Consider the following 115343-nt stretch of genomic DNA (forward strand, 5'->3'; position numbering starts at 1 on the left):
AATACAGAAATCATCTTCTTAAGTCTGCTATATAGTCTTTTTTTAAACTGTCCTTTACAACGGGTACATTTTATTTACACTAATAAAACGTGTCTTGTATTTTAATTCAATTAATTCAAATTAAATTATTTTGCTAGAGCTTCCTCGATAGCAACTGTAAGTGCTTTAAATAAGCCGATTAACATAGCATTTGTGTATTATATGTGTATTACTATTAGATTCCTATAACTTTTTATAAGCTTTATCGTAAAATCTATAATGATACTAATTTTTTAAATCATCTACTCCAATATTTAAATTAAATTATTATCTAAAATGAAGAAGTACCTAGATTAATCTAAGTGCTTTTTTATTTTACTTCCATAACCCTAATTAATTTTTTATTGTTTCACTTTTCTAATAAAACTTCATTCATTTTACCTAATATCAGAAATATAGTAGTTCCTTAGACTATAAATAACAAAGCTGTTTTCATATTTAATTTCATGAAACATTTCGTTCATTTAATTTATTATGACTATGAACTACTGACTGTAGTTAGAAATAATGAAGAATCTAATATTACTAATTCATCCATGATTATAATGTTTTTTGATTTATAAATTTCTCCTTACTGTAACTTAATCAATTTATTAAAAAGTTTTTTTATTTTTTACTATTGTCGGTAATATTTTTGCAAGTATAGCAATTATTAAAAGACTTAATCCTAATCCAATACCCGCTAGATATAAATTATCTAAATACATTCCAATTGTGAGTAATATAAACGATACTACAATAGACATCAGTGCTATTGCACTTACGTAATGTTTCCCTGAAATAAGAACTATGACTATAAACATTAGTATCGTAATTATTATAGTCATAGCTATAACTTTTGCATTGTCATTAAAATATGAACTTAAAACTCTATTAATTGCCATACCTAAAAAAACACTACATATTCCTGAAATTTCTAAGCTTTTAGTTTTTTTATTCATTATTACTTCCCCCTATAGTATGAGCCCATTATTCTCTATCCTAAATAATCAATCTTGATTCCAGCTCCTACGCCTACAAAAACTTAACACTAATACTTCCTATAATTCTTTATTGTAAAGAATTAAATTTATAATTCCTAGCTTATATATTTCGCCATCTCCTTATACTTTTCCTTTCGTATACACAAAAAAGACACGTCCTACTAGCTTTACACTAATAAAACGTGTCTTGTATTTTTAACTTAATTTATACTAATTAAATTATTTGTTCAGACTTTCTTCAATAGCAACTGTGAGTGCTTAAAATAAGCCGATTAACATAGCATTTGTGTATTATATGTGTATTACTTATAGATTCCTAAAGCTTTTTATATGCTCTATATAGCAAAATTTAAAATAACTCTTTTAGAACTTGAAGCGCTTTATTATAAGTGCTTCATGTTCTCTTTTTTAGTTTCAAATAAGCTATTATAAATATACTCATATATATTCGATGTTATAAATATCAACAATTTACCATATATTTTTTTATTTAGCTTCATTTTAAGTTATCCATGATTCTAATTATTTCAATTCAAAATCATACTTATTATTGAACAATCAGGAAGTTTAATAATATCTTCCCTTACTTGTATATGGATAATAAGCATAAGTGTCTTGAAAAAGACAATTATATGCACTAACAGGTGCTTCTCTCAATTCAAGAGATTTGCCCGGTATCTCTGTCATTAATACCTCATCATCAAGTAAAATTAGTTTTGACCTATCCAATATATCCCTTATCTCTTGGTCAAATTTTGTATGTTCTTTACAATAAGGTATATCTCTGCACTCATTCTCTATTTCTCCTTCCAAGAAATAATATTTTGAATATTTTAATATGCAATAAGGAAACAATGCCGAAATTTCTATTAAAGCCTCATATACCACTCCATTCTTTATAATATACTCATCGAATTCTTTACTACCTATTCCAGCATTAGCATCTGATAGATGAATACATACAGTAAAACATTTATTATAGTTAAAGTCTGTAAGATTATCGATATATTTATCCGGAAAATTCTCTTGAAATCTTCTCTTCCAAATATCCCTATCAACATAAGTTGATAATGGATAACTCATTTCCCCTCTGTCATAAATAGCTTCAACATCATTAATAATATTCATTTTTACCTCCATTTAAAAGTTTTATAACCACATTCCATTTCAATATAACTGCTAGAGTTTAAAGTAAGAATATTAATACAACATTTGTGTATTATATAAGTATTATTACTAGATTCCTAAAACTTTTATTAGCTCTTTTTAATAAAATCTAATTAATCACTTTACTATTGCTACTATTGTACAGAAAATTGCTAATAATATAAAATATACCAAAGCATATCTCCCTTTTCTAAGTCTATCTATTTCCCCTCGTCTTTTCCAAGATACCATAGTAATAGCTGCTAAAACTGGAAACATCCATCCTATAACTAGTAATGTAGGCTTCATCAATGAATCATCAAATTTATATGCGGAACGATATAAAAATGGAAAAAATATCATAGCTACAATAAAAAATATTACAGTTTTCACTATTTCTTCCCAATAATATTTCTTATATATCTGATAAATAATCTTAACCCCAAAGCATATGCCTAAAAATAATGGAAGGTAAACTTGAATTTTCACTGGTAATTCTCTGTAGCATGCAAAAACTAAAATAAGTATAATTATATTAATATATTCTAAAAACTTTTTCATTTTATCATCTTCCTATTCCAAAGTTATCTTCAAAAACCCATTTAATATTCCCCAGCTTATATATTTCGCCACCACCATATATTTTCCCTTTTGAACACACAAAAAAGACACGTCCTACTAGCTTTTCACTAATAAAACGTGCCTTGTATCTTTAATTTAATTACTACTAATTAAATTATTTGTTCAGACTTTCTTCGATAGCAACTGCTACTGCAACTGTAGCTCCAACCATTGGGTTGTTACCCATTCCGATAAGACCCATCATTTCAACGTGAGCTGGAACTGATGAAGATCCTGCGAATTGAGCATCAGAGTGCATTCTTCCCATAGTATCAGTCATACCATAAGAAGCTGGACCTGCTGCCATGTTATCTGGGTGAAGAGTTCTTCCAGTACCACCACCTGATGCAACTGAGAAGTATTTCTTTCCTTGATCAACCATTTCTTTTTTGTATGTTCCAGCAACTGGATGTTGGAATCTTGTTGGGTTTGTTGAGTTACCAGTTATAGAAACGTCAACTCCCTCATTGTGCATTATAGCAACACCTTCTCTAACATCATCAGCACCAAAGCATCTAACCTTAGCTCTTGGGCCATTTGAGTAAGCTATTTCTTTAACTATAGCTAATTCTCCAGTGTAGTAATCAAACTTAGTTTGAACATAAGTAAATCCATTAATTCTTGAGATTATTTGAGCAGCATCTTTTCCAAGACCGTTTAATATAACTCTTAATGGTTCTTTTCTTACTTTGTTAGCTTTTTCAGCTATTTTGATAGCACCTTCAGCTGCTGCGAATGATTCGTGTCCAGCTAAGAATGCGAAACATTTAGTTTCTTCACTTAAAAGCATAGCTCCTAAGTTTCCGTGTCCTAAACCAACTTTTCTATCATCTGCAACTGATCCTGGGATACAGAATGCTTGTAATCCTTCTCCTATAGCAGTAGAAGCATCAGCAGCTTTTTTAGCTCCCTTTTTAACAGCAATAGCAGCTCCTAAAACATAAGCCCAGCCAGCATTTTCAAATGCGATTGGTTGAGTTTCTTTTGCTATTGTATATGGATCAAATCCAAGATCTTGACAAATCTTTCTTGCTTCTTCCATAGATGCAATTCCGTACTTTTCTAGTACTGGAGTTATCTGTCCTATTCTTCTTTCATAACTTTCAAATAATGCCATGTTAATTATCCTCCTTCAACCACTTAATTATGCATGTCTTGGGTCTATTACTTTAGCAGCATCATCAAATCTACCATATTGACCTGTTGCTTGTTCTAAAGCTGTTTGCGCATCTACTCCCTTAGCCACAGATTCCATCATTTTTCCTAAGTTAACGAACTTATATCCAATGATTTGATTATCAGTATCTAATGCAACGTTAGTTACGTATCCTTCAGCCATTTCTAAGTATCTTGGTCCTTTAGCTAAAGTACCGTACATAGTACCAACTTGGCTTCTTAATCCTTTTCCTAAGTCTTCAAGACCTGCTCCTATAGGAAGTCCGCCTTCTGAGAAAGCACTTTGTGATCTTCCGTATACGATTTGAAGGAATAATTCTCTCATAGCTGTATTAATAGCATCACAAACTAAGTCTGTGTTTAATGCTTCTAATATAGTTTTTCCTGGTAATATTTCAGATGCCATAGCAGCTGAGTGAGTCATTCCAGAACAACCTATAGTTTCAACTAAAGCTTCTTGAATAATTCCATCTTTAACATTTAACGTTAATTTACAAGCTCCTTGTTGTGGTGCACACCAGCCTACTCCGTGAGTTAATGCTGATATGTCTGTAACTTCTTTAGCTTGTACCCATTTTCCCTCTACAGGAATTGGTGCTGCGCCATGATTTGGGCCTTTGGCAACTACGCACATTTCTTCAACTTCTTTTGAATACATCATTTTGTTACTCCTCCCTAACAATTAGAATTTATAGCCTAAAAATAAAGGTTAGTCGAAAGGGCTATTTTTTCAAACGGGCACTTTATTGTCCCGCTGGGTTATTTATTACCTATGTATATTCTAACAAATGAACATGCCTCAAACAATATAAATTTTTCAAAATTTAAAAATTCCTCCTCCAATGCTACAATTATTGATAATTTTTCATTTATATCCTCAATTATCTTATATATTTTAATGGCAATCTTTTCTATATGTTGAACAAGTTATAAAATAAGTGATAAAATACATTTATATAAATTAACTAAGAGGTGTTTTTATGGAGCATATTCCAAGTTTAGTATTACAAAAAATGATTTTCTATTTTGAAAAAGACATTAGAAGAATAAATCATGCCCTTAAAGTTTATAGTTTTGGTAAAAACATTGGGGAATTAGAAGGACTTAAAGATAATGAACTTTTAATACTTGAAATATCATCTATTCTTCATGATATAGGCATTAAGGAAAGCGAAAGAAAATATAATAGTTCTGCTGGCAATTATCAAGAAATAGAGGGGCCTCCAGTAGCTAGAGAGTTGCTTAAAGATTTAAATCTAGATGAAGATATACTAGATAGAGTTTGTTATTTAATCGGAAACCATCATAGTTATAGTAAAATTAACGGCTTAGATTTACAAATCTTAATTGAAGCTGATTTTTTAGTAAATGCTTATGAAGATAACATGAATAGACGAGCTATCGAAACTTTTAAGGATAAATATTTAAAAACAACCACAGGAAAAAAATATTTAGATTCAATATATTAGTTTGGAGATGTTAATAATGAATAAATGTATTTGGTGTGGTAAAAATGGTGATGGCTATAAAGAACTTACTTTAAAGAGTAAAAATTTAGGGGAAAATAAAATGCTTGTATGCAGTGATGAATGTGAGAAAAAAACCACTTCTTATTACCAAAAAGTATCAAGGAATTTAAAGTTTTTTGTTACAGGCATATTGCTTTCTGTATTTATAGGTATTCCGCTTACTTTCATGCCTCAAATAGGCTTATCAATAATGTGTGGAGGCATTGCAATTACAATTATTTTATTTCCTTTTACTACTCCTCAAACAAATGCATTTATGGGAATAAAAAAATCTACAATATTAACTAGAATCATAGGTCTTATAATGCTTGCCTTAGTTTTATTTTTTAATATTAGATAAATATGGGGACGGTTCTTCACTTTAAAGATGAAGAACCGTCCCTTTAATTAACTTATTTTCTTCTTTTTACGTTGTACTCCGTACCCTATTGCAGCTAATATCAAGCCAAAAGCTAAAAGTCTTTCTGCACTAACTACACTTCCTGTCTTAGGAAGATCTGAGTTTTCACTAGGTGTTTGAGGATTAACTACATCTCCAACTATGCTAACAGGCTTTGTACTTGCCTTCCAATTGTTTGAACAGTCTGGAGATATGGTCTTATGCTTTTGAATATAGCTCATCATCAAGCTTCTTACTTGTCCATCGTCACCTAATGCCTTTGAGGAATCATAGGTTACTATACTTGGATCAGTACTGCTTAATCCAACAGCTTTCATAAAGCCTCCACCGCCATTGTATCTATAATTATTTATGGCAACTGTATATATAGTATCTTCTTTAACAGATACTCCATTAATCTTTAAGTTCTTAATTCTATTTCCTGAAACTACTTTACCTGTAACTTTGTCAATTGTACACGCTGGTTCAGTTAAATCTATATCATAAGTTGCACCATATAATTGGTCTAAATTATAGTCTGCAATGTTTAAAACTGTGTCTTTTGTAATAGGATCATTTTCATTTGATACTTGTTTGTAGTATCTTACTGAATATTCCATCCAATCCTTAAGCTGCTTTCCATTCATCTTTACTCCATATAGGAAATTCTCAAATACATACACTGACATTACATCTTTTATAGTAACATTTCCTTTTGGTATAAATGCTGACGCACTTAATGGAGCTGCTATTGATAATTGAGTTCCTGCTGCTTCTTTTTGTACTTTATTTATTAATTCCATTATTGCAGTTGGCTTTTCCAATTGTCCTTCCCCTTTAAATTCCCCTGTTGATGTTCCAAGAACAGTTTCAATATACTTTAAAGTTGTATCTTGGTATGGCTTTGCTAAATCCTTAATGGTTTGATCTTCTTCTATAGCGTTATCCATTGGAACATTTTTAGTATTTATTCCATTAATACTACCGTTTCTTGCCACATTTATATCTATTTGTGAAACATTATTTGCCCATTTTCCAGGTTCAACTACTGGTATAACTTTGCCTTCTGGATTCTTTAAACTAATATCATTTAATGTTGAATGTGCATGTCCTGCTACTATTGCGTCTATTCCAGTAACTCCTGTAGCTAAAGCTTTTATTTCATTTTCTGGAATAACATCTGAGGCACTTTCTTCTCCGCTATGAGCAGCAACTATAACAATATCTGCTCCTTTTGCCCTTACCTCTGGCACCCATTTTTTTGCTTCATCTACTAAATCGTTAAATTTTAGTCCTTTATAATGTGCTGCATCTTCCCAGTTTGGTATGCACTTAGTAGTTAATCCTAATATACCTACCTTAATTTCCTTGCCATTTACATTAAAACTCTTTATATAATATGGATCTACAAAGTTACTTCCATCATCTTTATAGGTATTAGCTGATAAAACGTGAATGTTTTGGTTTCTTGCATCTCCAATTATTCTATTCAATGTATCTAATCCATAATTAAACTCATGATTTCCAAGTGTCCACGTATCATATCCCATAGCCCCCATAACCTTAGTCATAGGATACTCTGTTTTAGTATCAAGCATATCATAATAATATGATAGTGGAGTTCCTTGTATTGTATCTCCATTATCTATAAGCATAACATTTGAATTTGAAGCTCTAAGTCCTTTTACATAAGTAGATACCTTTGCTAACCCTTGTGACTTTGAAGGAGCACTGCCTGTTGCATAATCATAATTGTAGATATTACCGTGTACATCTGATGTTGCTACAACTGAAATTGTTTTTTCTCCAGAAACATTTATTATTCTATTTTCAGAAGAAGTAGTTATACTTGGATCATTAGCCTTATGCTGTTTTAACCAATTTATTAATGCCTCTCTAACAAGAATGTGTGAATCATTTGCTGGATTTGTTCCTCCTAAGTTTTTAAAGTTTGTAAATCCATCTCCGCCAGTAGCTAAGAAATCTGGAACAGCAACTGTAAGCGCTTCGCTATCTGATATTGGTGAACCATCTTCTCTTGTTATATTAACTACTCTTTCTCCGCTTGCACTAGAAGAATTATAAGAGAACTTTATTCCAGATACTTGTATTCCTTTTCCTCCATCTTGTACAGCCTGTTCTAATACTGATTTAAGTCCAGCTTTATTCATAGTTAATTTATATACTGTGTTATCAAAAGGCATAAACTGCCACATAGTACCAACTGTTATATTTCCAGTAGGAATATCTATTCTTAAGCCCCCATTATTTTGAAATCCTACATCCGCTGATACAGCACTTCTAGTTACATCAGATGCCCATTTTCCTAATAATGATGAACCAAATGGCTCATTGCTCTGAGTTCTTGTTAATGTACTTCCGCTATTTTTACCTATAACCTCAGATGATATTGGTGCAACTTTTGAATTTGCTTCATCTACAATTGCCTTAATACTTTGATCTATTATTGGATTACTTGTTTTATAACCACTATCGTTATCTAAAGCTGTATAGTCTGAGGAACTTGGTGTATTAAACACAACTTTTCCTTCTGATGTTACTTTAAATTTTGCATCAATAAATCCTTTACCACTTGAGTTTGCAATATATATTGGAATCTTCGTAACTGAAGCAGTTGCATATACTTTTGAATGAGAGTGTCCTCCAAAAACTGCATCTACATTCGATAAGCTATTTGCTATATCAAATATTGGACCAGTAGCATTATCTAAATTATCTCCTTCGTGAATTAAAGCTACTGTTACATCTGCTAGCTTATTGTCTTTTATTTCTTTTGCTATTGTATTTATTTCATTTGAAACATCTGTAAACTTGTAATTATCTGCATATGCAGGAAGTACAATAGTCGGTGTTGTATCAGTTATTGCTCCAACAACTGCAATCTTTACACCATCCTTTTCTATAATTTTGTATGGCTCAAAAGCTCTCTTTCCTGTTGTCTTATCATAAACATTTGAGCAAACTATTGAGTAACCTGCCCCTTTCATGGTTACATTCTTAAGTGTATCTATTCCCCAATCAAACTCGTGATTACCTAAAGCAGTTACATCCATTCCCAATTTAGTGAATACCTGCTCAACTGGCACTCCTTTAAGCATATTTGATATTGCAGATCCCTGATATAGATCTCCTCCCCCTAATAGAAGAGTTCTTCCTGGATTTGAATTTTGAACTTTCTCTATTCTATCCCCCAGTACTGCTGCAACTTGATTGTTGCTTGAATCTAAAAGTGTACCATGAAAGTCAGTAACTTCAATTATGTCAAAATTTTTCTCAGCTGTAGCTGCTTTAGCTATGCTTACGAAGCCGTTTGAGAATAATGAAAATGCCACAAACATTGCTACAAATAAAGCTGTTAACTTCTTTTTTCTTTGAATACTTTTCAACATTACCCATCCCCTTACATAAATTAATAAGAAAACTTTACCATATTTTCCCATATAATTATATTATATAAAAGTAAAATTTATGTAAAAGTTCACGATAACAATATTTTATATCAAAAATTTAAGGATTATCCCAAAGTAAATATAAATTCACTTTAAGATAATCCTTTATAAACTAGTGTATATTCTTTTCATTTATTAAATCAATAAACTCTTGTACTATATATGGATCAAATTGTGTTCCCGAACATCTTCTTAATTCCTCAATAGCAAATTCAACACTTAGTGCTTCCTTGTAAACTCTCTGATGCGTCATTACATCAAAGGAATCTACAATGTTTATTATTCTTGCTAAAAGAGGTATTTCTTCTCCCTTTAGTCCTATAGGATAGCCTGTACCATCATATTTTTCATGGTGATATAGTATTTCATCTGCAATATGTGCAAATACAGGTGTTGATTTGGCAATTCTATAGCCTATTTCTGTATGTGTCTTCATTACATCAAATTCTTCTTTTGTTAAAGATGAAGGCTTCATTAAAATCTGCTCAGGGATTCCTATCTTTCCGATATCATGTAATAGAGCTAGTAATCCTAATTCATCCAATTTATCTTCACTTAAGCCTAATCTCTTTCCTAGCTTTAAACTTAATATTTTAATTCTCATGGTATGCTGCTCTGTTTCACTATGTTTTTCATGTAATGTCCTTAATAATGAACTTATAGTAGAATTTCTCGAACTCTTATCTTCCATAAGCTTGTTACGATACATTCTTTTTTCAGCTAAACACATTACTGCTTCTGTATTAGGATATTCTGCACTTTTTTCAGCATATCCTAGTGCTATACTAATATTAAATTTATTTCCTTTTTCTTTCATGCATGCAATTTTAATATTATCAATTAATTTTGAAACATAACTTCTATTTTTGTCTACTATGACTATAATAAACTCATCTCCACCCCATCTTGAGATAATATCATTAGCACTACAGGCCTCCTTTAGTATTCTGCTTGCAGTATAAATCAATTTATCTCCCTCTGTATGTCCAAAAGAATCATTTACTAGCTTTAGTCCATTTAAATCTCCCATTATAATGAAATATTTAGATTCTTTATTACCATTTAATTCACTAAAGACATTTTCCATATAAGCTCTATTTTTAATTCCAGTAAGCTTATCTGAATAACTTAAATATAATATTTCTTCTTCATATTTCTTTCTGTCTGTTATATTAGATAAGGTGCTCACTATCCTTATTGGTTTTCCATTTGAATCTTTCTCTGAAACCTTACCCCTTTGTGATACCCAAATTATCTCACCAGACTCTTTGATAATTTTAAATTCCTCTGTGAAACTATCTTCTTCTCCTTTAATTACTTTGTAGAACTTTTCCTTTAATCTATCAAAGCATTCAGGGTGAATTTTAGAAATATAACTTTTAAATAATTCAATACCATTTTCGCCCTCGTATCCTATTTCCGCTTTCCATTCTGGGCTAATATAAACTTCTCTACTTTTTACATAGAAATCTAAATAACCATCATTTGTAGCTTCCATTATTATTCTAAATCTATCATCGCTTTCTTTAATATCCTTATAAGCACTATTTAGTTCCATTAACATTCTGTTAGTAGAGTCAGCTAGCTGATTAAGCTCATCCTCCCCACTAAGTTGAATTTTGAGGCTGGTATCTTTTGTTTTTGCCACATACTCTATAAAATCAGTTAATTTAGATAGTCTTTTAAATATTTGCTTGTCGATAACTATATAGTCAATAACAAATACTAATAAAATCTGTAGAATAATTCCTATTACAAAGATACTAAAATAGTATTCTTGATAATTAGTTTGCTCTGTTTCTATATAAAACATAATAGACTTTTCACCAAATACATCATTTTCAATTTTGTACGACTCAAAACTCAATTTACCTTTTTTATACTTAACTTCATTATTTAAACTTTTGAAATCCTTATAATAATTATCATTTGCCTCACTTACATTATTAAATTCCAAGGATGTCTTTGCAGTTTTTTGTATGTACGTTAATAATTTGTTATCAATTTCTCGAACAAATATCAAAGATCCATTAGTATCTGCAGCATTATCCGATTTTGTAACCTTTGACTTTACAACTAAAAAAGCTTTATTTTTTATTAAAAGTAATGGGCTTTTATTACTTCCAATATCCTTTATTTGTTTATTTTTAAGTAAAATCTCATTACTTAATTCCTTTGATATTGCTTTATCAATTCCAGTTTCTTTACTATATACCAAGTTACCTTTATTATCTAAGAAAATCATCATTTTCAAATTAAGTGTAACTAGCGTGCTAAAGTCTAAGTTAGATTTTATATACTCGTCATTTTTATCATTAATAAATCCATAGGTATCATCCCAAAAAGCCCAATCCAAAAGAGAACTTTTCAAATTTTCTTCTTCATTGCTTAAAATATAGTCTAATGTTTGGAAACTTTCCTCTATTTCACTTTTTTTATGTTTCTCTATGAACCCATAATATGACAGGTAAAATACTGCATATGTTACCAGAAACATGAAGATAAAACTTAAAATAACTACCGAAAAAGTTTTTTGTTTAACCTTCATTCCACCACTCCCTATAAAGGACTTTACTTCTAAATTTTAAATCCATTTACTTCTTTTAATAATCTATCGGAACTATCTTTTGTGTAATTTGTTTGCAATACAAGACTATTTGCACTTTGTACTATTTCCATTGTTTTTTCTGCTATATGAGTAGAACCCTGCGCACCATCATTTGCTGCACTTGATATCTCATTTATAGCTTGTACAATATTTTTAATTGAATTTGTTAATTCTTCAGCTGTATTAGAAAATTCTCCAACTAAGTTTTCGATGAAAACCGCATCATCACTATACTGTTCTCCTGTTTCAACAAGTGTTTCATAATCCCTTAGAACACTATTATCCATAAATGTAAGCATATTACTTGAATCTGAAGCTAAGTTTTCAACTGAGTCAATTACTTGTTTTGTTACCTCTTGTATTTTAGCTGCTGCTTCCTTTGAACTTTCTGCTAATTGTCTTACTTGCTCTGCTACAACCGAGAATCCTCTTCCAGCTTCACCAGCTCTTGCAGCTTCAATAGCAGCATTTAAGGCTAATAGATTAGTTTGAGAGGCAATATTGAATATAGCATCTGAAAGCAAATTAATTTGTTCAATGGATTTGGATTTTTCAATAGAAACCTTCATACTTTCTTGAGTCTTGTCATATACTTCTTTTGCAGCTTTTTGTGAAGAAATAGCCTTCACCTTAAGTTCCTCTGCTCTCATTTTAATTTTAATTGCCGCTTCTTTTCCATCTTTGGATTTTTCCAGCGTATCTTCTGCTGATATTTTTATCTTAGATGCTGTTTCGTTCATTTCAAATGCTGATGCTGCTGTTTCCTCAAGCCCAGCAGATAATTCTTCTGTTGTAGCTGAAATACTTTCTACATCACTATGTAACCTTTCAAGCTGAACTTTAGTATTATTTATATTTTCTTCAATAACACCAGTTTCTTTTTGAACATTTTCAATAATCTCTTTTATTCCAAATTGCATTCCTTGAACTGTCTTTCCAATAAATCCAATTTCATCTTTTCTACTAATAGCTTTTTCATTCATTGTAATACTAAAATCTCCTGATTCAAAACTCTTAATATCCTTTTGTACAACTTCTAAATCTTTTGTAATATATTTAGCAATACTTATGGTAATTAAATTACCAATTAATATCATACCCAAGCTTAATAATAAAATATATATAGCCAATTCTTTTAACTCATTCATTGTTTTTTCATTTGATATCCCAACGAACCACATTCCAATTACTTTACCATCTTTATCTTTTATAGGAGTATAATAAGCATCAATAGGAGTTTCCCCTACATTAACTTTACCTTGATATGTATTTCCTCCATTTAAAACTTCTTCCACTACCTTATCACTTGCCTTAGTTCCAATACTTCTCTTTCCACTACTATCTGTGATATTGGTTGTAACTCTAGTATCCTTCATAAAAACAGTTGCATACATTCCTGACTTATTTTTGATGTCATCCACAACTGAAAAGTCTTCATTAATTACAGTATCTCCCTTATATAGCTTATCACCTTTAATACTCCAGTCTCCAGGATATTTATTACTTAGAGATATTAATCCCATACTTGAAGTCGAATTTAATTCCTCTACCATTTTAGTATTTAAAATATTAGTCACCTTAAAATATATTACAGTTCCTAATGAGCTTGAAAATACTAAAAGTACCAAAGAAATAATTAAAGATATTTTCCATTTAAGTTTCATAACACTATCCCCCTTGATTTACATCTATTCCAAACTACTACTCGTTCGCTAGCATAATTTAGTCTTAATGTTTTTTTTTCCAATTATGTAATTTATATTATTATTATCGTATGTTTATATGCTTTTCTTTATTGTTTCTTCTTCATTTTTCTTCTTTTTTCGTCATAATTCTTCTTAGCTATATTTTCCCATAAAAAAGACAGGGATTCCCATATAAAGAGAAATCTCTGTTATAATTAAATAAAGTTAATAAATACAAGCAGCTATTAATAGGATTCCTTTTCCATATATTCCTATTTTTTTAACTACTTATCTTCATGCATTGTAAAATTATACTCTTATAGAACTAGCTACCTCTTCTTTTGCTGCTTTTCCTTGTTTTTGAACTGCTTCTTCTGCCTTTTTAATTTCCTCAGGATCTCCTAGGTAATAATGTCTTATTGGTTTTAATTCATCATCAAGTTCATAAACCAATGGAGTTCCAGTTGGAATATTTAAATTAGTAACCTCTTCATTTGATAAGTTGTCCAAATATTTAACTAATGCCCTAAGACTATTTCCATGGGCTGCTATTATTATATTTTTGCCACTTTTAACTTCTGGTGCTATAACTTCATTCCAATAGGGTATAACCCTTTTAATAGTATCATTTAAGTTTTCTGTAAGTGGTAGTTCTTCTTCTTTTAACTCACTATATTTTCTTTCATTTCCAGGGTATCTCTCATCACTTTTTGATAAGGCAGGTGGATATACTTCTGAGTCTCTTCTCCACTTATGAACCTGTTCATCTCCATATTTCAATGCAGTTTCTGCCTTGTTAAGTCCTTGAAGTGCCCCATAGTGTCTCTCATTAAGTCTCCAAGATCTTTCTACAGGAATCCATAATAAATCTAATTCATCTAATACATACCATAAAGTTTTAATTGACCTTTTAAGCACTGAAGAAAATCCCTTATCAAAACTATAACCCTCTTTTCTAAGTATTTCTCCTGCTCTTTTAGCTTCTTCAATACCTTTCTCGGAAAGCTCTACATCTGACCAGCCTGTAAATCTATTTTCTTTATTCCATACACTTTCTCCATGTCTTAATAAAACAACTTTTTTCATAATATTCCCTCCTATCCTCCACAATATATATTTAATACTTATTAATACTTATTAATAATTATTACTATATAATAATTATACACCTGATTTATTTATATTTAACCCCCTACATTATCCAAAAACACCTAAATAACATAATTTAAACCATTACTTATCCATTTTATTACGTTTTTCTAATTTTATTGCCCCTTTATACAAAATATAAAAGCCACTAAAGAATCGTTACTCTAGTGGCTTCTAATACTTTTAAAATCTTTGTTCTGTTCTACTTATAATATCTTCTTGCGTAGTAGAATCTAGTGTTACAAATTGCGCACAATATCCTGCAACTCTAACTATTATATCTCTATATTCTTCTGGGTTTCTCTGTGCATTTCTTAAGGTTTCTGTAGACATAATATTAAATTGAATGTGCCAACCCTTAACTGCAATAAAACTCTTAATAAACATTACAAACTTCTCAAATCCAATATCATTATTAACTAGATTTGGAGTAAATCTAACATTTAATAATTGACCACCTGTCATAAGAATATTTGGAAGTTTTGATACTGTTTTTAAAACTGATGTTGGTCCCTTAGTATCTGTTCCTTGTACAGGCGAACATCCTTCTGCTGCCGGTGTCCATGCTTTTCTTCCATCAGGAGTTGCTCCTGTTACACACCCCATTGGTACATTTGAAGATATTCCTGATGTAGATAAACCATAATTTCCACCTATTGGACCTTTGCCATACCTTGTATTATTATATTTTGAAATCTCTTTTATATAGGTTTCATATACGTCCACAGCTATGCTATCAACATACTCATTATCATTTCCGTATTTAGGAGCTCCCTCTAATACTTTTCTTATTCTTTCCCCGTTAATTCCTTCAAAATTGCTATCTAAAGCATCTTTTATTTCCTCTAGGGTAAATACCTTATCCTCATATACAAATTTCTTAAGAGCCGCAAAACTATTAGCTGCATTTGCTAATCCAACTTGAAGCCCTGAAATTATATCATATACAGCTCCCCCTTCTTTTATTGTTTTACATCTTTCAATGCAATTATCAATTAGTGAAGAGCAGAATATATCAGGATAATCTAATAGATTTACATCTGCAACTTTATCTGAGACTACTGATAGTTTTGTATAATATTCTATATTCTTCTCCCATGCTTCCCATAGGTCTTTATATTCTTTAAAATCCTTTAATGAACCATTTCCTGCATTAAGAATATATCCTGTTCTTTTATCAAATCCATCATTTAGTGTTAGTTCAAAAGCTTTAATAAAATTAAGGAATGTCATTCCTGTACATCTATAACCCCATTTTCCTGGAACTGCTACCTCAACACAACCTACCATAGTATAATTGTAGGCATCTTTGTAATAAACCCCTTTGTTTAGAAGAGCAGGTATGATTATGTCATCATTATGAAGTGCAGGCATTCCAAAACCTGTAGATATAACTTCAGCACATTCTCTTAAAAACCTTTCTGATGTATTCGCATGCACCCTTGCTGAAAGGTTTGGTTGAGTTAGTTTTGCTTCCCCAACACTTTCTAAAATCAAAAAGCTCAATTCATTTACTGCATCAGTGAAGTCAGAATTAGTTCCTCCTATAGTAACATTTTGATAAGTCGGATATCCTGCTCCATAACCAGAGTGAGAAGTTGACCTTATCTTAAGAATTGAATATAGCTTAATCCATAAGCATTGTAATAGTTCTTTAGCATATTCTCTATCAATTATTCCTTCTTTAATATCCTTCATATAGTATGAGTTTAGATATTGATCTACTCTTCCAAGTGACGCAGAGTGTCCATTGCTTTCTATTTGTATAACTAAATGAATAAACCAAATCATTTGAAGTGCTTCTTCAAAACTTTCCGGAGCATCTCCTGGTACCTTCTTACATATTTCTGATATTTTAATTAATTCTTTTTTTCTTTTTTCATCTGTTTCTTTTTCACTTAAATCATATGCTAGCCTTGAATATCTTTCTCCAAATTCTATAATACTTTTATTAATTATAATTATAGATTCTAGAAAAGCTATTTCCCTTAGAGCATCATCATCACTTATATCTATTTTTTCAAATCTTTCTTCTGCTTCTTTTATAATACCTTTTAATCCTATTCTTAAAGCTTTTTCAAAATCAGGTACTATATGCCCATCACCAGAAGTCATATTACCTTCTCCATGTATAACTTTAATTTCAGAAGCTTTCTTAACCTCCTCAGGAATTACTGCCATGCACTTGTCTTTTAAGGTCTTTCCTTTCCAATAACCTATGATTTCTCTTAGTTCTTCTATATGTTCCTCTGGAAGATAAAAGTTATCTCCATCTCTCTTATTGAAATTTCCTTTATCATTAAGTTCAGTCTCCATCCAATCTACTGCATACTCTGGAAAAATTGGTGCTGTTCTTTCCTCTGAGGCTTGATTACCTACTATAAGTTCCCCGTCTTTAATATAAATGCTCATATTCCTTAAGATTTTTTCTACTGCTTTAGCCCTTTTAATGTATATTGGCTGAGCTTCATTTTCTTTATAAGCATCGGTAATATATCTTGCACGTTCGATGCACACCATTGGAGTTTGGGATAAAACAGATTCCCTTAACTTTTTAATTCTTTCACTTTTAATTTGAAAACTTTTCATTTTTCTATCCCCCTATAATACATTTTATATTTTCTTCTTCAACCATTGCCTTTAAAGTTTCTATATATCCTAAGTCTCTTTTATCTAAATCTTTTAGCTTATATTCCTTTTGCAATCTCTTATATTTGTCCATTCCTAATGTGTGATAAGGAAGAATATGAATTTCATTAATATTATTTTCCTTAGCTATTTTAATAGTTTTACTTATATTTTCTTTATCATCATTCAATCCTGGGATTAATGGAATTCTTATAATGATTTGTTTATTTAATCTTGAAAGTTCTTTAAGATTATTTAGTATAACTTCATTAGGTACTCCTGTTAACTCTTTATGACTTTGTGAGTTAGTATGCTTTATATCAAACAAAAAAGTATCTGTAACTTTGCTTAGATCTTTTAACTTTTCAATTTCTCCGTATCCAGAAGTCTCAACAGCCGTACTTATATAATTTTCTTTGCACATAGTAAGCAATTCTATAACAAAATCAGCATTCATCAGTACTTCTCCACCAGATACAGTTACTCCCCCTAGAGATTGTCTATAAAAAATTTCGTCTTTGTAAACCTCTTCAAAAACCTCCTGAGCTGTCATGTTTTCTGCTACAAATTTCAAGGATGAGGTCGGACAAGATTTAATGCATTCCCCACAAGTTGTACACTTTTTATGATCTATTTTTAACTTCCCATCTACTAGGCTTAATGCTTCATCTTCACAGCTTAATATGCATCTTCCACATGAAATGCAATCAACATCAGAATAATACAATTGATTCTTACCACTTTGAGTTTCAGGATTGCTGCACCAAAGACACCTTAATGGACAACCCTTTAAAAAGACAACTGTTCTAATTCCTGGACCATCGTGAATGGCATAATGTTCAATGTCACAAATTAATGCTTCCATTCTCTCGCACCCTTTCATAAATTATCATTTATTATCATTCATTATTACTTAATATCATTTTACTCTTTAAATATTATCAAGTCAATATATTGTTTATAGACTTTATTTATAATAATCTTTATTTTTTATTATTTTTAATATACAATAAATGTATTATCAAAATTTATCATTTATTATCACTCAAGGAGGCATTAAATGTTTGCAGAAGAGAGATTAAACGCAATTCTTAGTATATTAGAGGAACAAGGAAAGGTGTATGTTAAAGATTTAAGTGTAAGATTTAACATGTCTGAACCTATGATAAGAAAGGATCTTCAGAGACTTGAGAAAGAAGGAAAATTAAAAAGAACCTATGGCGGAGCCATATTAGAAAGAAAAAAAGCTGAAAGCACTAGTATCGAAACTAGGCTTGTTAGAAATACAGATAAAAAGCATATTATAGCTAAAAAAGCTCTTAATGAAATTAATGATTTGGATATGATTTTTCTAGATATATCAAGCATTAATTATTTGATGGCAAAATTAATTGCAGAAGAAAATAAAAGAATTACTGTAGTAACAAACATGGTAGAGATTTCGACTCTTTTTAATGAAAATACAAACACTGAATTAATTTGCATAGGGGGAAGATATAACAAACATCTTGGTGGAGTTGTTGGTTCTGCTGCCTCATTAGATATTTCAAGATATAGAGTAGATAAAGCTTTTATTGGTAGCTGTGGAGTTAATGTACTTGATAATAGCATAAGTAACTTTGATTTGGAGGAAGGGAACACTAAAAAAGCTATAATTAAAGCTTCAAAAGAAACCTTTATAGTAATGGAAAATACTAAGTTTATTTTTGACGGTTCCTATAAATTTGCTATTTTAGATGATATAAATAATATCATTACAGATGAGCTCCCTGATATGAAAATTTTAGATGTATTAATGTCTAAAGATATTAGAGTAATTTAAACTTTATTCTAAATAAATGACTATATTTTAATATAGTGTTGAAAAATAGCCTTAAAATTTCAGATGAAATTTTAAGGCTATAATGATTAATATAAGAAATCTTCGAAGTATTTAACTTTCTATTCAAACAATTCATTTACTATTGGAATAATATTTATTAATGGTTCTTCATAAGGATGAATTTCTCTGATAACCTTAATTGCATTCTTAACATATTCTATTTTACATCTTATCTCTATCTTACATTCCGTTCCTTCGCATACCTTACCTACCTCACCATTAAAGGGATTTGAACCTTCTAAAGGTCTCCAATAACCTCTAACATTTGTTATTGAAATAACATTATCATAATCTCCAATCTTACATGCATTAACTTTATTAAGTTCATCTCGTAATTTTATTGTATATTCTTCTGGAACGTATATTTCGATTTTTACTTCTTTAAATTCCACACTACATCCCCCCCCTAGAAGTTTCTATTATACTTACCATATTTGTTTCTACTTAAAATATTATCACTGACTGGAAACTTAGTCCATATTACATCAACATAGCTATTTAGCCGTAGTAAAAATGGATATAAAAAAAGAGAAGTGAATTACATTCACTTCTCTTTATTGGTGCTGATGGAGGGACTCGAACCCTCACGATTTGTGGTCGGTGGATTTTGAGTCCACTGCGTCTGCCATTCCGCCACATCAGCAAGGCACTTAAATATATTATCACATCTTTTATATTAATGCAATATGTACTTATGATTTCATGTTAAAATATAGAAAGAGGATATCTTAAAGTTATTTTAAGACATCCTCATCTTATTATTCTTTAATATCTTTAGTTGTTATAGTTTGCTCACTTTCTTCTCTAACTTCTTTACTTTCCTTTTTGTCTTTGTCCTTTGAGTTTATAGTTTCAATAATGGATTTCTTAATTTCTTCCACTACAATATTGTGGTTTTCATTAGGTTTATATTCAACACCAATTTCTTTGCTTAGTAGTACAGTTAGCAAGCTTTGAACTGCATCTACATGTCCATTTTCCGCACTATTTCCCATAGTAATAACATTCTTAGGAACAATATCAATTCCTGCTGTAGCTATTGCTTTTGTGAATTTATCCATAACATCTTGAGTAACTTGATATTGTGGTCCACCGTATGCTCTAACTTGTTCTTCAATAGCTATAGCTTTACCTATACCTACCCTAGCTTCAAGTTCAGCTTGCGCTTCAGCTTCAAATTTAGTTTTATTAGCATTTGCCATAGCTATAGTTTCTATTTTCTTAGCTTCTTGAATAGATCTCTCAAGTTCAGCTTTACCTTGGTTAGCTTGGATTTCAATATTAATTAAAGATTCTGTTTTCATGGTTTGTTGTTTAGCTACAGCTTCAGCTTCCCTTAAGGTTTTTTCCATATCTGCTGCATCTTTCTGACTCTTATAGGTTTCTATTTTTTCTCTTGCTATTTGTCTATCCCTAAGCTGAGTGAGCATATCTTCTATACGAGGATCCTTTTCTCCTGAAGGAGTCCCTACTAATACCTCTTCAAGTTCAAGATTATATTTCTCGAATTTTTCTTTCATAGCCTCAGTTGCAAGTAACTGTATCTCTGTTCTATTTTGAACTAGCTCAATTAAGGTCTTAGTCTGTCCAATATTCTTAAAATAAGTTCCTATTAGTGGATCTAAAGTCTGCTCAACAAGCATCTTAATATCACCAAATCTTTGAATTACTAGTGGAGCTTTCTTATAGTCTATATGAACTACAACAGATAGCGGTAATAATGGTTCAAAGGCATCCTTAGTTATTAAGCTTACTTCCTTTAAATTACTATCATATTGTAATTTACCATTCTCTTTACTATTCCATTTTAAAATAAAGTTTGTAGTTGGAACTGGAAATACCTTGATTGCATATGGATTCAAAGCATATTTACCTGCCATTAATGGTTCTTTCCATACACCTCTTTCACTGCTTGCAACCAGTTCTCCATGAGTGTAGGTTACATCAGACTGGTCTTTTCCTTTTGCACCTGTAAAAGAGTTAACTACTCCAACATATCCTACATCAATTATTGTCTTTTTAACCAATTCTACTGATGCAAAAAGTCTATTTATATAATACTTACCATCTGTAATTACTTGTAATTGTCTACCTCTATATCCTCCAGCTGCTAAGAACTTTTCAATATCCTGAAAATTATTATGATAGATTTCTTTTATATTCTTATCATTTCCTACAACTGGGGCTATTATATCTCCTTCTGGTAACGATGGACCGTCTTTTGTAGTAACAACTCCTACTAGATCACTTTCACCTTCAATAACTATTGGTCTAAATCCATTAGCATATGGATTAGGATTACTCTTATTCCATATATCATTTGCCATTCCCATAACTGATGCTTTATCATCATTTCCAATAGGTAAATAATATATCTGATTTTCAGTAATAATTATAAATTGTGCTGTATTAAAAGCATAAGTACCTTCTCTTAGTATTCCTCTTTGAGGCCCTTTTTGCCCGCCATTTTCTAAGAATGCTCTAACACTTTGAAAATTATTACATGAATCTATTATTTTTCCTAGTGATTGAGATGGCTTTAATGCTTCTCCATCACGAGCAAATACATATCCAATTTGTCCTTGAGGAATAGTAATAAGCTTTTGTCTATGAATTTTGTATTTAAATACTGATCTAAGATGAATTCCCGGCTTTAACAAATCTGGTTGATATCCAGCTTCTCCATTAAGAGAAATAACCGAATTATTATCCTTCTGTCCCTTTTTTCTACCAAGCCAAATTTCTACTATACCTACTTCATCACTTTTGATTATTGTAAGCCCTAATACTCTAAATATTAAAAACCACAATAAAAAAATACCTACAAGACATCCAACTACCCAAAAAATTATGTCTGTCATTTATTCTACCCCCTTAGTTAATATACTTATTATATCATCATTGTATAAATTTTCTATTTACAAATTATGAATATTTATCAATTAACTTATTTACTATATTTACCGCCTTTGATGGATCTTCAGTTATTGTTGTTTCTTTTGCTAACAAAAATCCTGTAGCTCCATTTTTAATAAACCAATAAATATCATCCACTTCTGCAGGAGATATTTCTTTCCCTTTAACTAAAGAATCTAATAGATGAGTAGCTACTATTAATTCTCTTGATTTACATCTTTTAAATATCATTCTTTGTATAATTGGAATATTGTTTATTCCAACCTCCGGCACCAGGTCTCCTCTTGCGATAATAATACCGTCACATTCTTCTGATATACTTTTTATATTTTCAACTCCCTTAAATGTTTCAATCTTAGCATATATTTTAGGAAAGGCTTTTCCCATTTCTTTTGATTTATTAAAAATATAATTTTTATAATTTAGAAGTCCTTCTTTACTTTCTATATAAGATAGTGCAATTATATTAAGCTCCTCTCTTATACAAAAATCTATATCTCTTTTATCTTTAGTACTTATACTTTTTTCCTCTCTTATATACCCTTTAATATTACAGCTTTTTTCAGCCCTAACAATTCCTCCTCTTTTAACCTTTCCAATTAGGAACTCTTTATTTTTATTTACTATTTGAAGATTTATTGCACCATCTTGAAAGGTTATTTCCCTAGAAGTGATCTTCTTAAAATTATCTATGCTCAAATTAAGAGGAATTAATTTTTCCTCTAATGATATTAATTCCTTATATTTTTCATAGGAACATATTTTAATTAGTTCCTTATGCAAAAGTCTAATTGGCCTTTGCATTTCACTCCATACCCTTATCTTACTTCCTTGTATATCACCTAAAATATTAACATCCATCTCCTCTTCTCTTATTTTCTTCACCATTTTTCTAAAAAAATCCTCACTAAAGTGGGAGAAATTTAACCTGATTATATTTCCACCCGAATTTCTTAATTTATTTAATGTTGTTTTTTCTAATGTATTTGGTGCTACTGTACAAATTATATCCATAATTACCCCTTAAAAATTCCTTCTTTTTAATCCTATAATCTTAAACTAGTTTTTATTCATTAAATTATATTTAAAGGGAGAGACTATCAAGTACTACTACCTCATAATTCCCTCCCAATCCTTGCTTATATCAAGCAATGCTTTACTGAAATAAGGTTCAATCTCCCATAAAGAAATTCCCCTCTTTGTCATTACTTCAACGCACACAACACTATTTTCAATATTTGATACAATATAATAACTCATATCTTTTTTATAATCTAAAACCTTGAAGTTCATTTTTTCTTTTTCAGAAGTAAATTTTTCATAAAACCTTTTTGAAAGAATACTCCCATCTCCAAATATTCTTAATTCCTCTTCATCTCCTTCTACGAGATTTAAATATAGATAGATATCAACCTTCGATTGATTAGCTAAGACTACCTTTTTAAGCAACATATCACCAAACCCTGAGTATTCAATATCATTCATAATTATGACAACATGGTCTTCTTCCCTTAATTTTTTGGCAATTTTATTTCTTAAATAGCGATTTTCAATATCTATTCCATATTTCATATGCTTCCTCCTTAAGAGAATTTAAAATTATATAGAAAAGTGTAAACAGCAATGAATGTTTCAAAAGCTATTTACACTTTTTATTATTGTATGTTATTAGCTTTAAAAGGTTCTAAGGTGTATAACCATTTAATAAATTATAATGAAGCAAAAAAAGGAGTGATTTTCATGAAAAAAGTTCTGGCAGCATTTTTAGCCTGCTCATTAATTTTCTTATTAAGTGGTTGTTCTCTTAAAGATCCTAAATACATAAATCTTGAGTCCAAGCCATCAGAACAATATTATACTCAAGAGTTGAAGGACAAATTAAGTGATAGTGATGATTTTAAAGTATCGATACTTGATACTAATTTTTATAAAGAGAAACAAATTCCTAAGGAAGAAAATAAATCATTTATAGACTTTATTAACTCAATACATCCTGAATACTACAAAGAAGCTTCAGTTGATAAAACCAAAAGATGTTTATATAAAGTGTATGTAACAATAAAAAATAGTAAATATCTTTTAAAAGTCTATGAAAATGAGATTATAACCATTGCACCTTGGGATGGAGTTTTTGATGAAGATGTTTTAAGTGAATTAAGCATTCCACCTGGACAAAAACTTATCTCTATATGTAAGCACTATATAAAATAAGGCTAGAATACTCAAATAGTTGTCAGAATGTGTTATTATATAAATAAGTTATTTGGAAGGTAGGGATTTTTCTGTTTATAAAAACTTTAAATACACTAGATGAAAATGTAATTAAATCTATTAGAGAATTAGAACAGGTCTGCAAAACATATGATAAATTAAGTGGAGAGATGTTTCTTGATAATTCTCTAAACTTTAGTAAGGATGTAAATAATATTTTTTTAGCTTACGAAAATAATCAATTAGTAAGCTTAATCAACATTTTTGTTCCTACAAGGCATGAAGCTGAACTTTCAGCCTACACCCATCCTGATTATAGAAACAGGGGATATTTTAGAGAATTACTAACCTCTGTAACTAGTGAACTTAAGAAATATAAAGTAAAAAGAATACTTTTTACTTGCGAGGCACAATGCTTAGTTGCAAAGGATCTTATTAAAAAGCTAGGGGCCAAATATGCCTTTACTGAGTATTCACTATCATATGATTTTAACCATACAGAAAACAAAATTTTAAGTTCAATGAAATTATCTTCCCCTACAATTGATGATATTCCAATACTAATCTCTTTAGGAGAAGATATATTTGATGAAAATTATGAAGAATCAAAAAGTATTGCAACAAAAGTATTTAATGCTGAGGATAGAGAGCAGTTTTTGGCAGAAGTAGATGGAAAATATATAGGTATGTGCTCAGTAAGATTTGAGAATAATGAAGCAATGATAAATGGTCTTGGAATATCTCCTATATATCAAGGTGAAGGATATGGCAAAGATTTAGTTTATTCCATCTTAAATGAATTAATTAAAAGAAACATCGAAAAAATTGCCATAGAAGTCGACAGTGACAATGATAAAGCATTTAATCTTTATCAAAAATGTGGCTTTAAAATTGAAACAGCTTTTGAATATTATAAGAAAAACCTTTAGAATAAAATCTAAAGGTTTTTTATTTTATATTTTTTTCTAACTGGAATATATATTTCAGTTATGTATTCATCTGGATTATCTGTATCTGGAGCTCCCTTGATATATTTTTGATAAGATGGAGCTATAACTTCATAATTTTGTTCTTCCTTCCACTTATATAAAGTATTATATACATCTTGAGCTCTGTGATAACTTCCAACATACTTGGTATAAATACATAGTGATCCTTCTAACGTTCTTATATACTTATTATCTGTTTCCTCTACAGGAACTCCCATTTCCATATCCACCAAACTATTTTCAACGTATTCTTTATTATGATAAATAGATATGGGCTTATCATATACATGAAGCTTAAAGCCTTCAATTAGAGGTATAAGATCATTAAATAATTCTCCTTCTTCCCCTTCTTTAATAAATCTTCTTATACTTATAATAGAAATTGGTTCCGTATTTATAATATTAATTTTTATATCTTCACAAATATTTATAAATTTATCCCTGCTTTCAATTATATTAATATCCTTCTGCATTTGTTTTAGTATATCATTTTGTCTCTCTATTTGTTTTATTATATATTCTTGCTTTTCTATAATACAATCCTTTAGATAATTATCATCATTTTTGTTAAGTATATTTAAAATCTCTATTAATGGGAACTGATACTCTTTTAATTTATTTATTAAATATATTTTTTCTAATTGATCTATTGAATAATATCTATACTCATTCTCTTTGTTTATCCAAGCTGGTTTAATTAGGTCTATACTATCATAATATCTTAAAGTTTTTGAGGAGACCTTGCATAGCTTAGAAAATTCTCCAATTGTTAGCATTAATAAATCCCCCCTTATTTATTAATTATATCATTGAGTAATATTCAGATATCATATTAAATGATGCTTTAGGATCCCATGGCATATCCTTATAAGTATTTCCTAGCTTATCTTCGTAACTTTTAACTATGCCATAGGCTGCCATATCTAAATCATATAGAGGCTCTTCTTTATGAGGATAGTTTCCACTTATAAAGGTAAATACAAACGCCCCTTCTACATCTTCTTCACAAAAAATATCTAATGATTCTTTTATATATTTTGCCTGAATACTCTCATCTCTTTTATAATCTCCACTTATCTCTAGAGGAGTTTTGCTTTTATCTACAATCGCCCAGCCATAACCTCCTTTATCTTCTGCTCCTTCATAGGTGCAACACCCAAATTCTGTTATAATTACTGGTTTCTTATGTTTATAATATTTTTTCAATCCTTTTCTATATATGTTTTTATTGTTTTTATCCATATAATAGTCTATACATACCATATCAAACAAATCCCAATCTACATCCTCCCAAGGACCAGAAGCATAAGTTATCTTTCCATTAAACTTGCTTTTAATAATATTTGTTGCCTTGGATAAGTATGAATTTAGATTTTTATTAAAAGATCCTTTAGAAAGAGTACTTTTTAGAAGCTTCATTGGCTTCATAAAGGTTCCTATTCTCTCAAAAGCAGTTTCTCCTAACACAAGTCCGTTCATAAAGAAGGTAAGTTCACAACCTGCAACAAAGATAATATTCTCTTGAGATTTCCTTAACTTTTCAGCTTCTTCAGCACATTTTACATAATATTCTAGAGTTTCTTCTTCATTTTCATCTATGATAGCTGGAGAAAACCAAACTTGCAAATCATTTTCTATTGCGTATTTTGCAGCTGTAGTTAATCTATATAAATCATAACCTGAAATCCTAACTGCATTACAATGTAAATCATTTTTAATTATCTCCATCTCTCGTTTAACAATATTTGAATCAAACTTATCTCTTGAGGAATTGTCTTTTCCATTTGTATAAGTTCCTACATCGTAATTGATACCTTTTATTCGTAATGCTTCACTCATAGTAAATTCACCTTCCTTAGTAAAATACTTTATACGTTATAGTCTTTAAAATATTATATATTTTATGCTAAGATTATAAACCTTCTAGTAAGGGCAAGGTCAAATATTATAAATTTCTAAAGAGTAAAAAAAGAAACTCCCTAAGGAGTTTCTTTAGCTATTTCTAAAAGTTCAAATACTCTTTTATTTATTAATGGGTGCAAATAAAATGGACATATTTCATTTACTGGCTCTAGTACAAATAATCTTTGATGCATTCTTGGATGAGGTAATATTACATGTTCATCATTTGATACTATATCATCCATAAAAATCATATCTATATCTATTGTTCTAGGTCCCCATTTAATTACTCTCTCTCTTTTTAATTTCTGCTCTGTTTCCAATAGAAAATCCATTAATTCATTAGGTGCTAGTATGGTTTCGATTTCTATTGCACAATTTAAAAATTCATCTTGCTCTGTATAGCCCCAAGGCTCTGTCCTTATAAAACTTGAAGTCTTTACTACTTTACATAAACTATGCTCATCAATTATTTCTATAGCTTTTTTTAAATTCTCTTCCTTATTTCCTAGATTCGAACCTAAGGATAACACTGCCCTGCTTCTTTTTCTAGTAATTTCAACTTCAACTGTATCTAAATTTCTATGTATAGGTGCCCAAGGCTTCTTAACTGATACCTTTATTTCCTTAACTAAAGGATATTTTAAAAGCACAAATTCACTAATTTTATTGCAGGCTGTTTCAATTAAATCATAACTTATTTTATTAAATTCCTTCTCTACTTTTTGTGATAATTCTCCATAATGCACTGAAGCAGTTAAATCACCAGTTCTTCCTGGCTTTTTTAAATCTAAAGTAAGCTCTAAGGATATTAAAAACTTTTGACCTAATTTTTTTTCTTCTTCAAACACACCATGGAAGGCAAAAACCTCTAAATCTCTAACATATAATTTATCCATAATACTATTTATTTCTCCTAACTATAGCATCAGTCATTTGTGCAGCTCTTTTATTTTCCTTAACATCATGAACTCTCACAAAATCATAACCCTTCATTATTCCAACTACTGTGGTTGCAACAGTACCCTCTACTCTTTCCTCTGGAGGAAGATCTAAAGTTAGTCCAATCATAGATTTTCTTGAAGTAGCTAAAAGCATTGGATAACCTAGTGTTAATAATTCTTCTAATCTATCCATAACTTCAATGTTGTTTTCTAATGTTTTTGCAAAGCCTATGCCAGGATCTAAAATAATATTTTCTTTTTTAACTCCTGCCTTCAATGCTATATCAACAGATTCTTGAAGTTCCTTCTTCATATCTTCAATTATGTCAGTGTATTCCTTATTGTCCTTATTATGCATTAGGCAGCACTGAACTTCATAGTTCGCAGCAACTTTTGCCATATCCTTATCTTTTTTAAATCCCCAAACATCATTTATTAAGTCTGCTCCTGCTTTAATAGCAGCTTCTGCAACTTCTGCTTTATAGGTATCAATTGATATAATAATATCATATTTTTCTTTTAAAGCTTTTATGATGGGAACTACCCTATTTATTTCTTCTTCTGCAGTTACATACATAGCGCCTGGCCTAGTAGATTCCCCTCCTATATCAATAATATCTGCACCTTCAGCTATTAATTTTTCCCCTTGCTTTAAGGCTTGTTCTAAATTATTATATTTTCCACCATCAGAAAAGGAGTCTGGAGTAACATTAAGTATACCCATAATATAAGTCCTTTTTCCTAAATGAAATTCTTTATTACCTATTTTCACTTTATCGCCCCTTTAGTACTTTATTTCTAAATTCTTCTTACTATCATCCCAATTACATCCAAGAGTAGCTTTACAATTATAGCATTCTCTAGATAGTTTATCCCCTTCATATATAAGGCTAGCTATAGGCGATGTTTTCTGTATTCTCCTATGTCCTAAAATACCTTCTTTAATAATCTCTTTTTCTTCAAATGAAAAGTTCATTCTGTCTAAAAAACTTTTAGCTATTTCATATGAAGCCTCATTATGTGGGGTTCCTTTTTCATATTGTTCCCCTCTTCCTATATCATGGAGAAGTCCAATAATATAAATTATTTCCTTTGAAAATCCAAGATTTCTTTCTAAATTAATTATGTAACATATTCTTGCCATATTTAAAAAATGCTCAAGATTATGTTTGCAATATATTCTATCCTTTTCTAATAGCTCAATTTTATTTAATAAAATTCTATATTCTCTGCTATTTAAGATTTCATTCACTCTATCCATTAATCAGTTCTCTTACCTCTCTTCTAAGGTCAACATTTTCTTCAAAATCACCTCTATAAGAAGTAGTAACTGTCTTAGTGCCAGGTTTTTTAACACCTCTCATGGTCATACACATATGTTCCCCTTCTATAATAACCATCACACCTTTTGGTCTTAAATACTCCATCATCGCATCTGCAATTTCAGCTGTTAGTCTTTCTTGCAATTGTGGTTTTTTAGCATAAACTTCCACAGTTCTTGCAAGCTTTGAAAGTCCTGCAACTTTTCCATTTGGAATATAAGCTATATGTACCTTCCCAAAGAAAGGGACTAAGTGATGTTCACACATGGAATAATATGTAATATCCTTCTCTATTACTAAATCATCTCTCTCCGCAGTAAAAGTTCTATCTAAATATTTTTCAGCTGTTTCTCCAATACCTGAAAATATCTCTTCATACATTTTACTTATTCTAAGTGGAGTATCCTTAAGACCTTCTCTGTCTGGATCTTCTCCAATAGCTTCTAAAATCATCCTTACTGCATCTTGTATTTTAATTTTATCAACCATCCGTTTTACCTCCATATGTGCTTAGATATCTATTTTATCTATTAATTATATCATTAGTTTTAGTTCCTTTAATATATTTTTTTTACTTTCTATTCCACTTGACAATACTACAAGCATTAAAGATATTGTTCTCTTTTTTTCTTATTTTACTATTATATAACCAAAAAATGATATAAAATATATTTAATTTATTAATTCTGAAAGGAGAAACCTATGATAAAAGTTGATATGCATACCCATACTATAGCTTCTGATGGAAGACTTACCCCAAGAGAATTAATTACTAGGGCTAAAGGAAATGGTTCAACGATGCTTGCAATTACGGATCATGACACCGTTGACTCTTTACAAGAAGCTGCTACAATTGCTAGAGAATTATCTTTAGAATTTATTCCTGGTATAGAACTTTCAACTGTTCATAATGGAGAATCTATTCATATGTTAGGATTCTTTAGAGATGACAGTTATAAAAATAAAGAATTACTGGATTTTTTACTTTCATTAAAAGAACATAGAGTTAACAGAGGAAGAAAGATTGTAGAAAACCTAAAAAAGTATTTTAATATTGAAATTTCTTACGATAATGTTTTAAAGAGAGGAAAAGGTGTTATTGCTAGACCTCATATTGCTGATGAAATAATTGCAAGTGGATATCCATATACTAAAGATGAAATATTTGATAAGTTTATTTCAAATAAAAGTCCTGCTTATGTAGAAAATAAAAAGATAACTGTTCCTGAAGGAATAGCCCTATTAAAAAAATATAACGCTTTAGTATTTTTAGCTCATCCAATTCTAATAAGAAAAACTCCAATCAAAGATTTTACTGAGTTTGACTTTGATGGTTTTGAAGCAATTTATTTTCAGAACAAACGTGAACAAACCAAGAAACTTATTAAGCTATGTGCAGAGAAGAATCTTTTAGTATCTGCTGGTGGAGACTTCCATGGTGATCTTGATGGAGACACTAAACATGGTGATTTAGGAATCACTGAAATTCCTGAAGAAATGTTAAATTCTTTTAAAAAAGCTTATTATAATATATAGATAAAAATATGAGTAGAATGCTTTTACACGCATTCTACTCATTTCTTTTTTTACTCTTATATCAAATTACTTCACTTCTATTATCGCCCTTGAGAATTTTCTCTATCAATAGTATCTTGAGTAATTTGATCAAATTCTCCTAATGATGCATTAGTATTTGTTGTTCCAGTAGTATTATTGGTTGTAGTACTATTAGTTGTTACAGTATTACCTGCACTAGACTTATCATCTAAGAATCCTTTGTTTTCTGTTGTTGGATTATTTAATATACCAGCCATAACTAGTATTCCTAATATACCTGAAACAATATCCTGATAATTCTTAGGAAGTATATCTAGTCCAAACCCTTGTAATATTAGGGGAATCAATGCAAATATCGCTACCCATAAACCATAGTTTTTAAATCTAGATTTATCCATACTTCTTCTCCTCCTTTGATATTTTCTTTTCCATATATATTATTCACATAAGCTTACATAGGTGAAAACATAGGGTTTTCTATAGGAAACTTAACTTATTCTTGTTTGAAAATGTCAGTTTCTAGACATTTTCAGGCATGAATAGTTATTAGTTGAACTTAAAACCCTATAGTAAACGCTTATATAAAATACAACATTTTTATTATGCTAATTTTAATATTATTCTGAAAATATTTAAAAATATCATATTGTAATTTAATAAGCATTGTGTTAATATATCAATAACGATTTTTAAATATATTTAATTAATTAATCAACTTACGCTCATTTTGTTGATAATTTATCAAATTGAAATTTTCAAAACTTAAGGGGGATTTATTTATGAAGAAAAAGATTCTTGCAACTGTAATGGCTACTTTAGTAGTTGCTGCAGCATTTACTGGATGCTCATCCAAAAAATCAGATAGTGGAGACACTATTAAGATAGGTGGAATTGGTCCTTTAACTGGTAAGGCCTCCACGTATGGTCAATCTGTTAAAGAAGGAGCCGAGCTATATCAAGATGAAATTAATAATGCCGGTGGAATTAACGGTAAGAAAGTACAATTCGTATTTGAAGATGATGAAGCTGATCCAAATAAAGCTATACAAGCTTTCAATAAACTTGTAGATGATGAAGGAGTTACTGCAATTTTAGGTGCTGTAACATCTGGAGCTTCAAAAGCTGTAGGACCTTTAGCTACATCAAAATCAATTCCTATGATTACACCATCTTCAACTGAGCCAAACATAACTAAAGACGGTGGAGATTTTGTATTTAGAGGATGTTTTATAGATTCTTATCAAGGTAAAATCCTTGCTAAATATACAACTGATTCATTAAAGAAGAAAAAAGCAGCTGTATTATATAATGTTGCATCTGATTACTCTAAAGGTATAGCTGATGCATACAAAGCAGAACTTGAGAAAAATGGTGGTACTGTAACTGAATTCTTGACTTACAATGACAGTGATAAAGACTTCAATGCGCAACTAACAAAAATCAAAGCTTCCAATCCAGATGTTTTAGTACTTCCTGATTATTATAATGTTGTTGGTCTTATTGCTAAACAAGCAAAAGATATGGGAATAAGTGCTCAATTATTAGGTGGAGACGGTTGGGAATCTCAAGATCTTACTAAAATTGGTGGAACAGCTGTAAATGGAGCTCTTTACTTAAATCACTACTACACTCAAGATACTGATAAAAATGTTTCTGATTTTGTTAGTGCTTACAAAAAGAAATTCAGTAAAGATCCAGATGCATTTGCTGCTTTAGCATATGACTCAGCAAAAATCTTAGTTAAAGCAATCGAAGCTGCAAATTCAACTGATGGAGATAAAATAAGAGAACAATTATTAAAAACAGATCTACAAGTAGTTACTGGAAAAGTTACATTCGATGCTGACAGAACTGCAGTTAAAGGAGCAGTAATTATTAAAGTAGATGGAGATAAGAAGACTTTAGTAGATAAGGTTCAACCTTAATATTACATTAGGAGGAGTATTATATGGAGCTTTTACAACAATTAATAAATGGCTTGGCATTAGGTAGTGTGTATGCCCTCCTTGCTATAGGTTATACAATGGTGTACGGTATAATAAAGCTTATTAATTTTGCTCACGGAGATATTTTTATGGCAGGAGCCTTTGCAGGCTTCTATGCCTCAACAAAATTAGGCTTATCATTGATACCAACTTTAATAGTATCAATGTTTGCTGCAGCATTACTAGGTATTATAATCGAGAAGGTTGCTTATAAACCTCTTAGAAATTCACCTAGAATAACACTTTTAATTACAGCAATAGGTGTTTCTCTACTACTTGAACATGGTATGAGGTTTTTAGTTGGTCCTGATCCAAAACCATTCCCTGATTTATTCCCTGTAGGAACTATAAACATTGGATCTCTACACATAAATGGAAAAATACTTTTAATGCTTGGGGTATCTGCGTTACTTGTTTTACTCCTTCAATATATAATATATAAAACAAAGGTTGGAAAGGCTATGAGAGCAGCTTCTCAAGATATGGAAGCTGCCTCCCTAATGGGAATAAACGTTAATAATATCATTTCTCTTACCTTTGCTATAGGTTCTGCTTTAGCTGGAATTGCAGGTGTTTTAGTTGCAATAGCTTATCCAAGTATTGATCCTTATATGGGAATGATGCCTGGTCTAAAGGCTTTCGTTGCAGCTGTTGTTGGAGGAATAGGAAGCATACCAGGTGCATTACTTGGTGGAATAGTTATGGGAATATCTGAAACCCTAACAAAAGCATATATTTCAACATCTTTATCAGATGCTATAGCTTTTGGATTATTAATAATTGTTCTCCTATTTAAACCTACTGGTTTACTTGGGGACAAGACTAAAGAGAAAGTGTAGGTGAAGAATATGAAGAATAATATAAACTCAAAATTAAAACCTATTATCATATTAGTTTCTTTAATAGTAACCTATTTTGTACTTTCCATTTTAATGAAAAATCATATTATTAACTCTTATTATGGCGGAATCATAATACTTGTATGTATTAATATAATTTTAGCGGCATCATTAAATTTAGTAGTTGGATTTACCGGACAGCTAGCATTAGGACATGCCGGGTTTATGGTAATTGGTGCATATGTTTCAGCTTATTTATCAATCCACTATAAGCTTCCGTTTATTGTTGTATTATTAGTTGGTGGATTAGTTGCAGGACTACTCTCTCTTGTTATCGGTATTCCTACTCTAAAATTAAAAGGAGACTACTTTGCTATTGCAACCCTAGCTTTTGGTGAAATAATTAAAGGAATAATTATGAACACTGAAGCTGTAGGTGGTGCTAGAGGTTTAAGTAGAATACCAAAACACACAGATTTTACTTGGGCATTTATCATAATGGTTTTAACTATCTTAGTTATATATAATATAATTCATTCTTCTCAAGGAAGAGCAATGATCTCAATTAGAGAGAATGAAATTGCTGCAGAAGCTATGGGAGTAAATACTTTTAAATACAAGGTTATGGCATTTATTATAGCTGCTTTCTTTGCTGGTGTTGCTGGTGGTCTTCTTGCTCATAATACTATGTTCATTCAACCACAATCTTTCGACTTTATGAAGTCAATAGAAATATTAACCTTCGTGGTATTAGGTGGAATGGGATCTTTATCAGGTTCAGTACTTGCAACCATTATATTAACATTCTTACCAGAATACTTAAGAGGATTAAAAGACTTAAAGAATATCATCTATCCTATTGCATTAATAGTATTAATGATATTCAGACCTCAAGGATTACTTGGAACTAAAGAGATATCATTCAAAATATTTTCTAAAATATTACCTAAAGGAAAGGAGAGCTAACCCATGTTAAAGGTTGATAACTTATCCATACAATTTGGCGGACTTAAAGCTGTTTCTGATTTTTCTCTTGAAATAGGCGAAAAGCAAATCGTAGGTTTAATTGGTCCAAACGGAGCTGGTAAAACTACAATTTTTAACCTTTTAACTGGAGTTTATGCTCCTACTGAAGGTACTATAGCTTATTTAGGAGAAAATATTCACGGCCTAAAGCCTTATAATATAACTCAAAAGAAAATAGCAAGAACATTTCAAAATATAAGATTATTTTCAAATTTATCTGTAATAGATAATATAAAGATAAGCTTTAATTATAGAGTTAAATATAATGTTTTTGATTCAATTTTTAGAACTCCTAGATTCATAAAGGAAGAAAAGGAAATAGAAGCACAAGCCTTGGAATATTTATCATATTTTGACCTTGATTCAAAGAAGGATGAATTAGCAAAAAATCTTTCCTACGGAGAACAAAGAAGACTTGAGATTGTAAGAGCACTAGCTGCTGATCCAAAGCTAATTTTATTAGATGAACCTGCTGCTGGTATGAATCCACAAGAAACTCAAGAACTTATGAAAATGATAAACTGGACAAAAGACAAATTTAATATCTCAGTTCTACTTATTGAACATGATATGAAACTTGTAATGGGAATTTGTGAAAAGATAACTGTTCTAGATTACGGTAAAAAAATTGCTGAAGGTACACCTGAAGAAATAAAGAGAAATCCTAAGGTTATAGAAGCGTACCTTGGGGAAGGAGCTTAATCATGCTAAAGATAGATAACTTAAATGTATATTATGAAGGAATTCACGCTCTGAAAGATATTTCTCTTGAAGTAAATCAAGGTGAAATAGTAACCTTAATAGGTGCAAATGGTGCAGGTAAAACTTCAACCCTTAGAGCTATTTCTGGATTGGTTCCATATAAATCTGGAGATATAAACTTTAAAGGAAATGCTCTTAAGACTATAGCTCCACATAAAATACTATCTCTTGGCCTTTCTCATGTTCCAGAAGGAAGAAAAATCTTCCCTGAACTTACTGTAATGGAGAATCTAGAACTTGGAGCATATTTAAGAAAAGATAAGAAGGGGATTGCTACCGATATGGAATCAATCTTCACTAAATTCCCTAGATTAAAAGAAAGAATCAAACAAAGAGCTGGTACTTTATCAGGTGGAGAACAACAAATGCTTGCTATGGGAAGAGCTTTAATGTGCAGACCTGAAATGATTTTACTTGATGAGCCTTCAATGGGATTAGCTCCTCTTGTTGTTAAAGGAATTTTTGACACAATACAAGAAATTAATGCAGGTGGAACTACAGTCTTATTAGTTGAACAAAATGCTCATATGGCCTTATCTATAGCTGATAGAGCTTATGTTTTAGAAACTGGTTCAATAGTATTAGAAGGTAATGCAAAAGAACTACTACAAGATGATAAGATTAGAAGTGCTTACCTTGGAGAATAGAATATAAAATCCCCCTAGAATATTAAATTATATTCTAGGGGGATTTATTAATTATTTTAAGCTTCCTTTAAGAATGCTTCATATCCTCTCATTGTTTCATAAATATCTGCTTTACTAGCTACTTCCCATGGCGCATGCATATTATGAAGAGCTATTCCACAGTCTATTACTTGCATATTGTATTGAGCAAGTATATATGCTATGGTTCCTCCGCCACCTTGGTCAACCTTTCCAAGTTCACCAGTTTGCCAAGTTACATTATGTTTTTCCATGATTTTTCTGATATATGCTACATATTCTGCGTTTGCATCATTTGAGCCTGATTTTCCTCTTGCTCCAGTGTATTTACTAAATACAATTCCTTTTCCAAAGTATGCTGTATTATTTTTTTCTACAACACTTGGGAAATTAGGATCAAATGCAACTGTAACATCTGAAGAAAGCATATGTGAGTTATTCAATGCCCTTCTAAGCTTTAGTTCTGAATACTCACCTTTTCTATCCAATATCTCAGCTACAATGTTCTCAAAGAATCTTGATTGCATTCCTGTAGCTCCTACACTACCTATTTCCTCTTTATCAACGAATAATGCAACGCATGTTCTATCAGTCTTTTCAATAGCCATTAAAGCTTCAAAGCTTGTATATGCGCATATTCTATCATCATGGCCATATCCCATAACCATACTTCTATCCAAACCGTAGTCTCTAGCTTTTCCTGCTGGGACTATTTCTAGTTCTGCTGAAACAAAATCTTCTTCTTCTACTCCGTATTTTTCATTAAATAATGCTAAAATATTTTCTTTAACTCTCTCTTTAGCATCCTTATCTTTTATTGGCATTGAACCAACTAAAACATTAAGATCTTCACCTTCAATTACTACATTTGCTTTCTTTTCTAATTGCTTTGATGCAAGGTGAATTAATAAATCTGATACTCCTACAACTGGATCATTTTCATCTTCGCCTACATTAAGCTTTATAACAGTTCCGTCCTTTTTAACTAAGACTCCATGAATTGCTAGTGGAATAGTAACCCATTGATACTTTTTTACCCCACCATAGTAATGAGTATCAAATAAAGCTAACCCACCATCTTCATAAAGTGGATTTTGCTTTAAATCTAATCTAGGTGAATCTAAATGAGCACCTAGAATTCTTAATCCCTTTTCTAAAGGTTCTGACCCAATTAGAAATAAAGCTAAAGTTTTTCCCATGTTATTTGCATAAACTTTATCTCCAGCCTTTAATACTTCTCCATTATCAATTATGTTTTGTAAATTTCTATATCCATTATTTTCTGCAAGTTCTATAAGTTCATCCACTGATTCTCTTTCAGTCTTACATTTAGATATAAAATCTTTATATCTATCACTTAGTTCAAAAACCTTTTTTAAGTCATCTTTAGAATATTTATCCCAAGCTAAGGAATATTCTTTTTTTAATTTTTTACTCATGTTTAAACCTCCCATGTCTTTTTTTATAATTTTACACTTATTTATATGGAATATCAAACCAATAGATGTTTTATATGGTTTCTTATAGGACACTTAACTTAAAACCCTATAACTATATCATTCTATGCTTTTTAAAATAAAACAACATTGTTATAACTATTCCCCCCATAAAAATAAGTATTCCAAAAAACGCAAAATTATTTTCTTTAAATGGCATATGATCAAAACTCATTGAAAATACAGCTGTAATAAGCTCTAATGGTAGAAATACTGTTGTTACCACAGTAAAAACCTTCATTAAATCATTTGTCTTATTCGATATTTCAGCTTCATAAGCTTCTCTTACCATTGCTAGATCTTGTGTTAAATTCTCAATAGCCTTCATTAGTTTTGAGATTTTATTATCTATATTCTTAAAATAAATCATATAATTATCTGAAATTATTCCATTTTCATTTGCAAGTAATGCATCTCCTATATATCGTAACGGATTGAGTATTTTACGTATTTTGTATGTTTGACCTCTTAAAAATACAAGTTCTCTTATTTGATTCGAATGAGGAGATCTTAATATTTCTAATTCTACCTTATCAGCCATTTCTTCAACTAGTGATATACAATTATAGTTTCTTAATATTAATCTATCTAGAATATAATATAGAACTATTTCTGGCTTACCTTTATCTTTTAACATAAAACAATTTCTGTTCTTTTTTATATCTTTTATAAAATCTTCTAATACCGGTATTCTGTCTTTATACACAGTAACTATGAAATTATGACTAAGGAAGATATTAAGCTCTTTAGAGATAATATCTTCCTCATAAATATCAAGTACATTTAATACCATAAAAATATAATCATTGTAAAAATGAATCTGAGCTTCTTGTGAAAAATCCTTACATTCTTGTATACATTCCTCATCAAGTACAAGGTTCAATGCTTCAATTTCTTCTGCATGAAGTATGATCCAATATAAACTCTTTTCCTGTTCCCAACTATCAACTTCTTTGAACTTATTTGATATATCATAAATTATCATCTTCTCACCTTTAATAAATATTTCTAGATATATATTATGTTCCAAAAGGTGAAATTTTATTATATTTACATGAATACCTATTTTATTATCCGTTCATTTTATTCATTCTGCTTTCAATTATGTCAACTGGAGTAACATCTGACATTAAGGAATATCTGTAATTAGCAGCTGCTGCTTCAATTATTACAGCTATATTTCTTCCTGGTCTTATTGGAACTATTAGCTTTCTCACATCAACACCTAATATATCCTGATAATCTGCATTAGTGCCTAATCTCTCATAATCTCCATCGTCTTTCCAATGTTCAAAATGTATTATTAGTTTTATATCTTTTGAAGGAATAACAGAGCTTAATCCATACAATGCAGTTATATCAATTATTCCCATACCTCTAACTTCAAGCATTCCGAAAGTTATTTCAGGGGATGTCCCAATTAATTCTCCATCAATTGCTCTTATCTCCACTGCATCATCTGTTACAATTCTATGACCTCTCTTTATTAATTCTAGTGCAGTTTCACTTTTACCAATTCCACTTTCACCAGTTATTAATATTCCAATACCATACACATCAACAAGAACTCCATGAAGTCTTGTTTCTGGGGCCATCTTATCTGCAAGGTACATTGTACATTTACTCATAAATTGTGTAGTCACCATATTACTTCTAAGTAACCATGATTTACTCTTTTCAGCCGCACTTACCAGTTCCTTATGAGGTTCTAAATCTCTTGTAATAATTAAACATGTTGAATCAAAACTAAAAAATTTATTCAATCTCTTTTTTCTAATTTCTATCCCCATATCATCTAAAAAGCTCCATTCAGCTTTTCCTACTACCTGAATACGTTCCGGAGCAAAATAATTATAAAATCCTGCAAGCTGTAGTCCTGGTCTGTTTATATCACTTACACTTATTATCTTATTAACTTCCCCTTTAACTAATACCTCTAGATCAAAATCCTTGATAAGCTTTTCTACTGTAACCTCCATGCTAACCACCCTCATACAAATTAATTATTAAACTTCTTTTTTGGTTTAATTCCACTTAATTGATCTCTAAAATTATTTTTTACTAATTCTATATATTTTTTTCTCAGTTTATCCTGTTCCTCTTTTTCTATATCTGTTAGACCTTCTTCTTTACTTTTTTTATATAATTCATTTATTCTTGCGATTAATGCATCTTCATTCATTACTTAATTTCTCCTTTGATTTCTAGAGTGTTTAAACTCTAATCAATATCTAATTTCTATAAAGAAATTATACCACATGAGTGTAATTATTACTAACAAAAATCCCTCTGGTTTTAATACTTATAAATAATTTATATTTAATTGTATTAATTTAAATTACAATATATGTAATATACTGTATAATTTAGAAGATATTTACTTTATATTGATAAAATTTACAATTTTTTATTAAATTATTGCTAAATTTCGATTTACAATATTTTTCAATTTGGTATAATATAGGTATAAGGACTAAGCATATAATATATGGTGCCATTCTTTACTTTTTTGCACCGTATAAATTTTAGAGGATGGGGTGAAAGAAATGAAAACAAAAACAATTCAACGTAGAATTAACTTAGAAAAGACTCTTTTAAATTTTTTATTAAAGTTTTTATCTCCAACCAATAGCTTTGTTATATACTTAAGTCAACATTTGGACAAGCTTATAGTAAAAGGACAACTTCGTTTATACAAAAAATATAAAAGAAAGCATAATAGAAGAAGAACTATTCCTTTACGATACACAGCTTAGCTAAAAAAACTTAAAAATTAATTAACAAAGTTTTCAACACATATTTTAGATTTTAATCTTGACGAGATATATCTTAAATTAAATAAGATACTTGAATTATCTCACTTACTAAGAATAATAAAACAGAAACCCAAGGTTTCTGTTTTCATTTGTACATATTATATTATTAAGAAAAAACATACGTCGTTAACCTTAACCAAAATATTAAAGACCTAACTCATCCATAACTTCTTCTATATCTTTTTCTTCATCAATGTCATTAAATAGTGCTACAAATTCCCCATAAGTAGGATTATTAATATCTAAGTCATAGGCCAAAAATTGTCCTTCTACTTCCTCTTCTTCCATAACTTCATCAATTATTTCCTCTACATTATCTAGTGCAATGTCATATAGGTATGGTAGGTATAATTCTTTGTACCACTCTTCACTTTCACTCTCATAAGTTTCTTCTTCATCTGCATATGCTTTAGCTGCAGCTAATTCATCTTTATCAAAATCATAAAAAAACTTTACAAGTAAGAAACCTTTTTTATATTTGATTTCTTCAATATCACTTAAATCCTTTTCTTTTAATGACTTCAAAATCTCACTACTTACCATTTTCTATTCTCCTTGATATAGTAATTTTTTATACTCCTTTTTAACAGCTTCAAACTCTTTTTGGTCCTCAACAAAATTATACTCTTCTTTTCCTTCCACCTCGTCTACTCTAAAAATGAAGGCATCTTCAACATTACCATCTCCTTCTAGGGGTGATAGTATTAAATATTCTTTTTCTTCTAAATATATTCTTGCAATTGCCTCAAAATCAACTTTATTTCCATCTTCGTCTCTAAAGGACATTATTTCTTTATCTTCCATTATTTCTTTATTTTCCATTATACTCATTTCCTTTCTCTATGTGATTAAAAAGTAAGGGTAAAAAGTCATATACTTTTTACCCATTATAATAAAAACAATTCTATTTTACAAGTTCAGCAAATTGTTCAGCTAACTCATCTGCATTTTTATAGTCTTCATCTGAAGGAACAAAAGTAAACTTTAATCCTGGATGGTTAACTTTAAGTTTTAAACTCTTTAATCTTTCAGTTAACATAGGAACTCCTTCACCACTCCAACCAAAAGATCCAAATGCTGCAGCTACCTTGCCTCTATTAATTATAGGATTAACTAAGCTTAATAAATCCCAAGAAGGTTTTACCGCATCTTGATTTATTGTCGGTGAACCAATTAAGAATCCATTACTTCTTTCAATTAAGGCTGCTGCTTCTTCTAATGGCATAGCTGTTATTTCATGAACTTCTGTCTTAATACCTTTAGCACTTATTTTCTCTGCTAGATATTTTGCCATATGTTCAGTATTACCGTATGCAGAAATATAGAATATTTGTACATTTTTTTCTACATCCTCTATCTTAGCCCATTCTCTATATAAATCTAAGAATTTTTGAACATGATTAACATGAACTGGCCCATGACTTGGTGCTATTATGTCAAACTTTAAGTCCTTAATTTTATCTAAACCCATATTTACAAATTTCTTAAATGGTCCCATTATGCAATCAAAATAATATTTCATTTCTTCAAAGTACTCATCCCCAAAAGCAGCTGAAATACTTCCTGCTGGGCAATAGTGACATCCAGTAAAGTCACATGTAAATAAGAAATTTAATTCTTCAACATATGTAAATATTGTGTCTGGCCAATGTAAGTTTGGTGCAGATATAAATTTAAGAGTAGTTTTTCCTAATGATAGTTCTTCCTTTGCTTCAATATAGTTGAATTCTCTATTTAAAATATTTTTAAGATAGTTTATAGCTGCTTTTGAACCAACTATTGTTACATCTGGATAATCTTCTATTAGTTTTATTAAGGAACCACTATGGTCAAGTTCAGTATGTTGTACTATTACATAGTCTACTTTCTTATCTCCAATTACTTCCTTAAGATTTTCTTTAAATTCATCATAAAAACCATTTTTTACTGTATCCACTACAGCTACTTTTTCATCATCAATTACATATGAATTATAAGTAGTCCCTTTTTTAGTTTCCATTATGATGTCAAATACTCTTAATTTTGCATCTTTTACTCCAACCCAATAAATATTTTCTCTTAATTTTTCTACAGACATATTATACCTCCCCATACTTATGCTCCATCTTTAAATACAAAGTAATTGTATCATATTGATAGTTTATTAACAACTCTTGGAGAATGCTCCCTAAGCTTCTAATAATGGTGTTAATTTCCCTTTATAGAAGATAGTTTCTCTATGCAAAGCTCTCGTTAAAGCTACATATAGTAATTTTTTATCTTCCTCGGTATCTTTATATAAATTACTATCTACATTAAATAGTATTGTACCATCAAACTCCAAGCCTTTTGTTAAATATGAAGGTATTATTACATTATTTACATTCAATTCCTTATCTCCCTCTTTAACAACGTCCCAGGAGAAATTACTATAATTCTTTATTCTGCTCTTAAGTTTTTTGCATTCCTCAAAATCCTTGCAAATTATTGCAATAGATTTTTTGTTTGCATTTCTTATTTCTTCCACTTTCTCATCAATATTCTTAGCCAAGTCTTTAAAATTGCTATATTCAATTATTTCTGGCACTGGTCCACTCCTAATTACTGCCTTTGCAGGCTTTGGAGCATTTAACTGTTTATTTAGAACAATATTTGCAACATCAATTATTTCCATAGTACTTCTATAACTTTGGCTTAATGAAATAAAGGTACATTCTCCATTAAAAATATCTTCAATTAAGGTTTCCCAATTATTAATTCCTTTATAACTATATATTCCTTGTCCTAAATCCCCAACTATAGTCATTGAGCTTCCTTGACACATCATTTTAGTTACATGAAACATTAATGGAGAATAATCTTGCGCCTCATCAATTACTATATGTTTATATTTATTTTCATCCTTAATTCCTTCAGTTTTAAGCTTTAAATATAAAAGTGCTGCAATGTCATCCTCATCTATTATTTCCTTTTCTCTATTGTTTAGAACTTCTTCTCGCATAAACTTTTCTAAAGCTTTAGGAATCCTTCCACCAGAAGCTTCTTCAAATATTTCATCTTCTTCAAACAATCTATAATAAAGGCCTTCTCCACTTTGACTATTCCAAGATTCAAAATACTCTTTTAATTTTGATATAGCCTCATTTTTAAGATTTTTCTTTTTTTCATCTCTCTCATCATATATTTCTATAAGTTTCTTTCTTCTTTCAGGTGAATCTTCTTCATTCTTTTTAATCTTATTTATCTTTAAATTATAGAAAAGATCAAGTTGTTCATATACTCTAAGCAGTGTATTATCAAGCTTTTTACTGAAATATTTATATATTTCTTCTATTCTTTTATTTACCGGGAAATGTATCAAATCTTTAAAGTATAATCTCTTAATTTCATTTGCTCCATAAAGGGTAAATCCTTGAATTTTAATGTCCTCTAAACTTTGAGAATCTCTTTCCCAAACAGTAATTAATCTATCTAAGATAGTTTTAAATAATATCGAGCCTTTAATCTTACTTGTGTTTTTTAAATATTTAGCTCTTTCACTATCTCCTTCTAATATCTCCCTTAGTTTTTCATCTCTTGTATAAATCTTACCCTTCAATCCTAAAAATTCTTTTCCTAGAATAGGAAAGGTCTTTTGATTAACCTCATAAGTACCTAGATTAGGAAGTATTTCAGAAATATAATCTAAAAACAATTTATTTGGTGCTAATACTAATATATCTTCACCTTTTATTTTCTCATTATATCTATATACTAAATACGCAAGTCTATGAAGTGCTACTGTAGTTTTCCCTGAACCTGCTGAACCTTGAACAATTAGTGGAAAATTAAGAGGTGCTCTTATTATGTCATTTTGTTCCTTTTGAATTGTAGCAACTACTTCCTTAAGCTTACTTCCTGCACTTTCTTCAAGATTTATTTTAAGAAATTCATCTACTAATTCATTTTCTTCATCTGCTGTTTCACCTTTTAATATAATTTCATTTATTCCTTCATCAAATATATCTTTAAGCTCACCGTCTTTAATTAAAAACTTTCTTTTCAATTGAAGCTTTCCGTTTATTACACCAACTGGTGATCTATAGTATGCTTCTCCTTGTGTACCACTATAGTAAAGATCTGCAATGGGTGCTCTCCAGTCAATTACTATTTCTTCCCCATCTTTTGAATCGTATATCCCATACTTACCTATATAGAAGTTTTCCGGCATTCTTTTATCTTCTTTAAAATCAATTCTTCCGAAATAAGGATTTTCTGTAGCCTCCGAATAATTTTTCAGATTTTTACTTACTATATTATATATTATTTTTGTATTCTCAAGTTCTAAGCTATAGCTTCCTCTAGCTGCTTTCTTTAAATCAGAAATCTTTGTTTTAAAGCCTTCCTCTTCATCAACTTTTCTTTCTATTTCAATGTTAATCCTATTCTTTTTTTCCTCAAGAACTTCAACTTCATATTCAAATTCATTATGCATACTATCACCATCCTCTCAATGTAACTCTTATTTTCTTAATTCTTAAAGAAAATAAACTTAGCCTTAGGCTAAGTTTATTTATAAAACACTTAATAATTTACTACCAAAATTATACAACCACTAATAATGGTTGTCAAACTATTCTTCCGAATCCTCTTCTTCTTCTAATTCATAAACTTCTGTAGCTTTATCAACATACATGATTCCATCTAAATGGTCAATTTCATGACAGAAACATCTTGCTAAAAATCCTTCTGCTTCATATTCCATTAGATTTCCATCTTCATCATAAGCTTGAACTACAACTCTAGTTGGTCTTTCAACTAACCCTTCATATCCAACATAACTTAAGCATCCCTCAGAATCAACTTCTTTACCCTCTTGTTCTAATATTTCTGGGTTTATAAGTACTACTGGTTCAGATTCTCCATCTCTTAAATCTATATATACTACTCTTTTATTTACTGCAATTTGTGGTGCTGCTAATCCTACCCCATCTACAGTTGCTAGAGTATCCCTTAAGTCTTCGATTAATTCATCAATTTCTTCATTTATTTCTTTTACAGGTTCACAAACCTTTTTTAAATGTTCATCACCTAGTTGCACAATTTTTCTAACTGCCATCACAATTCTCCTTTCGGTTATTTACAATACTATTATTGCATAAAATCATGATTTTTGCATTAACTTTATAAGAAAACTGTATAGCATTTTGTAGATTTAACTTTTCTCAATAAATAGTAAAGACCTTCATAATTTTCTATGAAGGTCTTTCTATATAATATTTATTATTTTCTTGTTTTATATATAACTATTAACCCAATAATAATAAATATTGCTGCTTTAATAAATACAGATATAGTATTAAATATATAATTATACCCAAAGTCTGCAAAGTAGAATCCTGCATTTTGAAGCGCCTGAGATATTCCAAAGAATACAAGTACTACTCCTACTATCTTAAAGAATAGCTTAAATTCTTTTGACTCTCCTTCAAAGAATCCAAAGCCTTTTCCTTCTCTAAGTGCGAGTAAATCTAAAACTGAAAACACTGATAGTAATAAAATCAATGTATTTACTAATTGCATATTTAAAAGTCCATTTATAAATATACCTGCTAGAAATGTAATAAATAACTTCATACCTTTATCAGTATATCCTTCATATATATGTCCAAAACCTGGGATAATTGAAAGTATTATTCCTAATAAATTTTTATTTCTTTGAGAGAAATTAGTTTCCTCTTCTAAATTAATAATTCCTCTATTTATATAGTCTGCTGACATAAATGCATCCACTGCTGAAAACACCCATACAATAAATGCAAAATGATCAAATAAATTGTTTATGCCTCCAAAAAAATTATAATTCCCAAATCCATGCTCTCTGCCACCAATGGATAAAACCATAGTACTTAATAAAAATATTATTCCTCTATTATAAAGCCCTAAATAAAAATGGCCTCCGCCTGGTAACAGGGAGTATATAAATGCCTTGCCCTTACTTTTCATACTTATTACCTCCTTTACTTTATATATTTATAATAGTTCTATTTTCTTAATAAAATTATATATATCACCTTAAGTTTTTCTTAATATAATATATGATACAAAAATCACACAGAATTATAGCCTAGGTAAACTAACTATTACCTAGGCTATAACTTATGTTCAAAAATTAAAAATGTGGATCTATTTCATCCCTTTGTATTCTTTTTAAATCTTTTAATCTTAAATGAGTTTCTTCCATTATTTTATCCCAACTCTCACCTGCTATTAGTTTTTCTTTTGCTATTTTATATAATTCTTTTTCCTTCTCATTAAGCATACAATCACTCCTTTATTATTTATCAGATTTATTTTTCTCAATAATTATAATTTTATAATTTAAAATTTAATGTTGTTTATAATGCACAAAATGTATTGTATATTTGACATTTTGAATTATATATAATACAATTTATTTATACCAATATTTAACTGGAGGTAATATACGAAATGGCTAAGCCTAAAATATTCAAAACTAATTTGAAGGTTTTAAGAGCTGAAAAAAATATAACACAAGAAAAGCTTGCCGAAGATATAGATGTGTCTAGAGGAACAATATTAGAAATTGAACGAGGCACTTTTAATCCATCATTAAAATTAGCTTTTAAAATAGCTCAATATTTTGATAAAAGAATTGATGATATCTTTGAATTATTACAGGAGGATATGGAAGATGAATAAGTATTTAGTAATCATAGGACTTGCAATTATTTGTATTATTGTTAACTTCGCTGTGGAATTATTTATTAAAGAAAAAGACGAGAGAGAAACCCAAGCTTTCCTTGACTCTCTTAAACTCACATGTATATTTACAATTTTTATTTTTGGACTAATTATAACTAATAAATTAATTCACTCTGTCCAAACATTTGACGTAAAAGAGATAGGCTGGATTCTTATTTCAAGTTCGCTTATTCTTTTATTAAGTTATCAAATAAAAACTAAAACCGATTTTAGTTTTCCTAAATTAATTAAAATAAACAAAACAAATAAAAACAGTATTAGGATATCTTTATATATATTTTCATTTTTATTTTTGGCTTTTGTTATCTTTGCAATATATATAAATAGCAATTCTTATGCTCTATACTTAAAAAGTATATTAGGAACTATAGCATATATTTCTGTTTCGATTGTGCTATATATATTAGCATTCTTAAAAAAGAATAAAATATTTTAAAATAAAAGACTTAAGGCATAATAAATACCTTAAGTCTTTATTTTATTTATTCACCAAAAACATTTAATGAAAAACCATTTTCTAAAACTTTTTTAGCATATTCTTTAGCACCAAAGAGTGATAAATCTTTATAGTTTCCACATTGAAATTCATTTCTTGCTGGAATTTCATCTGCAACTAATACTTTTTTAAGTGCCGCTTCTAAAGCTGGTTTAACTTCTGCTGGTTCTCTATCTCCCCAAACTATTAGATAAAATCCTGTTCTGCATCCCATTGGAGATAAATCAATTATTCCATCTAATTCTTCTCTTAATAGTCCTGCTAAAAGATGTTCTAATCCATGAATTGATGCAGTTGGGATAGCTTCCTTATTAGGTTGTGTAAATCTTAAATCGAATTTAGTAACCTTGTCTCCTAAACTACCATCTAAAGTCTTAGCCTTTCTAATATAAGGTGCCTTTACTATTCTATGATCTAATTCAAAACTTTCTACTTTTTCCATTTTGTTTCCTCCTTTAAATAACTGCCTTTTCATTTAAGGTATTAATTATAGTTCCTATATTCTCTGTTATTCTTCTTGCTACTAATGGATTATTCATGGTATATAAGTGTATACCCCTAACTCCTGATGATAATAGATCAACTATCTGCTCTACTGCATATGCTATTCCTGCATCTCTTAAAGCTTCAGGGTTATGCTCATATTTGTCCATCATTCTTAAGAATTTAGCTGGTAACTGTGCACCACAAAGGCTACTAATTCTCTCGATTTGCTTTTTATTCACTACTGGCATTATTCCTGCCTCAATAGGAACATTAATTCCTTCTTTATCTGCTCTCTCAAGAAAATTATAAAAGATTTCATTGTTAAAAAACAACTGATAAACTAAGTGTTCAGCACCATTATCTACCTTTTGCTTAAGTCTCTCTATATCAAGCTCTAAATTCCTGCATTCTATATGGCCTTCCGGATAACAAGCAGCACTAACCCCAAAATCTCCTTGATCTTTAATGTGTTTAACTAATTCATAAGCATATGAAAATTCCCCATTATTAGTTTGACCCATTGGAATATCTCCTCTAAGTGCAAGGATATTATTAATATTATTCTTCTTCAAGTCATTTAGAATATTATTGATATCTTCTTTTGTAGATCCAATGCACGTTAAGTGTGCAAGTGCCTCAATACCATATTTATTCTTTATTAGTGAAGATAATTGAGTAGTTTTATTATCTACAGTACTCCCACCAGCTCCGTAAGTTACTGATATAAAGTCTGGTTTTAATTCCCCAAGATTTTCTAGTGTTGTGTATATTGTTTCAAGTGAAGATGTAGTTTTAGGTGGAAAGATCTCAAAAGAATAAACTACCTTTCTACTTTCAAAAATATCCTTAATAAACATATAAATACCCCCTTAAAAAAATAAAAACCTAAAGGATATTACCTTTAGGTTTATATAACGCGATTTCCCCAAATAATATCCTTATCTTCCAGTTAAACACTGCAGGAATTAGCACCCACTAAGTCAAATGATAACTTATAGGTTGCTGGGTTTCATTGGGCCAGTCCCTCCACCACTCTAGATAAGTTTGAATAAATTATACACTATGATGGTAATATTGTAAATATTTTTTTATTACAATAATACTGATATAATATACTTATTACTTAACTACAGGAAGGGTTAATATATGAGCGAAAATAATAAACATAAAGGTACAGAAGGCACTAAAGGTTCAAAAAAAGTAAACATTAAACTACTATTAAACAGCTTTGCATTATTATCAATATTAATCATAGTTTATTTAGGTGGAGTTATGAGTGAAAGCGTTGCAACAGATACACCTATAGATTCTATTACAAAAACTACGTCTAAAAAATTCGATGATAAGTCTATAAAAGTTGATAAAATAATATCAACAAGCGATAATATAATTGGTTTTTATGAGTCCCAAAATTCAACTGGTATTATTGAATTTGATAGGCATAAATTCCTCTATAATAGGTTTGTTCCTACTAAACAATATGAGTCAACTACTAAAATTAATACTCAAACTATAGGAAAATACTTTATTGTATTTGGAGATTTTTCAAATACTAATGTTAGTAAAATCAAAATAACCTCAAATTCAAAAACAGAAGAGGCAGAAATATCAAATGGAAAAGATTTTGCAGTATTTAACCTTGCAAGCGAAAATTCAACTGCTACCTACGTGTTGATAGACAAAGATGGAAATACTATTTCTGAAATTAAATAACAGAAATATATGTCTAATTATAAAGGGAATTCAGTATTTACTGAGTTCCCTTTTTTAACTTAATCTGTTTTTTTATTTTCTTTTAAAGCTTTCTCAATTCTATCCATAGCCCTAACTAAAGTATCTCTTGTACATCCAAAGTTAAGCCTTAAAAATCCTTCCTCGCCAAAATCCTTTCCATCTGAAAGAATAACTTTAGCCTTTTTATATAGAAACTTATATGGATCCTTAATACCTGTTTCTCTAAAATCTATCCAAAGCAAATACGTTCCTTCCACCGGAGTTAATTTTAATTCTGGTAGTCTACTTTTAAATTCTCTCTCTAAAAATTCTAAATTACCTTTTAGATATTCTAGTAATTCTTTTCTCCAAGACTCTCCATTTTTATATGCTTCTTTACATACTACATAGTTTAAAACTCCTGGATGTGGCAGCAATCCTTCTGAAGCTCTTAGGAACTTATTTCTTAATTCTGTGTTTGGTATAACCCCAAAGGCTATTGGTATTCCCGGTAGGTTATATGTTTTTCCTGGACTCATAAGAGTTATGCCTTGAGATACTTTATCTCCTAGTGACACTAACGGTATGTGCTTTCCCTCAAATATAAGCTGACAATGTATTTCATCAGAACATAGGATTAGCCCATGCCTTTCACAAAATTCTGCTAAATCCCCTAACTCCTCTTTAGAAAAAACTCTTCCTACTGGATTATGTGGATTGCATAATATAAATAGTTTAGTATCTTCTCTTATTGATTTCTCCATTGCTTCAAAATCAAAAGTATATTTACCCTGTTCTCTCTTTAACGGAACTTCTATTACTTCTCTATTAACATTTACAGGTGCTTTTCTTATGTTAGGATATACAGGTGTATTTATCATTACAGAGCCATCAATCATTTGACATACTACATTTATAGTTGGCACAATACTTGGAAGCCACACTATCCAAGATTCTTTTATCTCTGTGTTATATTCTTTTTTAAAATATTCTACTATAGTTTCTACTAGCTCTTTATCAGGTTTCGTGTATCCAAATATACCATGCTCAATTCTATTTTTTAAAGCCTTTATTATGGGTTCTGGAGATTTAAAATCCATATCTGCAACCCACAATGGAATATAATCCTCTCCGTACTGGTCCCACTTATAGCAAGATGTATTAAACCTTTTTATATCTTCATTAAAATTAATTCTCATAGAAATTCCTCCCTTTAGATACTAAAATAGTCTTTTATATAAAATTAGAGTTGAGATTTTATATAAGTAAATCTCAACTCTAGCTATTTTTAAACTTTAACAAATAACAATACTATTGATATTATGCTTAAGCACATACTAATTGCACAAATATATAAAACTATTTGATTTGTAGTAAGTCCTTTTTCTTGAAGTCTAAAATGTATTTGGCTTCTATCTGCCTGATAAATAGGTTTGCCTTCCGCATATCTTTTAAATATTACAAATATGTTATCAAAGATTGGTACACCTAATGCTAATATTGGAATAATTAAGCTCATAACCGTAGCTTGTTTAAATGCTCCATCTAAAGCAATTATCCCTAGAATGAATCCTAAAAAGTTAGCACCTGAATCCCCCATAAATACTTTTGCTGGATGCCTATTATACTTTAAGAAACCTAAAATAGATCCAACTAATATAATACACATCATAGCTGATTCTGGTTGTCTCATGGCAAGTGCCACAACAAATAAAGTTGTTGAAGATATTGTAGACAAGCTGCCTGCAAGTCCATCCATACCATCAGACCAATTTATTACAGTAGTAACCCCAAATATCCATGTTATTGTAAGAATAAATTGAACCACCACATGCAATTCTACATATTGTCCATTAAAAGGATTTGTAAATCCACTAAAAGCTATTCCACTTCTATAAACTAAAATAGCAGCAAGTATTTGTACGATAAACCTAGGATATATAGGGAATTCTTTTCCTCTTGTTTTATAGAAATCGTCTATTAATCCAATTAATAGGATACATAGTGACGCTATAAAAACAGTAATCTTTTCCTTTGTAATAAAATCTCCTACAAACACAAAATACATAACGAAAAAGCCTATAAACATCCCAACTCCTCCGCAAAGAGGTATTGGTTCCTTATGTTTTTTTCTTTCAGTTGGTTTATCTAAAAAATCATATTTTACAAATAACTTCATTAAAACAGGAATAATCAAATAAACTATAAATACAGCACAAGCTAATGCTATTCCATACTTCATATATAATCTCCTTCTAGGGTGTTAACTAAATCTTAAGTATCAAAATATACACAAATAACCCCTTTATTACATAACTAATGATAATTATATCTTTTATTCTATTTATTATCAATATTCATCATTTTATTCTATTGTTAAAAAATTAAAATAATATTTAAATATTCTATGTTTTCACTAATAAATCTTATGTCACTCAAAATTATACAACTCTGTCATTAAAATAATACCACAGAACAAGTAAAAAAAGATAAAATATTAGTTACAAAATATCAACATAAACAAAGCCTCATACATGCGCGGTCTTTTTAGCATTTATTTGGTTTTTATTAATCTCATATATTTCTCTAATAAATAATTTATAATTAACTGAACATACTAGGTGTGGAGGTGTTTTTATGAAAAAGAGTAATACAACTAAAAAGGATAAAACACTTGCTTCCCCAGCAACAACTGATTCGCTTGGAACATCTACTTCTGCTAATCTAAACGTTGGATTAGCTGGACCAGATGGTGACGATAGTACTTCACTTTTCCCCAGTTTTCATGAGGATAAAAACTGGTCTTCAAAAACTACATCAATTGATACAGATGACGACGATTAAAATTTACTTATTATCCGCACCTTCATATATTTTAGTTAATAAAAAAGTAGCAGAATAAATTATTCTACTACTTTTTTATTTATGCTTTTTGCTCTAACATAGCTTTTACTTTCATAAGTCTTGTTAAAGCACTTCTCTCATTTTCATCAAGTTTCATTCTTATATATTTTATTGTCTCTTCTAGTTCTGGTATTGTCATGAACTCAAGCGCATTAACTCTTCTTCTTGTTTTCTCAATTTCATCTGCCATAAGCTGGCAGCTCTTCTCTACTTCAGCTAGTTCAAGAAGCTTTGGTAAAATATCATACAGTCCTTTTATGGAGTCGTCTAGTTCGGAAGATGTACTTGCAAAACCATAAGGATATATACTTCCTGAATCACCTTCTAATTCTCGTTTAAAATTCATAACAGGAACATTTACACTCATGATATTTTTGCTTCCTACTTCCACGGATATACTCTCTTTTGGATAAGCAACAGCTTCTTCCAAAAATTCTGAACTCATAAGTGCTCTTGCCATTACAAAATCCTTTAAAGCACCATGTAATTCTTTTTCTACTTCTTTTCTTAGATTATTATTATGCTTTACCATGCTTATAAACTGCCTCATCAGCTCATCTTGTTTATCTTTTAAAAGCTTGTGTCCTCTAATTGCAGTAACGAGTCTCTTCTTTAGCTTAGTTAGTTCCATTCTGGTAGGATTGACATTTAATCTTGCCATAGATTACTCTTCCTCTCCCACGCTCATATACTTTTCAAGGTATTCATCTCTTATTCTCTTAAGCTCAGTTTTTGGTAATATCCTTAGAAGCTTCCACCCAAGGTCTAAAGTTTCCTCTATATTTCTATTTCCAGTGAAACTTTGAGATACATATTCTTTTTCAAAAGCCTCTGCAAATTTTGCATACTTCTTATCAGTTTCTGTTAAAGCTGATTCACCTAAAATAGATGCTAGTTCCTTAGCTTGCTTACCTTGGGCATATGCTGAGAATAATTGATTCATTGTATCTGCATGGTCTTCTCTTGTCTTTCCTTTTCCAATTCCCTTATCCTTAAGTCTCGATAAAGATGGTAAAACATCAATTGGCGGCATTATACCCTTCTTATATAATTCTCTTGAAAGAATTATCTGTCCTTCTGTTATATAACCTGTTAAGTCAGGGATTGGATGCGTTTTATCATCTTCTGGCATTGTAAGAATAGGGATTTGAGTTATGGAACCTTCTTTGCCTTTTATTCTTCCTGCTCTTTCATATATTGTTGAAAGGTCTGTATATAAATATCCTGGATATCCTCTTCTTCCAGGAACTTCTTTTCTAGCTGCTGAAACTTCTCTTAATGCTTCACAATAATTAGTTATATCGGTTAGTATAACTAATACGTGCATGCCTTTTTCATAAGCCAAAAATTCAGCTGTTGTTAGTGCCATTCTTGGGGTAGCTATTCTTTCTATAGCTGGATCTGAGGCTAAATTCATAAACAAAACAGATCTATCAATAGCTCCAGTTTTAGTAAATTCCTCAACGAAGAATTGTGCCTCTTCAAAGGTTATTCCTATTGCTCCAAATACAACTGCAAACTTTGTATCTGAATTTAAAACTTTTGCTTGTCTTGCTATTTGAGCTGCTAATTCTGAATGTGGAAGACCTGCTCCAGAGAATACTGGCAGTTTTTGTCCTCTAACTAATGTATTTAACCCATCTATCGCAGAAACTCCTGTTTGAATAAATTCTGAAGGATAATTTCTAGCTACTGGATTTATTATTTCTCCATTAATATCTAGGCGCTTTTCTGGAAGTATCTTAGGACCATCATCCTTTGGTCTTCCCATTCCATCAAATACTCTTCCGAGCATATCTTCAGAAACCCCTAATTCAAGTGGTTTTCCTAAAAATTTTGCTTTTGTACCCTTTAAGTTAATTCCAGCAGAACCTTCAAAAAGCTGTACCATGGCCTTACTTCCATTAACCTCAAGAACTTTCCCTCTTCTTTTTTCTCCAGTTTGAAGTTCTATTTCAACTAATTCATCATATTTTACCCCACTAACTCCTTCTACTACCATAAGTGGGCCAACTACTTCTGTTACTGTTCTATATTCCTTAAGCATTAAACACACCTCCTTCAGCAATAAGTGCATCTACAGCCTCTTTTAATTCTTCTAGAGTTTTATCTATCTTGCTTAATTCTTTTTCACTTACATATTTACTTCTTGCAATTTTATCTCTTATTTCTAATTCTAAAACTTTCTCTAGATATATTCCTTCATCTAATGCTCTCTCTGCTTCTTTATGGAAAGCTAAAACTAATTTTAACATTCTATATTGCTTTTCTAAAGATGCATAGGTATCTATTTCATGGAAGGCATTTTGTTGAAGATAGTCTTCTCTTAAAGATTTAGCTACTTCTAGCTTTAATCTATCTCTTTCAGAAAGAGAATCTATACCTACAAGTCTAACTATTTCTTCAAGGTTTGCTTCTTCTTGAAGTAATGCCATTGCTTCTGTTCTAAGTTCTGACCAATCTGAAGCTACATTTTCATTCATCCAGCTTCCCATTCTATCTAAATAAAGTGAATAAGAATTTAGCCAATTAATTGCTGGGAAATGTCTCTTATATGCAAGCTGTGCATCTAACCCCCAAAAAACCTTAACTATTCTTAATGTTGATTGAGTAACTGGCTCGGAAATATCTCCTCCTGGAGGTGAAACTGCTCCTATGGCTGTTACAGCTCCTTGTCTTCCTTCCTTACCTAAACAAACAACTTTTCCTGCTCTTTCATAGTAGTCTGCTAATCTTGAACCTAGGTATGCTGGATATCCTTCATCTCCTGGCATTTCTTCAAGTCTTCCTGACATCTCTCTTAATGCCTCAGCCCATCTGGAAGTTGAATCCGCCATTATTGATACTGAATATCCCATATCTCTAAAGTACTCAGCTATGGTTATTCCAGTGTATATAGAAGCTTCTCTTGCTGCAACAGGCATATTCGAGGTATTTGCAATAAGAACTGTTCTTTTCATTAAACTTTCACCAGTTCTAGGATCTTTTAATTCTGGGAACTCATTTAAAACATCAGTCATTTCGTTACCGCGCTCCCCGCATCCAACATAAACAACTATCTCCGTATCTCCCCATTTTGCAATTTGGTGTTGAACTACTGTCTTTCCAGCTCCAAATGGTCCTGGAACTGCAGCCGCTCCACCTTTTGCAACTGGAAAGAATGTATCTACTACTCTCTGTCCTGTAGTCATTGGCTCTATTGGATTAAGCTTATTCTTAAAAGGTCTTCCTTTTCTAACTGGCCATTTTTGAAGCATAGTAAGTTCTTTGTCTCCATCCTCTGTTTCTAAAACAGCTATTATTTCTGTTATTGTAAAATCACCTTTAAGTATTTCTTTTACTTTTCCACTTACCCCATAAGGAACCATGATTTTATGTAGAACTACAGGAGACTCCTTAACAGTTCCTAATATATCTCCAGCTTCTACTTTATCTCCAACTTTAGCTACAGGAGTAAACTCCCACTTTTTTTCTCTATTTAAACTTGGAACAGAAATTCCTTTTTTAAGGTATGATGAATTTGCTGCTTCCATAAATGCATCTAAAGGTCTTTGAATTCCATCAAACATAGATTCAATTAACCCTGGTGCAAGTTCTACTGATAAAGGTTCTCCAGTTGTTATAACTGGATCTCCAGGCCCTATTCCAGATGTTTCTTCATAAACTTGAATAGACGCCCTATCCCCTCTCATTTCTATGATTTCACCAATTAAGCCTTTTTGTCCAACCCTACATACGTCATATATATTAGCTTCATCCATTCCCTCAGCTACAACCAAAGGACCTGAAACTTTAATAATATTCCCGGTTTTCACCATTCAAAACCTACCTTCCTATAAAATATTAACGCCAACTGCTTTTTCCACATTATCACTTATTCTCTGAAGTCCTATATTTAAGGTTCCTTGATTACTTGGAATTAATATTATTGAAGGAAGCGTCATCTTATTATATCTTTCAATAGTTTCTTGAATATCCTTTGCAATCTGTTCTGTTATAAAAATAATCGCATAGTCACTCATCGCTAATCTATCTACTATTTTCCTAGATTCTTCCTTTCCCGTTACTGGAAAAACATCTATTCCTAATGCTTTAAAGGCTAAAACTGAATCCTTATCACCTACAACTCCAACCTTTTTATACATAAGCTTCACGCAGCCTTTCTTTAATTAATTCTTCAGAGATGTTATTTAGTTTACCAACCATAATAATTCTAAGTAATTTTATTTCCGTTTCTTTAGCATAAATGTAGGCTATAATTGGCTCTAATCCAAAACTTACATATTTAGCTTTTTTCATTAATTCCATAATATAATCTTCACTTAATTTTTCGAAAACAGTTGAAGTTCCTTCTTTAACATAGGACTCTATTCCTATTTTTAAAATATCTTTATAATTCGTGTAGGAAAGCTTTGTACTTATATTTTCTGGTGCATCAGTTAATAAAGAAAATAATTTATCCTTATCTATACTTCCACCTAAAATCATTACATTTCCAAAGAAATCTCTTCCCTTATTTTGTTTTCTTACTCTTAATAATGTTTTTAGATTTGTAAGGTCTATTAAGGAAGTGATATAACTGTGAAGAAACTTATCTCCAATTTCTTTATCTAATTCTTTTAATTCCTCATATAATCCCTTATCAAATATAATGTCTATATTTTGAGGATCTTTTTTCTCCTCAAAATCTTTAATGACACTTTCTAATGTTTTTCTCATTACTTTGTTAAAATCTCTATAGTATTCTGTTTCTATATAATTTTTTAACTTTGTTAATTCTACCCTTCCCACAGGTATTAGAATGTTTGAGAAATCTTTATTTAAATATTTACCTTTAATTAAAACTTTTAGATTATGATAATCATATTTAATGCTCATCACATCAACAATTGATCTAACTGGGCTAATTTCATATATTGATTTATAAACCCTATTAAGTTCTATACTTAGTATTTCTTCATAATCTTCAAACTTTTTTATATTTCCTAAAATATTTGAATACTCAGTTTCTCCTAGAAGTTTAAAAACTTCATCTTTTGAGGAGGCTTCACTCATTCTTTCAAGCTTTGTTCTATCAAGGAGCCTTGTTTCTAATACCCTAAGTCTAGGTATAGCTTGGGTAAATATCATTGGATCCATTCCTTACCTCCTTAATTAAATAACAAGTTAGCCACTTCATATTCTAACTCATCTTTTTTTGAGGAAATTAAAGCTTCAAAGGTATTATTTATTTCAACTCCATTTTTCTCTAGTATATATCCACCTTTGAAATTTCCTACCTCTGAGCTAATTGTTAGTCCATCTTTTTTCCCTCTTGCTTTTAATATATTATTTATTTCATTTATAAAATCTTGTTCTATAACTTTCTTATTTTGTTCGTTTAAAATAACCACTTCATCCCCAGTAATATCAAGATTAAGAATTGATTCTTTAAAATAATTTTTAAAAGCATCAAGATTCATATTACATAGCTCCTCTAAGGCTTTTTCAAAAACTTCATCCATAACTTTTTGTTTTACAGCTAGTTTTTCATTTCTTACCTTCAAAAGTGCATTTGATATAATTCTCTCTTTTCTAGCTTTACTTTCTTCTTTTGCCTTATCCAAAATGACTTTTTTGATTTCTTCTGCTTCTTGTAATTTTTTTGATAGTATCTTTTCACCTTCTAAATTAGCAGAAGCTATTATTTCTTTTTCTTTTTCTCTTGCTTCTTCTAAAATTTTTCCAGTTAAATTTTCTATGTTAGCCATCTATGCTCACTCCAAACTATTTTATAAATAGTACCATAAATAATGAAGCTACAAAGCCTAAAACTGCATAGGTTTCAACCATAACAGCATATATTACACCCTTCATTACATCATTAGGTCTTTTTGCAAGTATTTGAATTCCTGCAGCTGCAACTTTTCCTTGAGAGATTGCAGATCTCCATCCAGCTAAAGCTACTGGTAGACATGCCATAAGATACTTTAATCCTAATTCAAACCCTGGAGCATCTCCTCCAAATATACCAATCTTGGTAAATAGTAATAATGCAATAACAAAGCCATATAAACCTTGTGTACCAGGTAGTGCTACTAATATAAAAGTTTTACCAAACTTATCTGGTTCTTCTGTCATTAATCCTGCGGCTGCTTCACCTGCAATACCTATACCTTTTGCAGAACCTATTCCTGCTAGCCCTACTGCTAATGCTGCCCCTAATAATGCGAATATTAATCCACCTTTGTCTATAAAAAATTCAATCCATGTCATAATAAACTATCCTCCTACTATTTTGTTATTTTAATAAACTTATCACTTAACTTAAATGGGGTGAACTTCTTTCCTCCCCCTTCATAGAACTTACTAAAGAACTCTAAATACTGTAGTCTAGCTGCATGTACATAAGATCCTAATGCATTTATTGTTAAATTAAATAAATGAAGTCCTACAAATAGAAATGGTGCTAGAATAAACTTAAAGGGTGATGGAATTAAACTAATAATTAGATTTAAAGCGTTTGCGATAAATCCTGTTGCTAGTCCAAGCGCAAGTAGTCTTGAATATGAAACTACATCACCTAAGTAACCTGTGATTCCGTAAACCCCATATACGCCTCCACCTATTTTTCCTCCAATAGTAGTTGCTGACCTTCCTTGAGTAAATAGTAAGGCTATTAAACCTCCAAAAAGAAGAATTTTCCCTAAAACACCGCCTATACCAAGTAGCATCAGTATTGCACCTATTAATGCTGCATACCAAGTTAATACATCATAAACAGCATCTTTTATAGCTCCAGATCTTATTAGTATATAAGCCTTTGTACCTAAACCTATGAAAATATGAATTATTCCAAATACTAATGAAATAATAAATATTTCTAATATATTATTGGCTGGGTCTAATAAGAATGGAATATTTATGCCAAAGTACTTAGGTAATAGATCTCCAAACCATGAACCATATATTGCTCCCCAAAATACAGTTGAAATTCCTGCAAATAAAAATAACTTAAAGGTTTTTCTTCTTTCCTTATCTTTTACTCTCCATAAGGCAAAGGAGGTTGCTATAACCATTATTAATCCATAACCAGCATCTGAAAGCATCATTCCATAAAATAAAAAATAGAAAATTGAAAGTATTGGAGTCGGGTCAATCTCTGAATATTGAGGCATACTATACATTTCAATTACACTTTCGAAATTTGAAGCAAAGGAGCCATTTTTAAGTTTTATTGGAACTTTTGGAGCTTCTTCTTCTCTTACTTCACTAAAACTAATATAATAATTTTCTCCTAAGGTATCCTCTATTAGTGAAACTAACTCTTCATTGGACTCTTCTGTATTCCAGCCATAGATTGCTACTGTTCTCCTAGTTCTAAGAAAATTATTATTTGCCTCTGCTCTAAGATGTAATGTATTAAAATATTCATATGCAATTTGTAATTCTGAAATCTTATCTACGTAACCGTATAAAGATTCCTTTATATTATCTTCTTCATTAATTAACCTTAGATAAGATGAATTTAATTCTCTTATCTCTTCCGTAGGATTTTCACTATAACTCACTTGAAAATTAGAAAAGCCACTATTTTTTAATAAATCATTAAGTGGCGAATTCTCTATCTTTTTTTCTAATGCAAAAAAGTAAACATCAGTGTTATCTCTATTTAAAATTTCATAATAAATAGGATTTTCAAGAGTGTTAATTGAATTAATCAACTCCTCCTCGTACTGCTTAGGAAAAGTTCCTAAATAACTTGAAGTATATTTTAATTCATTAAGATATTTAAATGGTGCATCAAAATTACTCCACTTCTTTAAAAGTGAAATTTCAGTTTCAATCTTAGTAGTTAAACTAGAAATTTCATTTAATCTTTCCTCTTTATCTTTTAACTCTTTATAATATCTTTTCCAAGAATTATCTTTCATCTGCTGAGCGAGGTCATTATAAGATATTTCTCTTTTATCACTTAGAAAGGAGTTTAAAGCTGATTCTTTTTTTGAGTAAGGCGTTATAAAGTCAATAGCAAATTTAATTTTTGACAAATTTTCTCCATACTCTGTATAACTTGAATCTGTAGTAACTTCAGATAATTCTTTTAAGGTTTCATCTTTCTCTTCTTCATTTTGAAGATTAATAAATTGAACACCTTCAAAGGTTTGAAGTCTTTCTAGTAGCTTTGATTTCTCAGACTCTAAGGCAAGCAAAGTAAATTTATTCATTTTAACTATTGCCATGAATATTCACTATCCTCTCCATAATTTCTTTTACAGCTTTAACCTTCTTATCTTCAGAGGTATTTAAAATTTCTAACTTATCACTCTCGCCTTTTTCTAAAACAGGCTCTATATCCTTTTCACCTTGTTTTTCAGCATTCTTAATTAAATTATCCCCTTGGTTTTTAGCCTTACATATAATTTCATCATATTTTTTTAAAGCTTCCTCACTAGCTTTAGTTATGATGTTTTTTTCTTCTATCTTAGCTGCTTTGATTATTTCTTCAGCTTCTTCTTCCGCTTTTCTTATATCTTGTAATGCGTCTAGTGCCAAATTATCACCACCTTATAATAATTTGCATGATAAAAAACAACCTTTTACATGGTATTAATTACTTCTTTAATTATGGCTTAATATGAACTTTTTGTCAATTGCATACAGACAAGCTTTAACATTTAACTAACTTCTATTATTTCCTCTGAATTCTCTTCGTTAAAAATTATATATTTATCTTTTTGTACGATTTCGTTATTCTTAACGTATTTCATTATGTCAATTGAAAACTTCTCAACATGATACCTTTTACTAGCATATATTTCTTTATAATCTAGCATTATATTTTTTTCTTCTTCCTTTGTTATTGTTCTATTTAAGAAATCTGGAAGCCACTTCTTCTTGTTAAAGGATAAATAATCAAACTTAATTATCTCTTTAAGTTCTGATAAATGCTCTCCATTTAGTTTTTCAGTATAAAAATCTACAAAAACCTTATAGTATTCTACATTCCCTATATTTCTGTTAAAATATCCTTTCTCTTCAAAGAACATTCCTAGCTCATAGTAGAAATCAAAGGGTGTTTCGAACATATTTACAAAGAAGTTAAGAATATTATAAAACTTTTCGGAGTTATAATATTTGTCTACCATCTCTTCAACCTTTTTTAATTTTATAACTTCATCGTAACTTAAAACTGAAGTTCTTAAGATCTCATAAGGTGGATATGGTGAATACTCCATTCCCCACTTTTCACTTTCATCTCTCATTAACGATCCTTTTAATAGCTTTAGAAAACCTAATTGCACTTTTTCTGGTCTTATCTCATAAACATCATTAAAGGATTTCTTAAAGGTTTCATAATCCTCATCTGGAAGGCCCGCAATTAGATCTAAATGTTGATGAATGTTTTTAAGCTTCATCATCTCTTCCACTTTTTCTTTAATTTCATTGAAATTTACAAATCTATTTATATTATTTAAAACTTTATTATCTGTAGTTTGCACTCCTACTTCAAATTGAAATCTTCCCTTTGGTGCTGTACTTAAAAGCTTTAATTCCTCTTCGGTTAAAATATCAGCTGAAATTTCGAAGTGGAATCTTGTATTGGTATCTGAATTAATTAAAAAGCTCCAAATATCCATTGAAAATTTATGATTACAGTTAAAGGTTCTATCAACAAATTTGACTAGTTTAACCTTATTATCCATGAAAAATTGAAGTTCTTTTTTAACTCTGTCTGCTGGTAAAAATCTTACTCCATGAATAGTTGAACTTAAACAATATTTACAACTAAACGGACATCCTCTGCTTGCTTCATAGTAAACTATCTTATCATGTATAGTATTATCATTTTCTTTATATGGAAAAACAATTTCAGACATATCCATTAATGGTCTTTCCCCATTAAAAAATACCTTCTCATTTTCCTTATAATATAATCCCTTAATATCTTTTATGTCTTTTTCTCCAAGTTTAAACAACACAAAATCTCTGTAGGTTTTTTCTCCTTCACCAGAGATTACATAATTTCCGTTATGTTCTTCTAGAAACAACTTACTATCGTAGGTAACTTCAGGTCCTCCAAATAGTATTTCAATATTTCTATCTACTCTTTTTATAAGCTCAGTCAATCTTTCAACGTATTCTAAATTCCATATATAAGTAGAAAAAGCTACTACATCTGGTTTTTCCTTTATAATTTCTTCTAGTATTCTCTCTATCTTATCATTTATTGAAAATTCCCTTATAATACCTTGATAATTTAAGTCCTCTGTAAATGTCTTTAAGTATCTCACCGCCAAATTGCTGTGAATGAACTTTGAGTTGATCGCTGTTAATAATATCTTCATCTGTATTTCTTCCCTTCTTCTTCGCCTTGATAAAAAATATGTCTTCCCATTCTCTAGTTTCTAGTATATCACAATATTTTTCAAGAACTTTTTTGCTTTCATCTGCTGACCATTCCTTAAGGAAATTACCATCCTTTATAGAAAATTCCTTAGACTTATCTTCTGGAAGTATTACTCTTATCTTATTTTTATATACTTCATTCTTTTTCTTTACAATATCCCATATATATAGTTCCCCCTCCTCCTTTATAAGAGGGTAAATTTCACTCATTAATTTATGTCTTTCCCTATTACTATTTATTTTTCCTAATGAAAAGAATAGGATACATGTATCATAATTTGAATTTATTATCTCTCTGGATTCATCTACAAAATCTACTGCAACTTCACTATCTAGATATTTCTTTATATTATAAATAACTCCATAATTTTCTCCTCCTACATCTAAAACATCGCCCTTAAGTTCCATATCTTTTAGATTCAAAACTATTGTCTTCTCCATAATAACCTCCTGGTAAATACTTACATATATATTTTCTATAATAAAAAAAGAATTCCTTCAAGCAGAAGGAATTCTATGTTGTAAATTTCTATTTTGCAAATTTTTATTATAAAAATCAAGTAAAAAGCCAGCAGTAGTTTTTTGAGCTCTGGACAATATATCCGCAGCAATTAAGTAATATCTTTCTTCTTTATTTTCAATTGTTCTATAAATCTCATGAGTGGAATTAGCAAAAATTGCGTTCTTTTTTATATAATCCCTCACACAATCATTTCTGATTATACCAACTTCTTGAGTAAAATCATAATCATTAAAGAGTTTTGATATAATCCATAATTCAAATTCTCTATGTTTCTTTAACAATTTATTATTAACATGATGAGGAACTGTTGAGTCTTGTAATAGGTGACAAGCTGCACCTAAATAGAATAATGCTTTTTCAAGTTCACCTTTTTTTAAATGCTCTAAAGAAATCTTATGATATTTTTCGCATTCACTTAAAGCGTTTGATAATCCATAAAGACCCTTTTCCTTCTCATAATGGAAGAAGTGATTTGAGCTTTTAAAATCACTATCTGCCCATTTTACTCCAGCATTTAATTGTCTTATATGCTCTTTATAAAAACTCCAAGCTTCCATCTCGCCTTCGTTATGAAGAATCTGTATACTTTGAATATTTATAAACTTATGAATTATACAAGTAGTTTTTACAGCTACCTTCTTTATTGGATTTACAGCAAAAAATACTCCTCTTACAACTCTTCCATAAGCATTTTCTATTCTTTTGACCAATCTATTTCACCTCTTTTGTTAATTTAAGCTTTATGATTATTGTTACTATAAATATTAATAGTATGAATGTAATTGTCATTAACAATTTTTTTGAGAAAGAAATGGCATTTTGATTATTCTCTTTAAATACTTGAAATATAGTCCCTTGATTTTTTTCTAGCATTATAACTCCAGTATTATCAACTTTTATATCATTAATTTCTCCATTTCCTTTAAGGGATATATATGAATTCAATACTCCCTCTTTACTTAAAGTAAATACCTTATTCTCTTTTTTGTCAAAGAAAATAATACTATCCTTTGGGAAGATAATTTCATTTTTATCTATTGCTAAAGCTGTCAAGCTTGAAAGATTCTTGCTTTGAAAAAATGGTGCTGGAGGATTTTTACTAGGATGAATTGATAATAATAGCTGCGTTTTCTCACTATCTTTATCCCCGAATCTAGATGAATCAACTGAATCTCCACCTGAAAAATCTGGCCATCCATACCACATATCTTTCTCTATCTTATAAACATAATCAACATCTCCATATATAGGCCTAGGCTTTACTGGCTCCATTCCTCCTACTACTGCGTATATTTCACCTTTTGAATTAAAATCAATACCTTCTATATTTCTTATTCCCCATGCATAAAGTCTTTTATTCTTATTACTTAAGTCATAATATATTATGGACGCATTTCCTGGAAAAACTCCTTTAACAACTTCATTTTTTTTGGTCTCAGTTCCATATTTAGCAAATGCACCAGTTTGATCATAATTTATACCACTTAAAGTTATATCTAGTGGAGTTTTATCATAAATACCTGCATCTTTAACTAATTCATCATCTGATACAACACCTGAATTAGTGGCTGCTCCAATAGTAACATATATTTTATTATCTTTTAAAACCAATTTACTTTCATTATATTCACCCGTATTAGGAAGATTATTCATTAAGGTTTCAACTTTTTTACTTTCTATCTCAAGCTCCATCAATGAGCTGCCTGAAACAAAATATAGTTTTCCATCTTTATATACTATTGAATATATATCTAGAGAAGAATCCTCATATAATTGTTTCTCATTTCCATCTTCATTTATTATTTTTATTGCACTTTTAAAAGCTATATAGATATTATTATTTTCATCTTCACAAATAGCTTTTGCTCCTTGCTGTCCCTTTGCTATTATTTTATATTCATATCCATTCGACACGGATAATTTAACTTTCTCTCTCGATATCTTATAGATAAAAAAAGTACCCACAGAAATAACGCAAGCTAATAAAATCAATGTAATAAATCTTTTCATTCAAAATCCCCCTAAACCCTAATAGAGATTTAAATTTAAATATCTGTAAACCCCTTTACTAATTTATATTTTGTAAAGTTAAATTTGATTACTATATATTTAGGTGAATTATGTACTATTTTTACAATTATTAGAATATGTTAATATTGATATTTTTAGGGGGTATTAACATGCGCAAAGATAGTTTCTATAAAAATTCCTTTATTTTAACCTCTTCCAATATAACGACTGGGGTTCTTGGTTTCATATTTTCAATTTACTTATCAAAAAAACTAGGACCTGAGGGAGTAGGTTTATATGGTTTAGTTATGCCAGTTTACAACTTATTTATTGGGCTAATGACAGCTGGTATAATCGCTGCAATATCTAAAGTTTCTGCCCTTTATCATAATAAGGGAGACTATCCAAACCTAATTAAAACCCTTAGAACTGTAGCTTTTTTTAATTTAATATGGGCTGCTATCATAGGATTATTAGTTTTTGCTTTTGCTCCTATGATTGGTACATATGGAGTTCATGATGAAAGAACCATAGATGCTATAAAAATCACTTGTCCAGCTATGTTTTGCATTGCTGTCTCAAATATTTTAAAGGGCTACTTTTATGGTATATCCAAGGTTACCATGCCTTCATTTATTGATATATTAGAAAAAGCTATGCGTATTTTTGTTTTAATAGGATTAATATACTTATTTAATGCTCAAAGTCTTTCTGCCCTTGTTACAGTTGCTTATTTAGCCTTATGCATTGGTGAATTTCAAAGCTTAGCATTGCTATTTGTTTACTACAAATTCACCTTAATGGGCGTAAAAACCACTGGGGGGAAAACTGAAGGTAGAGCTCAATTATTATTTGACGTACTTTTTGTTTCAATACCATTAGGTGTAAATGGATTTTTAACATCAATTTTTTCAACAATTTCAACCTTGATTGTTCCTAGAAGACTTATGGTTGCAGGTTTTACCTATTCTGCTTCCTTATCATTAATAGGTAAGTTTAATGGAATGGCTTTTGTTATAGTAACCTTTCCCATTATAGTTATTGCATCCATTAATTCATTGCTTATTCCTGATTTATCCCAAAGTCTCCATAGTAAGGAATACTTCAATGTTTATAGAAGGATAAAACAAGTTTTAATTATTGCCTTCTTATTAGGCCTATGTACTTTGTTAATTTGTCAAACAATCCCTGACCTATTAGGTGAGATGTTTTTTAGTAGAGATGATCTTGGCTCTTTTATTAGAACTGCGTCAATTTGCACTCCAATTCTTTTTCCTGCAATCACAATGTTTGGAATATTAAATGGGCTTGGTAAGCAAGGAAAGATATTAAGAAATTCATTGATAGTTGAACTTATAGAAATAACTTCACTTTTTATACTAACTGCAATACCTTCAATAAATATTTTAGGGGTTGCAATTACTAATGTAATTACTGCAACTGTTGGTTTATCACTAAATCTTTACGAAGTAAATAAAAGCATAAAACTAGATTTATCAATAAGTAATATTGTAATTTTATTGTTATTTTTTGTATTTGCCTTATTCAGCTTAAACCTATTCTTAAGGGTAGTGCCTTATGATGGAGCTATGTTTAAAACTCTTACTACAGTAGGTTCATGCGTTTTCCTATTCTTATTTTTACTTTTTGCAAATAGAAAGTTACAGGAGGATTAACTATAAGCTATTATCTATATTAAAATTTTTACCCTCCAAAAAAGGATGTCTTAAAATTATCTTTAAGACATCCTCTTTTAAAAAGTTTTTATCTAAGTTTTCTTTTCATAAATCCAGGAATAACTTTTAACGCTTTTGGAGATATTCCCTCAATATCACTTTTCCTTATTCCTTTAGTCATAATCATTAGATATAGATAAATAAATCCTCCTAATGCTATGTATACAAAAGTTAATAAGGTTATAACTATTCTATTAGATGTTATAGCGTGTGGTAATAATAATAAAAAGAACTTGTCTAATCCAAATAAGACTAAGGACATTACCACGGATGCAAATAGTGGTTTAAGTGCTAATCTTATTAGTGGAATTTTTACTCTAACTGTTTGTTGTAGTTTTCTATGGTTCATAACAACAGGTATTACAAAGCATACAAATCCACCAATAACTGCTCCATATATGTTTATGCTTTTAATTCCAATTAAAATGTAGTTAGTTACAATCTTACCTACTATTCCAAAAAACAAGCTAAGTAGCAGGAATTTGAATTTTCCCAAGCTTTGAAGAATTGTAATTTCTATCTGCGAAAGACCCATAAAAATAACTACAAATGCACCAAATATCATTAAGCTGCTTCCTCTAGAATTACCATAGAATCCAAGATAGATATATTCATTTAGAACAGATAATCCAAAGGCTGCTGGAATTGTAATTCCATATGTTAATCTTAAGGCGAAGTTAATTTTTGATTTAACATTTTTTCTGTCATTTAATATCACAGCTTTTGAGATAGCTGGAAGTACAGCTGAACCTAATGCAGTAATAAAAATCAATGGAACATACATAAGATTTTTATATTTACTTAATAAACCATATAATATATCCGCATTTTCTTTGGTCAAGCCTATGTGCATTAACCTACCACTTACATTTGACATATCAACTAAAGCTCCAAAATTAGATAAACCTGCACTTAAGGTTATTGGCAAACCATATTGTATAATCTTTTTTATAATCTTCTTATTAGATATCTTCTTGCCTGTAATTGGCTGTTTTATTGCTTCTCTACTAAAATGCTTAAATTCAAAGATAACCATTAAGTAAATACAAGCTACTAAGGCTCCTACAGAAGTACCTATTGTTCCTCCTGCACTTCCTAATGCTAATGAGTTCTTAACTAATAAAAATGCAAATAAAAGACTTACAAAAACGTTAATAAGCTGCTCCAACACTTGAGATGCAGCCAAGGAATTCATTTGATTTTTACCATTAAAGTATCCTCTATAAGCTACAAGGGTTGAAGATATAACAATTGTAGGTGACAAAGCTATTAATCCGTAGGTTATATCAGATTGCGCTTGTGCTGCAATTGGTTTTGCTAGTACTATTAATAAAATAGTAAATAAAAGGCCTACTCCTAGTAATAACTTTCTAGCAATCCTAAAAGCTCTTAAGGCATCCCTTTCTCTGCCTAAGGCTGAAAGTTCAGATACAACCTTACATATAGCTGGCTGCATTCCTGAATTTGCTACAGCATAAATGAATATAAAAACATCATAAGTTTTACTATATATACCATATCCCTGATCCCCTAAAATCCTTGTTAAAATAGGTACATATAATACAGATAGAATTTTAACTAAGAAACCTGCAGCTGATAAGACTGCAAAGCCCTTAGTGGTTGACTGTTCTTTCATAGATAAACCCCTATCTTATAACAAATTTAAAAACATCCACCTTTATCTTTTTAAACATTGGAGGTAAACTTTCAGCTATTGTTTTATTTTTTAAATAACTGAACTTTTCAGGTACATCCTTAAATATAACCTTATAGGCATATAAGAATTGATAATTTAACCCAAACTTATTATAAAAGAAATCATTTAACTTCTTATCTCCATATTTACTATCACCTATAATTGGGTTTCCTAAATGAGCTAAATGAGCTCTAAGCTGATGACTTCTTCCTGTAATTAAATCAATTTCAATTAATGAGTATGCACCATTACTTTGAATTGTTTTAACTTCCATTGCTATCTTTTTGCTATTAGGAATTCTATCATTATATATCTTGGAAACATTATTTTCCTGATCTTTTAATATGTATCCTTCATAAACCCTATCATTAATTCTTCCTTTAACTAAAGCTGTATAAAACTTTTTAACTTTTCTTTCTCTAATTAATTCATTAAGTATTTTTAAAGATTCAAAGTTCTTTCCAAAAAACACTATACCTGAAGTATTTCTATCTAATCTATTACATGGTGCAGGTGTAAAAGTAATTTCTTTCTCTGGTAGGTAGTCACCCTTCTCGTGTAAATAGCTTAAAACGTAATCAGTTAAAGTTGGCTCTCCATTTTTCTTATCTGAATGAACTAAAACCCCTGGCCATTTTTCTACTAATAACATATTTTCATCTTCAAAAGTTATTTTCATTCCACCAGAATCAACTCTTTGGAAGTTTAATTCTTTCTTCTTTTGGTCACTCTCTATATTTCTAATTTCAACAATATCCCCAACTTCAAGAGAATATTTTTCTTTTTGCTTTCTTCCATTAACCTTGACATCGCCTTTTCTTAAAGCTTTAAATATAGCGCTTAAAGGAACATCCTTTAATAACTTTCTAACAAACTTATCAAGCCTTTGTCCTGCTTCATTAGTTCCTATTTCAATTTTCACAAAATCAACTCCATAATTTATTTGTATAGGATATTTAATTTATTGCATATATTTAACCACTTTATACATTGCTTAAAGTGGTTAAATATGCTTTCTCCATTATACTAGATTAATCTTATTTTACACTCTTGTCAAATAATTAAATGCACTTTGGCATTGAATTGCAACACCTACCTGCAATGCATTTTCATCGATATCAAAAAGAGCATTATGAATAGGCTTATTTATTCCCTTTTCTTCGTTGCCTACTCCTAAGAAATAAAATGCAGCATTTCTTTCCATTGCAAAATATGCAAAACTTTCAACCCCCATAAAAGGTGCTGTCTGTTCATATATATTTTCTTTACCAATAATAGTCTCTGCTGATGTTCTTACTATATCCACCATATCATCATTGTTATATAGACATGGATAACTTTCCTCTACTTCGATAGTACAATCACCTCTAAAGGTACTTGCTATACCCTTAGATATTTCCTCAATTCTTTTTACAGCATATGCCCTATCTTCTTTTGTCATTGTTCTTATAATTCCTTTTAATTCAACCTCATCTGGAATTACATTTTGAGCAAATCCTCCATTAATACTTCCAACTGTAACTACTGCAGGATTAACTGGAGATATCTCTCTACTTACTAACGGCTGAAGGGCAAGGACCAAATGTGAAGCTATAACTATAGGATCTACAGTATTATGTGGTTCTGCTCCATGACCACCCTTTCCTTTAACTTTAATAGTAAAAGGATTAGATGCTGCATTAACAACACCTTTCTTAACCTTAATCTCTCCTGCTCTTAAGCTTTCATTAACATGAAGTCCTATAATCGCATCTACATGAGGATTTTCAAGTGCTCCCGCTTTAATCATAAATGGTGCTCCACCTATTGTTTCCTCTGCTGGTTCAAACAATAGCTTAACATTGCCATTTAGTGATTCCTTATGTTTATTTAATAATTTTGCAGCCCCTAGCAAAATTGTTGTATGTGCATCATGTCCACAAGCGTGCATTTTCCCCTGAACCTTTGATGAATATTCACAAGTTTTCTTATCTTGTATAGGCAGGGCATCTATATCTGCTCTTAATGCTATAGTTTTCCCCTCTTTGCCTCCTTTAATAGTAGCTACAATACCGGTCTTTGCTGCCTCCACAAAAGGAATTCCCTCTTTATTTAAAAACTCTTTTATAACCCTTGAAGTTCTAACTTCTTCAAAACCTAACTCAGGATTTTCATGAAAGTCTCTTCTCCACGCTATTAATTCTTCCTTAATGCTTATTGCTTCTTCTAAAAAATTTATCATTCATTTCCTCCTAAAAATTAATCCCAGAAAACTTTGATTTCATCCCCATTATTTAAAGTATCAGTATATGCAGCTTTTTTCTCATTTAAAACTAGATTTAAGCTTCCTTTAACTTGAGTTATATCAAAATTAATGAAGTTAAAAATGTCTACAAAAACATAGGATTCCTTACCAGTTAATTCAATCTTCTCATCATTCACTATTACAGTAATAGGATTTCCTTTTTTAACTTGTTCAGACTTCTCTTTAGCTGCTTCATTTGCAGCAACTTCATTATCTTTCACAACTTCTTCTTTTGAAATACGTTCCCCATCTAATATCTCATAATCATTCTCTAAAAGTTTACCATCTCTATATAAATTTATATCCTCATTGATTATGTATTTCTTAATTTCCTTTATTAACTTAGGATATATAATCTCAACATTATCTCCTTCATTTATATATGTATCAGGCGAAACTCTTTGATTATTTATTAGGAAAATAGGGTCTAAATAATAACTCTCACCATTTAAGTAAAAACTTTTTGAATCCACTTCTTTAATAAGCTCTATGCATTTTGTACTTGCATTTTTACCTTCTTTTGCAAATATCAGCTTAATATTATCTCCATTTTTTACCTTACTATCTAGTGTTTCCTCTTTTTCATTAATATAAACCTTAGCCTTTTCACCTAGTTCTCCGAAGGTTATTCTCTTACTTCCATTTAAGCTAAATCTTAAGCTCTTTCCATTTTTGGCCATTAAAACCTTAGGGTTTATACCAGCTTGAATCAATACATCCATAATCTTATGGTTATGTGAGTTAAATAAACTTATAGTTTTGTCATTTAGTAGTACATCTATGAAATCTCTTCCAGAACTCTTAAGTCCAACTAAAGCAATTCCAAGTACAGTTACTCCTTCTGAACCTAATTTATTATCCATTGGTATACATTGAGTAACTGATTCTCTTCCTCTTATTGCAACTCTTTGTAATGGAAGATTTAATTTTTCTGCAATAAGCTCATTAAGTAGTGGGGTACGTGCTCCTCCCCCAACTAAAAATAATGCTGAAGGAGATTTACCTCCATTTAATGCAATAACTTTAGATCCAACTTCCTGTGCCATCTTAGTAACAACAGGTCTTATTATATTTAATAAATGTTCCTTTGAAACACTATTTTCTAATCCAATAATATCTAAGTATGTAATTTCATCCTCAGTGTGAATTTTTCTTTTAATTACTTCTGCAGTATTAAAATCCACTAATAATGCTTGAGAAATAACCTCTGTAACTTCATCTCCAGCAATTGGTACCATTCCATAAGCAGAAATTGTTTCATTTGAAGATATTGCTATATCTGATGTACCAGCTCCTATATCTATTAATGCTATGTTAAGCAGTCTTAAATTTTGAGGAATAACAGCCTCCATGGCAGCTATAGGTTCTAAAGTCATATTTACAGCCTTAAGTCCTACTCTATTCATTACTCCATAAAGGGAATCGACAACTGAACGAGGTAAGAAGGTTGCAATTACATCAGCCCTAATTTGCTCACCCTTATGTCCTAATAGATTAGAAATACTATATCCATTTAAATAATAATTTTTAATGCTATATCCAACAGGATAAAGTTTTCCTGCTTTTTGATGATTTATCTTATTTTGTGCTTTCTTTATACCGTGCATTTCAAGACCTCTGATTATATCTTTAGAGATTTCTTCAGAAGGGTCTACTCGCTCTTCAACAGTAACTTCAAGGGTTTTAAGAAGTCTACCAGCTGCTGCAATGTATACATCCTTTAAGCTAATGCCTAAGTCCTCTTCTAAGGAATCCTTAACTTCTCTAACCTTTTTAGCTACTAATTCTATATCATGTATTTGTCCATCAAGCATAGCTCTTTCATCATGTTCTATGTACTTTTCAGCTACAACTGAAAATTTATCTTTAATTACCATACCAACGGTACCAATTACACTTCTTGTTCCTATATCTAATGCAAATATTAAATTATCTGAATTTATACCATCTATTCTCATATTAATTCATCTACTCCTTTATGATAAAGGCTCATATTCTCTTGAATATGAGCCTAATAAAATTATATTACATAATTTAGCATGTTTCAACATTGAAAGACTTTGTATTATATATACGCATCAACATATTTCACAAGTTCTGCTGGAGTCATTGGTTTACTAAAATAATATCCTTGAATATAATCACTGCCTAAATTTTCAAGAATATTTAACTGACTTTCTGTTTCAACTCCTTCTGATGTAACCGTTATATTTAAGTTATGAGCTAAATTTATCATAGTATCAGTAAAAGACACACAATACTTATCCGACTCAATATCACTAATAAAGCTCCTATCAATTTTCAAGTTATCTACAGGTAACTTTCTTAGATAACTAAGAGATGAATATCCTGTGCCAAAATCATCTATGGATATTTTAACTCCTTCATTTCTTAAATTTTCTAATATCCTTGAAGAATGAATAAAATCAGTCATTATTAATGACTCTGTAATTTCTAAGGTTAATGCCTCAGATGGCAATTCTGCTTCCTTAAGTAAATCCATAACCATTTTATCAAAACCATCTACTTGAAGCTGTTTTACTGATAGATTTACATTTACAGTTAAGTTATTTATCCCCATTATCCTCCAAGCTGAGCATTGACAAATTGCTTCCTTAAGTATCCATTCACCCATAGGAACTATTAAACCTGAAGTTTCAGCAATCGGAATAAACTCTAATGGAGAAATCATTCCTAAATCTTTATGTTCCCATCTTAATAAAGACTCAACAGTAACTAAATTTTTAGTATTACTATCTACAATAGGCTGATAAACTACATAAAAACCTTCAAAATTATTATTAACCGCACATCTCATGCTATTCTCAAGTTGAATTTGTCTGTGAAATCTATCATGATGCTCTTTAGAGTAAAAGGTATATCTATTCTTACCTTCTTGCTTTGATTTAAACAGGGCACTTTCAACATTTTTTAATATTGTTTCTACATCTTTTCCGTCCTTAGGATAACTTACAACCCCTATTGAAGTTGTAAAATAGTATTCATATCCCGATATGTTCCAGGTGGATTTAAATCTATTAAGTATTTTATTTAAACTTAAAATTATGTCATTCTTATCTTCCTGATGCACTAACAATATAAAAGAATCTCCACCAATTCTATACGAACTATAAGCTTCTAAATCTAGAGAACTTAAGAATTCAGATATTTCTTTAATTACCTTATCACCTAAATTACACCCAAAAGTATCATTGAAGTTTTTGAAATTATCAATATCAAACATGAATATTGAAAACTTATTTTCTCCTATAATATCATTATTAGTTAAATTATTAAAATCGTGCTCAAACTTTAATCTATTTGGTAATAAAGTTAGTTGATCTACAAATGCCATTTTAATTATATAATCTTCATAAGATTTTTTCTCTGAAATATCAATTATGGATCCTGCCATCAATAATGGTCTTCCTGCTTCATCATGTATACCTTTTCCTTTGCAATAAATCCATGCATATTCTCCATCATTTCTTAAGATTCTGCATTCACAAATAAAGTATTCATTCTCTCCATCTAAAAATTCATATATTAATTCTTTAACCCTATTTCTATCATCATCATGAATTAGTATATCAAAAGCTTTGCTTAATTCTTTTCTATTAAAACTATTAACATTATTTAATCCTACTAAGCTAATAAAGTCTTCTGATATGTTAAAGTAATCCTCTTCTATGTTCCATTCAAATACGTAATCTGCAGCTCCTTCAATTATGAGCTTTTTTGTTGTTTCATTATACTTTAATTGATCATATAAATCCTTTACAATTTTTTTAACTTTTTCTGCGTCTTTTGATCCAATCTTAATTAAATCAATTGCATTTTCAAAATTCTCTAAGTATTTCATATAATTATTCCTCGTATTATGCTAGATTACTTATAATTTTATCATATTTTTTGGAACTTACCAATATATATTATTAATTCCTTTAATCTTATAAACCTATAAAATATCAGCTTTTTCAAGGATTTTTTTCATTTTATTCCATCATAAAACAAAATATCCAATTACTATACAATGGGTGACAAAATTCTACATAAGAAAAATAGCTATATATTTTCAAATTTTACGAACTAATTAATTTTTCAATTAACATATCAAAATAGCATTTATAGTTATATTTTTGTATAATATTCATGAGGTGATATAGATGAATATTTTTACTAAATTAAATAAATTAACTAATTTAACTGCAAATGAAAAAGTATTAGTTAATTACATGGGGGAAAATCCAGAGAAGTTTATTAAAATGAGTGCAATTGAAATAAGTGAGACATGCTTCATTTCAGCTTCAACTATTTATCGCCTTTGTCAAAAATTAGACTTAGCAGGTTTATCCGAACTTAAGGTGCAAGTATCTGTATCCATTAATGAATATTTAAAAGAACAAAATTCTTTAGATTACAATTATCCTTTTAAGCAAAACGAAACTCAGCATCAAATAACTTTGAAAATGAAAGAATTGTATGAACAGACTTTAGTGTCTTCATTAAATTTAATAGATTTAGATCAACTAAGATTAGTTGTCAATGCATTAAAAGAAGCTAAACATATTGATTTTTATACATCTGCAGGAAATATATATTTTGCAGAAAATTTTAAGTTTCAAATGCAAGAAATCGGAACCTTCGTTAATGTTCCAATGGAAGAGTATCTTCAACGTTTAACAGCATCCACTAGTGATAAAGAACATATCGCTATAATATTTTCATATGAAGGAAGAGGAAAAATCATACAAAACATAGCAGAAATATTAAAGAAGAACAAAACGCCGATTATTTTGATTTCTTCTACTAATGAAAATCCACTAACTAAATATGCTAATTATAACTTATATTTAAGTTCAAATGAAAACCACTTTAATAAGATATCTTCCTTTTCAACAAGATTATCCTTGCTTTATCTTTTAGACTGCATTTATACATGCTATTTTGAACTTGATTACAATAATAATATTAAGTATAAGATTGATACATATAGGAAGATTTCGGAGAATAATAATTAAATTAATGAAACAATACTAATAACAAAATCTATTCTAGAAAGTAAACAAAGGTGCATGATTAACTAAAAAGCTAATTCTGCACCTTTTCTAAGTTTTATTATCGTTGCTCTTTTATTATTCCTGTTCTATATGCATCCAAAAGCCACTCTAAATCCCCAATTTGAATTTTAAGTTCCTCCCCAATATCTGTATCCCCAACTCGCTTTCTCTCAACTTCCTGTTCTAGCACTATTGTAGTTGAAAGAATATCTTTTTCTTCTTCAATAGCTTTTTGAGTAGATTCAAAAGGTTCATGTGATACTAGTAATAGCCCATATGAATTATATATTAATGTATAACCTGCTATTCCAGTTTCAGGTTGATATGCCCTTGAAAAACCTCCATCTATAACAAGAAGTTTTCCATTTGCCTTTACCGGACTCTCTCCTTTTTTTAACTTAACAGGTACATGTCCATTTATTATATGAGAAATTTTTGGATCTAACCCAAATTCCTTAAAGATCATATTACATGCATTCTCGTTATCTTCTAGTTCAAAATAGTAATTTTTCTTCTCTTGATGGGTTGCTTTATCCTCTATAAAATATCTTTCAAAGGTCGTCATCTTGTCTTTTCCGAAAAGAGGTGAATCTGCCCCATTCCACAGGTACCATATTATATCCATACCATATAGCTTAGCCTCTGGATTGTTTTCATAAAAATATCCTTCTCTTACTAAAATCTCTAATCTGTCTAAGTAATTTTTACCGTAGTATTCTTTACCAGAAGCTCCAATGGTTACTTTTCTAAAGCTTCCATCTTCATTTAGTGGAATACATCCATGGAATAGTAAGTTAGAATTATACTTTAAACACAAGTTTCCTTTTGCAAAAAGAAATCTAACATGCTTTTGAAGCTTTTCACTATTTAAAAAGGATGATTTAAGCTTATCTATAAGCTCTAGCTCTTCTGGGATTAATTTATATGGGTCATTAGGATTTATAGTTGGAAATTTACAATCCTTTAATTTATATATTTGACCATTCAAATTAATTATGCCTTTATCATAGTCTATCTTGTTTAATAGCAATCGTTCCTCCATCTTAAAGTATGGACGTCTTTTAATTATATCTCCTTCGAGCTTAAATTGTATGATAGTTATTGCTTTATGCATCTTTGCCATAAGTTTTACATCTTTATCATTGCAAGTATTATCATTTTCAAACCTAGGTTTAAAGAATTCGCACTTATCATCATTATAAAATTCCATGGCGAAGGTTGCTAATGGTAAAAGGTTGATTCCATAGCCATCTTCTATGGTACTTAGATTTGCATATCTTGCACTTGTTCTAAGAACTGTTGCAATACATGCCTCACTTCCTGCTGCTGCTCCCATCCAAACTATGTCATGATTCCCCCATTGAATATCAATAGAGTGATAATTTAAAAGAGTATCCATTATAATATCTGCTCCTGGCCCTCTGTCAAATATATCCCCTATTATATGAAGTCTATCTATTACTAGTTGTTGGATTAACTTTGATATAGCTACTATAAATTCTTTAGCTCGACCCACTCTAATTATGGTTTTTATTATTTCCTCATAGTATTTTTCTTTATTCATCTTGGCAGGTTGCTCATGTAGAAGTTCTTCTATAATGTATGCGAAATCCTTTGGCAGAGCTTTTCTTACCTTAGAACGGGTATATTTTGAAGATACATGTCTGCACATATCAATTAGTCTATATAGTGTTATTTTGTACCAATCTTCGATATTTTGCTGCTCTTTCAGTTCTAATTCTATTTTTTGCTCTGGATAATATATTAAAGTGGCAAGGCTTTTTTTCTCCTTTAGACTCAATATATTACCAAAAACATCATCAACTTTACGTTTTATAACTCCAGAGGCATTGTTCAAAACATGAATAAAAGGTTCATATTCTCCATGAATATCTGACAGAAAATGTTCAGTTCCTTTTGGAAGGTTTAAAATTGCCTGCAAATTTATAATTTCTGTACAAGCATCAGCTATAGTTGGATAACTATTTGATAGGAGTTTAAGATATTTTAGTTTGTCATGAAACTCTTTACTTGAATCTTCTTCAATATAAGACATAGCATTTCCTCCTAAGACTAAAGGCTAATTTAAAACTAAAATTAGTAATCATTTCATAATTTAATTCATATATAGAGTATACTATTTCTTTTATTTTTGCGCAATGTTATATACTTTAATCAAATAGTGTAGCACATATTTTCTTATTTATCATAAATTAATATGTTATAGTTATTTATTTTTCTTTTTAACCCATCTAATTATTAAAAATATAATGTATATTGAAGCCAATACAACATCACAAACAATTAATTGATCATTAGATATCACTGAAAAAATTTTAAGTTCCATACCAATTGCTAGTATAATTATAATACTTAACTGCATTGCTCTATTAACATCTATCTTTTTCATTTAACCTCCTTAATTAGTCATAGCTTAATATATTCATTTATGCTCATTTCTTAAGACATATTTTTTTACCTCAGTTCTAAACATCATTTTTCCACAATATTGACATACTTGAGAACTACCATCAACTATAAATTCAACATTACCACACTGTTTACTACAAACTGCATATGCAATATATATTTCTTTAGGAAATTTAATTTCTTCAGGTTCTTCTATATATTCATCAAGCTCATATCCTTCAAAGCCTTCGAATTTTGATCCCTCCATTTTATAACCCCCAATTAACTCATTTTCTCTAGCATATCTATCGTCTCATATAAAAATTCGCTTTTTCCGAAATAAAAATAAAAATCATGAACAATCTAAGATTTCTCTTAAACCATCCATGATTTCTTTATTTTTAAATTTCATTTCCTACAATCTTATGTTTTTTAATGTATCATATATAATTATAGCTAGCCCAGTTAATAAAACAATCCATATTCCTAGAATAATCCACTTATAAGCAAATTTTGTAAATTGATCATCATTATAATAACTATAACATTTCTTCTTTATTTCCCTTCTTTTTATTAGCATAAATACTCCCGTATAAAATAGTACTGCACCAGGGAAAATAAAATTCCAATCAAAATTGAAATCTGGATAAAAAGAATCTATAGAAATATCCAAACACATTATAATTACATATCCTATAAAAAGTTTCAGTCTAAGTTTCATTATTTTCACCCTACCTAAATCATAACTTAGATATCATATATTTTCTTTACTATTCTATACCAGTTGCATTTACATGGAGGATTACCTCTTCATAGCAGTTTAGCATATATACATTTTCAAACTCCATTCCTTTTACTCCATGTAAGAAATATATGAGGACTTAGAGATATAGTGATAAAGCCATTTCCATATTTAGTTTTATAAAACATTCCATACATTTAACTATTTTGATTATAGCATATTTTAAGAAGCACTCCCATCAAACTTTGCCCAAAATGCGTCCATTTTCTGTCCTTGGTACAAAAAAAAGAAAGCATCTGTCAACTTCAAATGACAGATACTTTCTTTGTAGTCACTGCATTATTTAGTTTATGCAGTGTATTCAAACATTAAAATTCAATCATATTCTTTGAATTACCTTTAAGAATCAAATCATTAGTAATTTTGTAGTCAGTTCTCCTGATTTATGCTTCGAGATTTAGTTATTACCTTTTACTCAGTGAAAAGAATACAAGATAACTTTGATGTATATCAATAAATCCATTTCCATTTTTAATTTTGTAAAACATTTCATACATTAAAATTATTTTGATTGTGTCATATTGGTTGAATAAAAAATCATGAACAGCTCAAGATTTTTCTTAAGTCATTCATGATTTAGTATATTTACTACAACTAAATTTTAGAGTTAAACCTATTTATGAATAGAATTATATAATATAAATAATCCAAAGATTGCTAATATCACATATAACATTATAGCTGGAATAACAAATTGTCTAATTCTATTTGAGTCACCGCTTTTAATTACAATTCTATACCCAAATATGGTTAATGCCAATATAAGTTCAATAAATGCTACTGCAAGTATAATGAGTTGTCCACTATCACTAATTCCAATGTAATTCTTTCCGATCACTAATAATCCCATTAATAAACCAAATATTAATGCTGCGATTATTATTTTTTCTTTGTCTTCTTCAGCATCTTGTCTTTTTAATTTAAGTATTTCATATACTAATGTTATTGAAACACCTCCTAAGAATATTAATTGGTATTGTGGTGGGAAAAATCTCACCACCGAGCCGAAGGCAACTGCAATTATTAATATATATGTTGGAACACTTTTTGGTTTCCTATTCATGTAATATACCTCTTATATCTTAATATTTTTAATCTCCGTACATTCTTCTTTTTATCTCTGTAGTTCCCATACCTATTCCAAAACCTACAAATGCTGATATACCAATCGCAACCCCTGCTGAAAGTCCTAATGGAGCAAGTAATAAACCTGCAACCACACCCAATGCTACTCCACCTGCATCAATAGCTATTCTTTCTGCTGAATGATTGTGGTGTATATCATCCCAAACATTATATCCAAATGAAACTATTGTAGCTGTTCCACCTAAGTATTTATAACCTTTGGATGCTGCACTTAATAAAGGCTTTGATTTTACATACGTAGTATATTCAACTGAAATACCACCTCTTGGCAATGCCTGCTGCTCTATTGTAATCTTTCTTAATGGATTCGCTATCTGTGCCATTCCACAAGCAGTTCCACTATCTATAGCTGATGGTAAAGCACCTGTTAATGTGTTTATAACTACATCTTTTTTCAGAGGACTAGGCGGTGGTATCCTATTAGCTCTTCCCATAAAGATATCATCTTGTACTCCACCATCGATTATTGAGTACCTATAACCATTTGGGTCTTGCATATTTACCGGATTATTAGCACAATATGCAAACATATTATGTCCAAGTAATTCACCAGTTTGTCCAACCACCGCATCAGCATTTATAAACCTTCCCCAATCAGGGTTATAGTATCTACTTTGAAGATAGTACATTCCTGTCTCGGTATCATATCTATACTTAGACACCTAAATCTTGATATCTATCCAAAATCACCAAACCTGAAACACATTGATATCACTAACTTAGAAGCACTCACTACAGTACACCATTGTTAAAACCAATGAACTTAGAACTGTCCATTTCAAAAGTTGTTGCCAAATCAGCTTAGTTTCTACAATGATTTAGTAAGCTTATATCTTCATTGGTTTTTCATTCCTTCTAGCATTTTTAATAGTTTGACGTATATTTCTACTAATTTTCATTAGTTTTTATAATGATGAGCCAATGCTCATACTTCTTTGTTAATTTTACCATTAATTTGCACATAAAGAAAAGCCAACAAGTATTTATACTACCTGTTGACCTTTCAAATGGTTACCTCTCACTACAGAATCTTAGTTATGCATTATGTTGCAATCTTGTGATTTAAGCATTTTCATTGAAATTATTGATACTTGAATCATAGATTAATTTTTGTAGTCAGATGCACAGTTTTATTCATCGAGAATTAGTACACTTTTTACTTTATTTTTAAAAATTCGAGATTATCTCAGACTAAATTAAAATAAATCTACATCCAAAACTTAATCATTAAAATTCTGAACATCCTTTTTCATCATGTTTTTTTGCTTTTTGTACGAATTCCTTAATGAAATCTTCATCATATCCATAATCATCTAGTAATTCTTCAACATTTTTAGGAATTGGCTCATAATTTAATTCTTTCCTCGCATTAATACATTCAATTAATCTTTGGTATAAGGCTGTGTAACACTTATCTCCATCACCATAAATAGCTTTTTCAATTTCCTTTGTAATATAATATTCAAGTCTATCAACTACTAAACATGAATGCTTCATCTCTTCCATTATATATCTCTCCTTTTTATTTAATGATTTTACTTTTACGGCAATATTGCAGCACCAGCTAAGCTCGCTCCGCCTGTTTCTGGTGCTAATACTATCGCTCCTCCCCATTTTACAACCGTCCAAACTGCAACTCCACCAATTGCTAAGTATGCTAAAGTTCTAGAATCTTGTGAATCGAATCCTTCAACTATATTATGACTTCTAACTTTTCCATTCGGATAAACATGATCATGCGATCCATCTGGATAGTGTCTTCTCCATCCTTCTCCGCCATCCATATCAATATCTGGCACCCATACATTTCCTTTTTTATCTAACCACCCAGTCTCACCTCTTGCTCCAGGTGCCGGTATTCTTTTCTTTGCCTTATCAGGATTCTTTGGTGATTTATACCCAGTTTCAGAAGGAGGTGGTGTTTTAGTACTAATGGCATTTATTATTTGATTTTCTTCATACCAATTTGTTGCTATCATTTCTCTATATCCATTCGGATCGAATTTATTTATTGGGTCATTCTTACAGTAAGCAAATATATTGTGAGATAGTAACTCTCCTACACTTCCGCATAAAGCATCAGCATTAATAAATCTTCCCCAATCAGGGTTATAATATCTTGAATTTAGATAGTACATTCCAGTCTCGGTATCATATCTATACTTAGACACCTAAATCTTGATATCTATCCAAAATCATCAAACCTGGAACACATTGATATCACTTACTTAGAAGCACTCACTACAGTACACCATTGTTAAAACCAATGAACTTAGAACTGTCCGTTTCAAAAACTGTTGCCAAATCAGCTTAGTTTCTACAATGATTTAGTAAGCTTATATCTTCATCAGTTTTTCGTTCCTTCTAGTACTTTTAACAATTAGGTATATATAAGGTGTAATTAAGGTAGACTTTTGACTTATACTTTGTTGATTTCAGTATATTGAGGTAAATAGGCATGTTATTTTTCTAACTACAATTTATTATAGAAATTATATCATATTTATATATCCTTACCAAATTCTGCATTAAAACATAAAAAGAAAGTATTCACCAACTTCAAGTGATGAATACTTTCTTGTGTTTATAATTCAATTAATGCCCCTACTTCTCGTTTGTAGCCATATTTTTTTAGAAATTCTATCATTGCTATTTGAAACATATCCTTCTGAGAAATATTCTTCTCTGTGCTATATTCTCGTATTAGTAGGTCTAACCCTGTCACCATATGTACTGATTTTGTTACGCATAGTCCTCCAACGACGTATCTTGGCATTACCATTTCGTCATTTGAGTATGAATTCAGCAGTTCCATTAACTTTTCCTTATTATTTTCTAGCATTTGAAAGATGTCTGAATTATGTATGTTCCTTCCACTTTGATTTTCTTCTTCATCATCTACTATTATACTGCTATCCCTTTCATAGTTTGTCTTTTCATTATTCCAAATATACCCTCTAGCTTTCATGTATGATGCCATTGTCTTGTGGTTTTCAAATCCTTGTTTCTTAGCTATGTCTCTTGCTTCCAACTTCTTTGAGAACATAGAAATGATTCTAGCTGGTTTGCTACTTGCTTCATCTTCATACTCCCTTAGTATTCTTTCAGTCTTTACCTGTTTTTCGTATTCACTTAGTTTCTGATAGTTTTGTATGCTATCATTCCAAGTGTATTGATATCTCTTCATGTACGCTTGAAGTCCTTTATAGTCCTTATATCCTAGTATCTTTGCTACTTCATGTCTATTGTTGCCAGCTTTACAAAGCTCCAAAACCCTTTGTATCTTCATTTCAACCTCATTGTTCATCTATCGCTTTCTCCCTTCTTTACAGTATTATCACTTACAGTGCATTTACAGCTTGTCCTAAGTCCACAATGTTAGTATGTGTATATATGCTAGTTGTTTTGATTGATGAGTGCCCCAGTAGCTTTTGTATCCTCAATATGTCTACTCCATTTTTCAGTAGATTACTTGCAAAAGAATGTCTTAGTATATGAGCTGTTACATGCTTATTGATTCCTGCTTTCTTTGCTGAAATCTTTAGCTTTCTATTAATGTATGATGGATGAATACTTCCTGATTTAGTACAAAAGAACTTATCCGAAGTTTTATTATTTCTCCAAAGCTTCATGTAGTCATATAGTAGAGGTTTCAGCTTATCATTCATCGGAATACTTCTATCCTTATTACCCTTTCCAAGCTTTACTAGGATAATATTATTAACAAAGTCCACGTCATTTATTGTTAGGTTTACACATTCACTTACCCTTATTCCAGTATAGTATAGTGTCTGAAATACTAGTCTTATTAATGGCTCATCTGTATTCTTAACCAATGCTTGTATTTCATTTTCAGTTAGATTAACCCTCTCTTTATAGTCTAACTTAATATAAGCTACTTCTTTAGCAGGGTTACTTGTACAATAAGCTTTTTTTATTGAAAAGGTAAAGAAACTTTTTAGTGTTATTACTACTCTCCTACGACTAGCCGGAGCGTAGTTCTTCTTTACTCGTGTGTAGTAGAGATATTCTTCGATATCATCTGTGGTTATTTCATCAACATATACTTCACCATTATATTTTTCATACAGAGATTCACTAAAAAGTTTCATATCCTTCATATAGCTTCTTATTGTTTCACTGCTTTTTTGAAGGGTTATTAAATTCTTATGATATAGTTCCATAGCTTGTTTAAGTGTCATATACCTTGCTCCTTCCTTTTTATTGTTGTTTATCACACACGTCTGAAATTAATTATATTTTTCTTGCTCTAATTCCTTCTCATGGTTTCTCTAAATCTCCCTCACTTTCTTCTATTACATGATTAAGTTATGATTCAAATTCCTTATTACTACCTTTACCAATCTATAATATATATCTGATTCTATTTTTCATTACAATCTATATCTATTCCATCATTCTTAAACTTGCTTTTGCTATTTACTATCTTAACCTTATTGATATAATTCCTTCATTGCTTCTGATTGCATTCTTAGTAGTTTATTTTCTAATCTTAATTTTTCATGCTCTGTCTTGCTGTATTCATCCATTAAATATACACTAGGATAAAAGTTACATATTAACCTGTAATCCTCAATTTTAAATTTCTTCAATACTTCACTTACATAATTAACTGTATCTTCTACTTTGTTATAAACTTCCTTTAGGTTAAGTATCTTATTTAAATCACCATTATCAAGTATTATTGATATATCGTTATTAGATATCCCCACGTTATTTACTTTATTGCTAAACTCGTTAGATAAATCATTTATATCAACATACTCTTTTAGTTTTGATGTTGGAATTGTTACTATATTTGACTCAAATATAAGCCCATCATCTTCAGCCCAATATTTAAGTATTTCTTTATCGACATTTAAATTTATTAATACATTTTCTTTAGGTCTTTTTGAATTATTTATCATCTTAATCTCTCCTCTATCTTCATCTCTAATATGTATATTTGAATAGCTTTCTTAGTTAACCTCTCTAACATTTATAATTGCAATGGTACTTCCATCAGCTTGAATGTAATCAACTTCTGAAAAAGTTATTGATGTCCTGTCACTAAAATCTAATCCATACTTAGTAGTAATTTCTGAAACAATTCCTGCTGAATAGATAGCTCCCTTCTTACCACTTGGATTTATTGCTAGATGATTATTGTTATTAGGTAATGTTTCTCCTATTGCAATGCTTTCTGCTGAAAATGAGATTGCAACCCTTGTTGGATTGTTCAACTTGTCCATCAAATCTTTTGACAATGTTACTCTTTTTCCACAATTAGAATTTATGACTGACATGACTCCTGCTTTTAAATTGTCTCTACTTGTAGGTTTACTTGTGGCTGGCTGAAACATTTCTAAGTTGAAGCTCTTACTGATTTCTTGACTGCTATCAATTATTACTTCTTTTTCTTCACTGTTATCTAATTTTTCAACTTCTTGCATTTCTTGTACCTCTTCATTTTTCACTTCTTCTGATTGCATTCTTCTTTCTTTCATGAATTCACGAAATCGTGCTCTAGGCTCTATTGATACTTCCTCATTTGTTACCTGTTCGTTTTTTATTAAATCACTACTTTTGACAATAGGGTTTCTTTTTATTACTGCCATCTTAATCATTCTCCTTCTCTATTTCTTATTTATTAGTTTTTATTTTGGTCTTATCTACGGTTTTAGTTTGGTTCGACTAGGCTTATCTACAATCGTTGATTTTATTCGATTGGGTCTAATGGTCACATCTTCAGTGTCTTTTATCTCTATTTATATTTTAGGAAAATCTCTTTAAGGAGATTTTCTTGAATTAATATGACCAATTAGTCCAACCTATTGATTTTGCTCAACTTAATCTATCCTGTCTTTGACCAATTTGTGACCTCTAGCCACCCAATGGCGGTTTTACTACATATTTAGCATTCAAAATTGGATTGTCAGGAGTAACTCTATATTCTCCAACTACTTTTACGTTAGTACAATATCTGAATGTATTTGACCTACCTAGTGTACAGTTATAATTCAATGCTTTAGCCTGCTCCTGAAATTTCTTCCAGAACCTTTGAGTACTTATCTTTGCGTATCCTTCCATTCCATTAGCTTCAGCCCACACTCTAAATGAATTATAAATAATTCTTCTATCTTCTCTATGGTCAACTTTAGCCTTTCTAATGCACTCCTCAAAGAATAAAACCATGGGATTTAAATCTTTTTCATATTGCTTAATTACTTCATTAGAAGTTGTACACTCTGAAAACTTAAAATTGTTTTCTCTCAGTCTTTTCAACCCCTCTACTGCCCAACGAAATATCCCTTGTGCTTCAAGTTTCAGTTTTTCTTTGAGGTCTCTATCTCGATTTTCTTCCTTTACAGTATTTCTAAAATGAAGAATGCTCAATCTTCTCATGAAACCATAGCTTGTATCCTTAGTATGTGGAAGATTATTAGTTGAAAATACAAGCTTTACTGTAGGCTTGAACTCAAAGACTGGCTTATTCTTCTGCTCAGCAGTTATAACATCTTCTCCAGTGATTGCCTTGAAGTATTGAGTGTTAAAACTATTTCCATTGCATTCATTTTCATTACTAATGTTTGCAAGCTTATTGTATAAACACACTCTAGAAAACCCTTTATGTAATTCATTCAACGGTATACTTGATATATTTTCTTGACCAATCAAGTAACTCATTATGTCAATAAACACCCCCTTACCATTAGCACCTTCCCCGTAAAGTATCAGTGCCTTTTGTGCTTTTGTTTCTGCTGTTAGGAGATATCCTGCCCATTCTTGTGCCAGAATCTTTGACTCTTCATCTCCTTGAAAGCAATCATCCAAAAATTTCATAAACATAGGACACTCAGCATTCTCATCATATGGAATAGGTATTTGGATTGAGCTGTAGAATTCAGGATTGTGCTGTACTAGAATATGTTCTTCTAAGTCATACATTCCATTTAACATATTTATGTATCTCTTATAACTATTTAGCTCAATGTTAATTAGCACTGTTCTTTTTAATGCTTCCACATATTCCTTTTCTAATTTAGTATTCCAAATATCATCGTTATACCTATGAAGAACTTCTCTTAGCCGCTTGAAAACCCTCATTTCATCAACTTCTGTCCACTTACCAAATTCATATTTTATAAATTCCTGCTTATGGTATTTCAGATATGATGTTTTTGAAACGTACTCTGCAAACTTGTTTGCACTAAAATATTCAACTTCTCCAGTCTGTTTGTTAAGAATCATTCCCATTTTTCTTGCTTTCTCTAAATGCTCATCAGAAAACATTTTTAATCCCCCTTAAACTAATATTTAATTTATTTTTTTTATTTTTTGTCATCGACAATACTATATTAATCTGTATTCATATTTCTATCAATCGCGATAAATCCGCATATAATCTAATCTCAGAGAATTGTTATATTTTTACACACATCGCTTTTCTACATATATTTCCTTTTATGTATTTTTAATCAATGCAAGGAAGTCCTACCTCAAAAAAATGTGCCATCTTTCGTTCCAGGACTTCTTAGCTCCCATTTAAGTAATTAATTTACATAATATTCATATATATTGAATACTTTACATATATTTCTTACAATTATTTATTTAGGTAAGTTCTATTTCCTCTATATTTCGCATTATCGCTTGTGTTTTTAGTTCCCAATACAAAAAAATAAGTGATAGCCTCATCTATCACTTATTTTTAAATTTACACTTATTAAATTTTCATTTATTTTTTTCTGAATTTTTAATCACTATATAATTTTATTAGAACATATGCTTTACTAACTGATTCTAACAATTCATATTCTCCATTAGCATAATTTTTTTATTTCTTCATAATTTTTATCTATGCATCGCTTCCTTTTATTTTTGTATATATAAACCTTATTATATAGCCTATTATTGCAATTAGTACTCCTATCTTTATTAGAAACCATATAATTGAGAAAAGTCCTCCAACAATTCCACCAAATAAGTTAACAATGAATGCTGCTATTATGCAACATATGAACCACATTGATGCCATTGCACCAAAGCCAAAATGTACTATGTCAAATACTTTATGTAGTAACATAAATATTATTGTACCTCCTACTATAGTAGCAACTACTGCAACAAATGTTGTTAATCCTCCTACATCAAAAATATTCACTTTTCTTTATCCCCCTTGCATAATTTGTTGTCGTTCACTAACTTTCTAATCCATTTTTCGGTGTATTCTAAGTCTCTCGCTAATTCCTTTATGTTTTTCCCATCATAATTTTCAGAAATATATTTTATTACATATTCTTTTGAGTATAATCTCATTGGAAATGTTATTTGCTGACCTTTATAGTACTTATATATCTCTCTTACTATTTCAAAACCTAGATTTTCGTGTACAGACTCGTAAATCCCACTAAAGTCACTACTTCTATATTTCATACATACCTATTAGCACTCCTCCCATTTAAATTACATATTTAATATAACTACTCTTAAAGCATTTATCATTGGAATTCTCTCTTGTAAAATTCCAATGATAACTACTACTTCTTATATAAATTTTCTTAAAAACATTGATGAAACATTAAATTTACTTGATATATTTGATATTGCAGTATCAGCATCCATCCCTCTAGCAATTAATTCTAAAAGTAATATTATTATTTTTACTATCATAACTGGATTCATTATTTCTCTCCTCCTATTTTTATAATTAGTCCATTAGAAATTTCATTATATATTCATCAAATTCTCTCCCAAATTGTCCAATCGTATAGTACACAGAAACTCCAAATGAATCACCTGTTACCCAGATTATTTTTATCATTTCTGTATCTTCTACCTTCACCTTTGTTGCAAATTCAGGCAACACTTCTGGAGTACTATTACTACCTTGCATTAGTCCAAAGCTATCTAAAACCTCAATTGTATCTCCCTTTTCTATTATCACAATTGCTCCAACTTCACTAAGATTATATCCTTGCCAGCCATCACCAACTATTCCTTTAGCTATCTCCCTAAAGTAGGCTTTTATTTCTTTCTTTAATGTTTCTGTAATGATATCTGTTTCTTTGATTTCTTTATAACTGTATAATGTTATCATTTTACTTTCCTCCATCTATAACAAGCTTACTGCCCTCATCTTTTCTTCTTTACTGCTATTGATATAGAATTTAGCAGTAGTTTCAACACTACTATGTCCTGCTAGTTTACTTACAGTCGTTAGGGGTACTCCTTTACTTACAAGTCTTGTACAAAAGGTATGTCTGAAAGTATGTGGCTTTAGCTTTATTCCGAGTTCCAATTCATACGTGTATTTCTCTAGTAGTGTATTGATTGCATCTCTTTTCAATGCTCCCCTTTGTCCCAAAATCAGATATTCTGAATCACTATATTGGTTATCACTACGCTCAACTAGGTACTCCTTAATTGCTTCAACTACTTCATTCTTTAATGGTACTTCTCTAATCTTTCCGCCTTTTCCCTGTATCTTTAGATGACTCGTTAGAAAATCAATGTTGTTAATCCTTATACTACAAAGTTCACTTACTCTTACTCCGGTGTACATCAGTAGTAGAATTATCATCTTATCCCTTCTGGTTACATTCTCTTGATTTTGAATGTAAAACAACATCCTCTCCACTTGTTTTTCCGAGAATACTTCAACTTGCTTTTCTGAGCCAAAAGCTACCCTCATTCGGTCTTTTCTAAGGTCTACAACAAATTCATTACAATACTTGTTTTTCATTAAAAAGTTATTGAATGATTGTAGACTATTAATTTTTTTATTAATGGTTGCTACCTCATATTTATTTTCAATGAGATAACTTCTAAAGCTTGTGATGTAGAAACGTTTTAGTTCTCCTTGAAATTTTACTTCCATGCTTTGAAGATAGGTTACAAAACCAGCAATGTCTCCGACATAACTTTCAATCGTCTTTTGACTCTTACCATCTTCCTTTAAGTATCTTTTGAATTTCTCAACAAAATCTGTTGCCATTTCTACTCTCCTTTCTTTTATTTTTAGGCATAAGAAAAGAGCTAACGCTCTAAACGTTAGCTCTTTTTGTTACTATTATTAGAATATATATTTGATATTTCTTTTAATTGATTAATCCAACTCTCACTACAGAAATCTAATTATGCATCATGTTGTAATCTTCTGAGTTAATCATATTCATTAGATTAACTATCAGAATAAAATAACCAGTAATTTTGTAGTTAGCTATTCTGATTTTATGCATCTAGATTTAGTTATCACCTTTTACTCAGTGCAAAAACTGCAAGATAACTTTGATATACAGTAATGAAGCCATTTTCATGTCTAATTTTGCAAAACATTTTATACATTAAACTTATTTTGATTATATAGCACTAGGATTTTGTATGTGGAGAAAAATAAAGAGAGTCATTATGACTCTCTTTATTTTTAATTACATGATTCATACTTTTCAAACTATTGGCTCACATAAATTGTATCTTTTTCCTGTTTAGTCACTTACTTTCTTACTGTACTAAGAACCTTAAGAACCTTTTCATCCAAGGAATTACACGATATCTTAGTAATATCTATTAACTTTATTAAACTAACTCCATCTTCCTCTCCATATTCATTTACTTGCTTTATATTACAATTATCATCTTCAATTGCCTCAATGTATCCCTGAACATCGTAAAAACCACTATTCAACAATTCTATTGAAACAATATATTCTTGTTGTTCAGCAAATCTTAGAAATTCTGATATAAAATTATCATCTTGTAATGTGAACTTCTCATGTATTATCTTATTATGCTTTGCCAATTCTAGTATTTTATTCTCATATTTTCCATCTACATTAATTCTAACTATACTACTAATTTCTCTTAGCACAAAACCATCATACTGCCCATCTGGTGAAATCATTGCAACTATAAAAAAATCATCATTATAGTCAACAATATATCCAAATAAGAATTTCGATGTATTATTTTCATCTGTATAAAAAGACGCCGCTTTTTTATTCTTCTTTAAATCCTCTAATTTTCTTTTCATAATAAATTACCTCCCAATAATTAATTTAACCGACACTTTTATTTAACTGTAATTCTTCTACACTATATTTAAAATCAGTTTACATTATTTCATTTCTTCATACTGATGTTTATGAAGCAAACGCTCTTATAATTAATCCCATACCTGATGATAAAGTAATAGAATCATCTGCTACTCCAGCACCTCCAGTCACAACATCTTCAACTAAGGTTCCTCCTATTATTAATATACCTCCCCCCACCAAGAGTGCTCTCGTCTTGAAGTCTGGTGGTGTTATATCTATATTTTGAGGCCTTCGCTTATTAGGATTAGGACGTCTCCTAGCATCGCCTTTTTCTCCTCCACTATCTCTTTGCTTTCGAGTTTGACCCTTTTGATGTTTTTCTTGAGTACTTGGTCTTGCATTATTAGTATGTTCTTTATAAAAAAGAACATCTGGATTATTTGCGTACATTTCAGCTAATGATGCTTCACGTTGCTCATCTGTTTCATGCCCTTGACCATCTCCATAATCTGGTCTATCTCCATCTTTATCACTCATATTTATAGGATTATTCAAGCAATAGGCAAACATATTAGTTGAAAGTAAGTCTCCAGTTACAGCTGCAATCTCATCCTCATTTATAAACCTTCCCCAATCAGGGTTATAGTATCTTGAATTTAGATAGTACATTCCAGTCTCGGTATCATATCTATATCCTCTATATCTATATGGGTTCTTTATTCCTAAGGTGTCCTTTAGTGTTCCATCTATAGATAGAAGTTTTCCCCATGAGTCATAGCTATAACTTACTACCTGAGTTCCGTTTGTATCTACTAATCCTATTATATCACCTTGTCCATTTCTTACATAGAAATATTCTGTTCCGTTTAATTTAATACTTATTAGGTTATTGCTTGCATCATAGGTATAGTAAATCTTATCTACTGTACTTCCATTAGTTACTTCTTCATATACTACCTTATCTCCATTTAGTGTATACTTACTTACTACTCCATTTACATTCTTTTCTGTTCTTATTCCACTATCATTATACTTATATAAGATCGTCTTTCCATTGCCTGTTATTCCAGTTAAGGTTCTTCCTCTATCCCATGTATAAGTATTTCCATCATATGTTAGTGGATTTCCTATTGCATCATAAGTTATTGCTTTTCCGTTATAACTTGTTAATTTATCCTTCCAATTTGCATCTCCATACTGATAGACCTTAGTTCCTGTTGCTATTCCTAAACTTCCATTTGTATATGGATATTCTGTTTTTGAAACTATATTTCCACCTGCATCATAGCTATAAGCAATTGTTTTATTTAATGCTTTATTATCTTCTCTTATAAGCTCTGATAATTCATTATAATAAAACTTCTGTAATAAAGCTGTTCCTTGGCTTATAGTTTCTATATTTCCATTTTTATCATAGGTATAGTTTAATATACTTCCGTTATTATTTACACTTTCTACTCTTGTACTTTGTGAACCATTTGCTCCTGCTTTAAATCCATATGATGTTAAATAAGTCTTTCCATTTCCAAAGGCTATTGTTCTACTATCATTTCTTCCTAATGTATCATAATGATATTTTACATTTTCACTTTCACTATTTAAGGTAATAGTATCAATTCTATTATCTTTATCATAATTATATCCTGTACTATATGTGTTGCCATTTATTATACTTGTTTGTTTACTTACATTGTTATTAACATCAAAATCATTTCTAAAAACATTTCCTTTACTATCCGTTACTTTAGCTAATCTATCTGCTAAATCATAGGTATACTTATAAGTTACATTATTAACCCTATCTTCTAGCAACCCAAGACTTCCATTAGAATCATAGCTATAATGTGCTATTTCTAAACCATTTGCCTTCTTAGAGGTTATTCGATCTAAATTATCATATCCATTTTCAACTATATTGCCATTTCCATAGGTTGATTTAGTTAAATTACCAGTAATAGGGTCATATGCATTGGTTATAAGTTTTTGAGTTCCTACATTAACGCCAGTATTTCTGCCCACTGAATCATATGAAAATTTATAGTTAAATCCATTATGAGTTATTGTATCTATTCTATCATTTAAATATTGATAACTATTAGTTATAACCTTTCCGTCTACTGTCTTTGATGTAGTTTTTAAGCTGTCAGTATTAGGATCGTAAGTATTTGTAGTTGTGTTACCTTTTGGATCAGTTGTAGTCAATAAAGTACCTTTGTTTGGATCATAATTATAATTTACTGTATTACCTAAAGCATCAGTATTAGTTGCTAGATAATTTCCATTTGATGTATAGGTAGCTGAAGCTGATATAAATGTTGTAGTATCACCAACGGTAGACTTCGTTGGGTTTCCATAAGCATCATAATCAAAAGTGCCAACTACATTCATTGGTGAAGTTGCTGTCTTTACATTTCTCTTTGCATCATAGGTAAAACTATATTTATTGTCTTTGGCATCTGTGGCAGTTATTAAATCATTATTAGCATTATATTCAAATTTACTACTCACTTTTCCTAATAAGTTTTTAGTAGATTGTATATTACCCTTTGAATCGTATTCATAGCTTTGTCCAAATTGTTCTTTAAACAATTGTAGATTATCAAACCAAACAAAATTTTCCTCATTATAATATAATGCATAGAATATTAAAGATGTATATGCTTTATTAGCAATTGCTTTTCCTGATGTAAATTGCCAGTTTCCTGTGTCACTATTAAAATTAGCAACTGTCCATTCTGTTGTTCCATCCGTATAATTAATTCCTAAATCTAATGCAAAATATCTATTTGTTCCAGACTCTTTAGGCAAAGCATCTGCCTTAGCCCATCCCGACATAACGAAACAATCTCCTGCTCCTCCTGATACGTTTAAAGTTTGATATATATTTTTACTTTGTCCTAAATCTCCCTTAATTCTAAAACTAGAACGATTCTCAAAGTTAGTTGCTATACCATTTGAATCACTTGTATTATATGTCCATTTTTCTGATGTTGCTTCTCCATAATCAAACTGCGAATTTTCTAGAAGATTATATCTACTTTCTATATTTCCTTCTTCAAGCTGAAGTGCATCAAAATAGGCCACTCCTTTATCTTCTAAAAGGCCTTCTCTTATATAAACTAGATTTGATGCTGAATCTTCTGGAAGTGTAAAGGATACGGAATATCTTTCCCAATCAGTAGTTCCAGTTACATAATTACTTTCTATAGTTTCCCATTCACCAGAATTATCTTGATAGTTGACAAATAAAGCTGCTCCTTTGCCCATATCTTTAGTTACATCTGTAGTTTTTATATATCCTGAAAATACATATGTTTTTCCCTTAGTTAAATTTACACTTTGACTGTAGAATATTCTATCACCATAGTCTGTTTTAGAAACCTTTAATGAATTTGAACCCAAGAAAGCTGCTTCAGTAGTAAGATTTCCACTACCTTTACTTAAAGGGCCCCAAAATCCTTGCTCCCAGTTGTATTCTGCAGGTTCCACACTATGATTTTTTAAATAGTTTCTATTGCTACTTTCAAGCTTTGAATCTAACTCTAATTTATTAAATGCATTACTTCCTTTAACTCCATATTCATATGCTGTTGCATTGCCATTAGGATCAGTTATACTTGTAGTATTACCCCAGTTATTAAATTGATAAGTCTCTACTCTTCCTTTAGCATCTGTAAAATCAGTCTCATTAAATCCATAATCAATAGTAAGCTGACCACCTGATACTCCATCAGATCCTGTTTGTTTAACGCTACTTGTTCTATAAGGTGCTGCCGTATTATATCCATAGGTTAGCTTTAATCCATCAAAATTTGTTGCACTAATTAGATTATGATTTCCATCATATGCATAAGTTGTAACTTTTCCATCTGGGTAAGTAATTGTTGTAAGATCAATACCTGTATATCTAAATTGAGTTTTTCTTCCAGAGAAATCTGTAATACTTAAAAGATACCCTTCTGGAGTTGACTCAAATGTGTTCTGTCTTCCTGATGAATCAGTTATTTGATATAGAGTTGTTCCATGGTAAGAGATAATATTTGTATTTCCATTCTTATCGGTTATCTGATTTATATATCCACCAGGCACAAAGTATAAGTCATTACCATCTTTATCTGTAATGTTATAGGAATTATCTGCATTAATTTTGAATGTTACATCTAACCCATCGTCACTTTTGTAGCTGCTAGATGCTGAATCATATTTAAAATAATGTTTTGTTCCATCCCCATCTATATAATCATAATATTGAGTTCCACTAATTACTTCGCTTATTACTCTTTGATTAATATTTGTTCTCCAGCCAAGTCCATATCCGATGCTATCTGCTCTATCATTGCTATTATATACATGAGTTATTGTTAATGGATTTCTATTTCCTGTATTATCTACATCATTATGAGTAAATATTAAATTTCCATTATAATCGTTAATATATCCTGTTCCTGCTCTTCCTGCATTTTGAGAATGGTATGTCCAATAGTTTTCAAGTCCGCTATTATTAATATACGAGATTACTACTTGTGGCCACCCTCCACTATAAGTATTTGAAGTATCTGAGGACAAAAATGTTGTATGTCCTGAGGAAGGATTTGTTCTTCTTAGCAATAAGCCATTATTATCGCCATAGTTATACCAATATTTAGCCATGTTGGTTATATCCCAAGAATATAAATTTCCTGAAACATTTTGTGTGTCTGTTATTTTATACTCTGCCTTACTGTTATCTACTGAAGGTCTATTACTCCAAGTTAATGTACTTTGATCCCATGGAACTAGTATTCTGTGGGCTTCTATTTCACCATCATACCCACTATAATTACCTATCTTTGTTAAAAATAAGTTTGCACCTACCACCATATCTCCAGTTTTTAATTTAGGTAAGTTATTAAACTTAATATATGTTTCAGCTGTTCCTACATTTCCAGGAACATTTCCTACTCTTACGAATAAATTATCATCTTTATCTGATGTATCTATTGAAGCCACAAATGTAGCTATAATGTCATATCTTGATAGCGTTGATGTAACATTTGGATCAACTACTATTGGATAACTTCTCTTACTGTCATTAATCCATTCTTTATTTGGAGTTAAAGTTAAGGTATATCCTTTTTTATTCTCTTTAACATCTATTTTAACATCACTAGAAGTTTCTCCATTTGCATCATACATAACAGGAGGCACTATATTGAATACCTCTTGTTTAGTTTTCTTATCTAAAAATCTAACTGTATTATCTTTTATTTCTGGTATTAAGTTCTTTAGTGATAAATTAAAGCTAAATACATTACTATCTATCGCTTTATTTATTACAATATTTTCTTTTAATGTTTTACCTTTAAGTAAGTATTGAAGGTCTACCCCTTCACTTATTTCATTAAAGTCGACTTGTGAATCATTTTTATCTGCAATAATCTTCTTTATATTTTCTTTTTTAGTTTCCTTATCCTTTGACTTATCATTTTTAGTAAATTCATCAATTTCACTATCTATATCTTTTTCTTTTTCTTCACCCTTAGATTTATTAGGTGCTTTTATATTCCATGATACTTCATAGTTATCTTTCTTAATGGATACAAGTTTCTTATCGTTTACATTCTTAGCAATTTTTACGCTTATTTCATTTTCTGTGTTTTGATAATATTTACTATTATTGCCTTCTTCATCCTTTGCATAGTCTCCATCTTCATCTTCAGTATATACTGAATCTTTATTTACTTGTTCCTTTGCACCATTTATAAAATCCTCTGTCTGCATTGGCATATCATTTACATCAGTATCTTCAGATGCATCAACCAATGTATTATCTATGTCCTCCCACTTACCATCCTTTAAGTAGTGTACAGGCTCATTGTACATAACTGCTTGATATGTGCCATCATCCATCAAAAAGTACTTTTTATTTTCTTCTCTTTTATCTTCTAATTCCTTTACTACAGAAGCTTCTTTTATTTGTGTTTCTTCATTAGTAGGAGTACCTGTTTCTGCTGCTGATGCTGGAGTCTTTTCCTCTGCTTTTGCTGTAATTGGAACCATTGTAAATAAAAATGCTACAATAAGAAACCCAGCGATCTGCTTAATACTACCTTTCATAAAAATCCCCCTTAAATTTTACTTTGAAGCATTATTTTCCAGCAATATATACTTCGATTATTTTACATATTTTCCCTCTGTATTGAAAACATTTTCGTTCATCAAGTTTCTACAAGTTACTAGCATTTAATCAATATATCACCTATTCATTACAATTGTTTTATAAATAATTTCTATATTGATAACCCACTCTTTTTAATCGCACTAAAAAAATCATGAATAATCTAAGATTTCTCTTAAACCATTCATGATCTTAATTTATTACTTCACCTCTATAAGCCTATTTAAAAACAATATGCTTAAGGAAAACTTCCTCTTTACTCCATCTTCAAATTCTATCTCAACTACGTCATCTTTTAAGGATACTATTTCTCCTTCTCCATGACTTTTGTGAAATATCTTATCTCCTTTATTTAGCTTGCTTTTTTCTTCTGGTTCACCTTTAAATTCAAGCTCTTTTATAAAGGGAGATGTTTCTGTAAATCTTCCTCTTAAGGTCTTTGGTGCATATATATTTAGATTATTTATAGCTCTTGTAATTGCTACATAAAATAATCTTCTTTCCTCTTCTATATCAGTTGCATTTGCATGGGGAATTACCTCTTCACAGCAGTTTAGAATATATACATTTTCAAACTCCATTCCTTTTACGCCATGTATGGTGCTTAGTAGTACACCGTCTTCTTTAAAGTCTCTCTCTTTATTAGATAACTTTTCTTTTACTTCTTCTACATGCACAAGCAGCGTTGTTATGCTTTTAAAATCTAAAACTATAGTTCTAAATTCCTCGATTATCCTTTCAAAGTCATCACTTGCTACTCTAAATTTTTCACCATATTCTCTTAAGTATTCTCTATACTCAAGGTCATTAAGTACAGTGTCTACTGCAGAAGGTAGTGATAATTTATTTAAATATGATATATCTTTTTTTAGCCTTTCTAAGTTATTCAATTGAAAGCTTTTAAAATCTCCATTTATAATTAAGTCATCAAATACATTTCTTCTTTCCCTAAGCTTGCTTAAGCTTTCTATATTATTCTTACTTATATACCTAAAGGGCTTATTTATTATCCTTTTAAATGCTTCTCTATCATAAGGATCTATAGATAGTTTTAAATATGCTAATATATCTTTACATATAAAGTGTTCAAAGAAGTTATATTCCTTATCTAAAAATCTAAAAGGTATTTTTCTTGCAATAAGTTCATCACTTATACTTCTTGATTCTATATTAGTCCTATAAAGAATTACGTTACTATTCAGAGCAATCCCTTGCTCATTCTTTTTTACTATACTGTTTACTATGTCCTCCCCCTGAAATTTTTCATTATAAGGTTTAGATATATTAATATTTCCTTCTTCTCCTCTATAATTTATAATTTCTTTTGGATTTCTTTCAAGGTTATTTTTAATTAAGTTCTTTGAAAGCTTAACTATATTGGATACACTTCTATAGTTATATGATAAATAAACCTTCTCTCCTCCAAACTCTTCTTTGAAATTAACCATACATTCTGGTCTTGACCCTCTAAAACCATATATACATTGATCTTCATCCCCAACGCAGAATAGGGAATTACTCTTATTTAATAACTTTAAGATTTTTAGTTGTATTAGATCGCAATCTTGAAACTCATCAACTAGGATATACTTAAGCCCATTTGAGTAATATTCAAGTACCTTTTTATCCTCTGAAAGTAATTTATACATTTCTAACTGTAAATCATCAAAGTCCATAAGATTCTTTTCCAGCTTATAGCCTTCATAGTTCTCAATACATTTCATTGTGATAATATCGTCTATTTTATATTCGCCAAGAGAGGTTTTAAATCTAGAAATCTCATTTAGCATTTCTTTTACTTTATCTTCTGATATTTCATCAATATAAACTTTCAAGGTATTTTCTACTATTTTATAGGCCTCACTAGTAGAAATTATATTAATGCTCCCTAAATGTCTGATTAGAAGTTTATAAAATAATCCATGAAAAGTACCAAAGAAAGGAGGCTTAGGATTAGAATTATCTCTTAAGAATCTATCCTTCATATTATTAGCTGCTGCCTTTGTGAATGTTATAACAAATATATTGCTTGAATTAACCTTTAATTCTTCTAATAAATGCTTGACTCTATTTATTATTACTGTTGTTTTTCCACTTCCTGGAGCTGCAACAATTAATGTATTTCTACTTTTTACTTTTACTGCTTCGTTTTGAAATTTATCTAATTTATATGACATGTTATCCCCTTAATTTCTAGCTTTCCTATATTCATTAATTATTGACATAAATCTTATCTTTTAATTTATTCATGCCTGATATCAAACAAGAATAAATTAAGTTTCATATAAAACCATATATCATATTGTAATAATTAATTAATAAGGTTACAATAATTTTATAATATTTTACATAAAGGCGGTATTATTATGACAGAATTCTTTGATGTTAGAGACGAAAGAAATCTTACTATGCTTGTGGATTTTTATGAGCTAACTATGGGAAATGGTTACTTTAATAATAACTTAAAGGATCAAATAGCTTATTTTGATATGTTCTTTAGACGTGTTCCTGACGGCGGTGGTTATTGTATCATGGCTGGAGTTGAGCAATTACTTCATTATTTTAAAAATCTAAAATTCACAAATGAAGATATTGATTATCTAAGAAGTAAAAATATCTTCACGGATGAATTTCTTCAATATTTAAAAGACTTTAAATTTTCATGTGATGTTTGGGCTGTGCCTGAAGGAAACCCTGTTTTCCCAAATGAACCATTAGTTACTGTTAAAGGTCCAGTTATTCAAGCTCAATTTGTTGAAACTATGGTACTTCTTACAATTAATCATCAAACATTAATTGCAACTAAGGCTAATAGAATATGTAGAGCTGCTAATGGTAAACCTGTAATCGAGTTAGGTTCTAGAAGAGCTCAAGGTTATGATGGAGCTATTTATGGGGCTAGAGCTGCTTTAATTGGTGGATGCGTTTCTACTGCATGTACAATCTCAGAGCAACTTTTTAACATTCCTGCAACTGGAACTATGGCTCACAGTTGGGTTCAATTATTCCCTACAGAATATGATGCTTTCAAAGCTTGGGCTGAAACATATCCTGATAATGCTGTTTTCTTAGTTGATACATATAATGTTACTAAGTCTGGAATTCCAAATGCTATAAAAGTATTTGATGAAATACTTACTCCAATGGGATATAGACCTAAAGGTATAAGAATTGACTCAGGTGATATAACTTATTTAACTAAGAAATGTAGAAAGATGCTTGATGATGCAGGCTATTCTGACTGTAATATAATTATCTCAAATTCTTTAGATGAGTATATTATTAGTGATGTTTTAAAGCAAGGTGCAACTATTGATAGCTTTGGTGTAGGTGAAAGACTTATTACTGCTAAAAGTGAACCCGTTTTTGGAGGAGTATACAAGCTAGTTGCTATAGATAGTGAGAATAGTATAATTCCTAAGATTAAAATAAGTGAAAATAATGAGAAGATTACTAATCCAGGTTTTAAAAAGTTATACAGAATTTTTGATAAAGATTCACATATGGCAATAGCTGATTTAATAACACTTAATAATGAAATAATAGATGAAAATGAGCCATTAGAGATTTTCCATCCAATTCATACCTGGAAGAGAAAGAAAATAACTAATTTTTATGTAAAAGATATGATGACTCAAATTTTTGACAATGGAAAATGCGTATACGATTCTCCATCTGTAATGGATATAAAAGAATTTGCAGCTAAAGAAACTGAAAAATTATGGCCGGAGGTACTTAGATTTGAAAATCCTCATACTTATTATGTTGATTTATCTGAAAACCTATGGACTCTAAAGCAAAGTTTACTTCATAAATATTCAAATATATATAAATAAAAAAAGGATGAATTATCATCCTTTTTTTATTTATATGCAGTTAATTTTGGTAAATGAAGAAGCGTAAATTCTTCATCATAACCGTAGCTATCAATATCTCTCAATGATATTGTTTTAGCTGTAGAAAATTCTTTAAATGGACATATTTCATTCTCTTTCGTCCCAACACTCATAGGACATTCAGAATAACATGCAAATTTTTCTCCGTTAATTGACCAAAATGGACATTGACTCATAAACTCCCCCCCAGATGTAAAGGATATCTACATAATAACACCATTATAATCCAAAGTATAATTAAAATAAAGCTAAATGAGTAAATTTTTGTTATTTATATGTTAAAATTAAGATTTTCGTAATGTCTTTTGTATATTTCTCCATATTTTACTTGAATTTCTTGTTTTTCACTACCGAAATATTTATAATTTCATTTTGAAATGCTTTTAAAAGTGCCTTTTCAAGAACCTTTTCTTGATCAAAGTTTTCAATATCATTGCAAACTGCAAAAACCTTATTAGTTTCTCCATCTACATTACTATAAGTAAGAGTAACATTAGGCTTATCATATTCTACATCTAATATTTTTAATCCCCAGGACATCTGTGCAAACTCATTCTCATATTTAAGATATGTTAATTCCTTTAATTTCTTTGTCTCCTTTTTAGGATCTTTAACTATTATTAGTTCATCCCCAACCTTATACTTAGCCATAAATATTGCCTCCTATTTCTTTTGTAAGACCAAATTCATATTATTATCTAATTTTAGATAAAAAATAAAAGAACAGAAAAAACTGTTCTCAAGAAAAATGAAATAAAATGAACATGGAATTTTAAGCATTGTTAATTGTTTAACAACCTTAGGTTCATTCTACCAAAATACTAGATATAATTCAATAGTTTTTTTATAATTTTTCTGTATTTTATAAAAAATTGCAGTTATTATTAATCAATAACCATTGACAAAGGAGAATTATTATTATATACTTTAGGTATTAATATACGAGGATGGTGAAAATGGATAATATAACAGCTATTTTTAAAGAAAAGAAACTAAAGCTTACTCCCCAAAGAATTGCAGTTTATAAATACCTTAAGGGAACGAAGGAGCATCCTTCCGCAGAAATAATTTATAAAGCACTTCAATCTGAATATCCTACTATGAGCCTTGCAACTGTTTACAAAGCATTAAAGACTCTAGTTGAAGTAGGTTTGGTTCAAGAGATAAATGTTGGAGAGGGAAACTTTAGATATGATGGTACTGTTTCAGAACATCCTCATGTTCAATGTATTAATTGTACTAGAGTAGATGATCTTTCTGAATTAGATCTTACTTCTCTAAATGTTGAAGCTGAAAAACATTCAAAATATAAAGTCTTCTCAAACAAAGTATATTTTTATGGTGTTTGTGATGATTGCCAACAAAAATAAAGCTACCTGGTAGCTTTATTTTTTTGCCTTATTATTTATTTGCTGCATCAATAACTTCTTTCCAAGCTTCTCCAGAGTATTTCCCTGAACTTATTTCACTTAATTTATTTTTTATTAGATCCGCATATTTTGAAGGCAAATTATAAAAATAGAATAAATTATTTTCATTAGCATTTTTAATCTCTATTGCCATTTCTCCTCTTGTACCCTTAAGCTTTTCATCTAAAGACTTACTACCAGTTATTATACCTTCTTTTGATAGAGTTTCATATGCTTCCTCTTTCATCAAATAATCTATAAATTTTCTCCCACCTTCTTTATTTTTTCCATTAGCATAAAGAGAAACCATTGCACTTATCCCAGTTGGTGAATAGTTAATATTTTCACTTAAATTTATGTTTGAGTAACTTCTAAGTGGACTATTCTCATTAATATTTTTAGAAAGATATGATGTTCCAAATATAATTGGTATGCTACCTTTTTCTAGTTCTTTTATTTCATCTATAGATGTTTCCTTAAATAACCCTTTATTAAAATAACCACTATCAACAAAGGATTTCATTGTACTAAATATGGTTTCCATTTTGGTTATTTTTTGATAGTCCTCTTTACCTGACTTATAACTTTCCCTTAATTCACTAGGTAGCAAAAGGTAATTTGCAATATATGTAGATAAAGCTAATTCTACTGTAATATCCTTTGGTAATATATATGGAATCTGTATATTATTATCTCTAAATCGCTTTAATAATCCTAAAGCTTCTTGAGAATTCTGTGGAACTTTTATACCAAGCTTACCTAGTGCTTCAGGATTATATATAAAGTCAAAGGTATATGGAAATAATCCTAGACCATAATATCTATCATTAACTCTTCCACTAGCTCTATTAATATTATTAAAATTATCACTGAATTTTTCTTGTTCAAATATTTCATCAATAAATCTAAAATTATTATCTTCAGCTATGTCAATAAATGTGTCCCTAGAAGAAATCACTATATCTGGTTCAACTTCTTTATTTTTTATACTCCCATAGATATTAGACTTACTAATAATATCTACTTTTATCTTTGAGTTTTTCTGCTTATATCCTTCAATTAATTTATTTATATTTTCTGGGGCTGTAATTTTATTTTCTTCCATCAAAATCTTAATATTATCATCAACGTTAATAGTTTGCTTTTTACATCCAAATAAAAAACTCGATATTGATATTATAAGTAAAATTGATACTATTTTTTTCATTTGTACTCCTCCTTTTAATGTTATTTTGCTCAATTATTATGTACTCATACCATTTTTAATATATAAATAGTATAATCTTTCATTCCCCTCATATATTTTATAGAGGTGATATGCATGAAATTAAGGGTATTATTTATACATAAAAAACAAATATTTTTTTTATTAATGTTTTTAATCTTATGTTTTATTTCTGTTATACTTTTTAATCTATTTTCCCAAAAAGAATATGGAGACTCTTTATCAGTTTTTGCTAAAGAAGACTATGAAAAAGGCCTGAAAAAAGATTTGAATGGTGATGGAAAAGAAGATGTTATCAATATTACTACAAAAGATGATAAATATTACGTTGGTGCTACTTTAAATAATAAAAGTTATATGCTCTCCCCAGATACCAACCTTGCTTCTTTAGGAAAAGAATATCCTAATTGGGGAATTAGATTATTTATGAAGGACATTTCTAGGGATGGAATTCCTGAGATCTTCTTACAATCTTCTCAAGAAGATACCGCAATTTCTCATATATTTTCATGGACTGGACTTGAATTTAAGGATTATTTTTGTTCAACCAATAATGTTATGGGTATACTAAACTCACAAAACAATAAAACCCCAAAGTTTTTCTCTGGAAAAGTTGTAGATGGACTTTTAACCTTTGATAGTTATATGTTAATAGGTAACAACTTTAAGAATACTTCCTACGATCAGTACACAGTTCCTGGTAGACAATCCGTCACCGAACTAATTGATGCAATAGAAGCTGCTTCAGTTCCATATGAACTTCCAAGCTTTTTCTGTGATTCTACTACAGAAAGTGATGCTGCTCTCTTATGGAAGTTAGATAAAAATGTCTACAGCTATAAGTTTCAAGATGCATTTTTCTTGGATGATAAATGGGATAAGAATGGAGATATAACTTCTATTATATGGCAGATTAATTTTAAACGAACAAATAAGTCAACATCTAAAAATGACTCCATTATTATAAAGGCAAAGGTTATCCCCTCAAACAAAGATTATAAAGTATCTTCAGTAAGTTTATACGAAAAATAAAAGGCCGCTAATGCGGCCCAAAAAGGGGGATGGGGGGTTTGTTATAAAAAGCTATGCTCTTATAACAAGGAGAAATCTCTCCTTACATTTTTATTATTACCCTAAACAATAAGTTTATTCATTTTATTTAGTATTTAGTCATAAAATTTTCCTTTTTCATACATGTCTATTACCTTATCTAAAAACTTAGCTCTTTGAGTATCTACTATACTTCTTAGAGCTTTTAACATTTGCATATTTCTATCATCATTTGGGTTTTCTTTATAGGTATTATTTGCATTATTAAATAAATTATTAAACATTCCTGGATCCATTTGACCTCCAGGATTATTTCCATTCATTTGATTTCCAGTATTATTTCCCGTATTATTACCACTAAGCTGGCTTAGTAATGCTGCAAGTCCTGACATTTCTCCCATGTTATTCATATTAAATCCTTCTGTACCCATTCCACTTAAAATATTCATCATTTGTCCCATGTCAAAATTTCCATTTAATAGCCCCATTAACTGACTTGGGTCAAAGCCCATTGGTCCATTATTTCCAAAAGGAGCATTGTTTCCAAAAGGTGCGTTATTTCCGAAAGGTGTATTATTTCCATATGGGGCATTATTTCCAGCAGGAGAACCATTAATATTTTCTGATCTATTTCTATGTCTTTTTGACATTACCTTCCTCCCAAATATTACTATGTACTATGTATTTATGTTTAATGTTTAATGTTATATGTTATAAAAATATATTTTTTTGGAGGGCATTGCCCTCCAACTACCATACTTAGTAACCGAATCCGCCTCTTCCTCCGCAACCGCAGCCACAGAACCAGAACAATAATATTAATATAAATGCTCTGTCATTGCATAGAACGTTTGGTTTACAAAGTATAATTAATAATACTATTAGTGACCAAATATTGTTACAGCCTGCATTACCAACTCCTGCTCCATAAGGTGCTATTCCTTGACCATATGCTGGAGCTACAGCAGTATCATAGCAATATTCAAATTCATCACATTTATTATGATGTTTACTCATACACAACGCTCCTTTCGCTAAACTACTTCATATCTATAGTTATCTTAGAATATTAGCAGCAATTGTCTCTTCCGCATCCGCCACCAAATCCGCCAAATCCACGGTTTCCACAGCAGCAGAATAGTAAAATTATAATCCAAATCCATGAACAGTTTCCGCCGAATCCGCCGCAACCAAATCCGCCACCGAATCCACCTGGATATCCTCCTGGATAACCCATTCCTGGTCCTGGCATAAATCCATAATTAGGACAACAACATTTTTTACTCATTTATAATTCTCCTTTCAATTTTTAATTTATTATTGTTAAAGTTAATTGATAAAATTAGCATACATCGTCATCAACACGTCTGTCATCGCAGCAACCATTATTATTTCTACCACAACCACAAACTACGAAGATTAATAGAATTATCCACCACCATGAATTAAATCCACCGCAGCCATATCCGCCTGGTTGACCATAAGGTAGCATTCCATAACCACCTATATTGCCGCATTTATTTTTCTTACACTTAACAGTGCAATTGTAAAGACCTGGATCATATCCAAAGCCTGGATATCCTCCCATTCCTCCGCCGAAGCCACCATTGCCACCAAAGCCGCCACAGCCGCATAGTGCGAATAAGATGATTATCCATATCCAGCTACCACCGAAGAAACCATTGTTATTACAATTACCATCTCTTCTTTCTGCATTGGATAAGCCATTTATGATCTCATTAATATCCATGGAAATCCTCCTCTCATTTTTTTGTATTGTTTAAATTTTATAGTATATACTATTCTTCACGTAAAAAAATGATACAATTTATTGTAATAACATGAATTAAATGGTATACATACACATATCTATATATAATGAAAAAAGCTTGCAAGAGTTCCAACTCTTACAAGCTTTTTAATTATATTTATTCTATTTATTCTATTTCTTCTTTTTCCACTACATCTTTGAAAATAAAATCTATTACTTCTTCTCTCTTCTTTTTATTTAAAGAAGAAAAGAAAAATAATTTATTAGAATTTCCTAACTCTAAAGTATCTCTTATAACTTTTTCACTCTTTCTTAAGTCATTATTAGATAACTTATCACTTTTTGTTGCTACTATAACAAAATCATAGTTAAAATGCTTAATCCAATTTAACATATCTATATCATCTTTTGTAGGCTTATGTCTACAATCAACTAAAAGTACAACTCTTTTAAGTGGTTCTCTATGCATTAAGTAAGTTTCAATTGTTTTTCCCCAACTAGCTAGTTCTTTTTTGGAAACCTTGGCATAGCCATACCCAGGTAAATCTACCAAATAAAAATCCTTATTTATTAAAAAGAAATTTATAAGTCTTGTCTTTCCTGGCGTCCCACTTACCTTTGCCAAACCTCTTCTATTAGTCAAAGCATTAATAATTGATGACTTTCCAACATTTGATCTTCCAACAAAAGCAACCTCTACTCTCCCATCTACAGGATACTGCTCTCTTTTTACTGCAGAGATTATAAATTCTGATTGTTTTATATCCATATTATTCAACTCCAACTAAAGCATTTTCCAGAACTTCTTCTATTCTAGATGCAAATATAAATTTAATCTTATTTTTTACCGTCTTAGGGATTTTATCCAAATCTCTCTCATTTTGTTTTGGAACTATTACAGTATCTATTCCAGCTCTATATGCTGCAAGCGATTTTTCTTTTAAACCACCTATTGCTAAGACCTTACCTGTTAAAGTTATTTCCCCAGTCATTGCTACATTATGTTTTACTTTCTTATTTGCTAATGCACTTACTAGTGCAGTAATTAATGTCACCCCTGCTGATGGTCCATCTTTTGGAACAGCGCCTTCTGGTACATGTACATGTACATCACATTTCTTATAGAAATCATCATTAATACCATACTTTGCTGTATTTCCTCTAACATAAGAATATGCTGCTTTAGCCGATTCCTTCATAACATCTCCAAGCTGTCCGGTTAATTCAAGTTTACCTGAACCTTTCATAACCATGACTTCTACTGGAAGAGTATCCCCACCATAGGCAGTCCACGCCATACCGGTAACTACCCCAACTCTATCAGTTTTTTCTATTTTATCATAGATATATATTTTAGTTCCTAAGTACTTTTGAAGGTTGTTTGAAGTAATGGATATAGTCTTTTTATCTTTCTCCATCATCTCTCTTATAGCTCTTCTTATCACAGTACTTATTCTTCTTTCTAGGCTTCTAACTCCAGATTCTCTAGTATAGTACTCAATTATATCTTCTATTGTTCCATCGCTAATTTTAATAGAATCTTTTTTAACATTATGCTCTACTAATACTCTTGGAATTAGATATTTTTTTGCTATATTAAACTTTTCTTCGTAAGTATATCCTGATACTTCTATTACTTCCATTCTATCTAATAAAGGTCTTGGAATTGTTTCTAAAGAGTTTGCAGTAGTTATAAACATTACTTTAGATAAATCCATATCAAGTTCTAAGTAATTATCTCTAAAACTTGAATTTTGTGCTGAATCTAGTACCTCTAATAAAGCATCAGAAGGATCACCCTTAAAGTCACTATTTAACTTATCAATTTCATCTAATAAGAATAATGGATTATTAGATTTAGCATTTTTCATACCATAAACTATTCTTCCTGGAATTGCACCTACATAAGTTTTTCTATGTCCTCTAATTTCAGCTTCATCTCTAATGCCTCCAAGAGATATTCTAACAAAGTTTCTATTTAAGGCTCTCGCAACTGATTTTGCAATTGAGGACTTTCCTACTCCTGGTGGCCCAACTAAACATAATATAGGCCCTTTTAAACTTTGACTCATTTTTTTGACTGCTAAATATTCAATTATTCTTTCTTTCACATCTTTAAGTCCATAATGGTCTTCATCCAGAATATCCTTAGCCTTAACTAAATCTAAATTATCTTTAGTATACTTATTCCAAGGTAATCCTAATACCCAATCCAAATACGTCTTAATAACATTTCCTTCTTGAGAATAACTTGAGGAATTTTTAAGCCTTGTTAACTCATAACTTGCTTTTTCCTTAACCTCTTTAGGTAATTTAGCTTTTTTAATTAACTCTTCATATTTATTTATTTCTCTTTTTTCTTCTTCATCCTCGCCAAGTTCCTCTTGAATGATTTTCAGTTGTTCTCTTAAATAGTATTCTTTTTGTAATTTATCTATTTTCTTTTTAACTTTGAATCCTATTTTCTTTTCTAGCTTTAATACTTCAATTTCATTTTTTATGACTATTAGTAATTTTTCAATTCTTTCTTTCAAATCTATCGCTTCAAGGATTTCTTGTCTAACCTTTTGCTTTAACAATAAATAAGAAGCAACTATATCTGCAAATCTACCTGGTTCATCATCTTCTTCAAAGTCAAGAACCTCATCAGAAGATTTATTGTTAGATATATCTAAAAATTCTCCAAATTCATCTCTTAAGCTTCTTAATGCTGCAATAAATTCTGGATCATCCTTATACTTGTCATAATCATCTTCAATACTTAGTATTTCACCTTGTAAATATTCCTCTTTTTCTAAGTATTTTAATATCTTTCCTCTTTCTATTCCCTCAACTAAAACTCTAACTACATCACCTGGTAATTTAAGTAACTGTTTTACTATACATATAGTACCAACTTCATATATATCATTTTCACCTGGTTCCTCAATTTTTGCATCTTTTTGTGAAACTAGGAATATTTCTTGCTCTTTTAACATTGCCTCCTCTAAAGCTGCAATTGATTTTTCTCTACCAACATCAAAATGAATAACCATGTTTGGGAAAATTGTTATTCCCCTTAAGGGAATTAGAGGAAGAAGCTTCACATTCTCGCCCATTATATATTTCCTCCTTTAAGATTAATCTACTCTAGTTAAATAATTATACACATAAAGCAGGTACTTTTCAATAATTTTAACACTTCTTCCCTGATATTATCCTCAAAAGTAAAAGGATGTAAATAGAAATGATAAACTGTACAGTGTTATCCTCTCTATTTACACCAATAACTAAAAATCAGAACTTATTTTCTCCTTCTGCATATAAGACTTCTACTGATGTCTTATCATCAATTCCATTCATTTTATCACCTGTAAGTGCTACCTTTAATACCTCGTCAATCATCTCCACTGGAACAACCTGTATCCCCTCTATTTTTTTGAAACTCTCATTATAATTTTCCTTAGGTATTATAATAGTTTTAGCACCAGATTTCTTGCCAGCATTAATTTTTGCTATAACTCCCCCAATTGCTTTAATTTTACCTGTTAATGATACTTCCCCGGTCATAGCAACTTTGTTATCTATTGGAATGTTTTTTATTGCACTATATACTGCAGTTGCTATACTCACGCCAGCTGAAGGACCATCGACTATTGTACCTCCTGGGAAATTAACATGTATATTATACATAGATGAATCAATTGCGAAAATATTATCTAGTATACTTAAAACATTTTGTACGGAACAATATGCTGTACTCTTTCGCTTTATTTTCTTATTGTTACTACTTATTTCCTCTTCCTCTACTATTCCAGTTATTTTAATTTTACCATTATTCTTTGTTGTCTTTCTGGCAGTTGCCTCTATTTCTAAAATAGTTCCAAGATTAGCACCATATACTGCCAATCCATTTACTACCCCAATTTCTGGTCTATCTCCTATCTTCTTATCTGGTCTTGCATTATATTGGCCATTCTCTATTACCCAGTTTATATCTTCAACTAAGATTTCATCTCTATCTTCATTTATGGCTAATCCTGAACATAACTGAATAATATTTACTACTTCTCTACCATTTGTACAATATTTTGCAATTAAATCTAGTCCCTCTTCACTAATATGTAAATTTACTTTATTAACAGAATTCTTAGCTATTATTTTAATTTCATCCTCATCTAATGCTCTAAAGAATATTTCTACGCATCTTGACCTAATAGCTGGAACTATCTCTTCTGGACTTCTTGTAGTTGCACCTATCAATCTAAAATCTGCTGGTAATCCTTTATCAAAAACCTCTTTAATATAAACAGGCATGTTTGGATCTTCAGAACTATAATATGATGAGTCTAAAAATACTTTTCTATCCTCTAGTACTTTTAATAACTTATTTAATTCAATTGGATGTAATTCGCCAATTTCGTCTAAGAATAAAATTCCTCCATGAGCCTTTGTTACTGCTCCTGGTTTAGGTTGAGGTATACCTGCAACACCTAGTGAACCTGCACCTTGGTATATTGGGTCATGTACAGAACCAATTAGTGGATCTGCTATTCCTCTTTCATCAAACCTTATTGTAGTTGCATCGACTTCTATAAATTTTGCTTCTTTATTAAACGGAGTTTTCCCCATTTTAATAGCTTCTTCTAATACTAGTCTCGCTGCAGCAGTCTTACCTACTCCAGGCGGTCCATAAATTATTACATGTTGTGGATTAGGGCCACAAAGTGCTGCCTTTAGTGCTAAAATCCCTTTCTCTTGCCCTATGATTTCATCAAAATTGGTTGGTCTGCTTTTCTCAGTTAATGGTTCAGTTAACTGAATACTTCTCATCTTATCCAACTTTTCCATCTCTTTTTTGTTTTCTCTATCCACAACAACCTTATTTGTTTGACTTGTCTTTGTATTTGCTATCATATACATGAAAAGCATTAGTATTAATACTACCTGCAAAATAACCATAACAGTAATTGCTGACATAAATTACCCTCCCTTCTTAATATTGTTATTATCTCCTTCATTATGGTTTATTATTCCATATTATTTTCATATTTATTGTTAATTTTAGCAGCAAAAAATGAGCCAAGCAGAAATCTCATAAAAGATTATCTACTTGACTCATTCAAATTTTAAAGATTATATAATATAGTTAAAAAACTACATTAAGCTGTTTCTATATCCTTACTTTTCTTAACTCTCTTAGCTTTTGCTTCTTTCTTTTCAGACTCATCACCTAAGATAACAATTGGATCTTTTTTATCAGCGATTGACTCCTTTGTAATAACAACTTTTGCGATATCCTCTCGCGAAGGAATATCGTACATTATATTTGTCATTGTATCTTCAATGATAGCTCTTAACCCTCTAGCACCAGTACTTCTTTTAATAGCTTCTTGTGCAATTGCTTTAAGTGCTTCTTCTTCAAACTCTAATTCAACATCATCATATTCAAAAAGCTTTCTATATTGTTTAACCAAAGCATTCTTTGGCTCACTTAATATACTTATTAATGCCTTTTCATCTAATGACTCAAGTGTTACAACTATAGGAAGTCTTCCAACGAATTCTGGAATTAATCCAAATTTCAATAAATCCCCTGGCATAACATCCTTAAGTAGCTTACCTACATCTTTATCAGATTTTGATGAAATTTCAGCTCCAAATCCTATAGAGCTTCTTCTTGTTCTTTTCTCTATAAGTTTATCAATTCCATCAAATGCTCCTCCACATATAAATAAGATATTAGAGGTATTAATTTGTATAAATTCTTGATGCGGATGCTTTCTACCCCCTTGAGGAGGAACAGAAGCAGTAGTGCCTTCAAGAATTTTTAATAAAGCTTGCTGAACTCCTTCACCAGATACATCTCTAGTTATAGAAGGATTCTCAGACTTTCTTGCAATTTTATCTATTTCATCGATGTAGATAATTCCTTTTTCAGCTCTTTCAATATCATAGTCAGCATTTTGAATTAGCTTTAGAAGTATATTTTCAACATCTTCACCTACATAACCAGCTTCAGTTAATGTAGTTGCATCTGCAATTGCAAATGGCACATTTAAAAATTTAGCAAGAGTTTGAGCTAATAATGTTTTACCTGAACCTGTCGGTCCTAAAAGAAGAATATTACTCTTCTGAAGTTCTACATCACTATCCTTATCCTTTGCGTTTATTCTTTTATAATGATTATATACTGCAACTGAAAGAGATTTTTTTGCACTATCTTGACCAATTACATATTGATCTAGATGGTTTTTAATCTCTACTGGCTTTGGTAATTCAGTAGCAGTAAAAGGAACTGGTTCGTCAAATTCATCTGCAATAATTTCAGAACATAGTTCTATACATTCATCACATATATATACTCCAGGTCCTGCTATTAGCCTTTTTACCTGTTCTTGATTTTTACCACAAAAAGAACATTTTAATTGCTTCTTGTCTTCAAATTTTGCCATCCAATACACCTCACTGCGGCAGTTAAATTATTTATCTTTAACTACTTCATTTTTTCTAATTACCTTATCGATTAAACCATAATCACAAGCTTCTGGAGCAGTCATAAAGTAGTCTCTTTCCACATCATGTTTGATTTTATCTAAAGACTTACCAGTGTTCTCGCTTAGTATTTCATTTAAAGTATCTTTTATCTTTAAGATTCTTTTTGCATGAATATCTATATCAGTTGCTTGCCCTTGGAATCCTCCTAAAGGTTGGTGAATCATTATCTCACTGTTTGGTAGAGCAAATCTCTTTCCTTTTGCTCCTGAAGATAGTAAGAATGCACCCATTGATGCTGCCATTCCTATACAAATAGTACTTACATCTGGTTTAATGTACTGCATAGTATCATAAATAGCCATTCCAGCTGTAATTGATCCTCCTGGACTATTTATATATAAATAAATATCTTTATCAGGATCTTCACTTTCTAAGAATAGTAGTTGTGATACTATTAAATTTGATGTAGTATCATTAACCTCACCACTAAGCATTATTATTCTATCTTTTAATAATCTAGAGAATATATCGTAACTTCTTTCTCCTCTACTTGTTTGTTCAATAACATATGGCACTAAACTCATTTTAATCCCTCTCTTTCTTTGTTCAATCACCTTTTATTAATATATCCAATTTTTAAGAAAAGTAATTATATTTATATATATATAATTAAATTATATATAACTTTTCCTCATTTGTTAATTAGTTATGTGAAAATAATTGCCAGAAAAAAACTTCTGGCAATTTCATCTTACTATTATTTTATTATTTTACTTTAACATTTTCAACTAATAATTTAACAGTTTTCTCAATTACTGCATCATGTTTTAAAGCTGAAACTTGAGATTTTAAAATTAAGTCTGCCATTTTTTCAGCATCTCCAGCAGAATACATTTTAGCAACTTCCATAGCTTTCTCTTTTAATTCTTCTTCAGTAGCGTCTATAGCTTCTTTCTTTGACACTGCTTCTAATACTAAATCAGTTTTAACTTTCTTAGTTGCTGTTTCTTTCATATAGTCTTTCATTGATTCTTCAGTATTACCTGTGAATTGATAGTATTGTTCTAAAGTTAATCCTTGATATTGTAATCTTTGTTCTAAATCTTTAATCATAGATTCTAATTCCTTAGTAATCATTACTTCTGGAATTTCTACTTTAGCATTATCAACCACTTTATTTATTACAGCTTCTTCAAATT

109 protein-coding genes, 1 tRNA gene, 1 pseudogene and 1 riboswitch (1 of these 112 running past the window's edge) are annotated in these 115343 nt (G+C 30.2%); of the genes and pseudogenes, 21 read left to right on the forward strand and 90 right to left on the reverse strand.

Features of this window, described 5'->3' with window-relative positions; genetic code table 11:
• Positions 1–632: 632 nt before the first annotated feature.
• The 5 genes from L1S47_RS04230 to L1S47_RS04250 all read right to left on the reverse strand — a co-directional run bounded on the left by L1S47_RS04230 (position 633) and on the right by L1S47_RS04250 (position 4626).
• Positions 633–980 (reverse strand): hypothetical protein, encoded by a 348-nt coding sequence (locus tag L1S47_RS04230; protein ID WP_238882250.1) that lies wholly within the window; start codon positions 978–980, stop codon positions 633–635.
• 609 nt (positions 981–1589) lie between these two features.
• Entirely contained in the window at positions 1590–2150 is a 561-nt protein-coding gene (locus tag L1S47_RS04235) for a hypothetical protein (protein ID WP_238882251.1), read from the reverse strand.
• 156 nt (positions 2151–2306) lie between these two features.
• The gene (locus tag L1S47_RS04240) at positions 2307–2729 is read right to left on the reverse strand and encodes a hypothetical protein (protein WP_238882252.1); all 423 of its coding nucleotides are present in this window, start codon (positions 2727–2729) and stop codon (positions 2307–2309) included.
• 175 nt (positions 2730–2904) lie between these two features.
• Entirely contained in the window at positions 2905–3906 is a 1002-nt protein-coding gene (locus L1S47_RS04245; protein WP_238882253.1) for a GGGtGRT protein, read from the reverse strand.
• Between the two features lie 27 nt (positions 3907–3933).
• Entirely contained in the window at positions 3934–4626 is a 693-nt protein-coding gene (locus tag L1S47_RS04250; RefSeq protein WP_238882254.1) for an iron-sulfur cluster assembly scaffold protein, read from the reverse strand.
• Between the two features lie 319 nt (positions 4627–4945).
• Between L1S47_RS04250 and L1S47_RS04255 the strand changes: the two genes are divergently transcribed.
• Both L1S47_RS04255 and L1S47_RS04260 read left to right on the forward strand, forming a co-directional pair.
• Entirely contained in the window at positions 4946–5434 is a 489-nt protein-coding gene (locus tag L1S47_RS04255; protein ID WP_238882255.1) for an HD domain-containing protein, read from the forward strand.
• A gap of 16 nt (positions 5435–5450) precedes the next feature.
• On the forward strand, positions 5451–5834 hold the full coding sequence (locus L1S47_RS04260; protein ID WP_238882256.1) for a hypothetical protein: 384 nt from the start codon (positions 5451–5453) through the stop codon (positions 5832–5834).
• A gap of 47 nt (positions 5835–5881) precedes the next feature.
• Here the strand turns inward: L1S47_RS04260 and L1S47_RS04265 are convergent, their stop codons facing one another.
• The 6 genes from L1S47_RS04265 to L1S47_RS04290 all read right to left on the reverse strand — a co-directional run bounded on the left by L1S47_RS04265 (position 5882) and on the right by L1S47_RS04290 (position 18278).
• Positions 5882–9280: a bifunctional UDP-sugar hydrolase/5'-nucleotidase gene (locus tag L1S47_RS04265; RefSeq protein WP_373689032.1), complete on the reverse strand. Its 3399-nt coding sequence runs from the start codon at positions 9278–9280 to the stop codon at positions 5882–5884.
• 175 nt (positions 9281–9455) lie between these two features.
• Positions 9456–11891, reverse strand: coding sequence for an HD domain-containing phosphohydrolase (locus tag L1S47_RS04270; protein ID WP_238882258.1), 2436 nt, complete (start codon positions 11889–11891; stop codon positions 9456–9458).
• 29 nt (positions 11892–11920) lie between these two features.
• Positions 11921–13615 carry a methyl-accepting chemotaxis protein gene (locus tag L1S47_RS04275; protein ID WP_238882259.1) on the reverse strand — a complete coding sequence of 565 codons (1695 nt, stop codon included), beginning with the start codon at positions 13613–13615 and terminating at the stop codon, positions 11921–11923.
• Positions 13616–13945: 330 nt separating this feature from the next.
• Positions 13946–14722 (reverse strand): 2,3-diphosphoglycerate-dependent phosphoglycerate mutase, encoded by a 777-nt coding sequence (gene gpmA / locus L1S47_RS04280; RefSeq protein WP_238882260.1) that lies wholly within the window; start codon positions 14720–14722, stop codon positions 13946–13948.
• Positions 14723–14968: 246 nt separating this feature from the next.
• A complete protein-coding gene (locus L1S47_RS04285) occupies positions 14969–17374 on the reverse strand; it encodes a glycyl radical protein (RefSeq protein ID WP_238882261.1) in 2406 nt (801 codons plus the stop codon).
• A gap of 4 nt (positions 17375–17378) precedes the next feature.
• Complete coding sequence (locus tag L1S47_RS04290; RefSeq protein ID WP_238882262.1) at positions 17379–18278, reverse strand: glycyl-radical enzyme activating protein; 900 nt, start codon at positions 18276–18278, stop codon at positions 17379–17381.
• Positions 18279–18473: 195 nt separating this feature from the next.
• Here L1S47_RS04290 and L1S47_RS04295 point away from each other — a divergent pair, with 195 nt between their 5' ends.
• Entirely contained in the window at positions 18474–19235 is a 762-nt protein-coding gene (locus L1S47_RS04295) for a DeoR/GlpR family DNA-binding transcription regulator (RefSeq protein WP_238882263.1), read from the forward strand.
• Between the two features lie 119 nt (positions 19236–19354).
• Here the strand turns inward: L1S47_RS04295 and cutA are convergent, their stop codons facing one another.
• From cutA to L1S47_RS04320, 5 genes are all read right to left on the reverse strand, one after another.
• Entirely contained in the window at positions 19355–19687 is a 333-nt protein-coding gene (gene cutA, locus L1S47_RS04300; RefSeq protein WP_238882264.1) for a divalent cation tolerance protein CutA, read from the reverse strand.
• Between the two features lie 166 nt (positions 19688–19853).
• Positions 19854–19938, reverse strand: a tRNA-Leu gene (locus L1S47_RS04305).
• 115 nt (positions 19939–20053) lie between these two features.
• Positions 20054–22156: an SPFH domain-containing protein gene (locus L1S47_RS04310; RefSeq protein ID WP_238882265.1), complete on the reverse strand. Its 2103-nt coding sequence runs from the start codon at positions 22154–22156 to the stop codon at positions 20054–20056.
• A 64-nt stretch (positions 22157–22220) separates the two neighbouring features.
• On the reverse strand, positions 22221–23225 hold the full coding sequence (locus L1S47_RS04315) for a pyruvate kinase (protein WP_238882266.1): 1005 nt from the start codon (positions 23223–23225) through the stop codon (positions 22221–22223).
• 96 nt (positions 23226–23321) lie between these two features.
• On the reverse strand, positions 23322–23783 hold the full coding sequence (locus L1S47_RS04320) for a hypothetical protein (protein ID WP_238882267.1): 462 nt from the start codon (positions 23781–23783) through the stop codon (positions 23322–23324).
• Between the two features lie 168 nt (positions 23784–23951).
• Here L1S47_RS04320 and L1S47_RS04325 point away from each other — a divergent pair, with 168 nt between their 5' ends.
• Both L1S47_RS04325 and L1S47_RS04330 read left to right on the forward strand, forming a co-directional pair.
• The gene (locus L1S47_RS04325; RefSeq protein ID WP_238882268.1) at positions 23952–24422 is read left to right on the forward strand and encodes a DUF4883 family protein; all 471 of its coding nucleotides are present in this window, start codon (positions 23952–23954) and stop codon (positions 24420–24422) included.
• Positions 24423–24541: 119 nt separating this feature from the next.
• The gene (locus L1S47_RS04330) at positions 24542–25351 is read left to right on the forward strand and encodes a GNAT family N-acetyltransferase (RefSeq protein WP_373689033.1); all 810 of its coding nucleotides are present in this window, start codon (positions 24542–24544) and stop codon (positions 25349–25351) included.
• Between the two features lie 8 nt (positions 25352–25359).
• On the opposite strand, the gene L1S47_RS04335 is transcribed toward L1S47_RS04330, so the two are convergent.
• From L1S47_RS04335 to folE, 6 genes are all read right to left on the reverse strand, one after another.
• Entirely contained in the window at positions 25360–26187 is an 828-nt protein-coding gene (locus L1S47_RS04335; protein ID WP_238882270.1) for a GyrI-like domain-containing protein, read from the reverse strand.
• A gap of 25 nt (positions 26188–26212) precedes the next feature.
• Entirely contained in the window at positions 26213–27250 is a 1038-nt protein-coding gene (locus tag L1S47_RS04340; RefSeq protein ID WP_238882271.1) for an abortive infection protein, read from the reverse strand.
• Positions 27251–27390: 140 nt separating this feature from the next.
• On the reverse strand, positions 27391–28212 hold the full coding sequence (gene folK / locus L1S47_RS04345) for a 2-amino-4-hydroxy-6-hydroxymethyldihydropteridine diphosphokinase (RefSeq protein WP_238882272.1): 822 nt from the start codon (positions 28210–28212) through the stop codon (positions 27391–27393).
• Positions 28213–28216: 4 nt separating this feature from the next.
• Positions 28217–29029: a dihydropteroate synthase gene (gene folP, locus L1S47_RS04350; RefSeq protein ID WP_238882273.1), complete on the reverse strand. Its 813-nt coding sequence runs from the start codon at positions 29027–29029 to the stop codon at positions 28217–28219.
• Between the two features lie 12 nt (positions 29030–29041).
• Positions 29042–29518, reverse strand: coding sequence for an HD domain-containing protein (locus L1S47_RS04355; RefSeq protein WP_238882274.1), 477 nt, complete (start codon positions 29516–29518; stop codon positions 29042–29044).
• Complete coding sequence (gene folE, locus L1S47_RS04360; protein WP_238882275.1) at positions 29511–30068, reverse strand: GTP cyclohydrolase I FolE; 558 nt, start codon at positions 30066–30068, stop codon at positions 29511–29513. Before folE ends, L1S47_RS04355 begins: the two co-directional genes overlap by 8 nt.
• Positions 30069–30281: 213 nt before the next feature.
• Here folE and L1S47_RS04365 point away from each other — a divergent pair, with 213 nt between their 5' ends.
• Positions 30282–31115 (forward strand): PHP domain-containing protein, encoded by an 834-nt coding sequence (locus tag L1S47_RS04365; protein WP_238882276.1) that lies wholly within the window; start codon positions 30282–30284, stop codon positions 31113–31115.
• Positions 31116–31336: 221 nt separating this feature from the next.
• On the opposite strand, the pseudogene L1S47_RS04370 reads toward L1S47_RS04365, so the two are convergent.
• A pseudogene (locus tag L1S47_RS04370) lies at positions 31337–31534 on the reverse strand (holin); the annotation flags it as partial.
• A gap of 381 nt (positions 31535–31915) precedes the next feature.
• Here L1S47_RS04370 and L1S47_RS04375 point away from each other — a divergent pair.
• From L1S47_RS04375 to L1S47_RS04395, 5 genes are read left to right on the forward strand one after another with little or no spacing between them, the layout of a single operon-like run.
• Entirely contained in the window at positions 31916–33061 is a 1146-nt protein-coding gene (locus tag L1S47_RS04375) for an ABC transporter substrate-binding protein (RefSeq protein WP_238882277.1), read from the forward strand.
• Positions 33062–33084: 23 nt separating this feature from the next.
• On the forward strand, positions 33085–33960 hold the full coding sequence (locus L1S47_RS04380) for a branched-chain amino acid ABC transporter permease (protein ID WP_202767685.1): 876 nt from the start codon (positions 33085–33087) through the stop codon (positions 33958–33960).
• A 9-nt stretch (positions 33961–33969) separates the two neighbouring features.
• The gene (locus L1S47_RS04385; protein WP_202767686.1) at positions 33970–34926 is read left to right on the forward strand and encodes a branched-chain amino acid ABC transporter permease; all 957 of its coding nucleotides are present in this window, start codon (positions 33970–33972) and stop codon (positions 34924–34926) included.
• Between the two features lie 3 nt (positions 34927–34929).
• Entirely contained in the window at positions 34930–35688 is a 759-nt protein-coding gene (locus L1S47_RS04390; protein ID WP_202767687.1) for an ABC transporter ATP-binding protein, read from the forward strand.
• Between the two features lie 2 nt (positions 35689–35690).
• A complete protein-coding gene (locus tag L1S47_RS04395) occupies positions 35691–36395 on the forward strand; it encodes an ABC transporter ATP-binding protein (protein WP_202767688.1) in 705 nt (234 codons plus the stop codon).
• Between the two features lie 56 nt (positions 36396–36451).
• Here L1S47_RS04395 and L1S47_RS04400 read toward each other — a convergent pair whose 3' ends face one another.
• The 4 genes from L1S47_RS04400 to L1S47_RS04415 all read right to left on the reverse strand — a co-directional run bounded on the left by L1S47_RS04400 (position 36452) and on the right by L1S47_RS04415 (position 40091).
• Positions 36452–37852 (reverse strand): aminopeptidase, encoded by a 1401-nt coding sequence (locus L1S47_RS04400; RefSeq protein ID WP_238882278.1) that lies wholly within the window; start codon positions 37850–37852, stop codon positions 36452–36454.
• Between the two features lie 112 nt (positions 37853–37964).
• On the reverse strand, positions 37965–38939 hold the full coding sequence (locus L1S47_RS04405; RefSeq protein ID WP_238882279.1) for a magnesium transporter CorA family protein: 975 nt from the start codon (positions 38937–38939) through the stop codon (positions 37965–37967).
• A 40-nt stretch (positions 38940–38979) separates the two neighbouring features.
• Positions 38980–39888: an HPr(Ser) kinase/phosphatase gene (gene hprK, locus L1S47_RS04410; protein ID WP_202767690.1), complete on the reverse strand. Its 909-nt coding sequence runs from the start codon at positions 39886–39888 to the stop codon at positions 38980–38982.
• Positions 39889–39908: 20 nt separating this feature from the next.
• Complete coding sequence (locus tag L1S47_RS04415) at positions 39909–40091, reverse strand: DUF896 domain-containing protein (protein ID WP_238882280.1); 183 nt, start codon at positions 40089–40091, stop codon at positions 39909–39911.
• A gap of 364 nt (positions 40092–40455) precedes the next feature.
• On the opposite strand from L1S47_RS04415, the gene L1S47_RS04420 reads away from it, so the two are divergent.
• A complete protein-coding gene (locus L1S47_RS04420; protein ID WP_238882281.1) occupies positions 40456–40665 on the forward strand; it encodes a hypothetical protein in 210 nt (69 codons plus the stop codon).
• Positions 40666–40869: 204 nt separating this feature from the next.
• Here the strand turns inward: L1S47_RS04420 and L1S47_RS04425 are convergent, their stop codons facing one another.
• The 7 genes from L1S47_RS04425 to L1S47_RS04455 all read right to left on the reverse strand — a co-directional run bounded on the left by L1S47_RS04425 (position 40870) and on the right by L1S47_RS04455 (position 47005).
• Complete coding sequence (locus L1S47_RS04425) at positions 40870–41268, reverse strand: hypothetical protein (protein WP_202767693.1); 399 nt, start codon at positions 41266–41268, stop codon at positions 40870–40872.
• Positions 41269–41271: 3 nt separating this feature from the next.
• A complete protein-coding gene (locus tag L1S47_RS04430; protein WP_202768111.1) occupies positions 41272–41529 on the reverse strand; it encodes a DUF1292 domain-containing protein in 258 nt (85 codons plus the stop codon).
• A gap of 100 nt (positions 41530–41629) precedes the next feature.
• Positions 41630–42802, reverse strand: a complete 1173-nt coding sequence (locus L1S47_RS04435) for an FprA family A-type flavoprotein (RefSeq protein WP_238882282.1) — start codon at positions 42800–42802, stop codon at positions 41630–41632.
• A gap of 90 nt (positions 42803–42892) precedes the next feature.
• Positions 42893–45178 carry an RNA polymerase recycling motor HelD gene (gene helD / locus L1S47_RS04440; RefSeq protein ID WP_238882283.1) on the reverse strand — a complete coding sequence of 762 codons (2286 nt, stop codon included), beginning with the start codon at positions 45176–45178 and terminating at the stop codon, positions 42893–42895.
• A gap of 138 nt (positions 45179–45316) precedes the next feature.
• A complete protein-coding gene (gene def / locus L1S47_RS04445) occupies positions 45317–45802 on the reverse strand; it encodes a peptide deformylase (protein WP_238882284.1) in 486 nt (161 codons plus the stop codon).
• Positions 45803–45966: 164 nt separating this feature from the next.
• Complete coding sequence (locus L1S47_RS04450; protein ID WP_238882285.1) at positions 45967–46689, reverse strand: hypothetical protein; 723 nt, start codon at positions 46687–46689, stop codon at positions 45967–45969.
• Positions 46690–46855: 166 nt separating this feature from the next.
• The gene (locus L1S47_RS04455; RefSeq protein WP_238882286.1) at positions 46856–47005 is read right to left on the reverse strand and encodes a hypothetical protein; all 150 of its coding nucleotides are present in this window, start codon (positions 47003–47005) and stop codon (positions 46856–46858) included.
• Between the two features lie 170 nt (positions 47006–47175).
• On the opposite strand from L1S47_RS04455, the gene L1S47_RS04460 reads away from it, so the two are divergent.
• Positions 47176–47406: a helix-turn-helix transcriptional regulator gene (locus tag L1S47_RS04460; protein WP_238882287.1), complete on the forward strand. Its 231-nt coding sequence runs from the start codon at positions 47176–47178 to the stop codon at positions 47404–47406.
• Positions 47399–47905, forward strand: a complete 507-nt coding sequence (locus tag L1S47_RS04465; protein WP_238882288.1) for a hypothetical protein — start codon at positions 47399–47401, stop codon at positions 47903–47905. Before L1S47_RS04460 ends, L1S47_RS04465 begins: the two co-directional genes overlap by 8 nt.
• A gap of 46 nt (positions 47906–47951) precedes the next feature.
• Here L1S47_RS04465 and L1S47_RS04470 read toward each other — a convergent pair whose 3' ends face one another.
• Together L1S47_RS04470 and metF are read right to left on the reverse strand one after the other, a co-directional pair.
• The gene (locus tag L1S47_RS04470) at positions 47952–48407 is read right to left on the reverse strand and encodes an S-ribosylhomocysteine lyase (protein WP_238882289.1); all 456 of its coding nucleotides are present in this window, start codon (positions 48405–48407) and stop codon (positions 47952–47954) included.
• A gap of 13 nt (positions 48408–48420) precedes the next feature.
• On the reverse strand, positions 48421–49308 hold the full coding sequence (metF, locus tag L1S47_RS04475) for a methylenetetrahydrofolate reductase [NAD(P)H] (protein ID WP_238882290.1): 888 nt from the start codon (positions 49306–49308) through the stop codon (positions 48421–48423).
• 78 nt (positions 49309–49386) lie between these two features.
• Positions 49387–49496, reverse strand: a riboswitch (SAM riboswitch).
• 101 nt (positions 49497–49597) lie between these two features.
• On the opposite strand from metF, the gene L1S47_RS04480 reads away from it, so the two are divergent.
• A complete protein-coding gene (locus L1S47_RS04480; protein ID WP_238882291.1) occupies positions 49598–50164 on the forward strand; it encodes a hypothetical protein in 567 nt (188 codons plus the stop codon).
• A 59-nt stretch (positions 50165–50223) separates the two neighbouring features.
• Here the strand turns inward: L1S47_RS04480 and L1S47_RS04485 are convergent, their stop codons facing one another.
• Both L1S47_RS04485 and L1S47_RS04490 read right to left on the reverse strand, forming a co-directional pair.
• A complete protein-coding gene (locus tag L1S47_RS04485; protein WP_238882292.1) occupies positions 50224–51363 on the reverse strand; it encodes a MalY/PatB family protein in 1140 nt (379 codons plus the stop codon).
• An 89-nt stretch (positions 51364–51452) separates the two neighbouring features.
• A complete protein-coding gene (locus L1S47_RS04490; protein WP_202767706.1) occupies positions 51453–52406 on the reverse strand; it encodes an MraY family glycosyltransferase in 954 nt (317 codons plus the stop codon).
• 395 nt (positions 52407–52801) lie between these two features.
• On the opposite strand from L1S47_RS04490, the gene L1S47_RS04495 reads away from it, so the two are divergent.
• Entirely contained in the window at positions 52802–53008 is a 207-nt protein-coding gene (locus tag L1S47_RS04495; protein WP_238882293.1) for a hypothetical protein, read from the forward strand.
• Positions 53009–53087: 79 nt separating this feature from the next.
• Here the strand turns inward: L1S47_RS04495 and L1S47_RS04500 are convergent, their stop codons facing one another.
• The 13 genes from L1S47_RS04500 to L1S47_RS04560 all read right to left on the reverse strand — a co-directional run bounded on the left by L1S47_RS04500 (position 53088) and on the right by L1S47_RS04560 (position 65990).
• Positions 53088–53729, reverse strand: coding sequence for a V-type ATP synthase subunit D (locus tag L1S47_RS04500; protein WP_238882294.1), 642 nt, complete (start codon positions 53727–53729; stop codon positions 53088–53090).
• Positions 53730–53732: 3 nt separating this feature from the next.
• Entirely contained in the window at positions 53733–55115 is a 1383-nt protein-coding gene (locus L1S47_RS04505) for a V-type ATP synthase subunit B (RefSeq protein ID WP_238882295.1), read from the reverse strand.
• The gene (locus L1S47_RS04510; RefSeq protein WP_238882498.1) at positions 55108–56883 is read right to left on the reverse strand and encodes a V-type ATP synthase subunit A; all 1776 of its coding nucleotides are present in this window, start codon (positions 56881–56883) and stop codon (positions 55108–55110) included. Before L1S47_RS04510 ends, L1S47_RS04505 begins: the two co-directional genes overlap by 8 nt.
• A gap of 18 nt (positions 56884–56901) precedes the next feature.
• Positions 56902–57213, reverse strand: a complete 312-nt coding sequence (locus tag L1S47_RS04515) for a V-type ATP synthase subunit F (RefSeq protein WP_238882296.1) — start codon at positions 57211–57213, stop codon at positions 56902–56904.
• Entirely contained in the window at positions 57206–58207 is a 1002-nt protein-coding gene (locus L1S47_RS04520; protein WP_238882297.1) for a V-type ATP synthase subunit C, read from the reverse strand. The genes L1S47_RS04515 and L1S47_RS04520 overlap by 8 nt, the downstream gene beginning before the upstream one ends.
• Before the next feature lie 11 nt (positions 58208–58218).
• Complete coding sequence (locus L1S47_RS04525; protein WP_238882298.1) at positions 58219–58818, reverse strand: V-type ATP synthase subunit E; 600 nt, start codon at positions 58816–58818, stop codon at positions 58219–58221.
• Positions 58819–58834: 16 nt separating this feature from the next.
• Entirely contained in the window at positions 58835–59323 is a 489-nt protein-coding gene (locus L1S47_RS04530) for a V-type ATP synthase subunit K (protein ID WP_202767714.1), read from the reverse strand.
• Positions 59324–59340: 17 nt separating this feature from the next.
• Positions 59341–61275, reverse strand: coding sequence for a V-type ATP synthase subunit I (locus tag L1S47_RS04535; RefSeq protein WP_238882299.1), 1935 nt, complete (start codon positions 61273–61275; stop codon positions 59341–59343).
• Between the two features lies 1 nt (position 61276).
• On the reverse strand, positions 61277–61603 hold the full coding sequence (locus L1S47_RS04540) for an ATPase (RefSeq protein ID WP_238882300.1): 327 nt from the start codon (positions 61601–61603) through the stop codon (positions 61277–61279).
• 122 nt (positions 61604–61725) lie between these two features.
• The gene (locus tag L1S47_RS04545; protein WP_238882301.1) at positions 61726–63342 is read right to left on the reverse strand and encodes a B12-binding domain-containing radical SAM protein; all 1617 of its coding nucleotides are present in this window, start codon (positions 63340–63342) and stop codon (positions 61726–61728) included.
• Positions 63272–63898: a hypothetical protein gene (locus L1S47_RS04550; RefSeq protein WP_238882302.1), complete on the reverse strand. Its 627-nt coding sequence runs from the start codon at positions 63896–63898 to the stop codon at positions 63272–63274. The genes L1S47_RS04545 and L1S47_RS04550 overlap by 71 nt, the downstream gene beginning before the upstream one ends.
• A gap of 57 nt (positions 63899–63955) precedes the next feature.
• A complete protein-coding gene (locus L1S47_RS04555; RefSeq protein WP_238882303.1) occupies positions 63956–64690 on the reverse strand; it encodes a zinc dependent phospholipase C family protein in 735 nt (244 codons plus the stop codon).
• A 1-nt stretch (position 64691) separates the two neighbouring features.
• Positions 64692–65990, reverse strand: a complete 1299-nt coding sequence (locus L1S47_RS04560) for a PQQ-dependent sugar dehydrogenase (RefSeq protein ID WP_238882304.1) — start codon at positions 65988–65990, stop codon at positions 64692–64694.
• A gap of 170 nt (positions 65991–66160) precedes the next feature.
• Here L1S47_RS04560 and spoVB point away from each other — a divergent pair, with 170 nt between their 5' ends.
• Entirely contained in the window at positions 66161–67666 is a 1506-nt protein-coding gene (spoVB, locus tag L1S47_RS04565) for a stage V sporulation protein B (RefSeq protein ID WP_238882305.1), read from the forward strand.
• Positions 67667–67754: 88 nt separating this feature from the next.
• Here the strand turns inward: spoVB and L1S47_RS04570 are convergent, their stop codons facing one another.
• The 5 genes from L1S47_RS04570 to L1S47_RS04590 form a co-directional block, all read right to left on the reverse strand.
• Positions 67755–69362, reverse strand: a complete 1608-nt coding sequence (locus tag L1S47_RS04570; protein ID WP_238882306.1) for a polysaccharide biosynthesis protein — start codon at positions 69360–69362, stop codon at positions 67755–67757.
• A gap of 10 nt (positions 69363–69372) precedes the next feature.
• The gene (locus tag L1S47_RS04575; protein ID WP_238882307.1) at positions 69373–70344 is read right to left on the reverse strand and encodes an RluA family pseudouridine synthase; all 972 of its coding nucleotides are present in this window, start codon (positions 70342–70344) and stop codon (positions 69373–69375) included.
• A gap of 120 nt (positions 70345–70464) precedes the next feature.
• Entirely contained in the window at positions 70465–71643 is a 1179-nt protein-coding gene (locus tag L1S47_RS04580; RefSeq protein WP_238882308.1) for a M20 family metallopeptidase, read from the reverse strand.
• A gap of 17 nt (positions 71644–71660) precedes the next feature.
• Entirely contained in the window at positions 71661–73664 is a 2004-nt protein-coding gene (locus tag L1S47_RS04585; RefSeq protein WP_238882309.1) for a cell division protein FtsA, read from the reverse strand.
• 107 nt (positions 73665–73771) lie between these two features.
• Positions 73772–75568 carry an EAL domain-containing protein gene (locus L1S47_RS04590; protein ID WP_238882310.1) on the reverse strand — a complete coding sequence of 599 codons (1797 nt, stop codon included), beginning with the start codon at positions 75566–75568 and terminating at the stop codon, positions 73772–73774.
• Between the two features lie 304 nt (positions 75569–75872).
• Here L1S47_RS04590 and L1S47_RS04595 point away from each other — a divergent pair, with 304 nt between their 5' ends.
• On the forward strand, positions 75873–76727 hold the full coding sequence (locus tag L1S47_RS04595) for a MurR/RpiR family transcriptional regulator (protein WP_238882311.1): 855 nt from the start codon (positions 75873–75875) through the stop codon (positions 76725–76727).
• A gap of 97 nt (positions 76728–76824) precedes the next feature.
• On the opposite strand, the gene L1S47_RS04600 is transcribed toward L1S47_RS04595, so the two are convergent.
• The 21 genes from L1S47_RS04600 to L1S47_RS04700 all read right to left on the reverse strand — a co-directional run bounded on the left by L1S47_RS04600 (position 76825) and on the right by L1S47_RS04700 (position 100493).
• On the reverse strand, positions 76825–78822 hold the full coding sequence (locus tag L1S47_RS04600; protein WP_238882312.1) for a fructose-1,6-bisphosphatase: 1998 nt from the start codon (positions 78820–78822) through the stop codon (positions 76825–76827).
• Positions 78823–78993: 171 nt separating this feature from the next.
• Complete coding sequence (locus tag L1S47_RS04605) at positions 78994–79176, reverse strand: hypothetical protein (protein ID WP_238882313.1); 183 nt, start codon at positions 79174–79176, stop codon at positions 78994–78996.
• 33 nt (positions 79177–79209) lie between these two features.
• Entirely contained in the window at positions 79210–79443 is a 234-nt protein-coding gene (locus tag L1S47_RS04610; RefSeq protein WP_238882314.1) for a hypothetical protein, read from the reverse strand.
• Between the two features lie 147 nt (positions 79444–79590).
• Entirely contained in the window at positions 79591–79896 is a 306-nt protein-coding gene (locus tag L1S47_RS04615) for a hypothetical protein (protein ID WP_238882315.1), read from the reverse strand.
• A 694-nt stretch (positions 79897–80590) separates the two neighbouring features.
• Positions 80591–81040: a hypothetical protein gene (locus L1S47_RS04620; RefSeq protein ID WP_238882316.1), complete on the reverse strand. Its 450-nt coding sequence runs from the start codon at positions 81038–81040 to the stop codon at positions 80591–80593.
• Positions 81041–81068: 28 nt separating this feature from the next.
• Positions 81069–81785 carry an RHS repeat-associated core domain-containing protein gene (locus L1S47_RS04625; protein ID WP_238882317.1) on the reverse strand — a complete coding sequence of 239 codons (717 nt, stop codon included), beginning with the start codon at positions 81783–81785 and terminating at the stop codon, positions 81069–81071.
• Positions 81786–82350: 565 nt separating this feature from the next.
• Complete coding sequence (locus tag L1S47_RS04630) at positions 82351–82629, reverse strand: hypothetical protein (protein ID WP_238882318.1); 279 nt, start codon at positions 82627–82629, stop codon at positions 82351–82353.
• Positions 82630–82664: 35 nt separating this feature from the next.
• On the reverse strand, positions 82665–83294 hold the full coding sequence (locus L1S47_RS04635) for an RHS repeat-associated core domain-containing protein (RefSeq protein WP_238882319.1): 630 nt from the start codon (positions 83292–83294) through the stop codon (positions 82665–82667).
• Positions 83295–83707: 413 nt separating this feature from the next.
• On the reverse strand, positions 83708–84430 hold the full coding sequence (locus tag L1S47_RS04640) for a hypothetical protein (protein WP_238882320.1): 723 nt from the start codon (positions 84428–84430) through the stop codon (positions 83708–83710).
• A gap of 34 nt (positions 84431–84464) precedes the next feature.
• Positions 84465–85325 carry a site-specific tyrosine recombinase/integron integrase gene (gene xerA, locus L1S47_RS04645; protein ID WP_238882321.1) on the reverse strand — a complete coding sequence of 287 codons (861 nt, stop codon included), beginning with the start codon at positions 85323–85325 and terminating at the stop codon, positions 84465–84467.
• A 252-nt stretch (positions 85326–85577) separates the two neighbouring features.
• Positions 85578–86051: a hypothetical protein gene (locus L1S47_RS04650; RefSeq protein WP_238882322.1), complete on the reverse strand. Its 474-nt coding sequence runs from the start codon at positions 86049–86051 to the stop codon at positions 85578–85580.
• Between the two features lie 51 nt (positions 86052–86102).
• Complete coding sequence (locus tag L1S47_RS04655; protein ID WP_238882323.1) at positions 86103–86741, reverse strand: hypothetical protein; 639 nt, start codon at positions 86739–86741, stop codon at positions 86103–86105.
• Between the two features lie 265 nt (positions 86742–87006).
• Positions 87007–88416 carry a phage/plasmid primase, P4 family gene (locus L1S47_RS04660; RefSeq protein ID WP_238882324.1) on the reverse strand — a complete coding sequence of 470 codons (1410 nt, stop codon included), beginning with the start codon at positions 88414–88416 and terminating at the stop codon, positions 87007–87009.
• A 565-nt stretch (positions 88417–88981) separates the two neighbouring features.
• The gene (locus tag L1S47_RS04665; RefSeq protein WP_238882325.1) at positions 88982–89287 is read right to left on the reverse strand and encodes a hypothetical protein; all 306 of its coding nucleotides are present in this window, start codon (positions 89285–89287) and stop codon (positions 88982–88984) included.
• Positions 89284–89559, reverse strand: a complete 276-nt coding sequence (locus L1S47_RS04670) for a Mor transcription activator family protein (RefSeq protein ID WP_238882326.1) — start codon at positions 89557–89559, stop codon at positions 89284–89286. Before L1S47_RS04670 ends, L1S47_RS04665 begins: the two co-directional genes overlap by 4 nt.
• A gap of 111 nt (positions 89560–89670) precedes the next feature.
• Positions 89671–89808, reverse strand: coding sequence for a hypothetical protein (locus L1S47_RS04675; RefSeq protein ID WP_238882327.1), 138 nt, complete (start codon positions 89806–89808; stop codon positions 89671–89673).
• Between the two features lie 25 nt (positions 89809–89833).
• Positions 89834–90223 (reverse strand): hypothetical protein, encoded by a 390-nt coding sequence (locus tag L1S47_RS04680; RefSeq protein WP_238882328.1) that lies wholly within the window; start codon positions 90221–90223, stop codon positions 89834–89836.
• 15 nt (positions 90224–90238) lie between these two features.
• The gene (locus L1S47_RS04685) at positions 90239–91120 is read right to left on the reverse strand and encodes a tyrosine-type recombinase/integrase (protein WP_238882329.1); all 882 of its coding nucleotides are present in this window, start codon (positions 91118–91120) and stop codon (positions 90239–90241) included.
• 498 nt (positions 91121–91618) lie between these two features.
• Positions 91619–92155: a hypothetical protein gene (locus L1S47_RS04690; RefSeq protein WP_238882330.1), complete on the reverse strand. Its 537-nt coding sequence runs from the start codon at positions 92153–92155 to the stop codon at positions 91619–91621.
• Positions 92156–92264: 109 nt separating this feature from the next.
• Positions 92265–98255 (reverse strand): DNRLRE domain-containing protein, encoded by a 5991-nt coding sequence (locus tag L1S47_RS04695; RefSeq protein WP_238882331.1) that lies wholly within the window; start codon positions 98253–98255, stop codon positions 92265–92267.
• A 261-nt stretch (positions 98256–98516) separates the two neighbouring features.
• Positions 98517–100493, reverse strand: coding sequence for an ATP-dependent helicase (locus L1S47_RS04700; protein ID WP_238882332.1), 1977 nt, complete (start codon positions 100491–100493; stop codon positions 98517–98519).
• A 189-nt stretch (positions 100494–100682) separates the two neighbouring features.
• On the opposite strand from L1S47_RS04700, the gene L1S47_RS04705 reads away from it, so the two are divergent.
• Positions 100683–102152, forward strand: coding sequence for a nicotinate phosphoribosyltransferase (locus L1S47_RS04705; RefSeq protein WP_238882333.1), 1470 nt, complete (start codon positions 100683–100685; stop codon positions 102150–102152).
• 26 nt (positions 102153–102178) lie between these two features.
• Here L1S47_RS04705 and L1S47_RS04710 read toward each other — a convergent pair whose 3' ends face one another.
• A complete protein-coding gene (locus L1S47_RS04710; RefSeq protein WP_238882334.1) occupies positions 102179–102388 on the reverse strand; it encodes a hypothetical protein in 210 nt (69 codons plus the stop codon).
• 148 nt (positions 102389–102536) lie between these two features.
• The gene (locus L1S47_RS04715; RefSeq protein ID WP_202767739.1) at positions 102537–102863 is read right to left on the reverse strand and encodes a hypothetical protein; all 327 of its coding nucleotides are present in this window, start codon (positions 102861–102863) and stop codon (positions 102537–102539) included.
• Between the two features lie 305 nt (positions 102864–103168).
• Between L1S47_RS04715 and L1S47_RS04720 the strand changes: the two genes are divergently transcribed.
• A complete protein-coding gene (locus tag L1S47_RS04720; protein WP_238882335.1) occupies positions 103169–103582 on the forward strand; it encodes a Fur family transcriptional regulator in 414 nt (137 codons plus the stop codon).
• A gap of 31 nt (positions 103583–103613) precedes the next feature.
• Here the strand turns inward: L1S47_RS04720 and L1S47_RS04725 are convergent, their stop codons facing one another.
• Positions 103614–104828, reverse strand: coding sequence for an ABC transporter substrate-binding protein (locus tag L1S47_RS04725; RefSeq protein WP_238882336.1), 1215 nt, complete (start codon positions 104826–104828; stop codon positions 103614–103616).
• Positions 104829–104993: 165 nt separating this feature from the next.
• Between L1S47_RS04725 and L1S47_RS04730 the strand changes: the two genes are divergently transcribed.
• Positions 104994–105878 (forward strand): hypothetical protein, encoded by an 885-nt coding sequence (locus tag L1S47_RS04730; protein ID WP_238882337.1) that lies wholly within the window; start codon positions 104994–104996, stop codon positions 105876–105878.
• Positions 105879–106012: 134 nt separating this feature from the next.
• Here the strand turns inward: L1S47_RS04730 and L1S47_RS04735 are convergent, their stop codons facing one another.
• The 10 genes from L1S47_RS04735 to tig all read right to left on the reverse strand — a co-directional run.
• Positions 106013–106546, reverse strand: a complete 534-nt coding sequence (locus tag L1S47_RS04735; protein ID WP_238882338.1) for a hypothetical protein — start codon at positions 106544–106546, stop codon at positions 106013–106015.
• Between the two features lie 109 nt (positions 106547–106655).
• A complete protein-coding gene (locus L1S47_RS04740) occupies positions 106656–106913 on the reverse strand; it encodes a hypothetical protein (RefSeq protein WP_238882339.1) in 258 nt (85 codons plus the stop codon).
• Between the two features lie 52 nt (positions 106914–106965).
• A complete protein-coding gene (locus tag L1S47_RS04745) occupies positions 106966–107184 on the reverse strand; it encodes a ground-like protein (protein WP_202767745.1) in 219 nt (72 codons plus the stop codon).
• A gap of 54 nt (positions 107185–107238) precedes the next feature.
• Positions 107239–107646, reverse strand: coding sequence for a hypothetical protein (locus L1S47_RS04750; protein ID WP_238882340.1), 408 nt, complete (start codon positions 107644–107646; stop codon positions 107239–107241).
• Positions 107647–107833: 187 nt separating this feature from the next.
• Complete coding sequence (gene yihA / locus L1S47_RS04755) at positions 107834–108436, reverse strand: ribosome biogenesis GTP-binding protein YihA/YsxC (RefSeq protein ID WP_238882341.1); 603 nt, start codon at positions 108434–108436, stop codon at positions 107834–107836.
• A gap of 1 nt (position 108437) precedes the next feature.
• The gene (lon, locus tag L1S47_RS04760; RefSeq protein ID WP_238882342.1) at positions 108438–110765 is read right to left on the reverse strand and encodes an endopeptidase La; all 2328 of its coding nucleotides are present in this window, start codon (positions 110763–110765) and stop codon (positions 108438–108440) included.
• A 178-nt stretch (positions 110766–110943) separates the two neighbouring features.
• Positions 110944–112626 (reverse strand): ATP-dependent protease LonB, encoded by a 1683-nt coding sequence (gene lonB / locus L1S47_RS04765; RefSeq protein ID WP_238882343.1) that lies wholly within the window; start codon positions 112624–112626, stop codon positions 110944–110946.
• 182 nt (positions 112627–112808) lie between these two features.
• The gene (clpX, locus tag L1S47_RS04770) at positions 112809–114101 is read right to left on the reverse strand and encodes an ATP-dependent Clp protease ATP-binding subunit ClpX (RefSeq protein WP_202767750.1); all 1293 of its coding nucleotides are present in this window, start codon (positions 114099–114101) and stop codon (positions 112809–112811) included.
• A gap of 27 nt (positions 114102–114128) precedes the next feature.
• Complete coding sequence (gene clpP, locus L1S47_RS04775; RefSeq protein ID WP_238882344.1) at positions 114129–114728, reverse strand: ATP-dependent Clp endopeptidase proteolytic subunit ClpP; 600 nt, start codon at positions 114726–114728, stop codon at positions 114129–114131.
• Positions 114729–114909: 181 nt separating this feature from the next.
• Positions 114910–115343, reverse strand: partial view of a trigger factor gene (gene tig, locus L1S47_RS04780; protein ID WP_238882345.1) — the 3' end only. It continues 856 nt past the right edge of the window; 434 of the gene's 1290 nt are visible here — the last part of the coding sequence; its start codon lies off the right edge, out of view; the stop codon is at positions 114910–114912.

The sequence above is a fragment of the Clostridium sp. YIM B02551 genome, from assembly GCF_022324735.1.
Taxonomy (GTDB): Bacteria; Bacillota; Clostridia; order Clostridiales; family Clostridiaceae; genus Clostridium_T; species Clostridium_T paridis.

Bases quoted from the DNA above. Each gene is read 5' to 3' on its own strand.
- L1S47_RS04710 (WP_238882334.1), bottom strand. From the start codon at position 102,388: ATGAGTCAATGTCCATTTTGGTCAATTAACGGAGAAAAATTTGCATGT.
- L1S47_RS04460 (WP_238882287.1), top strand. From the start codon at position 47,176: ATGGCTAAGCCTAAAATATTCAAAACTAATTTGAAGGTTTTAAGAGCT.
- L1S47_RS04535 (WP_238882299.1), bottom strand. From the start codon at position 61,275: ATGAATAAATTTACTTTGCTTGCCTTAGAGTCTGAGAAATCAAAGCTA.
- L1S47_RS04655 (WP_238882323.1), bottom strand. From the start codon at position 86,741: ATGGCAGTAATAAAAAGAAACCCTATTGTCAAAAGTAGTGATTTAATA.
- L1S47_RS04275 (WP_238882259.1), bottom strand. From the start codon at position 13,615: ATGAAACTTAAATGGAAAATATCTTTAATTATTTCTTTGGTACTTTTA.
- L1S47_RS04420 (WP_238882281.1), top strand. From the start codon at position 40,456: ATGAAAACAAAAACAATTCAACGTAGAATTAACTTAGAAAAGACTCTT.
- L1S47_RS04670 (WP_238882326.1), bottom strand. From the start codon at position 89,559: ATGAAATATAGAAGTAGTGACTTTAGTGGGATTTACGAGTCTGTACAC.
- L1S47_RS04455 (WP_238882286.1), bottom strand. From the start codon at position 47,005: ATGCTTAATGAGAAGGAAAAAGAATTATATAAAATAGCAAAAGAAAAA.
- L1S47_RS04560 (WP_238882304.1), bottom strand. From the start codon at position 65,990: ATGAAAAGATTTATTACATTGATTTTATTAGCTTGCGTTATTTCTGTG.
- L1S47_RS04425 (WP_202767693.1), bottom strand. From the start codon at position 41,268: ATGGTAAGTAGTGAGATTTTGAAGTCATTAAAAGAAAAGGATTTAAGT.
- L1S47_RS04395 (WP_202767688.1), top strand. From the start codon at position 35,691: ATGCTAAAGATAGATAACTTAAATGTATATTATGAAGGAATTCACGCT.
- metF (WP_238882290.1), bottom strand. From the start codon at position 49,308: ATGTTTATTAAGGATATTTTTGAAAGTAGAAAGGTAGTTTATTCTTTT.
- clpP (WP_238882344.1), bottom strand. From the start codon at position 114,728: ATGAGTTTAGTGCCATATGTTATTGAACAAACAAGTAGAGGAGAAAGA.
- hprK (WP_202767690.1), bottom strand. From the start codon at position 39,888: ATGGAGGTTACAGTAGAAAAGCTTATCAAGGATTTTGATCTAGAGGTA.
- L1S47_RS04290 (WP_238882262.1), bottom strand. From the start codon at position 18,278: ATGGAAGCATTAATTTGTGACATTGAACATTATGCCATTCACGATGGT.
- L1S47_RS04525 (WP_238882298.1), bottom strand. From the start codon at position 58,818: ATGGCTAACATAGAAAATTTAACTGGAAAAATTTTAGAAGAAGCAAGA.
- L1S47_RS04310 (WP_238882265.1), bottom strand. From the start codon at position 22,156: ATGACAGACATAATTTTTTGGGTAGTTGGATGTCTTGTAGGTATTTTT.
- L1S47_RS04295 (WP_238882263.1), top strand. From the start codon at position 18,474: ATGTTTGCAGAAGAGAGATTAAACGCAATTCTTAGTATATTAGAGGAA.
- clpX (WP_202767750.1), bottom strand. From the start codon at position 114,101: ATGGCAAAATTTGAAGACAAGAAGCAATTAAAATGTTCTTTTTGTGGT.
- L1S47_RS04320 (WP_238882267.1), bottom strand. From the start codon at position 23,783: ATGAAATATGGAATAGATATTGAAAATCGCTATTTAAGAAATAAAATT.
- def (WP_238882284.1), bottom strand. From the start codon at position 45,802: ATGGCAGTTAGAAAAATTGTGCAACTAGGTGATGAACATTTAAAAAAG.
- L1S47_RS04590 (WP_238882310.1), bottom strand. From the start codon at position 75,568: ATGAAATACTTAGAGAATTTTGAAAATGCAATTGATTTAATTAAGATT.
- L1S47_RS04335 (WP_238882270.1), bottom strand. From the start codon at position 26,187: ATGCTAACAATTGGAGAATTTTCTAAGCTATGCAAGGTCTCCTCAAAA.
- xerA (WP_238882321.1), bottom strand. From the start codon at position 85,325: ATGACACTTAAACAAGCTATGGAACTATATCATAAGAATTTAATAACC.
- L1S47_RS04600 (WP_238882312.1), bottom strand. From the start codon at position 78,822: ATGTCTTATATTGAAGAAGATTCAAGTAAAGAGTTTCATGACAAACTA.
- L1S47_RS04705 (WP_238882333.1), top strand. From the start codon at position 100,683: ATGACAGAATTCTTTGATGTTAGAGACGAAAGAAATCTTACTATGCTT.
- L1S47_RS04500 (WP_238882294.1), bottom strand. From the start codon at position 53,729: ATGGCAAGATTAAATGTCAATCCTACCAGAATGGAACTAACTAAGCTA.
- L1S47_RS04505 (WP_238882295.1), bottom strand. From the start codon at position 55,115: ATGCTTAAGGAATATAGAACAGTAACAGAAGTAGTTGGCCCACTTATG.
- L1S47_RS04660 (WP_238882324.1), bottom strand. From the start codon at position 88,416: ATGTTTTCTGATGAGCATTTAGAGAAAGCAAGAAAAATGGGAATGATT.
- L1S47_RS04585 (WP_238882309.1), bottom strand. From the start codon at position 73,664: ATGAGAATAGATGGTATAAATTCAGATAATTTAATATTTGCATTAGAT.
- L1S47_RS04690 (WP_238882330.1), bottom strand. From the start codon at position 92,155: ATGAAAAGAAAATTAGAGGATTTAAAGAAGAATAAAAAAGCGGCGTCT.
- L1S47_RS04270 (WP_238882258.1), bottom strand. From the start codon at position 11,891: ATGAAGGTTAAACAAAAAACTTTTTCGGTAGTTATTTTAAGTTTTATC.
- L1S47_RS04390 (WP_202767687.1), top strand. From the start codon at position 34,930: ATGTTAAAGGTTGATAACTTATCCATACAATTTGGCGGACTTAAAGCT.
- L1S47_RS04365 (WP_238882276.1), top strand. From the start codon at position 30,282: ATGATAAAAGTTGATATGCATACCCATACTATAGCTTCTGATGGAAGA.
- folE (WP_238882275.1), bottom strand. From the start codon at position 30,068: ATGGTTGATAAAATTAAAATACAAGATGCAGTAAGGATGATTTTAGAA.
- helD (WP_238882283.1), bottom strand. From the start codon at position 45,178: ATGCATAATGAATTTGAATATGAAGTTGAAGTTCTTGAGGAAAAAAAG.
- L1S47_RS04570 (WP_238882306.1), bottom strand. From the start codon at position 69,362: ATGAAAGAACAGTCAACCACTAAGGGCTTTGCAGTCTTATCAGCTGCA.
- L1S47_RS04520 (WP_238882297.1), bottom strand. From the start codon at position 58,207: ATGGATCCAATGATATTTACCCAAGCTATACCTAGACTTAGGGTATTA.
- L1S47_RS04250 (WP_238882254.1), bottom strand. From the start codon at position 4,626: ATGATGTATTCAAAAGAAGTTGAAGAAATGTGCGTAGTTGCCAAAGGC.
- L1S47_RS04675 (WP_238882327.1), bottom strand. From the start codon at position 89,808: ATGAATCCAGTTATGATAGTAAAAATAATAATATTACTTTTAGAATTA.
- L1S47_RS04610 (WP_238882314.1), bottom strand. From the start codon at position 79,443: ATGGAGGGATCAAAATTCGAAGGCTTTGAAGGATATGAGCTTGATGAA.
- L1S47_RS04465 (WP_238882288.1), top strand. From the start codon at position 47,399: ATGAATAAGTATTTAGTAATCATAGGACTTGCAATTATTTGTATTATT.
- L1S47_RS04640 (WP_238882320.1), bottom strand. From the start codon at position 84,430: ATGAACAATGAGGTTGAAATGAAGATACAAAGGGTTTTGGAGCTTTGT.
- lon (WP_238882342.1), bottom strand. From the start codon at position 110,765: ATGGGCGAGAATGTGAAGCTTCTTCCTCTAATTCCCTTAAGGGGAATA.
- L1S47_RS04480 (WP_238882291.1), top strand. From the start codon at position 49,598: ATGAGCGAAAATAATAAACATAAAGGTACAGAAGGCACTAAAGGTTCA.
- L1S47_RS04485 (WP_238882292.1), bottom strand. From the start codon at position 51,363: ATGAGAATTAATTTTAATGAAGATATAAAAAGGTTTAATACATCTTGC.
- L1S47_RS04735 (WP_238882338.1), bottom strand. From the start codon at position 106,546: ATGTCAAAAAGACATAGAAATAGATCAGAAAATATTAATGGTTCTCCT.
- L1S47_RS04550 (WP_238882302.1), bottom strand. From the start codon at position 63,898: ATGGAGAAGACAATAGTTTTGAATCTAAAAGATATGGAACTTAAGGGC.
- L1S47_RS04595 (WP_238882311.1), top strand. From the start codon at position 75,873: ATGAATATTTTTACTAAATTAAATAAATTAACTAATTTAACTGCAAAT.
- L1S47_RS04450 (WP_238882285.1), bottom strand. From the start codon at position 46,689: ATGAAAAGTAAGGGCAAGGCATTTATATACTCCCTGTTACCAGGCGGA.
- L1S47_RS04315 (WP_238882266.1), bottom strand. From the start codon at position 23,225: ATGGATATAATTTGTACAGTAGCACCAAATACATTAGAAAAAACAACA.
- L1S47_RS04240 (WP_238882252.1), bottom strand. From the start codon at position 2,729: ATGAAAAAGTTTTTAGAATATATTAATATAATTATACTTATTTTAGTT.
- gpmA (WP_238882260.1), bottom strand. From the start codon at position 14,722: ATGAAAAAAGTTGTTTTATTAAGACATGGAGAAAGTGTATGGAATAAA.
- L1S47_RS04415 (WP_238882280.1), bottom strand. From the start codon at position 40,091: ATGAATGAAGATGCATTAATCGCAAGAATAAATGAATTATATAAAAAA.
- yihA (WP_238882341.1), bottom strand. From the start codon at position 108,436: ATGGATATAAAACAATCAGAATTTATAATCTCTGCAGTAAAAAGAGAG.
- L1S47_RS04750 (WP_238882340.1), bottom strand. From the start codon at position 107,646: ATGGATATTAATGAGATCATAAATGGCTTATCCAATGCAGAAAGAAGA.
- L1S47_RS04725 (WP_238882336.1), bottom strand. From the start codon at position 104,828: ATGAAAAAAATAGTATCAATTTTACTTATAATATCAATATCGAGTTTT.
- L1S47_RS04730 (WP_238882337.1), top strand. From the start codon at position 104,994: ATGTTTTTAATCTTATGTTTTATTTCTGTTATACTTTTTAATCTATTT.
- L1S47_RS04245 (WP_238882253.1), bottom strand. From the start codon at position 3,906: ATGGCATTATTTGAAAGTTATGAAAGAAGAATAGGACAGATAACTCCA.
- L1S47_RS04695 (WP_238882331.1), bottom strand. From the start codon at position 98,255: ATGAAAGGTAGTATTAAGCAGATCGCTGGGTTTCTTATTGTAGCATTT.
- L1S47_RS04605 (WP_238882313.1), bottom strand. From the start codon at position 79,176: ATGAAAAAGATAGATGTTAATAGAGCAATGCAGTTAAGTATTATAATT.
- L1S47_RS04325 (WP_238882268.1), top strand. From the start codon at position 23,952: ATGAAAAAAGTTCTGGCAGCATTTTTAGCCTGCTCATTAATTTTCTTA.
- L1S47_RS04720 (WP_238882335.1), top strand. From the start codon at position 103,169: ATGGATAATATAACAGCTATTTTTAAAGAAAAGAAACTAAAGCTTACT.
- L1S47_RS04430 (WP_202768111.1), bottom strand. From the start codon at position 41,529: ATGGAAGATAAAGAAATAATGTCCTTTAGAGACGAAGATGGAAATAAA.
- L1S47_RS04740 (WP_238882339.1), bottom strand. From the start codon at position 106,913: ATGAGTAAACATCATAATAAATGTGATGAATTTGAATATTGCTATGAT.
- L1S47_RS04355 (WP_238882274.1), bottom strand. From the start codon at position 29,518: ATGGATAGAGTGAATGAAATCTTAAATAGCAGAGAATATAGAATTTTA.
- L1S47_RS04255 (WP_238882255.1), top strand. From the start codon at position 4,946: ATGGAGCATATTCCAAGTTTAGTATTACAAAAAATGATTTTCTATTTT.
- L1S47_RS04715 (WP_202767739.1), bottom strand. From the start codon at position 102,863: ATGGCTAAGTATAAGGTTGGGGATGAACTAATAATAGTTAAAGATCCT.
- L1S47_RS04620 (WP_238882316.1), bottom strand. From the start codon at position 81,040: ATGAATAGGAAACCAAAAAGTGTTCCAACATATATATTAATAATTGCA.
- L1S47_RS04650 (WP_238882322.1), bottom strand. From the start codon at position 86,051: ATGATAAATAATTCAAAAAGACCTAAAGAAAATGTATTAATAAATTTA.
- L1S47_RS04685 (WP_238882329.1), bottom strand. From the start codon at position 91,120: ATGGCAACAGATTTTGTTGAGAAATTCAAAAGATACTTAAAGGAAGAT.
- folK (WP_238882272.1), bottom strand. From the start codon at position 28,212: ATGGATAAATTATATGTTAGAGATTTAGAGGTTTTTGCCTTCCATGGT.
- L1S47_RS04680 (WP_238882328.1), bottom strand. From the start codon at position 90,223: ATGATAACATTATACAGTTATAAAGAAATCAAAGAAACAGATATCATT.
- L1S47_RS04385 (WP_202767686.1), top strand. From the start codon at position 33,970: ATGAAGAATAATATAAACTCAAAATTAAAACCTATTATCATATTAGTT.
- lonB (WP_238882343.1), bottom strand. From the start codon at position 112,626: ATGTCAGCAATTACTGTTATGGTTATTTTGCAGGTAGTATTAATACTA.
- L1S47_RS04530 (WP_202767714.1), bottom strand. From the start codon at position 59,323: ATGACATGGATTGAATTTTTTATAGACAAAGGTGGATTAATATTCGCA.
- L1S47_RS04470 (WP_238882289.1), bottom strand. From the start codon at position 48,407: ATGGAAAAAGTAGAAAGTTTTGAATTAGATCATAGAATAGTAAAGGCA.
- L1S47_RS04580 (WP_238882308.1), bottom strand. From the start codon at position 71,643: ATGATAAATTTTTTAGAAGAAGCAATAAGCATTAAGGAAGAATTAATA.
- L1S47_RS04260 (WP_238882256.1), top strand. From the start codon at position 5,451: ATGAATAAATGTATTTGGTGTGGTAAAAATGGTGATGGCTATAAAGAA.
- L1S47_RS04700 (WP_238882332.1), bottom strand. From the start codon at position 100,493: ATGTCATATAAATTAGATAAATTTCAAAACGAAGCAGTAAAAGTAAAA.
- L1S47_RS04380 (WP_202767685.1), top strand. From the start codon at position 33,085: ATGGAGCTTTTACAACAATTAATAAATGGCTTGGCATTAGGTAGTGTG.
- L1S47_RS04375 (WP_238882277.1), top strand. From the start codon at position 31,916: ATGAAGAAAAAGATTCTTGCAACTGTAATGGCTACTTTAGTAGTTGCT.
- L1S47_RS04515 (WP_238882296.1), bottom strand. From the start codon at position 57,213: ATGTATAAAAAGGTTGGAGTTGTAGGTGATAAGGATTCAGTTTTAGCC.
- L1S47_RS04435 (WP_238882282.1), bottom strand. From the start codon at position 42,802: ATGTCTGTAGAAAAATTAAGAGAAAATATTTATTGGGTTGGAGTAAAA.
- L1S47_RS04495 (WP_238882293.1), top strand. From the start codon at position 52,802: ATGAAAAAGAGTAATACAACTAAAAAGGATAAAACACTTGCTTCCCCA.
- L1S47_RS04615 (WP_238882315.1), bottom strand. From the start codon at position 79,896: ATGAAACTTAGACTGAAACTTTTTATAGGATATGTAATTATAATGTGT.
- L1S47_RS04490 (WP_202767706.1), bottom strand. From the start codon at position 52,406: ATGAAGTATGGAATAGCATTAGCTTGTGCTGTATTTATAGTTTATTTG.
- L1S47_RS04235 (WP_238882251.1), bottom strand. From the start codon at position 2,150: ATGAATATTATTAATGATGTTGAAGCTATTTATGACAGAGGGGAAATG.
- L1S47_RS04230 (WP_238882250.1), bottom strand. From the start codon at position 980: ATGAATAAAAAAACTAAAAGCTTAGAAATTTCAGGAATATGTAGTGTT.
- L1S47_RS04285 (WP_238882261.1), bottom strand. From the start codon at position 17,374: ATGAAAAGTTTTCAAATTAAAAGTGAAAGAATTAAAAAGTTAAGGGAA.
- L1S47_RS04400 (WP_238882278.1), bottom strand. From the start codon at position 37,852: ATGAGTAAAAAATTAAAAAAAGAATATTCCTTAGCTTGGGATAAATAT.
- L1S47_RS04630 (WP_238882318.1), bottom strand. From the start codon at position 82,629: ATGGAAGAGATGAAGCATTCATGTTTAGTAGTTGATAGACTTGAATAT.
- L1S47_RS04745 (WP_202767745.1), bottom strand. From the start codon at position 107,184: ATGAGTAAAAAATGTTGTTGTCCTAATTATGGATTTATGCCAGGACCA.
- spoVB (WP_238882305.1), top strand. From the start codon at position 66,161: ATGCGCAAAGATAGTTTCTATAAAAATTCCTTTATTTTAACCTCTTCC.
- L1S47_RS04340 (WP_238882271.1), bottom strand. From the start codon at position 27,250: ATGAGTGAAGCATTACGAATAAAAGGTATCAATTACGATGTAGGAACT.